The sequence below is a fragment of the Streptomyces sp. Root1310 genome, from assembly GCF_001426425.1.
GTDB lineage: Bacteria > Actinomycetota > Actinomycetes > Streptomycetales > Streptomycetaceae > Streptomyces.
In genome coordinates, this window is the sequence record NZ_LMEQ01000031.1 from 392,306 (window position 1) to 507,648 (window position 115,343).

At 73.5% G+C, this 115,343-nt stretch carries 83 protein-coding genes and 3 pseudogenes (1 of these 86 cut by a window edge); 48 read left to right on the plus strand and 38 right to left on the minus strand.

Annotated features, from left to right (window positions below; translation table 11 throughout):
* On the minus strand, positions 1-547 hold the 5' portion of the coding sequence (locus ASD48_RS32520; RefSeq protein WP_057605390.1) for a PaaX family transcriptional regulator C-terminal domain-containing protein. 206 nt of this gene lie to the left of the window's left edge; the window shows 547 of its 753 coding nt (coding positions 1-547); the start codon lies at positions 545-547; its stop codon lies off the left edge, out of view.
* A 73-nt stretch (positions 548-620) separates the two neighbouring features.
* Between ASD48_RS32520 and ASD48_RS32525 the strand changes: the two genes are divergently transcribed.
* Entirely contained in the window at positions 621-2,318 is a 1,698-nt protein-coding gene (locus ASD48_RS32525; RefSeq protein WP_057605391.1) for an acyl-CoA dehydrogenase family protein, read from the plus strand.
* Between the two features lie 117 nt (positions 2,319-2,435).
* Here the strand turns inward: ASD48_RS32525 and ASD48_RS32530 are convergent, their stop codons facing one another.
* On the minus strand, positions 2,436-3,017 hold the full coding sequence (locus ASD48_RS32530; protein WP_057605392.1) for a hypothetical protein: 582 nt from the start codon (positions 3,015-3,017) through the stop codon (positions 2,436-2,438).
* 280 nt (positions 3,018-3,297) lie between these two features.
* Here ASD48_RS32530 and ASD48_RS32535 point away from each other — a divergent pair, with 280 nt between their 5' ends.
* The 4 genes from ASD48_RS32535 to ASD48_RS32550 all read left to right on the plus strand — a co-directional run bounded on the left by ASD48_RS32535 (position 3,298) and on the right by ASD48_RS32550 (position 7,279).
* Positions 3,298-4,383: a sialidase family protein gene (locus tag ASD48_RS32535; RefSeq protein WP_057605393.1), complete on the plus strand. Its 1,086-nt coding sequence runs from the start codon at positions 3,298-3,300 to the stop codon at positions 4,381-4,383.
* Between the two features lie 81 nt (positions 4,384-4,464).
* Positions 4,465-5,142, plus strand: coding sequence for a uracil-DNA glycosylase (locus tag ASD48_RS32540; protein WP_057605394.1), 678 nt, complete (start codon positions 4,465-4,467; stop codon positions 5,140-5,142).
* Positions 5,139-6,167, plus strand: a complete 1,029-nt coding sequence (locus ASD48_RS32545; protein ID WP_079074119.1) for a BadF/BadG/BcrA/BcrD ATPase family protein — start codon at positions 5,139-5,141, stop codon at positions 6,165-6,167. Before ASD48_RS32540 ends, ASD48_RS32545 begins: the two co-directional genes overlap by 4 nt.
* Positions 6,168-6,355: 188 nt before the next feature.
* Positions 6,356-7,279: a hypothetical protein gene (locus ASD48_RS32550; RefSeq protein ID WP_079074120.1), complete on the plus strand. Its 924-nt coding sequence runs from the start codon at positions 6,356-6,358 to the stop codon at positions 7,277-7,279.
* 164 nt (positions 7,280-7,443) lie between these two features.
* Here ASD48_RS32550 and ASD48_RS32555 read toward each other — a convergent pair whose 3' ends face one another.
* Both ASD48_RS32555 and ASD48_RS32560 read right to left on the minus strand, forming a co-directional pair.
* On the minus strand, positions 7,444-8,484 hold the full coding sequence (locus tag ASD48_RS32555; protein ID WP_057605396.1) for a lactonase family protein: 1,041 nt from the start codon (positions 8,482-8,484) through the stop codon (positions 7,444-7,446).
* A gap of 595 nt (positions 8,485-9,079) precedes the next feature.
* The gene (locus ASD48_RS32560) at positions 9,080-10,594 is read right to left on the minus strand and encodes an FUSC family protein (RefSeq protein WP_057605397.1); all 1,515 of its coding nucleotides are present in this window, start codon (positions 10,592-10,594) and stop codon (positions 9,080-9,082) included.
* Positions 10,595-10,896: 302 nt separating this feature from the next.
* Between ASD48_RS32560 and ASD48_RS32565 the strand changes: the two genes are divergently transcribed.
* Positions 10,897-11,373 (plus strand): Lrp/AsnC family transcriptional regulator, encoded by a 477-nt coding sequence (locus ASD48_RS32565; protein ID WP_057605398.1) that lies wholly within the window; start codon positions 10,897-10,899, stop codon positions 11,371-11,373.
* 101 nt (positions 11,374-11,474) lie between these two features.
* Here ASD48_RS32565 and ASD48_RS32570 read toward each other — a convergent pair whose 3' ends face one another.
* Positions 11,475-12,284, minus strand: a complete 810-nt coding sequence (locus ASD48_RS32570) for a LysR family substrate-binding domain-containing protein (RefSeq protein WP_057605399.1) — start codon at positions 12,282-12,284, stop codon at positions 11,475-11,477.
* Positions 12,285-12,342: 58 nt separating this feature from the next.
* Here ASD48_RS32570 and ASD48_RS32575 point away from each other — a divergent pair, with 58 nt between their 5' ends.
* Positions 12,343-12,729 (plus strand): DUF5997 family protein, encoded by a 387-nt coding sequence (locus ASD48_RS32575; protein ID WP_057605580.1) that lies wholly within the window; start codon positions 12,343-12,345, stop codon positions 12,727-12,729.
* 6 nt (positions 12,730-12,735) lie between these two features.
* Here ASD48_RS32575 and ASD48_RS32580 read toward each other — a convergent pair whose 3' ends face one another.
* Positions 12,736-13,539 carry an EamA family transporter gene (locus ASD48_RS32580; protein ID WP_242432810.1) on the minus strand — a complete coding sequence of 268 codons (804 nt, stop codon included), beginning with the start codon at positions 13,537-13,539 and terminating at the stop codon, positions 12,736-12,738.
* 174 nt (positions 13,540-13,713) lie between these two features.
* On the opposite strand from ASD48_RS32580, the gene ASD48_RS32585 reads away from it, so the two are divergent.
* The 8 genes from ASD48_RS32585 to ASD48_RS32620 all read left to right on the plus strand — a co-directional run bounded on the left by ASD48_RS32585 (position 13,714) and on the right by ASD48_RS32620 (position 28,744).
* Positions 13,714-14,589, plus strand: coding sequence for a LysR family transcriptional regulator (locus ASD48_RS32585; protein ID WP_057605400.1), 876 nt, complete (start codon positions 13,714-13,716; stop codon positions 14,587-14,589).
* Positions 14,590-14,678: 89 nt separating this feature from the next.
* A complete protein-coding gene (locus ASD48_RS32590) occupies positions 14,679-15,068 on the plus strand; it encodes a cold shock domain-containing protein (protein ID WP_057605401.1) in 390 nt (129 codons plus the stop codon).
* Between the two features lie 180 nt (positions 15,069-15,248).
* Positions 15,249-16,103 (plus strand): DUF4132 domain-containing protein, encoded by an 855-nt coding sequence (locus tag ASD48_RS32595; protein ID WP_057605402.1) that lies wholly within the window; start codon positions 15,249-15,251, stop codon positions 16,101-16,103.
* Positions 16,100-21,100 (plus strand): hypothetical protein, encoded by a 5,001-nt coding sequence (locus tag ASD48_RS32600; RefSeq protein ID WP_057605403.1) that lies wholly within the window; start codon positions 16,100-16,102, stop codon positions 21,098-21,100. Before ASD48_RS32595 ends, ASD48_RS32600 begins: the two co-directional genes overlap by 4 nt.
* Positions 21,101-21,135: 35 nt before the next feature.
* Positions 21,136-22,338, plus strand: coding sequence for an AAA family ATPase (locus tag ASD48_RS32605; protein WP_057605404.1), 1,203 nt, complete (start codon positions 21,136-21,138; stop codon positions 22,336-22,338).
* 11 nt (positions 22,339-22,349) lie between these two features.
* Entirely contained in the window at positions 22,350-26,270 is a 3,921-nt protein-coding gene (locus ASD48_RS32610; protein WP_107104468.1) for a DUF5682 family protein, read from the plus strand.
* Positions 26,267-28,102 (plus strand): hypothetical protein, encoded by a 1,836-nt coding sequence (locus tag ASD48_RS32615; protein WP_057605406.1) that lies wholly within the window; start codon positions 26,267-26,269, stop codon positions 28,100-28,102. Before ASD48_RS32610 ends, ASD48_RS32615 begins: the two co-directional genes overlap by 4 nt.
* A gap of 87 nt (positions 28,103-28,189) precedes the next feature.
* Entirely contained in the window at positions 28,190-28,744 is a 555-nt protein-coding gene (locus ASD48_RS32620) for a DinB family protein (protein ID WP_057605407.1), read from the plus strand.
* A 44-nt stretch (positions 28,745-28,788) separates the two neighbouring features.
* Here the strand turns inward: ASD48_RS32620 and ASD48_RS32625 are convergent, their stop codons facing one another.
* On the minus strand, positions 28,789-30,237 hold the full coding sequence (locus ASD48_RS32625) for an alpha-amylase family glycosyl hydrolase (protein ID WP_057605408.1): 1,449 nt from the start codon (positions 30,235-30,237) through the stop codon (positions 28,789-28,791).
* Between the two features lie 370 nt (positions 30,238-30,607).
* Here ASD48_RS32625 and ASD48_RS32630 point away from each other — a divergent pair, with 370 nt between their 5' ends.
* Positions 30,608-33,076, plus strand: coding sequence for a CBM35 domain-containing protein (locus ASD48_RS32630; RefSeq protein ID WP_057605409.1), 2,469 nt, complete (start codon positions 30,608-30,610; stop codon positions 33,074-33,076).
* A 24-nt stretch (positions 33,077-33,100) separates the two neighbouring features.
* Here ASD48_RS32630 and ASD48_RS32635 read toward each other — a convergent pair whose 3' ends face one another.
* A complete protein-coding gene (locus tag ASD48_RS32635) occupies positions 33,101-34,501 on the minus strand; it encodes a cytochrome P450 (RefSeq protein WP_057605410.1) in 1,401 nt (466 codons plus the stop codon).
* 470 nt (positions 34,502-34,971) lie between these two features.
* On the opposite strand from ASD48_RS32635, the gene ASD48_RS32640 reads away from it, so the two are divergent.
* From ASD48_RS32640 to ASD48_RS32665, 6 genes are all read left to right on the plus strand, one after another.
* Positions 34,972-36,474: an acyl-CoA carboxylase subunit beta gene (locus ASD48_RS32640; RefSeq protein WP_057605584.1), complete on the plus strand. Its 1,503-nt coding sequence runs from the start codon at positions 34,972-34,974 to the stop codon at positions 36,472-36,474.
* A gap of 104 nt (positions 36,475-36,578) precedes the next feature.
* Positions 36,579-38,315: a fatty acyl-AMP ligase gene (locus tag ASD48_RS32645; RefSeq protein WP_057605411.1), complete on the plus strand. Its 1,737-nt coding sequence runs from the start codon at positions 36,579-36,581 to the stop codon at positions 38,313-38,315.
* Positions 38,312-42,355, plus strand: a complete 4,044-nt coding sequence (locus tag ASD48_RS32650) for a type I polyketide synthase (protein WP_057605412.1) — start codon at positions 38,312-38,314, stop codon at positions 42,353-42,355. Before ASD48_RS32645 ends, ASD48_RS32650 begins: the two co-directional genes overlap by 4 nt.
* 9 nt (positions 42,356-42,364) lie before the next feature.
* Positions 42,365-43,309, plus strand: a complete 945-nt coding sequence (locus ASD48_RS32655; protein WP_057605413.1) for an alpha/beta hydrolase family protein — start codon at positions 42,365-42,367, stop codon at positions 43,307-43,309.
* 122 nt (positions 43,310-43,431) lie between these two features.
* Positions 43,432-44,640, plus strand: a complete 1,209-nt coding sequence (locus tag ASD48_RS32660; protein WP_057605414.1) for a PucR family transcriptional regulator — start codon at positions 43,432-43,434, stop codon at positions 44,638-44,640.
* 164 nt (positions 44,641-44,804) lie between these two features.
* Entirely contained in the window at positions 44,805-45,446 is a 642-nt protein-coding gene (locus ASD48_RS32665) for a cutinase family protein (protein ID WP_057605415.1), read from the plus strand.
* Between the two features lie 74 nt (positions 45,447-45,520).
* Here ASD48_RS32665 and ASD48_RS32670 read toward each other — a convergent pair whose 3' ends face one another.
* The 5 genes from ASD48_RS32670 to ASD48_RS32690 all read right to left on the minus strand — a co-directional run bounded on the left by ASD48_RS32670 (position 45,521) and on the right by ASD48_RS32690 (position 53,065).
* A complete protein-coding gene (locus ASD48_RS32670; RefSeq protein ID WP_057605416.1) occupies positions 45,521-47,242 on the minus strand; it encodes a hypothetical protein in 1,722 nt (573 codons plus the stop codon).
* Between the two features lie 136 nt (positions 47,243-47,378).
* Positions 47,379-47,819 (minus strand): OsmC family protein, encoded by a 441-nt coding sequence (locus tag ASD48_RS32675; RefSeq protein ID WP_057605417.1) that lies wholly within the window; start codon positions 47,817-47,819, stop codon positions 47,379-47,381.
* A gap of 143 nt (positions 47,820-47,962) precedes the next feature.
* Positions 47,963-49,378: a DEAD/DEAH box helicase gene (locus tag ASD48_RS32680; RefSeq protein WP_057605418.1), complete on the minus strand. Its 1,416-nt coding sequence runs from the start codon at positions 49,376-49,378 to the stop codon at positions 47,963-47,965.
* A 191-nt stretch (positions 49,379-49,569) separates the two neighbouring features.
* Complete coding sequence (locus ASD48_RS32685; RefSeq protein WP_020125862.1) at positions 49,570-49,773, minus strand: cold-shock protein; 204 nt, start codon at positions 49,771-49,773, stop codon at positions 49,570-49,572.
* A gap of 271 nt (positions 49,774-50,044) precedes the next feature.
* Positions 50,045-53,065 (minus strand): LuxR family transcriptional regulator, encoded by a 3,021-nt coding sequence (locus ASD48_RS32690; protein WP_057605419.1) that lies wholly within the window; start codon positions 53,063-53,065, stop codon positions 50,045-50,047.
* Between the two features lie 228 nt (positions 53,066-53,293).
* Between ASD48_RS32690 and ASD48_RS32695 the strand changes: the two genes are divergently transcribed.
* A complete protein-coding gene (locus tag ASD48_RS32695; protein ID WP_057605420.1) occupies positions 53,294-56,251 on the plus strand; it encodes an AAA family ATPase in 2,958 nt (985 codons plus the stop codon).
* Positions 56,252-56,374: 123 nt separating this feature from the next.
* Here the strand turns inward: ASD48_RS32695 and ASD48_RS32700 are convergent, their stop codons facing one another.
* Complete coding sequence (locus ASD48_RS32700) at positions 56,375-57,331, minus strand: hypothetical protein (protein WP_057605421.1); 957 nt, start codon at positions 57,329-57,331, stop codon at positions 56,375-56,377.
* A 369-nt stretch (positions 57,332-57,700) separates the two neighbouring features.
* Between ASD48_RS32700 and ASD48_RS32705 the strand changes: the two genes are divergently transcribed.
* The 5 genes and pseudogenes from ASD48_RS32705 to ASD48_RS32725 all read left to right on the plus strand — a co-directional run bounded on the left by ASD48_RS32705 (position 57,701) and on the right by ASD48_RS32725 (position 61,725).
* The gene (locus ASD48_RS32705; protein ID WP_063887529.1) at positions 57,701-58,408 is read left to right on the plus strand and encodes a LuxR C-terminal-related transcriptional regulator; all 708 of its coding nucleotides are present in this window, start codon (positions 57,701-57,703) and stop codon (positions 58,406-58,408) included.
* Between the two features lie 61 nt (positions 58,409-58,469).
* On the plus strand, positions 58,470-59,210 hold the full coding sequence (locus tag ASD48_RS32710; RefSeq protein WP_057605422.1) for a class I SAM-dependent methyltransferase: 741 nt from the start codon (positions 58,470-58,472) through the stop codon (positions 59,208-59,210).
* A 192-nt stretch (positions 59,211-59,402) separates the two neighbouring features.
* Positions 59,403-59,618 (plus strand): DUF4177 domain-containing protein, encoded by a 216-nt coding sequence (locus ASD48_RS32715; RefSeq protein ID WP_054240582.1) that lies wholly within the window; start codon positions 59,403-59,405, stop codon positions 59,616-59,618.
* A gap of 188 nt (positions 59,619-59,806) precedes the next feature.
* Positions 59,807-61,307 (plus strand): annotated as a pseudogene (locus ASD48_RS32720) (APC family permease).
* A 1-nt stretch (position 61,308) separates the two neighbouring features.
* Positions 61,309-61,725 carry a universal stress protein gene (locus ASD48_RS32725; RefSeq protein ID WP_057605423.1) on the plus strand — a complete coding sequence of 139 codons (417 nt, stop codon included), beginning with the start codon at positions 61,309-61,311 and terminating at the stop codon, positions 61,723-61,725.
* Positions 61,726-61,773: 48 nt separating this feature from the next.
* Here ASD48_RS32725 and ASD48_RS32730 read toward each other — a convergent pair whose 3' ends face one another.
* From ASD48_RS32730 to ASD48_RS32755, 6 genes are all read right to left on the minus strand, one after another.
* On the minus strand, positions 61,774-62,937 hold the full coding sequence (locus ASD48_RS32730) for a substrate-binding domain-containing protein (RefSeq protein WP_057605424.1): 1,164 nt from the start codon (positions 62,935-62,937) through the stop codon (positions 61,774-61,776).
* A 73-nt stretch (positions 62,938-63,010) separates the two neighbouring features.
* Positions 63,011-64,120 carry an ABC transporter permease gene (locus ASD48_RS32735; RefSeq protein ID WP_057605425.1) on the minus strand — a complete coding sequence of 370 codons (1,110 nt, stop codon included), beginning with the start codon at positions 64,118-64,120 and terminating at the stop codon, positions 63,011-63,013.
* Positions 64,117-65,742 carry a sugar ABC transporter ATP-binding protein gene (locus ASD48_RS32740; protein ID WP_242432802.1) on the minus strand — a complete coding sequence of 542 codons (1,626 nt, stop codon included), beginning with the start codon at positions 65,740-65,742 and terminating at the stop codon, positions 64,117-64,119. The genes ASD48_RS32735 and ASD48_RS32740 overlap by 4 nt, the downstream gene beginning before the upstream one ends.
* A gap of 172 nt (positions 65,743-65,914) precedes the next feature.
* Positions 65,915-68,842: a SpoIIE family protein phosphatase gene (locus ASD48_RS32745; protein ID WP_057605426.1), complete on the minus strand. Its 2,928-nt coding sequence runs from the start codon at positions 68,840-68,842 to the stop codon at positions 65,915-65,917.
* Positions 68,843-69,088: 246 nt separating this feature from the next.
* Entirely contained in the window at positions 69,089-70,759 is a 1,671-nt protein-coding gene (locus ASD48_RS32750) for a serine/threonine-protein kinase (protein WP_242432803.1), read from the minus strand.
* A gap of 135 nt (positions 70,760-70,894) precedes the next feature.
* Complete coding sequence (locus ASD48_RS32755; RefSeq protein ID WP_057605428.1) at positions 70,895-71,317, minus strand: YjbQ family protein; 423 nt, start codon at positions 71,315-71,317, stop codon at positions 70,895-70,897.
* 89 nt (positions 71,318-71,406) lie between these two features.
* On the opposite strand from ASD48_RS32755, the gene ASD48_RS32760 reads away from it, so the two are divergent.
* Complete coding sequence (locus ASD48_RS32760; protein ID WP_057605429.1) at positions 71,407-72,483, plus strand: NAD(P)-binding domain-containing protein; 1,077 nt, start codon at positions 71,407-71,409, stop codon at positions 72,481-72,483.
* Positions 72,484-72,495: 12 nt separating this feature from the next.
* Here ASD48_RS32760 and mltG read toward each other — a convergent pair whose 3' ends face one another.
* Both mltG and ASD48_RS32770 read right to left on the minus strand, forming a co-directional pair.
* A complete protein-coding gene (gene mltG, locus ASD48_RS32765) occupies positions 72,496-73,380 on the minus strand; it encodes an endolytic transglycosylase MltG (RefSeq protein ID WP_057605430.1) in 885 nt (294 codons plus the stop codon).
* A 53-nt stretch (positions 73,381-73,433) separates the two neighbouring features.
* The gene (locus ASD48_RS32770; RefSeq protein ID WP_057605431.1) at positions 73,434-75,236 is read right to left on the minus strand and encodes an ABC transporter ATP-binding protein; all 1,803 of its coding nucleotides are present in this window, start codon (positions 75,234-75,236) and stop codon (positions 73,434-73,436) included.
* Between the two features lie 93 nt (positions 75,237-75,329).
* Between ASD48_RS32770 and ASD48_RS32775 the strand changes: the two are divergent.
* Positions 75,330-75,770 (plus strand): annotated as a pseudogene (locus tag ASD48_RS32775) (MarR family transcriptional regulator); the annotation flags it as partial.
* A 196-nt stretch (positions 75,771-75,966) separates the two neighbouring features.
* Here the strand turns inward: ASD48_RS32775 and ASD48_RS32780 are convergent.
* The 3 genes and pseudogenes from ASD48_RS32780 to ASD48_RS32790 form a co-directional block, all read right to left on the minus strand.
* Positions 75,967-77,493 carry a cation:dicarboxylase symporter family transporter gene (locus ASD48_RS32780; protein WP_057605433.1) on the minus strand — a complete coding sequence of 509 codons (1,527 nt, stop codon included), beginning with the start codon at positions 77,491-77,493 and terminating at the stop codon, positions 75,967-75,969.
* 177 nt (positions 77,494-77,670) lie between these two features.
* Positions 77,671-79,188: pseudogene (locus ASD48_RS32785) on the minus strand (peptide-N4-asparagine amidase); the annotation flags it as partial.
* Between the two features lie 306 nt (positions 79,189-79,494).
* Complete coding sequence (locus ASD48_RS32790) at positions 79,495-80,238, minus strand: L,D-transpeptidase family protein (protein ID WP_057605434.1); 744 nt, start codon at positions 80,236-80,238, stop codon at positions 79,495-79,497.
* A gap of 263 nt (positions 80,239-80,501) precedes the next feature.
* On the opposite strand from ASD48_RS32790, the gene ASD48_RS32795 reads away from it, so the two are divergent.
* The 4 genes from ASD48_RS32795 to ASD48_RS32810 all read left to right on the plus strand — a co-directional run bounded on the left by ASD48_RS32795 (position 80,502) and on the right by ASD48_RS32810 (position 85,624).
* Positions 80,502-82,352 (plus strand): ABC transporter ATP-binding protein, encoded by a 1,851-nt coding sequence (locus tag ASD48_RS32795; RefSeq protein WP_057605435.1) that lies wholly within the window; start codon positions 80,502-80,504, stop codon positions 82,350-82,352.
* Complete coding sequence (locus ASD48_RS32800) at positions 82,349-84,241, plus strand: ABC transporter ATP-binding protein (protein WP_057605436.1); 1,893 nt, start codon at positions 82,349-82,351, stop codon at positions 84,239-84,241. Before ASD48_RS32795 ends, ASD48_RS32800 begins: the two co-directional genes overlap by 4 nt.
* A 516-nt stretch (positions 84,242-84,757) precedes the next feature.
* Complete coding sequence (locus ASD48_RS32805) at positions 84,758-85,228, plus strand: DUF5709 domain-containing protein (RefSeq protein ID WP_057605437.1); 471 nt, start codon at positions 84,758-84,760, stop codon at positions 85,226-85,228.
* A gap of 138 nt (positions 85,229-85,366) precedes the next feature.
* Entirely contained in the window at positions 85,367-85,624 is a 258-nt protein-coding gene (locus ASD48_RS32810; RefSeq protein WP_057605438.1) for a type B 50S ribosomal protein L31, read from the plus strand.
* Between the two features lie 80 nt (positions 85,625-85,704).
* On the opposite strand, the gene ASD48_RS32815 is transcribed toward ASD48_RS32810, so the two are convergent.
* Positions 85,705-86,499 carry a metal-dependent hydrolase gene (locus tag ASD48_RS32815; RefSeq protein WP_057605439.1) on the minus strand — a complete coding sequence of 265 codons (795 nt, stop codon included), beginning with the start codon at positions 86,497-86,499 and terminating at the stop codon, positions 85,705-85,707.
* A 145-nt stretch (positions 86,500-86,644) separates the two neighbouring features.
* Between ASD48_RS32815 and ASD48_RS32820 the strand changes: the two genes are divergently transcribed.
* Both ASD48_RS32820 and ASD48_RS32825 read left to right on the plus strand, forming a co-directional pair.
* Positions 86,645-89,158, plus strand: a complete 2,514-nt coding sequence (locus ASD48_RS32820; RefSeq protein WP_057605440.1) for a DEAD/DEAH box helicase — start codon at positions 86,645-86,647, stop codon at positions 89,156-89,158.
* A gap of 31 nt (positions 89,159-89,189) precedes the next feature.
* Positions 89,190-90,056, plus strand: coding sequence for an acyl-CoA thioesterase II (locus tag ASD48_RS32825; protein ID WP_057605441.1), 867 nt, complete (start codon positions 89,190-89,192; stop codon positions 90,054-90,056).
* A gap of 10 nt (positions 90,057-90,066) precedes the next feature.
* On the opposite strand, the gene ASD48_RS32830 is transcribed toward ASD48_RS32825, so the two are convergent.
* Positions 90,067-90,963: a DUF6397 family protein gene (locus tag ASD48_RS32830; RefSeq protein WP_057605442.1), complete on the minus strand. Its 897-nt coding sequence runs from the start codon at positions 90,961-90,963 to the stop codon at positions 90,067-90,069.
* 138 nt (positions 90,964-91,101) lie between these two features.
* Entirely contained in the window at positions 91,102-91,515 is a 414-nt protein-coding gene (locus tag ASD48_RS32835) for a roadblock/LC7 domain-containing protein (protein WP_057605443.1), read from the minus strand.
* Positions 91,516-91,620: 105 nt separating this feature from the next.
* Between ASD48_RS32835 and ASD48_RS32840 the strand changes: the two genes are divergently transcribed.
* Positions 91,621-92,049, plus strand: coding sequence for a PPOX class F420-dependent oxidoreductase (locus tag ASD48_RS32840; protein ID WP_057605444.1), 429 nt, complete (start codon positions 91,621-91,623; stop codon positions 92,047-92,049).
* Positions 92,050-92,069: 20 nt separating this feature from the next.
* Here the strand turns inward: ASD48_RS32840 and ASD48_RS32845 are convergent, their stop codons facing one another.
* The 5 genes from ASD48_RS32845 to ASD48_RS32865 all read right to left on the minus strand — a co-directional run bounded on the left by ASD48_RS32845 (position 92,070) and on the right by ASD48_RS32865 (position 97,211).
* The gene (locus tag ASD48_RS32845; RefSeq protein WP_057605445.1) at positions 92,070-92,675 is read right to left on the minus strand and encodes an ATP/GTP-binding protein; all 606 of its coding nucleotides are present in this window, start codon (positions 92,673-92,675) and stop codon (positions 92,070-92,072) included.
* Positions 92,676-92,924: 249 nt separating this feature from the next.
* Entirely contained in the window at positions 92,925-93,335 is a 411-nt protein-coding gene (locus tag ASD48_RS32850; protein ID WP_057605446.1) for a DUF742 domain-containing protein, read from the minus strand.
* A 22-nt stretch (positions 93,336-93,357) separates the two neighbouring features.
* On the minus strand, positions 93,358-93,795 hold the full coding sequence (locus tag ASD48_RS32855; protein ID WP_057605447.1) for a roadblock/LC7 domain-containing protein: 438 nt from the start codon (positions 93,793-93,795) through the stop codon (positions 93,358-93,360).
* A complete protein-coding gene (locus ASD48_RS32860) occupies positions 93,792-96,374 on the minus strand; it encodes a nitrate- and nitrite sensing domain-containing protein (RefSeq protein WP_057605448.1) in 2,583 nt (860 codons plus the stop codon). Before ASD48_RS32860 ends, ASD48_RS32855 begins: the two co-directional genes overlap by 4 nt.
* Before the next feature lie 42 nt (positions 96,375-96,416).
* Entirely contained in the window at positions 96,417-97,211 is a 795-nt protein-coding gene (locus tag ASD48_RS32865; RefSeq protein ID WP_057605449.1) for an MHYT domain-containing protein, read from the minus strand.
* Positions 97,212-97,363: 152 nt separating this feature from the next.
* Between ASD48_RS32865 and ASD48_RS32870 the strand changes: the two genes are divergently transcribed.
* Positions 97,364-97,963, plus strand: coding sequence for a class I SAM-dependent methyltransferase (locus tag ASD48_RS32870; RefSeq protein WP_057605450.1), 600 nt, complete (start codon positions 97,364-97,366; stop codon positions 97,961-97,963).
* A gap of 4 nt (positions 97,964-97,967) precedes the next feature.
* Here the strand turns inward: ASD48_RS32870 and ASD48_RS32875 are convergent, their stop codons facing one another.
* Complete coding sequence (locus tag ASD48_RS32875; protein ID WP_057605451.1) at positions 97,968-98,726, minus strand: alpha/beta hydrolase; 759 nt, start codon at positions 98,724-98,726, stop codon at positions 97,968-97,970.
* Between the two features lie 156 nt (positions 98,727-98,882).
* Here ASD48_RS32875 and ASD48_RS32880 point away from each other — a divergent pair, with 156 nt between their 5' ends.
* A complete protein-coding gene (locus ASD48_RS32880) occupies positions 98,883-99,407 on the plus strand; it encodes a PadR family transcriptional regulator (protein ID WP_057605591.1) in 525 nt (174 codons plus the stop codon).
* Here ASD48_RS32880 and ASD48_RS32885 read toward each other — a convergent pair.
* Positions 99,393-100,289, minus strand: a complete 897-nt coding sequence (locus ASD48_RS32885; RefSeq protein ID WP_057605592.1) for an oxygenase MpaB family protein — start codon at positions 100,287-100,289, stop codon at positions 99,393-99,395. The two genes, ASD48_RS32880 and ASD48_RS32885, sit on opposite strands and share 15 nt — an antisense overlap.
* Positions 100,290-100,388: 99 nt before the next feature.
* Between ASD48_RS32885 and ASD48_RS32890 the strand changes: the two genes are divergently transcribed.
* Both ASD48_RS32890 and ASD48_RS32895 read left to right on the plus strand, forming a co-directional pair.
* Positions 100,389-100,718 (plus strand): hypothetical protein, encoded by a 330-nt coding sequence (locus ASD48_RS32890; RefSeq protein ID WP_057605452.1) that lies wholly within the window; start codon positions 100,389-100,391, stop codon positions 100,716-100,718.
* Between the two features lie 138 nt (positions 100,719-100,856).
* Positions 100,857-101,774 carry a hypothetical protein gene (locus ASD48_RS32895; protein ID WP_057605453.1) on the plus strand — a complete coding sequence of 306 codons (918 nt, stop codon included), beginning with the start codon at positions 100,857-100,859 and terminating at the stop codon, positions 101,772-101,774.
* 116 nt (positions 101,775-101,890) lie between these two features.
* Here ASD48_RS32895 and ASD48_RS32900 read toward each other — a convergent pair whose 3' ends face one another.
* Positions 101,891-102,073, minus strand: a complete 183-nt coding sequence (locus tag ASD48_RS32900; RefSeq protein WP_057605454.1) for a hypothetical protein — start codon at positions 102,071-102,073, stop codon at positions 101,891-101,893.
* Between the two features lie 240 nt (positions 102,074-102,313).
* Between ASD48_RS32900 and ASD48_RS32905 the strand changes: the two genes are divergently transcribed.
* The 3 genes from ASD48_RS32905 (at position 102,314) to ASD48_RS32915 (ending at position 107,970) form a co-directional block, all read left to right on the plus strand.
* A complete protein-coding gene (locus ASD48_RS32905; protein WP_057605455.1) occupies positions 102,314-105,181 on the plus strand; it encodes a DEAD/DEAH box helicase in 2,868 nt (955 codons plus the stop codon).
* Positions 105,178-106,479, plus strand: coding sequence for a hypothetical protein (locus ASD48_RS32910; protein ID WP_057605456.1), 1,302 nt, complete (start codon positions 105,178-105,180; stop codon positions 106,477-106,479). The genes ASD48_RS32905 and ASD48_RS32910 overlap by 4 nt, the downstream gene beginning before the upstream one ends.
* Positions 106,480-106,626: 147 nt before the next feature.
* Positions 106,627-107,970 (plus strand): esterase-like activity of phytase family protein, encoded by a 1,344-nt coding sequence (locus ASD48_RS32915; RefSeq protein ID WP_057605457.1) that lies wholly within the window; start codon positions 106,627-106,629, stop codon positions 107,968-107,970.
* A gap of 58 nt (positions 107,971-108,028) precedes the next feature.
* Here ASD48_RS32915 and ASD48_RS42760 read toward each other — a convergent pair whose 3' ends face one another.
* Both ASD48_RS42760 and xylA read right to left on the minus strand, forming a co-directional pair.
* Positions 108,029-108,487: a hypothetical protein gene (locus tag ASD48_RS42760; RefSeq protein WP_199876074.1), complete on the minus strand. Its 459-nt coding sequence runs from the start codon at positions 108,485-108,487 to the stop codon at positions 108,029-108,031.
* A 264-nt stretch (positions 108,488-108,751) separates the two neighbouring features.
* Positions 108,752-109,918, minus strand: a complete 1,167-nt coding sequence (gene xylA / locus ASD48_RS32925; protein WP_057605458.1) for a xylose isomerase — start codon at positions 109,916-109,918, stop codon at positions 108,752-108,754.
* Between the two features lie 140 nt (positions 109,919-110,058).
* On the opposite strand from xylA, the gene xylB reads away from it, so the two are divergent.
* The 4 genes from xylB to ASD48_RS32945 all read left to right on the plus strand — a co-directional run bounded on the left by xylB (position 110,059) and on the right by ASD48_RS32945 (position 115,197).
* On the plus strand, positions 110,059-111,504 hold the full coding sequence (xylB, locus tag ASD48_RS32930; RefSeq protein ID WP_057605459.1) for a xylulokinase: 1,446 nt from the start codon (positions 110,059-110,061) through the stop codon (positions 111,502-111,504).
* A 22-nt stretch (positions 111,505-111,526) separates the two neighbouring features.
* Positions 111,527-112,735, plus strand: a complete 1,209-nt coding sequence (locus ASD48_RS32935; protein ID WP_057605460.1) for an ROK family transcriptional regulator — start codon at positions 111,527-111,529, stop codon at positions 112,733-112,735.
* A 405-nt stretch (positions 112,736-113,140) separates the two neighbouring features.
* Positions 113,141-113,740, plus strand: coding sequence for an N-acetylmuramoyl-L-alanine amidase (locus tag ASD48_RS32940; RefSeq protein WP_057605461.1), 600 nt, complete (start codon positions 113,141-113,143; stop codon positions 113,738-113,740).
* Between the two features lie 188 nt (positions 113,741-113,928).
* The gene (locus ASD48_RS32945) at positions 113,929-115,197 is read left to right on the plus strand and encodes a helix-turn-helix domain-containing protein (RefSeq protein ID WP_057605462.1); all 1,269 of its coding nucleotides are present in this window, start codon (positions 113,929-113,931) and stop codon (positions 115,195-115,197) included.
* Positions 115,198-115,343: the final 146 nt, after the last annotated feature.

Here is a 115,343-nt window from a genome sequence, read left to right on the forward strand (position 1 = left end):
CCGTCCGCGCCCACGCGTCGAGCGGCCACAGCCCGGCGGCCAGGTCGGAGGCGGGCGGGCCGGGACGGGCGGTGAAGTGCTGGAGCACGTCCCCGAGATCCGCGGGCCAGGGCCGGCCCAGATTGGCGGGCCGCAGCCAGACCCCCTCGCGCAGTTCGGCGAGCCGCAGGGCGCTCAGCCGGCCGCGCAGTTCGGCGCGCTCGGCGGGGCCGCGGCCGGTCGCGGTGATGACGGCCATCTCCCACGTGCCGTCCCACGCGCGCATGTCCGGGTGCACGGCGTCGTCCTGGCGGCGCTGGCGCTCCAGCAGCCGGTCACTGAGCCGGTAGACGCCGTCCGTCCGCCGCAGGTCGCCCGCCGCCACCATCCGGCTGAGCGCCGCCCGCACCGTCGATCCGCCGACGCCGAACGGCTCCACCCCGCGCACCAGGTCCTTCGCCGCCATCTCGGGCGGATGCGTGCCCAGCAGCAGACTCAGGACCACCGACCGCGCGGACAGCGGGGGCAGGTCGACCTCGCCGGGCTGCGCCGTCACGTTCATCCGCATGAGGCCGTACTGTACGTGCGGTTCCGATGTTGCACTATTGCTACACCTGTAGGGAAAGTGCAACATGGGTCGCATGGCCCAGATACTCACCCAGCCGCAGCCGCAGGCACACCCGGCGCCGCCCGTCTCGTCGTACGCCACGCACGACGTCACCAACCAGCCTCCGCCGCTGGCCCCGTACGACGCCTCCGACGACGTGGCCCTGCTGGAGGGGCTGCGCCGGGAGGGCGCCGGATGGGCGGAGCCGGACGTCCGCCGGATCGGTCTGCTGGCCGGCGGCGTCGAGGCGCAGGAGTGGGGCGAGCTGGCCAACCGGCACGAACCCGTCCTGCGCACGCACGACCGCTACGGGCACCGCGTCGACGAGGTCGACTTCCACCCCGCCTGGCACGAGCTGATGCGGGTCGCGGTCGCGGAGGGACTGGCCGGCGCGCCCTGGGCGGACGACCGGCCTGGCGCCCATGTGGCGCGCACGGCGGGCGGTCTCGCCTGGGGGCACACGGACGCCGGGCACGGCTGCCCCACGTCGATGACCTATGCGGCCGTCCCGGCGCTGCGCCGCCAGCCGGAACTCGCCGCCGTCTACGAGCCGCTGCTGACCGGCCGGGTGTACGACCCGGGGCTGCGGGTGCCGACGCAGAAGCGCGGGCTGCTCGCGGGCATGGGGATGACCGAGAAGCAGGGCGGCTCCGACGTCCGGACGAACACGACGTCGGCCCGGCCCACGGCGGAGCCCGGGGTGTACACCCTGCGCGGGCACAAGTGGTTCACGTCGGCGCCCATGTGCGATCTCTTCCTGGTGCTGGCGCAGGCGCCGGACGGGCTCTCGTGCTTCCTGGTGCCGCGCGTGCTGCCCGACGGCACCCGCAACACGTTCCGCGTCCAGCGGCTGAAGGACAAGCTGGGCAACCGCTCCAACGCGTCCTCCGAGCCCGAGTTCGACGGGACCGTGGCCTGGCTGGTCGGGCCCGAGGGACAGGGCGTGAAGACCATCATCGAGATGGTCAACTGCACGCGCCTCGACTGCGTGATGATGTCCGCGACGCTGATGCGCAAGACGCTCGTGGAGGCGGGGCACCACGTGCGGCACCGCAGCGCGTTCGGGGCGCGGCTGCTGGACCAGCCGCTGATGCGCAATGTGCTGGCCGACCTGGCGCTGGAGTCGGAGGCCGCCACCACGCTCACCCTGCGGCTGGCCGGCGCGGCGGACCGGGCGGTGCGCGGGGACGACGGCCGGGATGCCGAGCGGGCCTTCCGGCGGATCGCCACCGCGGTCGGCAAGTACTGGGTGACCAAACGAGGTCCGGCCTTCACCGCGGAGGCCCTCGAGTGCCTCGGCGGCAACGGCTACGTGGAGGACTCGGGAATGCCCCGGCACTACCGCGAGGCGCCCCTGCTGTCCATCTGGGAGGGCTCGGGCAACGTCAACGCCCTCGACGTGCTGCGCGCGTTGACCCGCGAACCGGCGACGGCGGACGCCCTGTTCGGCGAACTCGCGCTGGCCCGGGGCGCGGACGCCCGCCTCGACGCCGCCGTCTCGCGGCTGCGTGACCGGCTGGGCGAGACGACACCGGCCGGCGCGCGCCGTCTGGTGGAGCAGATGGCCCTCACCCTCCAGGCCTCGCTCCTGGTCCGGCACGCCCCGCCCGCCGTCGCCGACGCGTTCTGCGCGACCCGGCTTGGCGGCGACTGGGGGTACGCCTTCGGCACGCTCCCGGACGGCGCCGACCTCGACGGGATCCTGGAGCGGAGCCTTCCCGGCACGAGCTGACGTCTTCGCGGGGGAGCCGTCGCCGGGCCCTCTCGGCTGCCCGTGCTCCCCGGCCCGGTCGTCGGGTCTCCGTCCGGGGCGAGCCGGGCTCGGCGGGCCGGGGCACGGGGCGCCGGGTCAGCCCGTCGGGCGGCCCCAGAGCGCGTCGAAGCGGGCCCAGTCGGTGTCCCACTGCTCGACGCGCCTGCGCTCCATGCGGCCCCGCAGGACACGGCCCCCCGCGAAGGGGAGGACGGCCGCGCCGACCCCCGCCAGACCGCCGACCAGGGAGGCGCGCAGTCTGGCCTGGGCGGCCGTGGCCGGTTTCGTCACCAGGCGCCCCTGCCGGTCCGTCCACACCGTGACGGGGGTGCCCACGGCACTGCCGGGACCCACCCGGACCTGGCCCTGGTGGGCCGAGCCGTCCGGTCCGGTCCAGCCGACCTTCGCCCACACCTGATCACCGGCGGAGGAGCCGTTCACGGCGGCCCTGCCCGGGGCCCGCTCGGTCAACCGCCCCAGGAGGGGCCGCCACTCGACGCGTTCCCGCGCCAGACCGTGTTCGACGGACCCCGCGGTCGCCCACCCCGCCAGCACCCCGGCGAGGACGGTCAGCGCCCACACGCCCAGCACGACCCAGGCCTCCACCGTGTCGGCGCGGCGCTTGAGCGGGTTGCGCCGCCAGCGCCACAGCCACACCTTCGGACCACGGAACGCCATCGAAGGCTTCCTCCTCATGAGCGCATGAACATCCCGGCCGCCCTCCCATACGGGGCGCACGCGCCTGATGCTCAGGGCGAATCCCCCGTCCCGACGGTGCCACGCGCCCGGCGCCCGCGCAGGCGTCCCGGCGAAAGTGGCCGATGTCTTGCGCTCCCGGCCCGCCGTATCCGCCGTGACCTGCGGCGACGGCGCTTCCGGAGGTGACTGTCAGTGGCGGGGTGCAGACTGGCCGATGTCTGGGACAAGGACGTCAAAGACACAGCGGAGGTGATCGGGCATGACCGAGACACTGCTTGCCGTGGGCACGCGCAAGGGCCTGTTCCTGGGGCGTCGGCGCGGTGGCGCATGGGAGTTCGACGAATCCCCCTACTTCAACGCACAGGCGATCTACTCGGTCGCCATCGACACCCGCGGCGACCGGCCGCGGCTGCTGGCCGGCGGCGACAGCGCGCACTGGGGTCCGTCGGTGTTCCACTCCGACGACCTCGGGCGGACATGGACCGAACCGGCCGCCCCCGCCGTCAGGTTCCCGCAGGACACGGATGCCTCGCTGGAGCGGGTGTGGCAACTGCACCCGGCCGCCGCCGAGCCGGACGTGGTGTACGCGGGCACGGAACCGGCCGCCCTGTACCGCTCGGAGGACCGCGGCGAGAGCTTCGAGCTGGTACGCCCCCTGTGGGAGCACCCCACGCGCTCGAAGTGGGTGCCGGGCGGCGGCGGGGAGGGCCTGCACACGGTTCTCACCGACACGCGCGACCCGCGGTCGGTGACCGTCGCGGTGTCCACCGCCGGGGTGTTCCGCACGAGCGACGGCGGCGCGAACTGGGCGCCCGCCAACTCCGGTGTCTCCGCGGTGTTCCTGCCGGATCCGAACCCGGAGTTCGGCCAGTGCGTGCACAAGGTCGCGAGGGACGCGGCGAATCCGGACCGTCTCTATCTCCAGAACCACTGGGGGGTCTACCGCAGCGACGACGCGGGCGGGCAGTGGACCGACATCGGCGCGGGCCTGCCCTCCACCTTCGGGTTCGCCGTCGCCGCGCACCCGACGCGCGGGGACACGGCGTATGTCTTCCCGATCAACGCCGACGCGGACCGGGTGCCCGCCGAGCACCGCTGCCGGGTCTTCCGCACCTCGGACGCGGGCGAGAGCTGGGAGCCGCTGACGGCGGGCCTGCCGCAGGAGGACCACTACGGCACGGTGCTGCGCGACGCGCTCTGCACGGACGACGGGGACCCGGCGGGCGTGTACTTCGGCAACCGCAACGGCGAGGTGTTCGCCTCGGCCGACGACGGCGACAGCTGGCGGCAGTTGGCCTCGCACCTGCCGGACGTCCTGTGCGTACGGGCCGCGGTGGTCGGATGAACCGACCCGCCCGCGGGGGCCGGACGGCCGGCCTCGGCCACTGGTTGATCAGCGGCCTGTGTACGGCAGTAGGGTGACGCCGTGGCACCACGACCCTTGCATGAAATCGTCGAACCGGGCTGGGCCGAGGCCCTTGCACCCGTCGCAGGGAAGATCGCCGAGATGGGCGACTTCCTGCGCGCGGAGATCGCCGCGGGACGCACCTACCTCCCTGCCGGACAGAACGTCCTGCGGGCCTTCCAGCAGCCCTTCGACGACGTCCGCGTCCTGATCGTCGGACAGGACCCGTATCCGACGCCCGGGCACGCGGTGGGCCTGTCGTTCTCGGTCGCTCCGGAGGTCCGCCCGCTGCCCGGCAGCCTGATCAACATATATCGGGAGCTGAACACCGACCTGGGCCTGCCCCAGCCGTCCAACGGCGACCTGACACCGTGGACGCGGCAGGGGGTGCTGCTGCTCAACAGGGCGCTCACCACGGCTCCGCGCAAGCCGGCGGCACATCGCGGGAAGGGCTGGGAGGAGGTCACCGAACAGGCGATCCGGGCGCTCGCGGCGCGCGGCAAGCCCCTGGTGTCCGTCCTGTGGGGCCGCGACGCCCGCAACCTGCGTCCGCTGCTCGGGGACCTGCCCTCGGTGGAGTCGGCGCACCCCTCCCCCATGTCGGCGGACCGTGGCTTCTTCGGCTCGCGGCCGTTCAGCAGGGCGAACGACCTGCTGGTCCGGCAGGGAGGTCAGCCGGTGGACTGGCGCCTGCCGTGACCGCCGGGGCCGGTCCGGGCGAAGGGGCCGGGACCGGCGACGCGGCCGTCTCCGGCGGCGGCTTCCTCGCCGTGGACTCGGGCGGTTCAGGTCTCCGGGTCGTCCTGGGGACCGCCGGGCGCGGTGCGCTCGGCCGGCGCTCGTCCCCGGTGCCCGTGCGCACCGGCCCGCGGGGCATCGACCCGGACCACCTGATGTCACAACTGACCCCACTGGTCAGGGCGTTGACGGCGGAGACCGGTGTCCCCGGGCCCGCCACGGCGGTCGTGGGCGCGGCGGGGCTCGGCACCCTGGGCGACGCGCTGCGCGCGGAGCTCCCGGGCGCCCTGGCGCGGGAGTTCGGCGTCCGGAGGACCGCGCTCGCCGCCGACGCCGTCACCGCCTACGTCGGCGCTCTCGGAACCCGGCCGGGCGCCGTGGTGGCCGCGGGGACGGGCCTGATCGCCATCGGTACGGACCTGACGGCATGGCAGCGGGCGGACGGCTGGGGCCATCTGCTGGGCGACTGCGGCGGCGGCGCGTGGATCGGGCGGGCCGGTCTGGAAGCCGCCCTGCGCGCCTACGACGGGCGGCCCGGCGGGTCGGTTGCGCTGCTGGCCCTGGCCGAGGAGCGGTTCGGGCCGATGACCGGGCTGCCCGGTCTGCTGTACCCGCGTCCGGACCGGCCGGCCGTCCTCGCCTCCTTCGCGCCGCAGGTGGCCGCCTGCGCCCAGGACGACCCGGTCGCCGCCGGCGTCCTGCGCACCGCGGCCCGGCACATGGCCGAGTCGGCCGCCGCGGTCTGCCCGGCCGGCGGAGAGCCCCGGATCGCTCTCACCGGCGGTCTGTTCAAGGTGGGCGACCCTCTTCTCGTCCCTCTGGAGGGGGAACTCGCGCGGCTGCTGCCGCACGCCCTGCGGGTGCCCGCCGAGGGCGATCCGCTGGACGGCGCCGTGCGCATCGCCACCGCACTGGCGACGGGCACGCTCACGCTGCCGCGCGAGGAGAGTCTGTTCTCGGTGGAGGGCCCCGTGAAACCCCTCTGATGCATCAGGCGTAGAGAAAGTACGTCACGCCCCAAAAGGGGGATTACCGCCTCCGAGGGCAAGTCGCCTGGAAAACACGCTGATCACTTCTGATCCGTACGTAACTCATCAGACAAAACCGGACGGATACCGCTCACGTGCACCCTCCCCGAACAGGGGAGCCCAGGAAGCCAGTAACATGCGTCGCCATGAGCTCCCCCACTGGGCCCGCGTCCGGCCTGCCAGTACGAATGCCGCGGCCCCGCCAGCCTGGGCGGCACCGCCGACCCGAGCCGGTGGCGGCTCCCGAGGGCGCGCCCGCGCTCGTCCTCGCGGTGCCTGGTCCGCCGAGTGCCGCCACGCGCGGCCTCGCCGAGGAGATCGTGAGCATCGCCCGCTCCGAGCTGCCCGGCCTCGACGCACGCATCGGCTACCTGGACGGGGACGACGACGGTTTCCCCACCCTCCAGTCCGTTCTCGCGCACGCCGCCGACGAGCGCACCGCCCGCTTCGAGCAGGCCCGTGCCGCCGGACTGGACGTCAAGGAGCCCGACGGCCCGGTGGGTGTCGTCGTGCCGCTGCTGGCCGGTCCCGACGGCGCGCTGCTGCGCCAGGTCCGCCAGGCCGTCATGGAGAGCCGGATCGCGGCCGAGCTGACCGATGTGCTCGGCCCGCACCCGCTGCTCGCCGAGGCCCTGCACGTGCGGCTGTCCGAGGCCGGTCTGGCCCGCGCCGACCGCGCCCGGCTGTTCACCGTCGCGACGGCCGCGGACGGCATCATCCTCGCCTCCGTGGGCGGCGAGGAGGCCGTGCAGGCCGCCGGGATCACCGGCATGCTGCTCGCCGCGCGACTCGCCGTGCCGGTGATGGCCGCGGCTCTCGACCAGGAGGGCTCGATCGCCTCCGTCGCCGAGCAGCTGCGCTCCTCCGGCTCCCAGCAGCTGGCGCTGGCGCCCTACCTGATCGGCCCGGAGATCGACGCCACGCTGATCGAGGAAGCGGCCAGGGAAGCCGGCTGTGCCGCCGCCGAGGCGCTCGGCCCGTACCCGGCCATCGGCAAGCTCGCGCTGGCCAAGTACACGACCGCCCTCGGTATCGCCCCGCCGCAGCCCCAGGGCGCGCCGGTCCGCTGAACCGAACGCACGGACGCCGTACGAACGAAGGGCCCGCTCCGGGTGTGGAGCGGGCCCTTCGCGTCGCCTCTCGTCGCCCCGCGTCACCCCCGGGTCGGCGCGAGGCCGGTCGGCGGCACGAAACGCCGAGCGGCGCGAATCGGCGGGCCGGTCGGCGGTGCGGGTCAGCCGATGACCACGCAGGCGGCGGCGGGGACGGCGATCGAGCCGGCGCGTCGGGGCAGGCCGGACGCCGGGTCCAGGGAGAACCAGGTGACGTCGCCCGAGCGTTCGTTCGCGACGTACAGGAAACCGCCGGACTCGGCGACGGCCCGCGGCCAGTGTCCGGCGCAGGGCACCGTCCCGACCAGTCGCAGCGTCTCCCCCGCGCCCTCCACTGCGAACACGGAGAGCACGTCCTCGCCGCGGGTGGCGGTCCAGACGAACCGGCCGTCGGGCGAGACGACGAGGCCCGAGGGGTAGGCGTCCCCGGCCGGGGCGCCGGGCAGGACCGCGGCCTCGGCCAGCGGCTTCAGCGAGCCGTCCGAGGCGTCCCAGCGGCAGACGGTGACGGTCGGGGTGAGCTCGTTGACCACGTAGGCGTACCCGCCCCCCGGGTGGAAGGCCAGGTGACGAGGCCCCGAGCCGGGGCGCAGCGCGTGCTCGCGGTGCAGGACGGGGTTGCCGTCGCGCAGGGCGCACACCCGTACCGAATCCGTTCCGAGGTCCACGCTGACCGCCCAGCGGCCGCTCGGGTCGGGCTGCACCTGGTGGGCGTGCGGACCCTGCTGGCGACGCGTGTGCGGGCCCGAGCCGGAGTGCCGGAGGACGCCGGAGGCGACGCGGGCGAGGGTGCCGTCGGCGCGGACCGGGACGGCGGTGACACTGCCGGAGCCGTAGTTGGCGGTGAGGACGTGTCCGTCGAACACGCTGAGGTGTGTGGGGCCGCTGCCGCCGACCGGCACCGGCGGCCCGGTCTGCTCCGGCGCGTCGCCCGTCACCCGGTACGCGGCCACCGCGCCGTCCGCCGTCTCACTGACCGCGTACAGCGTGTCCCCGGTGGCCGACAGGGCCAGATACGAGGGGTCGGGGACCCCGTTCACGCTGCCCAGGACGGTCAGAGCACCGCTGACCGGGTCCACGGCGGCGGCCACGATCCCGGGCCCTCCAGCCGCCGTGAACGAGCCGATGAACGCCCGCCGTCGCCTTCCGCCGAGGTCTGCCACCGCTGTCCCCTCCCGGGTCGCCGCTGCCGCTGCTGACGCTGCTGCTCGGGGTGACCGTAGCAGTCGATCACCAGCGGTCTAGACCAGGCGCGCTCGCTCGGCCCGGCAACGGCGCCCGGGCGGCGGACAGCCATACCCGGGAGCCGCTCGAGAACGGCCCGCTCCAGAACGCGGAGGTGGACCACCACCGGGCTCGGGCCCCCGGCCCGCCGAGCGGTAGGGCGACGGCTTCGGCGGCCGGCGGCCGCCCGACAGCCGGTGCGGCCGCGGGCTCGGACCCCGGCCCGAGCAGCGCGGCACGGTTGCGGCGGAATGCGGCGGCCCGACATCCGGTGCGGCCACGCGCGCGCCCGCTGCAGGGGCGGCCGGCCGAGAGAACCCAGAGGGCCGAGAGGGCCGAGAGGGCCGAGAGGGCCGACCCGCTCAGGCCCCGGACCGGACACGCGGAGGGGGCTGACACCGGCCCCTGCCCCTGCCCCTGCCCCTGCCCGCCGAGCGTTACGGCGACGACGTCGGCCGGATGCGGCCTGCCGTCGGCCGGTGCGGCCAGGAGCGCCCGGCAGGTGAGGCGGCGGGCCGAGAGGGCCGGACCCGCTCAGGTCCCGGACGGGACGCGGGACGCGCCGCGCAGAGGGACCGCGAGCTCGAGGAGGGCCCTCTCCAGGGCGTGCAGGTGGGCCAGCACCGGCTCCGGCCCGGGGCCGCCGAGCGGTACGGCGTCGGCCTCGGCGGGGTGCGGCCGTCCGTCGGCCGGCGCCGTGGTGAGCGCCTCGACCGCGGACTCCACGCGCCAGCAGGCGGCGACGAGGCGGGCGTCGTGCGAGGCCTCGGGGTCCGCGGCGACCGAGGCCAGCCCGCGCACCTCGCGGGCACAGTCGTCGAGCAGTTCCAGCACGTGCCGGGCCCGGCCCTTGCGCGCCCGCAGGGGGCTGAGCGGATGCACCAGCGGCGCCAGCGACAGCCGGACCCGGGCGAGGATCTGCTCCAGTTCGACCACCCGCCGGGCCGGGTCCGCCGTGTCGGAACCTGCGAGCCGCGCGGCGGCCTCGGCGGTGCACAGGTGCACACAGCGCAGCGCGCGCTCCACCCAGGCGTCGGTGACGGAGTGCGTGGTCACCGGTAGCACCAGCAGCACCGCCAGTACCGCCCCCAGCGCCCCTACGGCCGTCTCGGTCACCCGCAGGGCGAGCAGCGCCGGGTCGAGCAGGCCGAGCAGTCCGTACAGCGCGCTCGCCATGACGGTGACGGCGAGCATCATCCAGGTGTACGACACGGCGGCCGAGTAGAAGATCCCGAAGACGCCGACCGCGACGACCACGGCGGTCGCCACCGGATCGCCGTGCAGGGGCAGGGCCACGAGCAGGCCCAGCGCGATCCCGAGGACGGTCCCGAGGAACCGCCGGAACCCGCGTACGAGGGTCTCGCCGCGCGAGGTGGTGTTCACGAACACCCACCAGGTGGCGCCCACGGCCCAGTACCACCGCTGGTCCGACAGGGCCTGCCCGACGACGAGGGCGACGGCGGCGCCCACGGTCGCCTGCGTCGCCTGCCGCGTGGTGATCCGCGCCAGGCCGGTCCCGCCGGTCGGCGGGGCGACGGCCGCCGGCACCGGGAGCCGTCGTTCGTAGGGCCACACCCCGAACCGCACCGCGGACGACGCGGCGATCGACAGCAGGACGGCCGCGCACAGCTCGGGCAGCTGACCGGGGACGGTGTGCAGGAACTGGGCGGCGAAGAAGGTCATGAACGCGAACACCCCGAGCGCGTGCCCGCGCGGCCCCCAGCGCCGTGCGTACACCCCGGCGCCGACCACGGCGAGGAAGGCCGCGTCGCGGGCGACGGGCACCTCGTGCAGGACGGCCGCGAGCGCCAGCACCGGCAGCCCGACGACCGGGAGCAGGCCGGTGGTCACGGCCTGTCCGCGCACCGTCGGGTCCGTCACCGTGAACAGCGCGAGCAGCGCGGCCAGGCCACCGGTGATGGCCGCCACCAGCGAAAGCCCGGCCGGCCCGCACAGCGCGACGGCCAGCCCGATGCCGAGCACGGCCCGGGAGGCGAACCTGAGTCGCACCCGTCCGGGATCCGGTGCCACGAACGCCCTCTTCAGCAAGCTGCCCCGCCCTTTCCCCACCCTGATGTACCGCGACATGAGAAAGGCGCCGCGGGGATCCGCAGCGCCATCGACTCCCCCATTTGAGCATCCGGAGGGCTGGTGGTTCAACAGGGTCCGGCTCGACTGGGCCATTGGCTCATCGGGGGCAGGAACCCCCGGGCCATCAGCCTGCCAACGGCACACTTCCGCGGACGGCCTCGGCGGCGGCGCCCGCACGGCCGGTGGCCCGGACCCCGGCCGTATCGCCGGGCCATTGGTACAGTCGGCGCCGATCACGAACGTGCGAGGAGGCCCGCCGGATGGCCGTGGACGAACTGGACACCCGGATCCTGCGCCTGTTGCTCGAACAGCCGCGGACGAGCGTGCGGGAGTACGCCCGGCTCCTCGGCGTCGCGCGCGGGACCCTGCAGGCCCGCCTCGACCGGCTGGAGCGGGACGGCGTGATCACCGGCTCGGCGCCGTCACTGTCCCCCGCCGCGCTGGGCCACCCGGTGCTCGCGTTCGTGCACATCGAGGTGACCCAGGGGCACCTCGACGACGTGGGCGACGCGCTGGCCGCCGTACCGGAGATCGTCGAGGCGTTCTCCATCACCGGCGGCGGCGATCTCATCACCCGGGTCGTGGCGCGCGACAACGCGCACCTGGAGGACGTGATCCAGAAGCTGATCAGCCTGCCCGGCGTGGTCCGTACCCGCAGCGAGGTCGCGCTGCGCGAGCGTGTGCCGCACCGGCTGCTGCCGCTGGTGGAGTCGATCGGGCGCGCGGCCTCGAAGTAGCGTCCGCCCTCGCAATTTTCGGTCCCGTCAGGATCGTTGACGCTCCCCGTCACCCTCGGGCGTCAGGTCGACCGTCCGCACATCGTTCGCGATGAGGCCCGCTACGGCCGGCGGCGGGGCTTGCCGCCGCCGGTGGCGCGCCGACCGCCGCCGCCCTTCGCCGCACCGCCCTTGGCGCCACCGCCCTTGGCTCCACCGCTGCGGCCGCGGGCGGCTCCGGCGGCGCTCTTGCCCGCACCGCCGCCCGTCTGCGGCTTTCGACGCTCGCGCTCGCCCTTGCGCTCCGCCGGAGCCTGCGGGGCGCGGCCGCGCGTGCTGTTGACGGTGCGGCCGCGGACGATGCCGATGAAGTCCTCGACCAGCTCGGTGGTCGCGTCCTCGGGCCAGGCGAGGGCGATGTCCGACCGGGGGGCGTCGACGACCGTCCGGTAGGTGAGGTCCTTGCGGTGGTGCAGGCGGGCCAGCGACTGGGGCACGACCAGCACGCCGATGTTCGCCGCGACCAGCTCGATCGCGTCCTCGGTGGTCGCCGGACGCTCGTAGGCGGCCTCGCCGGGCAGCTGCTCCCAGCCGAGGACGTCGTCCAGCGGGTGGAGGACCACCTCGTCGGCGAGGTCGGCCACCGTGACCTCCTCGGCCGCGGTGATCACATGGTCCCGGGGCACCACGACGACGGTGGTCTCCGTGTACAGGGGAATCGCGCTGAACACCGTACGGTCGACCGGAAGCCGCACGAAGGCGGCGTCCGCGGCGCCCTCGCGCAAGACGTCGGAGGCCTCCGCGGGGGTCACCTGGAGGAGGCCGAGGGGGGTGTCGGGCAGGCGCTCCGCCCAGATCCGCACCCACTTGGCGGGCGTCACTCCGGGGACGTACGCGAGCCGGAACGAGGGGGAGTCCGCCGAGTCGGTCATCCCGCCAGGCTACCGGCTGTGGTCGGAGGCCTTCGCCGCGGCCGATACGCTGGACGGTATGAAGTCGCAGCAGAACACCCAGACGATGAAGCCCGCCACCGCGGCGAAGAAGCTGGGTGTGCACCTCCCCGCCACGCCCGTCGAGTTCCAGGAGGGCGTCGTCTCGCGCGCCGAGCTGAACGAACTCCAGGCGAACCCGCCCGAGTGGCTGCTCAAGCTGCGCGAGAACGGCCCGCACCCCCGTCCGGTGGTCGCGGCCAAGCTGGGCGTCTCCATCGCCGGACTGGCCCGCGCCGGGGTGACCGAGGCGCTCACCACCGAGCAGATCGAGGCCGTCAAGGACGCCGCACCGGAGTGGCTGGAGAAGGAGCGCGCCACGCAGGCCGAGGTCCGCAGGGAGACCGTCCGGATCAAGAAGCGCAACGCGGAGCGATCCGAGTCCTGACCCCGGTCAGCGGCGCGGCACGAGCATGCTGAGGGCGTTGGCACAGACGACGGCGGCGATCGCCGACCAGTCGACGAGGCCGAGGTCCTGCCCCAGCCCGAACCGGCCGACCAGCGCGGCGAGCACCGGGTTGACGCTCATGAACAGGCCGAACGCTGCGGCGGGCACGTGCCGCAGCGTGAACAGATCGGCGAGGTAGGGCACCGCGGAGGAGAGGACCCCGGCGGCCACGGCGAAGCCGACGGACTGCGCGGTCGGCGGATGGCGCAGGACCAGGACCACGCCGACCGGCAGGAACAGCACGGCGGAGACGGCCGCGGCGGCCGCCGCGCCCTGGGCGCCGGGGACCCGTCGTCCGACCGTGCCGTTGAGCAGGATGTACGACGCCCAGCAGGCGGCGGCCAGCAGTGCGAGCCCCATCCCCGGATAGTCCGTGGACGGCTGCGGCCGCATCAGGACGACCGCGCCCGCCGCCGCGATCACCGCACAGCAGGCGTCCACCCGGCGGCGTGCGGCGACCAGCGCGATGGTCAGCGGCCCGAGGAACTCCAGGGTCACCGCGAGACCGAGGCCGATGCGGTCGATGGCCGTGTAGAGCGACAGGTTCATCGTCCCGAACACCAGCGCCAGCGACAGGACCGGTCCCCACTGCCGCCGGGTGAAGGAGCGCAGCCGGGGGCGGCCCACGGCCAGCAGGACGAGCGCGGCCACGTACTGGCGCACCGCGACGACCCCCGTGGGACCGAGCACGGGAAACGCGAGGGAACCGATCGCGGCACCGGTCTGGTTGGACAGACCGCTGCCGACCATGGTGGCCAGCCCGGCGAGCCGCCGCCCGCCACGGGACGCGGGTGCGGAAACGGGAACCGCCGTGGGGACGGTCGACGGGGGCGCGGGCACGGACGCGGCGGGCATAACCCGGATGGTCCTCCCGGTCCGGCCTTGCGCAAAATGCATGACGCGAACCATCTATACGATGCGGTCATGGATATCAGCGGTCGAGGACCGGGCGTGGAGCTTCGGCAGCTGCGGTGCCTGGTGGCGATCATCGACGAGGGCGGCTTCACCGATGCCGCCGCCGTGCTCGGGGTTTCCCAGGCGGCGGTGTCCCGGACCCTGGCCTCGCTCGAACAGGCTCTGGGCGTAAGGCTGTTGAGGCGTACCTCCCGGGTGGTGACGCCGACCGCGACCGGGCTGCGGGTGGCGGCGCACGCGCGACGGGTGCTCGGCGAGGTGGACGCCCTGGTCCAGGACGCGGCCTCCGGACACACCCGGTTGCGCATCGGCTACGCCTGGTCGGCGCTCGGCCGCCACACCCTCGCGTTCCAGCGTCAGTGGACGGCGCAGCACCCCGGGACGGAGCTCCAGCTGGTGCGCGTCAACTCCGCGAGCGCCGGTCTGGCGGAAGGCGCCTGCGACATGGCGGTGGTGCGCCGGCCCCTGGAGGACAGTCGGTTCGACGCGGCGATCGTCGGCCTGGAACGGCGGCTGTGCGCGCTGGCCGCCGACGATCCGCTGGCCCGCCGCCGCTCGGTACGGCTGGCCGATCTCGGCGGCCGGACCCTCCTGGTCGACCGCCGCACCGGCACCACCACCCCCGAACTGTGGCCGCCCGACGCGCGCCCCGCCACGGAGGAGACCCACGACGTCGACGACTGGCTGACGGTGATCGCCACCGGCCGCAGCGTCGGGATGACCGCCGAGGCGACCGCCAACCAGTACCCGCGGCCCGGCGTCGTCTACCGGCCGGTGCGCGACGCCGAGCCCGTCGCCGTCCGGCTGGTGTGGTGGCGCGACGACCCGCACCCCGCGACGCAGGCCGTGATCGAGCTGCTCACCACGCTCTACCGCGCACAGTGAATCCCCGGAGTCGCCCGCGGCCCGTCGCCTTGACTACGATCTGGGCAGGTCCACCGACGTGGGTGTTTTCGAGGTTGCTGGGGGTTGGGATGGTTGCTGGTCGTGTGGTGCGCTTCGACAGTCAGCGGGGCTACGGCTTCATCGCGCCCGACGACGGCGGGGAGGATGTCTTCCTGCACGTCAACGACATGCTGATGCCCGAGTCCCAGGTGCGCCGGGGCATCGTGGTGGAGTTCGAGATCGAGGAGGGCGAACGCGGCCCGAAGGCGTCGGACGTACGGCTCGCGCGGGGTGCGGACGGCAAGCCCCTGGCCGCCGACGACGACGTCCTGTGCGATGTGCTGAGCACCGAGGAGTTCACCCGGGACGTCACCGAGGCGCTGCTGACGGCGGCGCCCTCGCTCACCGGTGAGCAGATCGTCCAGGTGCGGGCCGGCCTGGCGCAGTTCGCGAAGAACCACGGCTGGGTCGAGGGCTGACGCCTGCGTCCCGCCCAGGGCGCGCGATGTCCCGGGCGAGGCCCCGCACAATGCGCTGACCTGGGGTCTCGTCCTGCCGGACCCCGCCCTGACGCCTGCTCCTGCACCTTCCGAATCCCGTTGTCAGTGGCCTGTTCTACTCTTCCCGTCACTTGATCACTGCGGGTGCGGGAGGCACACATGGGGTGGGTGTCGGCCGGCGACTACGAAGTCGCCCTCGATGACGGCAAGGTGGTGTGCCGCAACGCGGCCGGGCGGCGGTTGAAGTCCGTGCCGCCCAAGATCGCCGACGAGCCGGCGGTGGTGGGCCTGCGTCAGCTCACCGAGTGGCTGGAACGGCACGAACGCCAGTGCCTGGCCGACGTGGAGCGATGGATGGTGCGCTCGCTGCCGGTGCCGTTCGCCGTCGTCGCCCGGGTGTGGCCCGATCCCGCCTGGCAGGCCGCCCTGCGCGACCTCGTCGTCACCGGGGCCGACGGCGAGGTGGCCGGGTTCCTGCGGGACGCCGACGCCGAGCGCGGACTCGGCCTGGTCGACCTCGACGGCGACACCGTCCGCATCACGCCCGAACTCGTCCACCTCCCGCACCCCGTGCTCCTCGACGACCTCGAGGAACTTCGGGAGTTCGCCGTCGAGCTCGGCGTCGAACAGCGCGCCCAGCAGTTGTTCCGCGAGGTGTGGCCGCGTCCCGCGACGCTCGACGCGGAGGGCACCGCGGTCGAGGAGTACGCGGGCGGCTCGTTCAAGGAACAGCGGTTCCTGCACGGCCGGGTCACCCAGCTCGGCTACCGGGTGCGCGGCGGCCACGCCGTCACCTCCGTCCTCGAGGCGAACCGCACCGTCGAGGCCCGGGTGTGGGTCGGCGACTACGAGGGCTACGAGGAGGCGGAGACCGGACCTCTGGTGTTCACCGACTCCGCCGGCCGGGTGCTGAAGCTCGGTCTGATCGGGCCGGTGGCCTGGTCCGAGGGCATGCGCATGGCGGCCGCGCTGTACGCCGGGCGGGACATCGAGGACGAGGAGCGGGCGGCATGACGACCTACGACGAGACCACCGCCGGCGCACTGCTCGACGCGGGCGCCGTGCTGCCCCCGCGGAGCACCGCCCGCGAGGACGCCGACACGCTCACCGTCCGCACGTACACCCACCCCGCGCTGGACGACCGGCAGATCGTGCGGCTCGTGCCGGGCACCCTGGGCGAGGCCGAGGACCTGGCGCTGGACTTCCTCGGGCTGGCCCGCGACCCGGAGACCCCCGAGGTCGGTCAGGTGCGCCGGGAGACCCTCGGCTTCCCCGCCTGGGCGCTGGTCAACGACCCGGCGAACGGCCACCACGCGCTGGCGCTGGTCAAGGACGTCGAGCGGCTCGCGCGGCAGGCCAAGTCCCGCCCCGGCAACGCCAAGGACGGCTTCGAGGCGCTCGGCACCCGGCTCGGCCGGGCGGTGCCGCACTTCCTGCCCACCTTCTACGAGCAGGCCGCCCGCGTCTTCCTCCAGCACGAGAACACGACGTACGCCTCCGCCTTCTTCGGCAAGGCCCGGGAAGCCGAGCGGGTGCACGCGCTGAAGGTGGACGAGGAGCGGCAGCGGGCCGTGTTCCTGGAGTTCGCGTTCGCCGGGGCGCTCACCGTCAAGGCGCTCAAGGAGCACGTCAAGGCTCTCGCGGCGCGGCTGCACGCGGCCGAGGCCTGGGCGCAGTTCCGGCAGTTGACCGTGGAGCGCTGCGCGGCGGGGATGCCGCCGTACGCGTCCCTGCCGCAGGACGCGCGCGGGCTGATCAAGGCCGCCGGTCTCGACCGGGTCACCGCGGAATGCGACCTGGTCGCCGACCTGCTCGCCTCCCCCGCCGCGGTGCGGGCTCCCGCCTCCTTCTGGAACGCCTACCGGGCGACGCTCGCCGTCCTCGCCGAGCGGCGACCGGAGGTGCGTGAGCGACTGCTGGAGATCATGCCGGCCGGCCTGGGCCGTTCCGTCGAGGACGACGAGTTCTGGCTGGCGCTGCTCACGGAGTGCGGGGCCGATCTGCTCCTCACCGGTGAGACGGCGTCCGACGTGGACCCGGCGGACTGGCTGGGCCGGTGGGCCCTGCACCGCAAGCACGGCGGCAATGTCAGCGGGCGTTCCCCGGCCACCCTCGCCCTGGTGGAGCGGATGGGGCCCCGGCTGCGTGAACTGGGCCGTCCGGTCGACCTGTGCTCGGGCCGCTGGCACGCCGGAGCCGATCTCGACCTGCTCGACCTGTGCGCGGCTCAGGGCGTGCCGCTGACGCTGCCGGGCTCGGACCAGGTCGTGTACCTCTCCGTCGACCGCTGGCTGCGCGAGTCGCTCCCCGGCCGGCGCGACCTCACCGCCACCGCGGCGGACCCCCGGCTGCGCCGCCTGCTGTACACCGACATCAGCACCCTCGGCGGCCTGCGCCCCGCGCCTACGGTGCTGGAGAAGCTGGCCGCCCACCCCGTGCTCTCCGAGGTGCTGCGCGAGTGGCTGGACGACGCGGCCGGGGAACTGGCCGCGGCGGTCGGCCTGCCCGCCGCCCGGGCGGCACTGGAACGGCTCCGCCCCTTCCGTACGGTGGCCGCCCGGGTCAGCCCCGCGGCCGTCGCCGTGGTGGCCGCGCACGCGGTCGCGCCGCTGCTCGGGCACACGCTGCGGGCCGGCCTGCTGGACGAGCTGGGCTGGCCCGCGCTCGACGAGGCGCTGCGCCGGCTCGACGCCGAGACCAGGCGCGACCGCGACGACACGCTCGGCGTCAGCGAGGCCTGGCCCGCGCTCATCCTGGCCCGCGCCCACAAGGTGATCGTCGTCGGCCCCGAGGAGATCCTGCTCGAGCACGACCTGCGGCTGCCCGTGAAGCTGGACCGCTGGCAGCGCCCGAGCTACCGCTACACGGACGGCGAACTGCTCGTCATGTGGCGGCAGGACGGCAAGCAGTTCGGCTACTGGTCGGCCCGCCCCGCCGACGTCTTCCCGCTCGGCGGTGAGCAGCTCCCGCACTGGTACGGCGGCAACGACGCGGGCGAACCGTCGATCCCGGTCCCCGGCGGCGGCCGCGCCACCGGCGGGCGCACCCTGCACGCCGGCGACACCGTCGTGCCGCCGAGCCGCCGCATCCTCGGCGACGGCACCTCGTACTGGCGTCAGGGCAGGCAGGGCCGGCAGCAGGTGTGGCTCGAGTACGACCCGGCCACCGGCACCCACGGGCGCGCCTCGCTGCCCGCGTTCCTGTCGTCCGGCATCCGGGAGGACGCGCCCCTGCTGCAGCACCACTGCGAGGTGCTGCCGCTCCAACCCGGCCTGGAGCGGAGCCCGTTCGGCACGGACGGCACCGTGCTCGGCCGCTGGGTGCGGACCGAGGGCGAGGGCACCGAGGCCCGCACCGTCGCCGGTACCCCGGACGGCCGCACCGTCGCCCTGCCGTGGACCGACGGGCGGGCGCCGGGCGTCCTGCTCGGCGCGCTACGGCTGCCGGGCGGGGCCGAGCCGGTGGCCGTGGCCCTGCACCGGCAGATCGCCCTCTACGCGGGCGACGACCCGTCCGCCGCCGGGGAACTGGGCCGGGTGACGCCGATGGAGCGCGGCGGCGAGTTCGCCGCCGGCACCCGGTTCGTTCCGCCGGTCGACTTCTGGCACGCCCTTCGCCCGCGCGACGAGCGCGCGTCGGCCGTGCTGCGTGCCCTCACCGACGAGCAGGCGGCCGAGCTGCTGCGGGCCGCGAAGGAGGCGCTGGCGCAGCGGCAGGCGAAACTGGCGGCGGCCAAGGTGATCGACGGGACGTCGGACAGCGCCGCCGTCGTGCCGCCCGCGGACGAGGTCGTCCAGGAGGTCGTGTCCCGCGCCCTGCCCTCGCTGGGCGGCGGAGGCCTCGTCACGGGTGTCGCCTCACTCGTGCGCGCCGTACTGCGGCTCGCCGAGTCGACCGCCGCGTTCGTGACGCCGCCGGTGGAGCGGCCGAAGGCGGAGCGCCGGCGGGTCGACGGGATGTTCGCCGACCTCAAGCCCGAGCACGGCGACGACGCGACACTGCGCGAGGCCACCACCGGGCTGACCGAGGTGCACGGGTGGTGGGGCAGCGAGGTCCGCTGGAGCACGCTGCGGCAGGTCCGCGCCGTGAACCACGTGCTGTCCGGGAAGCCCGCCGACGGCAGGCCCCTGGCCGAGGCCTCCCGGTCCACCGGAACCAACGACGGATGGCGCAGCGACGAGTTCACCCTGCCGGGCATCGGGCTGCAGTGGACACCGGTGCTCGACATGCTGCGTCCGCTCGCGTACCGCGCGGCCTCCGCCACGGTGACCGAGGCGCACCGCGAAGCGCTGCTGCTGCTGTTCGAGGCGATCACGGACGGTCCGCTGGCCGCTCCCGGGGCCGCCCTGCGCGAGGTCGTGCTGAGCGAGCCGCACGACAAGCAGGAGCGCGTCGGTCAGGTGCTGCGCCGGGACGGCCGTACCGTCGTCGTCCTCGGCTGCCAGAACCTGGACCGGCAGGCGGGGCGGGTGCACTGGCTCGCCCTGGACCACGATCCGGCCGGCTCGTTCGGCGCGATCGCCCACTTCACGCTGGAGCGGGAGACCGCGCACCCGGCGGTGTTCCCCGCGGACGCGCTGAGCGCCGTCACCGGGCTCGTCCGGGACAAGGGCCCGGCGCCCTGGCAGCCGGAGGCGCCCGCCGCTCTCGCCGCCGCGACCCGCGGCGGGCTGGGGGCCATGCAGGCGGCCCTGCTGCTGGCCGCCAAGCCGAAGCAGCTCACCGCCGAGGTGATCGCCGCGACCGGGCTGAAACCGCGGCAGAAGGAGCTGGCCGACGCCCTGCTGTCCTCGGTCGCGAGCGGTGACCGGGCGGCCCTCGTCGGTGCTCTGCTGCCCGCGAACCCCGGTGACCTGTGGACGGCGGGGCCGGACACGGAGGCGGCGGGGCGGGTGTGGGCCGAGCGGCTCGGCGAGGTCGTCCGGCTGCCCGAGGACCTCGCCGGGGAACTCTCCCTGGGCGGCCTGCCCACCGGCTCCGCGGAGGACGTCCTCAACCCGGGCCTGACCCCCTGGATCAGCCGCACCACCGTCCAACGGCCGGACAAGGACGGCAACCTGGTCGCCGAGGACCCGGGGGCGCTGCCCGGCCGGAACCACATCACGGGTGCCGTGACCGCCCTGGCCGGCCTCTCCTACTCCCTGCCGTACGGGCACCCGCTGCGGGCCGTCCTGCCGGAGAGCCTCGCCGCCCTGCGCCGCCGCTTCGCCGACCGGGGGCTGCTGCTCGACCTGGACGTCGCGTGGACGGAGAAGGGCTCCTCGTCCGCCGTCGAGCTGCGCAAGGCGTACGGGCTGCCCGCCACCGGGGGCGCCGACGCCCAGGGTCTGACACCCGTGGGCGAGGCGCTGGTGCTGCGCCCCTGGTACGGCGACCAGGAGACCGTCCTGGTCCGGCCGGGCGCACTCGGCGCTCCGGACGACCCCGTGTTCGGGCTCGTGGACGGGCTGGTCGGGCAGGGGCGGGGCGAGGGCCTGCGCGCCCTGCGGACCCTGCTCGGCGACGAGCTGGCCCGCGCGGTGGCGGCCGGCGTCGATCCCGGGGGCCCCTCCGGGCACCCCCAGGACCCGACCTTCAGCGTGCCCGGTCTGGTCGCCGAGGTCGCCGCCCGGCACGGTCTCGGCGAGGACGCGGCGGCGCTCTACCTCCAGCTGCTGGCGCTCCCGGACCCCACGGACCGCAACTGCGCCCGCTGGACCGGCTGGAAGCCCGCCCGGATGAAGAAGGCCCGCGCCGAACTCGCCGCGAGCGAGCTGGTCGTCGAGGCCAGGCGGGCGCGCGCCGGACGCACCCTGTTCCTGCCGTGCGGCTGGCTGGACCTGACGTCGCCCGCGCTGCCGGTGGAGATCTGGAAGGAGGGCCTCTATCCGGTCCGCGCCTACGGGCGCGTGCTGCCTCTGATGCCCGTGCCCGAACTGTTCACCCGCGCGTGGGAGCGCGTCCGCTCCGGCGACGCCCCGGCCTACGAGCAGCTCACCACCCGCGCCACCCGCAAGGGCCGCCGCCGATGACCACCCTCCCGCCCCCTCTGGAAGAACGCGCGCCGATGACCACCACCGCCTTGTCCCCCGCCTCCGATTCCGACGCCGTCGGCTCCCCCGGCCCGGTTCGCCAGATCGTCCCGCCCGAGGACCGGTACGCCGGCGAGCTGGCCTTCCTGGCCGCGTACGACGACGGGCCGCGCCCGCCCGCCTGGCGGCTCACCCCTCGTGCCGTCGTCACGTTCGTCATGGGCAGCGACGGCCGTGCCCTGAAGCTGCCCGAGGACGCCGAGGCGCCGGACGGGGTGCCGCGCCGCCTGGTGGTGGAGGGCAAGTTCGTCGGCGACCGCGCGCTGGTGGAGCGGTGCGTTGTCACCCTCGCCGGAGAGCGCGGGCTGCTGCTCGTCGGCGAGCCCGGTACCGCGAAGTCGATGCTGTCCGAGCTGCTGTCCACCGCCGTGTGCGGCACCAGCGGGCTGGTCGTCCAGGGCACCGCGGGCACGACGGAGGACCAGCTCAAGTACGGCTGGAACTACGCCCTGTTGCTGGCGCAGGGGCCGAGCCGGCAGGCACTGGTGCCCTCGCCGGTACTGACCGCCATGTCGCGGGGCGCCATCGCCCGGGTCGAGGAGGTCACACGCTGTCTGCCCGAGGTGCAGGACGCGCTGGTCTCGCTGCTGTCGGAGCGTCGCATCGCCGTGCCCGAACTCTCGGGCTCGGACGACGCGTTGGCGCATGCCGCGCCCGGCTTCAACCTCATCGCCACGGCCAACCTGCGGGACAAGGGCGTCTCGGAGATGTCCGCGGCGCTCAAGCGCCGCTTCAACTTCGAGACGGTGGGGCCGATTCCGGACCTCGACGCGGAGACCGCCCTGGTACGCAGCCAGGCACGGGCGTCCGTGGAGCGGGCCGGCGCGCCCTTCCAGGTGGACGACGCCGTGCTGGAGGCGCTGGTCACCGCCTTCCGCGATCTGCGTGAGGGCCGCTCGGCGGAGGGCTGGGAGGTGGAGCGGCCGTCCACGGTGATGAGCACGGCGGAGGCGGTGTCCGTCGCGGGTGCGCTGGCGCTCGCGGCGGCGTACTTCCCGGGCGACCGTGATGTGCTCGGACTGCTGCCGGGCCATCTGCTGGGCGTGGTCCGCAAGGACGACCCGGCCGACGCGGCCCGGCTGCGCGGCTACTGGGACGGACCCGTCCGCCGCCGTGCCGAACAGGGTTCCGCCACCTGGCGCACCCTGTGGGACCTGCGCACGGTCCTGGAGGGCTGACGGCCGTGTCCCTGCACCCCACCACCGCGCCGGACTCCCCGGATTCCCCGGACTCCCCGGACTCCCCGGACTCCCCGGACTCCCCGGACTCCCCGGAGGAGGCTCTCGCCGCCCTCACCGACCCGGGAGCGCCCTACCTCATCGGGGTACGGCACCACGCGCCCTCGCTGGCCGCCGCGATGCCCGCACTGCTGGACGAGGCGAAGCCCGACGTGCTGCTCGTCGAGCTGCCGGCCGAGATGCAGGAGTGGCTGCCCTGGCTCGGGCACGAGGAGACCAGGGCCCCGGTGGCGCTCGCCGCGGCGCCGGGTGACGGCGGGAGCGGCGGGGGCCCGGCGTTCTATCCGTTCGCCGACTTCTCGCCCGAGCTGGCCGCCGTGCGCTGGGCCGCCCGGCACGGCGTCCCGGTGGTCGCCTGCGACCTGCCCCTCGCGGACCGGGCGTGGGGCGAGGGGCGCGGCGGTACCTCGCAGGCCGAGGCGCCCGGCCTCGCCGGCGCGCTGCGGGCCCGGCTGACGGGCCGCCCCGGGGACGACCTGTGGGACCGGCTCGTCGAGGCCACCGCCCCGGGTTCGCCGCCCGAGGCGCTGCGCCGGGCGGCCCTGCTGACGGGGTGGGCGCTGCGCCGGGACGCGGTCGCCTCCGGCGGGGTGCCCGAGCTGGACCTGCGGCGTGAGCGGTGGATGCGGTCCCGGATCTCCGAGGCCACCGCGCGGGGCGAGCGGGCCGCCGTGCTCGTCGGCGCCTTCCACGCACCGGCGCTGACCGGGTCGGCCCTCGCCGGACGCGGCGACGGCGCCACCCCCACCGCCGTCGGCGACCGTGGCGGAAGCGCAGCCTCGGGCGCCGGCGACGGGGCCGGAGTCACGGCCCCGGCCGGCGGCCGACCGGGCGACAGCGCCGCCGCGGGAACCGGCGAACAAGCGGGAGCCGCCACCGTCCCGGCCACCGGCCGACCGGGCGACAGCGCCGTCCCGGCCACCGGCGAACAGGCCGGGGCCACCAGCCCGGCCACCGGCAAGCGCGGCGCACATGCCGTCCCGGGGGCAGGCGGGCCGAAGGAAGGGGACGCGGGCGGTCGGACCGGGTGGATCACCTCGTTGATTCCCTACGCCTACGCCCTGCTGGACGAGCGGTCCGGTTATCCGGCCGGTATCCGGGACCCGGAGTGGCAGGACATGGTGCTGCGGGCCGCGGGCGATCCGCAGGCGTTGGAGGAGGCGCTGACCGGCGCGGCCGTGCGGGTCTGTGCGGCCCTGCGGGACCTCGGGCATCCGTCCGGGCCCGCCGACGCGCGCGAGATCACCCGGCTGGCCTCGGATCTGGCCCGGCTGCGCGGGCTGCCCGCGGCGGGCCGGGGAGAGTTGGTCGAGGCCGTGCAGACGGTCCTCGCGCAGGGTGAGCCGTACGGGCGCGGGCGGGCCGTGGCGCGGGCGATGGAGCGGGTGCTGGTCGGCACCCGCACCGGCCGGCCCGCGCCGGACGCGCCGCGCAGCGGTCTCGTCCCGGCGGTCGAGGCCGAGGTGGCGGGGCTGGGCCTGCCCGGACCGGAGAACGCCTCCGGCCCGGCGCGGGATCTGCGGCTCGATCCGCTGCGGTCGGACCTCGACCGGCGCCGTGAACTGCTGCTCCGACGGCTGACGGTGTGCGGTGTGCCCTACGGCGAGGCGAGGGAGGTGGTCGGCGCGGGCGGCGCCGAAGCCCTCACCTCGCGCTGGGAGGTGCGCTGGACGCCGGCGACGGCGGCCATGCTGACCGCAGCCGGGGTGCGCGGGGTCACCGCGGCGCAGGCCGCCGAGGGGGTGCTGCGGGAGCGTCGCCGCGCGGAGCGGGACGCGGGCGGGTCGACGGCCGCGCAGGTGCTCCAGGGCCTCGCGGAAGCCGCGGAGTGCGGCCTGCCGACGCTGGCGGACGAGCGTCTCGACGATGTCGCCGAGGTGCTGCCCCTGGCCGGTACGCTGCCCGAACTCCTGGCCGGGCTCGCCCTGTCGGACCGGCTGCGGTCCGGGCATGTGCCGGGACTCGGCTCCGACGGTGAGCGTACGGCGCGGGCCGCCGCCGTGGCCGAGCAGCTCACCGCCGCGGCGGTACGGCAGGTGGACGGACTGACCGGTTCCGAGGACCCGGCCGACGCCCACGCCCTGGTCGAACTCGCCCACCGGGCCGATCTGTTGGGCGGCATCCGGCTCACCGACGCCCTGGCCCGGCTGGCCGCCGACAGTTCCCCGCTGATGCGCGGTGCCGCCGGAGCGGTCCGGGTGCTCCTCGGGCAGGAGAGCGCCCGGGCCTTCGGCGACCGGGTCGCGTCCTGGGTGGACGGCGCCGTCGACGCCGACTCACGGTCGGCGCTGACGGCCCGGCTCAGCGGGCTGCTGGCCGCGGCCGGCCCCTTGCTGGAAGCGGCGGCGCCCGCCCTGGAACCACTGCTGGGCCGGGTGTCGGAGTTGCCGGACCGGGACTTCCTCGACCGGCTGCCCGCGCTGCGGGGCGGCTTCGAAACCCTGAGCCCCGCGGCCCGCGACCGTCTCCTCGCCGCCGTCGAGGAACGCCTCGGCGCCGGGCGCGTCGCCGACACCGACGGGCTGGACCCGGCGGCGCTCGCCGTCTGGGCCGGGGCGGACCTCGCGGCCCGCGCCGCACTGCGGTCACTGGGGCTGCTGCCCGCCCCGGGCAGTGACGCACGGGTGCCCGCCGACGACACCGTGTCCGTTACGACCTTGACGACCTCGACCTCGATCACCACCCCGACCGCGGGCGCGGCCTCGGTCACGACCGGGCGCTCGGCCGACAAGGCCGGACCCACCGGGGAGGACGGTCTCGACCGTCGGCTCGCCCCGGCCGACCGGTGGCGGCTCCTCCTGGGCCGTTGCCGTGATCAACTCCCTTCGTCCGCCCGTGCGTTGGCGACGGCTCTGGACGAGCTGTACGGCAGCGGGCGCGGCGAGGGCAGCCGCGGGGACCTGACGGGCCCGGGGTCCGGCGGTGGCCGGGACGCGCCGTATCCCGGGGTGCGGGAGTGGTCGCAGGAGCTGGCCGCGCTGTTCGGGCCGGGCATCCGGGAGGAGGTGCTGGCGGCGGCCGCCGCGTCGGGCCGCAGGGACGTGCTCACGGAGCTGGACGCGGACAGCGTGCGCCCCTCCGTCGATCTGCTGCGCACCGTGCTGCGGCACGCGGGCGGGCTGCCCGAGGCCCGGCTGGCGGCGCTGCGTCCGCTGGTACGGCGGCTCGTCGAGGCGCTGACCCGGCAACTGGCCACCCGGCTGCGCCCCGCGCTGCACGGCACGGCGCTGCCGCGCCCCAGCCGGCGTCCGGGCGGCGGCCTCGACCTCCCGCGCACGCTGCGCGCCAACCTGGCGACCGCGCGGCGCGGCCCGGACGGCACGGTCCGGGTCGTCCCGGAGCATCCGGTGTTCCGTGCCCGGGCGCGGCGGGCCGCCGACTGGCGGCTGATCCTGGTCACCGACGTGTCGGGGTCCATGGAGGCGTCCACGGTGTGGGCGGCGCTGACGGCGTCGGTGCTCGCCGGGGTGCCGACGCTGTCCACGCACTTCCTGGCCTTCTCCACGGAGGTCATGGACCTCACCGGCCATGTCGAGGACCCGCTGTCGCTGTTGCTGGAGGTCAGCGTGGGCGGCGGCACCCACATCGCGGCGGGGCTGCGGCACGCCCGCGAGCTGGTCACCGTGCCGTCGCGGACGCTGGTCGTGGTCGTCAGCGACTTCGAGGAGGGCTATCCGCTCGGCGGGCTGCTCGCCGAGGTGCGTGCGCTGGTCGGTGCGGGCTGCCACGTGCTGGGCTGCGCGAGCCTCGACGACACGGGCCGACCGCGCTATTCCACGGGCGTCGCGGGGCAGCTCGTCGCCGCGGGCATGCCCGTCGCCGCTCTCAGTCCGCTCGAACTCGCCCGCTGGGTAGGGGAGAAGATCGCATGAGCCAGGACCTGCTGCCGCCGGTGGCGCCGTCCGTCACCGCCGACCTCGTCGAGGCGCTCTCGCCCCGGCTGCGCAAGCGGCTGGACGCGGGCATCGCCAAGCTGGCGGCGCGTCCGGTCGTCCGCGAGGGCGACACCGTGCGGATCGCCGTCGACGACGACACCGACCTCGAACTGCACGCGCCCGCGGGCACGGTGACCAGCGCGGACGCGATCCGCTGCGGCTGTCTGCTCGCCCCCGACTGTCTGCACCGGGCGGCGGCGGCCTCGGCCGCTCCGGTGGCCGAGGACACTCCCGACAGTGCGCCCGCACAGCCGACGACCGGCGAGGCATCGCCCGCGGCCGACGGAGCGCCGCCGTCGGGCGACGAGACCGTCGCCCCGGCCCAACTCGCCGCCGCGCGGGCCGTGTACGAGGCGGCGGCCGCCGTGCTGGAAGCCGGTGCGGACGGCTCCGGCGCCGTGCTCCAGGCCGAGCTGCTGCGTGCCGCGCACACCGCGCGGCTCGCGGGTCTCCCCCGGGTCGCCGCCGCCGCGGTCTCCGTGGTCAACGGGGTGCGCGCGGCCCGTTCCGCCGACCCCGCGTACCGACTGCCCGACCTCGCGGACGCGCTGCGCACCGTCCTCGGCATGGCGCACCGCCTGCCGTTCGCGACCGGCCGGGACCTGGCCGAACTGCGTGGCGGCGTACGTCAGCCGTACACCCCGGACGGCTCGCTGCGGCTGTACGGTCTCTTCTCGGAGCCCGTCCTGACCACGACCGGATACGCGGGCGCCGTGACCTGGACCGCCGACGCGGGGGGCCGCCTCTACACGGTCTCCGACGTGGCTCCCGGCGGGCCAGGCCGGGCGACCGGGGCGGCCGACCGTGCCGTCCGGATCGGCGACACCTCCCTGACCCACCGTGAACTGTCGCGCGCGGGCCTCGCGGTGTCCGGCGCGACCGTCTCCCCGACCGGCCGGCTCGGCGCCGGAGCCGGGGTGCGGGCGGTGCGCGCGTCGGGGGCCGCCTGGAGCGCCGAACCGCTCGACCGGCTGTGGACGGTGCCGGTCGCCGAGCAGGTCGCCCGCGCCCTGGGCGACGGCGGGCACGGCCTGCTCTTCCTCGACGTCACCCTGGTGGGCACGGTCCGGGAGGCGACGGGGGACCGTCTGCTGGCCGACTGCGAAGGCCGCACCGTCCGGCTCGCCGTCGCCCACGACGATCCCGCGCTCCCCTACCGCGACAACCTCCGCCTCCTGGCCGCAGCCCGGGGCAGTCGGCTGCGGGTCGTCGCGCGGCTCGCGCCGGGGCCGCTCCCGTGTGCCCTGCTGCTCGCCGCCGAGCACCCGGCGCGGGCCGACGAGCGGGTGGATCTCGGCCTGGACCGTCTCCAGCACGCGGACCTGCCCACGGCGACGGTACCGGCCGTGCCCGCCCCCGCTCCCCCGGTGGACGAGGCGCCGTTGCACCTCCTGCGCCGCCGGGTGCACCAGGCCGTGTCCGGGGGCCGCCGGGTGCTGGGCTTCCCGGACAGCGGGACGGGGGACGAGGGACGGCTGCGCCGCGTCGGTCTCGCCACCGCGGGCGAGCTGCTCGGCGAACTCCGGTCGGCCGCGGCGGACCGGTCCCGCGACGCCTTCGGCAGGCTGCTCCCGGCGGACCCGGGCCGTTTCGCCCGCGCCTGGCTGGCCGCGGCCGTCTACATCGGCGAGGTCGAGCGAGCGCTGTGCGCTGCGGCCTGGGGAGCGGATGCGGAGACGGGTGCGGAGACGGGTGCGGAGGCGGGTGCGGAGAGGGGTATGGGGAGGGGCACGGAGGCGGGTACGGAGGTCGTGGCGACATCGCGGTGAATCCGGCGCCATTAGGACAGGATCTGACCTCTATCGCTTCTAACGTGGTGCTCGCACACGGAAGAGGACTCACGGAAGAAGGCGCCCATGAACGAGCCCACCACCCTCGACGAGACCACCGCGGCACCCGCAGTCGGCGGCGAGCGCGCCGACCTGCTGGAGGCGCTCACCAAGCAGCGGCACTTCCTGCGCTTCACCACCCGTGACCTCACCGACGAGCAGGCCGGTCTGCGCACCACCGCCGGCGAGCTCTGTCTGGGCGGCCTGATCAAGCACGTCGCCTCGGTCGAACGGGGCTGGGCGGCCTTCATCCTCGAAGGTCCGTCGGCGATGCCCGACTTCACGAAGATGACCGAGGAGGACTTCGCCAGGCGGGCCGACGAGTTCCGGATGCTGCCCGGCGAGACTCTGGCCGGGGTGCTGAAGGAGTACGCCGAGGTGGCGCGGCGCACCGACGAACTGGTCGCGTCGCTGCCCGACCTGGGCGCCGACCACCCGCTGCCGGCGGCACCGTGGTTCGAGGGGAACGCGCGGTGGTCGGCCCGCCGCGTCCTGCTGCACATCATCGCGGAGACCGCCCAGCACGCCGGTCACGCGGACATCATCCGCGAGTCCCTGGACGGCGCGAAGAGCATGGGCTGAGGCACCTCACGGATCCCCTCACGGATGCCCCGCGCGGAGGGCCGTCAGCCGACCTCGAGGACATGCGTCTGCCAGGCCTCCAGGGCCACGAACAGGCCGGGGTCGGTCAGCTCGCCGCCGTCACGGTCGTACGTCCGTGCGGTCAGCAGGTCGGTCAGGCGGTGCTCACGCCCCGCCAGGTCGTCCCAGGGCAGGGGCAGCCGCGCCCGGGCCGGGCGGTCGGAGTGGTTGACGACGACCAGATGGCGCGCGTCCGCGTGCGTCCAGGTCCAGGCGAGCAGGCAGCGGTGGGTGCCGTCGTCCGGCAGTGCCGTCGGGGCGAGCGGCCGCCATGCGCCGCGGCGGACGGCGGCCGCGGCCGTCAGCAGCCGGTGGTGGAAGGCGCGCAGCGACTCGTCGACGGGCTCCCGCGGTCTGCGCGCGAGGAACACCGGCGGGCGGACCCGGCGCCCCTCGAACTGGCCCTCGTGCCACAGCGTCGCGCCGGGCAGGGTGGCGACGGCCACGGCTGCCGCCCGTCCCCGCGCGCCGGGCAGGGTGGCGGCGGCCCGTGGTTCGTCGTGGTTCTCGAGGAAGCGGACCAGGCCTCGCTGGTGGGTGAGGTCGGCCCCCAGACGGTCTCGGACGGAGTCGGCGTCCTCGTGCAGGAGACGGTCGTACAGCCGCTTGTCGTAGCAGTGGTCGAAACCCTGCTGCCGCAGGGCCCGTTCGAGGTCCCAGTAGGCCTCCGCGACGAAGAGGAGGTCCGGGTGGCGCTCGCGGACGCGCGGGAGGACGTACGGCCAGAAGTCCTCGGCGGGCACCGGTCCGGCCCGCTCCCCCCACGTCTTGGCGAAGACGTCGTTCATCAGCAGCATCGCCATGTCGCAGCGCACGCCGTCCGCCTGGTCGCCGATGGACACCAGCGTGTCCACGGTCGCCGCACGCAGGGCGGCACCGAAGGCGTTCAGCTGCACGACGTCGGGCCAGGGCGGGAAGAACGGGTCGCGCCCCCGGGCGACGATCCGGCCGTCCGACTCGATGAAGTCGCCCGGGGTGCGGGACAGGTCGTCCGCGGTGCCCAGGATCAGCCGGTCGGGGTGCCGGGTGACCCACGGGTGGTCGGGGGCGAGGTGGTTGGGGACGAAGTCGAGGATCAACCGCAGTCCGCGGGCGGCCAGTCGGGCCCGTGCCTCGGCCAGCCCTTCCGGTCCGCCGAAGGAGGCGTCGACGACGTAGTCCCGTACGCAGTAGGGGGATCCGGCGATGTCCGCCTCGGTGACGTCGGGCAGGGCGGCGCGGAACGAGGCCCGCAGGGCCTCGTCGCGCAGCGCGATCCGCAGTCCGGCCGGGCTGCGCTCCCAGACACCCATCAGCCAGACCGCGTCGACACCGGGTAGGGCGATCTCGTCCCAGGCCTCGCCGGGTACATCGCCCAGCGTGACCCGGCGCCCGTACCGTCCGCTCAACTCGCCCAGCCAGACAGCCGTGTTGATCTCGTAGAGCACCGTCATGACAGGGGCTCCCCGCGGTCGCCGTCACTCTTCGGCCGCGGCGCCGTCGCCCCGTCCGCCATCGCCCGTCCTCCTCGCCCCCGTCCGCCACCTGGCTCCACCCTCGGGGGTCCGGGTCCGGGCCGCAAGGACAGGGCGCGAGCGCGGTCACGACTTGGGCCGAACGATGACGAGCGGCGCGAGCCACCGAGGACCGTCCACCCCACGCGGCCCTCGGCCCCCTGCCCCACAGCCCAGCCGGCCCACCCTTCCCCCCACAGCCCACGCTTCCCGCTCCGCTCCGCTCCCACTCTCCACTCCCCGCTCCACGTTGCCCGCCCTCGTCGGGGCCCCTTGACCGCCTCCGTTGCGGCCGGTCACACTTCCCCCCATGGATGTGACCGGTCACACGCCACTCCCGCCAGAGGCCGCCCCGCAGCGCCTCACCGTCGACCTCGCCGTCTCCGAGGGCCCGGTGCTGCTCGGCGCCAACGGCGCGCTGTACGGGATCGGCGACGACGGGGTGCCCGGCGACGCCGTACTCGCTCCGCTGAAGATCACCAGCATCACGCAGAAGCCGGAGGGGGGCGCCCAGCACCCCAACGGGGACGCGCTGTCCGTCGCCGGGTCGTTCTTCCGCAACGGCGGCGGCGAGATCAACGTGATGATGCAGGACGTCTACGCCGAGTGGCCTTACGAGAACCCGGGCATCGACGACTACCTTCCCAAGGTCGACCGGATCGTCAAGGAGGTGGCGGCGCACCCGCACGGCGACCGCTTCGTGCACATCCCCTTCAACGAACCCGACTGCATCTGGTACGACCTCGGCGTCCCCGACCGGGCACGGTACGAGGCCAACCGCGACCGGTTCTTCCAGGACTGGAGAACGGTGTACCGGCGCATCCGCTCCCTCGCCCCCGACGCGAGGATCGCCGGGCCCAACGAGACCGGTTACCACACCCGCCTGATGAGCGACTTCCTCGCCTTCGCCCAGCGCGAGAACGTGTTGCCCCAAGTGGTGACGTGGCACGAGTTGGGCCCCAACTCGCTGCGTGACTTCCAGAGTCACCACGACGACTACCGCGCGATCGAGCGCCGGTTGGGCATCGCACCGCTGAGGATCAGCATCGACGAGTACGCCAACCGCCGTGACCTGTCCGTGCCGGGACAGCTCGTCCAGTGGGTGTCCATGTTCGAGCGGAACAAGGTGTACGCCAACCAGGCCTACTGGGACGCCGCCGGCAACCTGGACGGCAACGTGGTGCGCACGAACATCCCCAACGGCGGCTGGTGGTTCTTCCGCTGGTACGCCGGGCTGACCGGTGACACGGTGCGGGTCACGCCGCCGCGGCCGCACACCGTCGACACCCTCCAAGGCCTCGCCTCCCTCGACGCCTCGCGCCGTCAGGCCCAGGTGCTGCTCGGCGGCTCGGACGGCGACGTGGACGTCGTGGTGTGCGGCGTCCCCCGCGCGGTCTTCGGCCGCACGGTCGCCGCGACCGTCGCCGAGGCCGCCTGGTCGGGCTACGAGGGACAGCACGCCGCTCCGCGGGTCCTCGCCCGCGCCTTGCTCGAGGTGGCGGCCGACGCTTCGGTGACGGTGCCGCTGCGCGGCGGGCACAGGATGTCCGCGTACCGGATCGTCCTCACCCCGGGCGGCGAGGGCACCCCGTCCGCCCCGGCCGTGCCCTGGTCGGCGTCGTACAGTGCCGAGGACGCGGCGATCACCGGCGGCCGGGTCCCGGCCCGGGAAGCGGACGCCGGCCCGGGCGGCTACGCGACCTCCGGCACGAAGACCGCCGGCTCCCCCGGCACCGCCGCCGACCGGGTCGACTTCACGGTGACGGTCCCGGCGGACGGGAGGTACGACCTGGCGATCCTCTACGGCAACCGCTCCGGCGCCCCCGCCACGCAGAGGCTGCTCGTGGACGGCGCGGACCCGGTCACGGTGACGTACCCCTCCACACAGAACCTGGCCTACCGCGCCAAGCGGGACCTCGGTGTCGAACTGTCGGCCGGGGCCCATGTGCTGACCCTCGCCGAGGACGACGGCGAGGTCTCCCTCGACCGCCTCGACCTCACCGCGCGTACCGGCCCCCCGTCGGCGTCGTACGAGGCGACCCTCGCGGACATCGACGGCAGCCCGTCGTACGACTACTCCTCGTCGGCCGGAGTGGGCACGGGCGCCCTGGTGCTGCGGGACGGCGACCGGGCCGTCTTCGACGTCTACGCCCCTCGCGACGGCTACTGCACGGTCGTGCCGCGGGCCTCGGCGGCGGTGCGGCTCACGCTGCACGGCGAGCGGTTGACGGCGGCGCCGGACCGGCCCCTGCGGCTGTACCTGGTGGCGGGCAACAACCGCGTCGCGCTGACCGCGCGGCACGCGGCCGTCCGGTCCCTCGACGTCTCCGGGGCGGGCTCGACCGACGGCACCCTCTCCTACGCCGCCGCCTCCGCCACCCTCACCGGAGGCGCGAAACTCGTCGACTCCGCGCACGCCTTCGGCGGCTCCTGCGTCGACGACCTCGGCGACAGCCCCGCCAGCGCCGCCGAGTTCAGGGTGCACGCACCCGAAACCGGCCGTTACATGCTGGTCGTGCACTACGCGCACGACGACCGACGCGACAACGGCCACGCCTACAACACCGACATCCTGTCCCGTACGGCGGATGTCACCGTCGGCGCGGACGCGCCACGGAGGCTCACCTTCAAGAACACCTGGAGCCGGGAGGACTACTGGACCCTGGGTGTCCCCGTCGACCTGCGGAAGGGCACCTCGAGCGTGACCTTCCGCAACGCGACGGGCCGGGCCCCGCGCATCGGCGGCATCGAACTGGCCCGGGTGTTCCGCCCGTCGTAGCCGACGCGTGCCGCCGTACCGGGGTCAGCGGCCCACGCCTATCAGACCCGTCAGGTAGCGCCACAGCGACGAGCGCTGCCGGACCGCCGGATCGGGCAGTGCGATCCCGGCCGGTTCCTCGGCCGGGGCCCGCGAGGCGGGCGGCTCCGGCATCGTGGCCAGTTCGTACCGTACGGGCAGCGAGCGCAGGCCGCGCATGAAGGGCGAGGAACGCCAGGGGAGTTGATCGGCGGGGAGGGCGAGGTCCAGGTGGGTGAACCGCTCGAACAGCCGGCCCACGCCGACCGCCGCGACCGTCGACGCGAGCTCACGGGCCGGGCACTGGCGAGGGCCCGCTCCCCAGGCCAGATGCGCCCGGGTACTGACCGTGGTGCCCGACTCCACGTGGTCGGCGAAGAGCGGGTCGGCGTGCGCCGCCGCGGACGAGACCCAGACCGGGTCGCCGGCCCGGATCGTGTAGTTCCCGAGCCGGGTGTCCGCGGCCGCGAAGCGCGGCACGAAGTTCACCAGCGGCGGCTTGCGCATGACCACCCGGTTCATGCTCTCCCTGACCATCCCGGCGGACAGGCTGGCCCGCACGCCGCCCTCACCCGAGACGACCTCGACCACCGTGTTGGAGATGAGGATGCCGACGTGGTCGGAGACCATGCCCAGCAGCATGAACAACTCGCGGGCGAGCTGGTCGAGCGAGAGGTCGGGATGCGCGGCCAGCAGGTACGAGGGGAAGTCCTCCCCCGGCTTCTCCAGCTTCCCCGCCGCCAGTTCGGCCAGGGCGGCCAGCAGTCGTTCCAGGGCCGGTTCCGCGTCCGGACCGGCGTCCAGTACCCGCCACATGTCCATCAGCGCGTCATCGCCCTGCGAGCCGGGGAAGCCGAGCAGGTGGCTGGCCACCATCAGCGGCAGCGGCCGGGAGAACTGGGCGGACAGGTCCGCCCAGCCCGTGCCGCCGGCCTGCCCCACCAGGCTGATCAGTTCGTCGGCGTAGGCGCCGACGGCCGTCTTCAGCCGCTTGGCCTGCGGGTGGCGCGGGTCCTGGAACGGCTTGAGGGCCGCGTCCCACGCCGTGCGCAGCGGCCGGTAACCGGGGCCGCCCTGGATGAGCACGTGGTTGACCTCGAGGGACGGTCCGAGCGGCCAGTCGGCCGGCACCCTGCCCTCCGAGCGGGCCCGCCACTTCTCCAGCCCCTTGGGCCACCCGGCGTCGTCCTGGAGCACTTCGAGCGACTCGCGGTAGCCCAGGACCAGCCAGGCGGGCACTCCCAGCAGGTCGACCGGCGCGACCGGACCGTGCTGTTGTCTGAGCCGCTCGTACACGAGCGAGGGGCGCGTCTCGTAGTCCCGGGTCAGCAGCGGTTCCGGAGTCATGCTCTCCAGCCGCTCACCGTCCAGGTCCACGGATCCGCCGTCACCCACCTGCGATTCCATAGTTCCCCCGCCCTCCGACACTCCGTACCGGCGCGTCGTCATTCGGTGGCCGGAACCGGTCGGACCCTATCCCAGGACCCGCCCGTGGTGAACGAGGGGGGCACGGCGACGCGTGCGGTCCCGGGACCGCCGCCCCCGGGCGCGGCGCCCCCTCAACTCGGCCGATCCACTGCCTGATTGACCGCCGCCCCTGCCGCACCGCGCGAACGTCCGGCGACGGCGGCCTTGTCACGCCAGGACGAACCCGCCTCCCCGAGGACTCAACTCACGCAAACAGAACGGTGATCCCTCCGGTTCGCTCCCCATCGCTGCCATATTCGAGAACCACTTCGGAGGTGGCTGTGACGCGAGAGGCGACAACATCCCTGGCTACGGCGGCGACGGCAACGGCAACGGCAACGGCGGAGGACACAGCGACGACGACGGCGACGAGCGCGGCGGACCGTACCACCGACCGCACCGCGGACCGCATCGCCGACCTGGCACGCCGTCAGGCGCAGGCGGTGGCGCCGGGCACGCCCAGGAGAGCTGGTGCCCTCGGTGCGCGCGAGCGGATCGAACGCCTGCTGGACGAGGGCTCCTTCACGGAGACCGGCGGGTTCGTCCGGGCGCGGTCCACGGGAGACGGCGCGCGCCGGCCCTACGGGGACGGGGTCGTCACCGGGTACGGCACCGTCGACGGACGGCCGGTCTGTGTGTTCGCCCAGGACTCCACGGTCTTCGGCGGCAGCATGGGCGAGGCCTTCGGTGAGAAGACCGTGGCCCTCATGGACCTCGCGTTGAAGACCGGCTGTCCGGTCGTCGGGCTCAACGACTCCGGCGGCGCCCGGATCCAGGAGGGCGTCTCCTCGCTCGCCCTCTACGCCGAACTGGTGCGCCGCAACGTGCGGGCGTCCGGGGTCGTCCCGCAGATCTCGGTCGTCCTGGGTCCCTGCGCGGGCGGCGCCGCGTACTCGCCGGCCATCACCGACTTCACCGTGATGGTGGACGGCGTCTCGCACATGTTCGTCACCGGGCCCGACGTCATCGAGGCGGTCACCGGCGAGCGCACCACCGCCGAGGAACTGGGCGGCGCCCGCGCCAGCAACTCCGTCAACGGCAACGCCCACTTCCTGGCCGTCGACGAGGAGGACGCCCTCGACACCGTGCGCGACCTGCTGTCGTACCTGCCCGCCAACAACCTCGGGCGACCACCGGAGTACGCTCCCGCGCCCGCGGCCGACGGGGCCCGGCTCGACACGCTGGTCCCCGACCGGACCGGACAGGCCTACGACATGCGCGACCTCCTGCGCACGGTCGTGGACGACGGCGAACTGCTGCAGGTGCACGAGCTGTTCGCGCCGAACATCATCTGCGCCCTGGCCCGGGTGGAGGGCGCCACCGTCGGGGTCGTCGCCAACCAGCCGATGCACGCGGCCGGTGTCCTGGACATCGACGCCTCCGAGAAGGCCGCACGGTTCGTACGGTTCTGCGACGCGTTCAGCATCCCCCTGCTCACCTTCGCCGACGTCCCCGGCTACCTCTCCGGTGTCGGTCAGGAGCAGGCCGGCATCATCCGGCGCGGCGCCAAGCTGCTGTACGCCTACGCGGAGGCGACGGTCCCGAAGATCACGGTGGTGGTGCGCAAGGCGTACGGGGGCGGCTACGCGGTGATGGGCTCCAAACACCTGGGCGCCGACCTCAACCTCGCCTGGCCCACCGCCCGTATCGCGGTCATGGGCGCGGAGGGCGCCGTCGGCGTCCTGCACCGGCGTGAACTCGCCGCGGCCGACGACCCCGAGGCGCTGCGCGCCCGTCTCGTCGCCGCGTACGAGGCCACCCACGGGACGCCCTACCTGGCCGCCGAGCGCGGTTACGTCGACGCCGTCATCGCCCCGCGCGACACCCGCGCGCACCTGTGCCGTGCCCTGCGCGCGCTGCGCGGGAAGCGCGCCCCGATGCCGGAGCGTCGGCACGGCAACATCCCGCTCTGACCGTCCGATCCGCCACCGGTCCGCCACCGGTCCGTCAGCCCGATCCGCAGGCCCGACCCCCGGCCGGCCCCCAGCCGACCCCGCGCCGTGAGGAGCCCCGCCCGATGGACAGCCGCCCCCCGCTCGCGCCCGTGTACCGGACTCTGCCCGAGTACCTGCGGCACTGGGCCGAGACCGCCCCCGACCGCCGGGCGTTCACCTTCGTCGATCACCCCGCCCCGCGGTCGCGGGGAGTACACCGCACGCTGACCTGGCGAAGTCTGGACAGCCGCGTGCGGGCGCTCGCGGCCCGGCTCGCCGAGGAGGCCGAGCCCGGCGCGCGGGTGGCGCTGCTGTGCCCGCAGGGAACGGAGTACGTCACCGGCTTCCTGGCGGCGCTGACCGCCGGGCTGGTCGCCGTACCGCTGTATCCGCCCGGCCTGCCCGGACACGGGGACCGGCTCACCGGGGTACTGGCCGACGCGCGGCCCGCGGTCGTGGCGACCACGAGCGGGGCCGTGGCGGAGGTGGCGGACCTCTGCTCGGGTGCGCGGGTGCCGGTGGTCGCAGTGGACCGGATCCCCGGCATCGCCGCCCGGGACCGGCCGGTGGCCGCGCCGGACCCCGGGGCGACCGCCTATCTCCAGTACACCTCCGGATCCACCCGGGCTCCGGCGGGCGTGGAGATCACCCACGCCAACGTGGTGGCCAACGCCCGCCAGGCGCTGGCCGCCTACGGCGCCGACGCGGCCCCGGTGACCTGCGTGGGCTGGCTGCCGCTCTACCACGACATGGGGCTGGTGCTGAGCGTCGCCGCTCCGGTCGTCCAGGGGCGGCTGTCGGTGCTCATGGACCCGGCCGCGTTCCTGCACGAGCCGGCCCGCTGGCTGCGGCTCCTCGGCGCGCATCCGCGCGCGCTGAGCGCCGCGCCCAACTTCGCCTACGACTACTGCGTCTCCGCCGTCTCCGACGAGCAGAAGACCGAGCTGCGCCTCGACGGTGTCGCCGCGTTGATCAACGGCAGCGAACCGGTCCGGCCCGGCACCGCCGACCGCTTCCACGCGGCGTTCGCCGCCCAGGGGCTGGCCGCGGACGTCCACTGTCCGTCGTACGGGCTCGCCGAGGCCACCGTCTTCGTGAGCGCCGCCCGGCCCGGTGAGCCGCTGCGCCGGTTCGCCCTCGACCGGGACGCCCTCGCCGCCGGCAAGGCCCTGCCCGCGCGGCCCGACGACGCGGACGCCGTGCAGCTGGCGGGCTGCGGCACTCCGGCGGGCCAGCAGGTCCGCGTCGTCGATCCCGGCTCCGGCGACTCCCTCGCCGAGGGGGAGGTCGGCGAGATCTGGGTGCGGGGGCCCAACGTGGGGCGCGGTTACTGGGACAACGAGGCCCAGAGCCGACGGGTCTTCGGTGCCCGGCCGGCCGGCGCCCCGGGCGGCTGGCTGCGCACCGGCGACCTGGGGACGGTGCTGGACGGACAGCTGGTCGTCACCGGCCGGCTGAAGGACCTCATCGTCGTCGACGGCCGCAACCACTACCCGCAGGACGTGGAGGCCACCGTCCAGGACGCGCATCCGGCGGTGCGGCGCGACCGGCTCGCCGCCTTCGGCGTCCCCGGTGACGGGGGCGAACGGGTGGTCGTGGTGGCCGAGCACACGCGGGCCACCCGGCTGGACGGGATCGACCTACCGGCCCTGGGCCGGGCGGTGCGCGCGGCCGTCTCCACCCGGCACGGCCTGCGGCTCGCCGATGTCGTCCTCGTCGCTCCCGGCGCCGTACCCCGGACGTCCAGCGGCAAGGTCGCGCGGTCCCTGACCCGGGCCCGGTATCTGGCGGGCGCCTTCGGGGCGGGAACGATGCGATGAGCGCCGTCGACGAGGGCGCGCTGCGCCGCCTGATCGCGGAACAGGTCGCCACCTGGAACGGCACCGGCGACGCCCGCGTACCGATGGATCTGCCGATGGACCTGCCCCTGGCCGACCTCGGCATGTCCTCGCGGGACGCCGTCGGCCTGGCCGGGGAGCTGTCCCGGCTGACGGGCCGCGAGCTGCCGGCGACGCTGCTCTGGTCGGCGCCCACGCTGGAGGCGCTGATGGCGCAGTTGCGCGGCCCGGCCGTGCGGCACCTCCCCGCCGCGCCCGCGGTCACGCCCCCGACCGGGCTCGACGAGCCCGTCGCGGTGATCGGGGTCGGGTGCCGGCTGCCCGGTGGGGTGCGCGGCCCGGCCGACTACTGGCGGCTGCTGGGCGACGGGAGGGACGCGATCGGCCCGGTCCCCGCGGACCGGTGGCGGGACTTCACCGCCTTCCCGCCCGCCGACGCGCCCACGAGCGGCGGCTACCTCGACGACATCGCCGGGTTCGACGCCGACTTCTTCCGCATCACGCCGCGCGAGGCCACGGTGATGGACCCGCAGCAGCGGATGCTCCTGGAGGTCGTCCACGAGACGCTCGACCACGCCGCCGTCCCGGCCGCCGCCCTCGCCGGCACGGCCACCGGCGTCTTCGTCGGCGTCTGCGCCACGGAGTACGGCCAGCTCACCGGTGCCCGAGCGGCCGCCGTCGATCCGTGGGCCCCGGCGGGCGCGGCGCTCGGTGTGACCGCGGGCCGGCTGGCGTACGTCCTGGACACCCGCGGGCCGAGCATGGCCGTCGACACCGCCTGTTCGTCCTCGCTGGTGGCCGTGCACCACGCCTTCGTCAGTCTGCGCACCGGTGAGAGCGACCTGGCGATCGCCGCCGGGGTCAACCTGCTGCTGTCGCCCGTCGTCGGCGTCGCCTTCGCGCGGGCGGGCGCCCTCGCGCCGGACGGCCGCTGCAAGCCGTTCGCCACGGCGGCCGACGGGATCGGGCGCGGTGAGGGGTGCGCGGCCGTGCTGCTGAAACGGCTGTCCGACGCCGAGCGCGACGGTGACCGCGTCCTCGCGGTCGTCCGGGCCACCGCCGTGAACTCCGACGGCCGCTCGAACGGTCTCCTCGCCCCCAACCCGGCCGCCCAGCAGGCCCTGTTGGCCACCGCCTACGCGCGGGCCGGGCTGGCCCCCGCGCGGATCGACTACGTCGAGGCGCACGGCACCGGCACCCCGCTCGGCGACCCGATCGAGGCGGGCGCGCTCGGCACGGTCCTGGGACCGGGTCGCGACCCCGACCAGCCGCTGCTGCTCGGCTCCGTCAAGGGCAACCTCGGGCACCTGGAGTCCGCGGCGGGCGTCGCGGGCCTGGTGAAGACGGTCCTCGCACTGCACCACGACCGCATTCCGCCGTCGCTGCACTGCGCGCGCGGCAGCGCCCTGGACGACGGACGGCTGCGGGTGGTGACCGAGCCGGAGCCGTGGCCCCGCTACGGCGGCACGGCCACCGCCGGGGTCTCGGCCTTCGGGTTCGGCGGTACCAACGCCCATGCCGTACTGGAGGAATGGCGGCCCGACGCGTCGGCGCCGCCCCCGGCCGAGGAGCCTGCCGCCCGGCTGCACCTGCTGTCGGACGTCGACACCGAGCGGGTCCGGGACACCGCGGCCCGGCTCGCCGGGTGGCTCCGCACGCCCGCGGGACGCGCGGCCCGCCCGGCCGACGTGGCCCGTACGCTCGCCGGACGCACCGGGCGCGGGACGGTACGCGCGGCCGTCGTCGCCCACGACCGGGACGAACTGGCTGACGGGCTCGGCGCGTTGGGGCAGAGCCGGCCGCATACGCGGGTGCTGACCGGCGACCGCGACCGGGTCGGACGCGGCCCGGTGTGGGTGTTCTCCGGGTACGGCAGCCAGTGGCCCGGCATGGGGCGCCGGCTGCTGGCCGAGGAACCCGCCTTCGCCGCCGCCGTGGAGAAGCTCGACACGCGGCTCGCCGTCGCCTGGGGCTTCTCGCTCCACGAACGACTGGCCTCCGGGGCGGCGCTCGACCGCGTGGAGATCGCCCAACCCGTGCTGTTCGGAGTGCAGTTGGCGCTCGCCGAGTTGTGGCGCTCGTACGGCGTCGAACCGGCGGCCGTGATCGGGCACTCCCTGGGCGAGGTGGCCGCCGCCGTGTGCACGGGCGCCCTGGACGTCGCGGACGCGGCCCGGGTCGTGGCGGTGCGGGCCCGGCTGCTCAGCGGGCTGCACGGCGGCGCGATGGCCGTCGTCGACCTGGACGACGACGAACTGGCCGACCTGGAGCACGACTTCCCGGGCGTCCGGGTGGCCGTCCACTCCTCGCCCCGGCAGAAGGTCGTCACCGGGGACGAGGGCGCGGTCACCCGGCTCGTGCGCCGGCTCGGGGAGTCGGGCCGCGCCGCGCGCGCCATGCGGGTCGTCGGCGCCGGACACTCGCCGCAGGTGGACCCGCTGCTGCCGGAGCTGACCGACGCCCTCGCCGACGTCCGGGGCGGGCCCGCGCGCATCCCGGTCTACTCCACCGTCCTCGACGACCCACGCGGCGACTCCCGGTTCGACGCCGCCCACTGGGCCGCCAATCTGCGCCGTCCCGTGCGGCTGGACCGGGCCCTCGCGGCGGCGGCCGCCGACGGCCACACCGCCTTCGTCGAGATCTCGCCGCAGCCGGTCCTGGCCCGCCCGGTGACCGACACGGTGCCCGGCGCCCTCGCGGTGGGCACCCTGCGCCGCGACGCGGACGGCTGCGCCGGGTTCCTGTCGGAGCTCGGTGCCCTGTACGTGGCCGGGCTGCCCCTGCCGCGGGCGCCCGGGCGGGTCGTCGACGTTCCCGCACCGCGCTGGCGGCACACCCGGTACTGGTGGACGGACGGCCGGGCCCCCGCCGCGGCGGCTGCAGCGGCGGCGGGGAGATGGGCGGAGCCCGCCGCACCGGACGGGGAGGCCGACGGCCCGGTCTCCGCCCGCCTCCGCCACCACATCGCCGCCGTCACCGGCCATCCGACGGCCCGCGTCACGCCTGCCACCGCACTGTCCGACCTCGGCCTGGACTCGCTGATGGCGGTCCGCATCCGCACCGCGCTGGAGCGGGAGTTCGGGATCGACCTGCCGCTGCGCGACCTGCTGGGAGCCGCCACCGTCGACGAGGTGGCGGACCGCGTCCGGCGGGCCCTTCCGACACCGGAAGCGGCCGGGGCCGAGAAGGAGGGGCGCTCTGCGCTGCGCGCCCTGCGCAGCGCGGGCTCCCGGCCGCCGCTGTTCCTGTTCCACGCGGCCGGCGGCCGCGCCGACGTCTACCGCGCGCTCGCAGAACGGCTCGGGGACGAGCGCCCGGTGCACGGGCTGGAACGGCTGGAGGACGCCCGTACCGTGCCGGAGAAGGCACGCCGCTATGCCGAGGCGATCGCGGCGGCCCATCCCGACGGACCCCTGCTGCTGGGCGGTTGGTCCTTCGGCGGCTTCCTCGCCCAGGAGACCGCCCGGCGGCTCACCGCCGGCGGACGGGCCGTGCCGCTGGTCGTGCTCATCGACTCGGTGCGGCCCCTCCCGCCGTCCGACCGGACGCCGGCCGACCGGCTCCGCGCGCACTTCACGGGCTTCGCCCGGCACGTCGCCGACACCTACGGCGTATCGCTGCGGCTGCCGTACGACGAACTCGCGGCGATGGACGACGACCGCGAGCGCATCGACCTCGTGCTGCGGAACCTGCGCCGCGCCGTCGAGGTACCGGCCGCCGCGCTGGAGCACCAGCGTGCCTCCTACCTGGACCTGAGGGCCGGCGAGGCCCATCGTCCGGGCCGCCACGACGGCCGCGTGGTCCTGTACCGGGCCACCGAGCCCGCCCCACACACCGTGCGCGATCCGGCGTACGAACGGGACGACGAGACCCTCGGCTGGGACGAGGTGTGCCCGCGTCTGACGGTCGTACCGGTCCCGGGGCACCATCTCTCGCTGCTCGACCCTCCGCACGTCGACGAGATCGCCGCCCATCTGCGGCGGCTGCTCGCCACGCCGAGCGGACCCGCTGAACCGGACTGAGGAGCCGCCATGCCGCAGCACACCGCCCGACCGTCCCGCCGCGCCGTCACCAGGGCCGCGGCGGCCACCGGCCTGGCCGCCCTGTTCGGCGCCACCGCCGCCACGGGACGCGCCCGGGCCGCGACCCGGCCGGGACCGCGCACCTTCGACGTGTCCGTGGCCTCCCCCGCGCTGGGCCGCAGCGCGCCGGTCCGGCTGATCCTGCCGTCGGACTTCGACGCCCGGCCCACCCGTAGTTACCCCGTGCTGTATCTCCTGCACGGCGCCCACGACGACTACACGTCCTGGACCCGGGAGACGGACATCGAGGCCTTCACCGAGGGCCGCGACCTGATCGTGGTCATGCCGGACGCGGGCCCCACGGGCATCCCCACCGCCTGGCGCGGCGGCCCCGACTACGAGACCTTCCAGCTCCAGGAGGTGCCTGCGCTGCTGGCCCGCGACTACCGGGCGTCCGGCGTGCGGGCCGTCGCCGGTGTCTCCACGGGAGGCTACGGCGCGATGGCGCACGCGGCCCGCCACCCGGGCACGTTCACCGCCGCCGCCTCCTACAGCGGCATCCTCGACACCACCGCCCCCGGCGTGCCCGCCCTCCTGGACGCGATCGTGGCCCGCGAGAACCTGGCCCCGCACTCCCTCTGGGGCAGTCCGCTCCTCAACGCCCCGACCTGGCGCGACTTCAATCCGCGCGCCCGGGCCGCCGGACTGCGCGGCACTGCGCTGTACGTCTCGGGCGGCAGCGGGGTGGTCGGCGGCATCGGCGACTGGCTGCCCGAGGCACTGGAGAGCACCCTGTGGCCCTCCGCACACGCCTTCACCGGTTTCCTCGGGCTGCTCGGTATTCCCGCCACCACCCACTACTACGCGGGAGGAGGACACAGCTGGACGTACTGGAAGCGGGAGTTCACCGCCTCGTGGCCGATGCTCGCCGGTGCGCTGGGGGTGCCGGAGTGATGTCGGTGCAGCCGGGGCACGGAACGGAGCGCAGGGGGCGTCCGTCCAACACAGGACGTCCCCCTCGTCCCACGGGCAACGGTGCGTGGGCGAGCCGCCTCCGGGTGAAAGGAGTGTCCGTCGTGGCTGTCCCCACCCCGCGCGGCGTGCCCGCCGGCCCCGGCTCCGTTCCGGTTCCGCCCGACCTGGCCGAGTTGCTGCGCGCCCGGCTGGAGGGCGTCGCCGACGAGGTGGAGGAGGAGGTCCGCCGGCAGGTCCCCGAGTACGCGCGGCCCGCCGACGGGATCTACGGCCGCAACCTCCGGGCCGGAGTGGTGCAGGCGCTCACGTTGTTCGTCGACCACATCGCGGACCCGCGCGGCCAGGGAGCCGCCATCGCCGCGACGTACTACGAGCTCGGGCGGGGCGAGGCCCTCGAGGGCCGCAGTCTGGACGCGTTGCAGTCCGCGTTACGGGTGGGCGGGCTGCACGCGTGGCGGCTTATGGGCCGTACGGCGGAGGAGCTCGGGCTGGACTCCACGGTCGTGGCCACGCTCGGCGAACTGGCGTTCCGGACCGTGCACGAGGTCGCGGAGGCGGCCGCCGCGGGCTACGCCGAGGCACGGTCGCACAGCACGGACGAGCTGGAGCGGCGCCGCCGGCGGCTGCTCGATCTGCTGCTGGGCGACGGGCCGGTGTCCCCGGAGGCGGTACAGGCCCTGGCGCACGGCGCACGCTGGCGGGTGCCCTCGCAGGTCGCCGTCGTCACGCTGGCGGCCACCGCGGACCCGCACGCGGCGGACGGGCCACCGGCGATACCCGGAGCGCTGACGGACATGGGGTCGCGGCCGCCGCGCGTGCTGGTGCCGGACCCGGAGGGCTCCGGGCGGTTCGGCGGCCGGTCGTTCCTGCTGGGTATGCAGGGCCGTCCGGCGGCGATCGGTCCGACGGTCCCCGTCACGGAGGCCGCACAATCGCTGCGCTGGGCCACGCGGGCCCTGGGGCTGATGGGCCGCGGGATCCTCCCCCGGCAGGGCGTGGTGCGGTGCGCGGACCATCTGTCGACCCTGCTGCTGCACAGCGACGAGCCATTGCTCTCCCATCTGCGGACACGGGCCCTCGCGCCCCTCGACGCGGCTTCCGAGGGCCAGCGCGCCCGGCTGGCCGAGACACTGCTGGCCTGGCTGCTGAGCGGCAGCAACGTGCCCGATGTCGCCGCCCGCCTGCACATCCACCCGCAGACGGTCCGCTACCGCCTGCGCCAGCTCGAGAAGCTCTTCGGCGACGCCCTGCACGACCCCGGCGCCCGCCTGGATCTGATCCTCGCCCTGCGCTGCGCGAATGACTCCTGACGGACGACCGGCACCGCACCTGCCCGGCCGGCCCACTCACCACGGAACAAAAACAAGCGGAAATTCTGAATTCCCGTCCATAACACCCGGCAAGGAAACGCGAATACCTTCGGGATTGTCCTTTTCACCAGGCGCTGCACGCGCCCCACCCGCAAAGGATTCCCATGCGTATCCGCTTGTGCCTCGCCGCGCTCTCGCTCGTCGGCGGGGCTGGACTCGCCACTCTCCCGGCACCCACCGCATCGGCCGCCGCCTGCTCGGACATCGACGTCGTGGCCGCTCGCGGCACCTTCGAGCCGGGCACCCTCGGCCTGATCGTCGGCGATCCGGTGTTCTCCGCACTGCAGAGGAAACTGACGGGCAAAAGCCTGTCCAGCTATGCGGTGAACTATCCCGCGGACCTTTCCCTGACATCTGCCGCGCAGGGAAACGCGGATCTGGTGAACCACGTCAAGGCGCAGGCGACGGCCTGTCCGAATCAGCGCTATATTCTCGTCGGATATTCACAGGGCGCGAATGTGGTCGACAATTCCATCGGCATCAGCAGTGCGGGCGCGGTGGTCGGCAGCCCCATCGTCGCGACCCTCCCGGCGGCGGTCGAGCCGAAGGTCGCCGCGGTCCTGCTGTTCGGCAACCCGATCCGGGCCCTCGGCAAGAGCGTCACCGGCACCTACCGGAGCCGCACCATCGACTTCTGCGCCACCGGTGACCCCGTCTGCGAGAACGGCGGCGACGACGTACTGGCGCATCTCGGCTACACCGCCGACGCCGCCGAGGCGGCCACGTTCGCCGCGGGCAAGGTCTGACCGTACGCACACACCGGCCCACGACAGGGCCCGGGAGGAGATCCTCCCGGGCCCTGTCGCACGTGTCGCGACGGCTACCGGGGCGCGCGGGCGAACTCCGCGAGAGCCTCGGACACGGGTTCGGGCAGCCCGTTGTTCTGTACGGGCGCCGCGGTCAGCACGTCGAGGTGCTGGTAGCCGGGGGCGACGACCGGGTGCAGGTCGGCCGGGACGCGGCCGGCGAGCAGTCCGTCGCCCGCGAGCACCGTGAGCGTCGGACGGGCCGTCAGCCCGGTGGGATGCACGACGAGTTGCTTCACCTGTGGTGAGGTGGCCAGCTGGAGGTCGGTCACCAGTTTGGTCGGGAAGTACTGCTCGGTGAAGTCGAGCGGCTGCTCCGCCAGGCTGCGGGCCAGCTCCCGGAGGTCGGTGACCTCCTTGCCCGCGTCGGTGAACGGCGTACCGTCGGCCGACCGGTACACGGGGTCGTCGGCGTCACCGACCCGGTCGTAGGCGCGCCAGGTGTACAGCGGCCCGTGGGGCTGCGCGGGGATGGCCTTGTACCCGACGCCGAACAACTGCGTCGGCTGCGTGCCGCCGTTGGCCACGGGGAAGCTCTTGTCCGTGACCGGCCCGCCGTCGAAGAAGCCCACGCTGCTCTGGAGGAACGCCAGCGGTACGGAGTTGTCGTCCATCAGCGCGCCGAGCACCGTGGCGTTGGTGAGCCGGAAGTCCCTCACCCCGGGGGAGCCGGTGAGGAAGGCGGCGGCGTCCTTGGAGAACAGGAAGCGGTTGGTGGCCTCGATGTTGAGGCCGGAGGGCAGATAGGCCGGCAGGTCCGCCTCACCTTCCGGATCGGTCAGAGCGCCCAGGCCGGCGATGGAGAGCAGGGTCATGGTCTCCGGGTTGAGCAGCACCGGCGCGGACAGCGCGCGCGGCACCAGCCCGGTGTCGAGCCCCGCCTGCACGGCCGCGTAGCCGAGCCCGACGTCCGGCAGGTCGGTGTCGTCGGGCAGGCTGCCGCTCAGGTCGGCCAACGAGGTGGAGATCGTCGTGTCGAGCGCGAAGTAGCCCGCGCACTGGTTGAGTCCCGCGTCCGCCGGGGTGGTGGGGTCGCCGTCGAAGTCGGCCGCCGCGAAGTACCCGGTGACGACCCCGCCCAGCGAGTGTCCGCCGCACAGCACCTTGCTCCTGCGCACGCCCTGGTCGGGCAGTTCACGGACCAGCAGGTCGTATTCGTCCCGTACGGTCTGCTCGATGCCGAGCTTCGCCATCCAGCCGAGCCGGTCGTCGCCGACGAAGCCCCCGAAGACCCGGCCGTCGACCGGCTTGCCCCGGTAGTAGTAGTCGACGGCGGTGTGCTGGTCGCCGGAGGCGATGCCGGTGCGGTCCTCCAGGCAGTTGGAGCGCCGGTCCAGGGCCCAGAACTCGATGTGCCGCCCCTGCGCGGCGGCCTTCGCGACGGTGCCGCGGGCGACGCTGTCGAAGGCTCCGGCACCCTCCAGGATGCCCGGCTGGGCCACGAGGATCCGGTCGGCGTCGGCCGACGCCACCGGTCCTTCGGCGGAGCGGTAGCGCAGATACGACAGCTGGTCGCAGGCCGCCGGCCGGTACCCGAAGGATCTCGGCAACGGCACCCGCACCCGCACCACCGACTCGGTCACGCCGTCGGCCGGGTGCGTCGACGGCACGGGCGTCTCGGTCCGCGCGCCGGCTCCCCGGGCGTCCGGGGCGGCCGCGGTGAGCGCCCCCGTGGTCAGCAGCACCGCGAGCACCGCGCCGCGCCACGTCCTTCCTCTGCTACGACTCGTCTTCATAGCCGGACGGTAGGGCCGTGGAGCGCGGGTGCCCGGGGAGTGCTCACAAGAACGCAGCACGCGACGGCACGCTTGTCACCGGCCCGCAGAGAACGCGTCGGCGGTGTCGCGGCGCGGTCAGCCGTCCGTCACGTGGTCAGCCGTCCGTGACCGTCACGGTGACGGGAGTGCCGATCTCGACGGTGCGGCTGACGGTGCACTGCCGGTCGTGGGAGACCGCGACCGCCCGGGGCAGGATCGCGCGCGCCCGGTCGCCGGAGGCGCCCTCGGGGAAGCGGACGGAGAAGGTCACCGCGAGGTCGGTCATCCGGTTGCCGAACTCGTCGCCGACCTTTTCGCCGGTCACGGTGACGGTGAACTCGGCGGGCTCGACGTGCCGGCCGGTGGCCACGTCGACGTCGGCGGCGGTGCAGCCGCCGATGGCCGCGAGCAGGAGTTCGACCGGGGTGAAGTCGGTGCCGCCGTCGGAATCGGAGCCGGTACCGAAGCCGATCGTGCCACCGCGGACGTTCGTCGCGGTGAACCGGCCGGCGCCGGTCCGCTCGATGGTGACGAGGCGCTGGGAGTCTTCGCTCATGCCGACGACATTAGTGCCGTGCCACCGGCACGCCACGCCGGCAGCACAGGCGTCGGCGTCCCGGCCCGACATCGGCTAGTGCTGCGACCGGCAAGGCGCACCGGACGCCGCGAGCTTTCCGGTAAACCTTTCCGTCCACAGCCCTAGGCGCCCCGGCGCACCCGGGCGGCCGCACGGGCCTCGGCGGCCTTGCGGGCATCGGCCGCCTTGCGGGACTCGCCGGCGCGGCCGGGCCGCCCCGGGCGGGTGCCCATACCGCGGAAGGGAGCGCCGCCGCGCGTCGGACGCTCCGCGGCGGCCGGCCCGTTGCCGCCGATGGGGACGCCGGAGGGGGCCTGGGCACCGGTGATGCGGCTCAGTTCGGCCTCGCCGGAGCGGATCGGTGTGATCTGCGCCCGGATGCCCGCGTCGGACAGCAGACGGGCCATGTCCCGGCGCTGGCTGTGTGTGACCAGCGTGACGACGCTGCCGGACTCGCCGGCGCGTGCCGTACGGCCGCCGCGGTGCAGGTAGTCCTTGTGGTCGGCGGGCGGGTCGACGTTGACGACGAGGTCGAGGTTGTCGATGTGGATGCCGCGGGCCGCGACGTTGGTCGCCACCAGCACCGTGACCCGGCCGTCCTTGAACTGGGCCAGGGTGTGGTTGCGCTGGGGCTGCGACTTGCCGCCGTGCAGTGCGGCGGCGCGGACGCCACTGCCCAGCAGGTGCCGGGTGAACTGGTCCACGGCGTGCTTGGTGTCCAGGAACATGAGCACGCGCCCGTCGCGGGCGGCGATCTCGGTGGCGGTGGCGTACTTGTCGGCGCCGTGCACCTGAAGGACGTGGTGCTCCATCGTGGTGACCGCACCGGCCGACGGGTCGACCGAGTGGACCACCGGGTCATGGAGGTAGCGACGGACCAGGAGGTCGATGTTGCTGTCGAGCGTGGCCGAGAACAGCATGCGCTGGCCGTCGGGGCGTACCTGGTCGAGCAGCTCGGTGACCTGCGGCATGAAGCCCATGTCGGCCATCTGGTCGGCCTCGTCGAGGACGGTGATGTCCACCCGGTCCAGGCGGCAGTCCTTGCGCTCGACGAGATCCGTGAGGCGGCCGGGCGTCGCGACGACCACCTCGGCGCCGGTCCGCAGCGCGCCGGCCTGCCTGCCGATCGACATGCCGCCGACCACGGTGGTCAGCCGCAGCTTCAGCAGCCGGGCGTACGGGGTGAGCGCGTCGCTCACCTGCTGGGCCAGCTCGCGGGTGGGGACCAGGACCAGGGCCAGCGGCTTCCGGGGCTCGGCACGCCGGCCTGCCGTGCGCACCAGGAGCGCCAGACCGAAGGCGAGCGTCTTGCCCGAGCCGGTGCGGCCACGGCCCAGGACATCGCGGCCCGCGAGCGCGTTCGGCAGCGTGGCGGCCTGGATCGGGAACGGCTCGGTCAGGCCGTGCCCGGCGAGCAGCTCCAGCAACTCGGCGGGCATGTCCAGTTCGCCGAAGGTCGCGGCGGCCGGGAGTGCGGGGGTGACGGTGACCGGGAGCGCGAACTCGGAACGGTCATTGGTGCGAGCTGATCGGTTCAACGGAGAACCTTCCTCGAGGGGCACGCATCGAGGAATTCCCGGCGGGAGTGACAATGAGCCGGATGAATTGCAAGCACGAGCCGAAAATGAGACTGAAAGAATTCCATGAGAATCTTCGGAATCCCTGGAAAGCAGCAAGCTGGGGCCCGCACCACGTGGTGCGGGCCCCAGCTGCCTCATACGCTTTCGCGTCAGGCGGGCGTGATGTTCTCCGCCTGCGGGCCCTTCTGGCCCTGCGTGACGTCGAAGTTCACCTTCTGGCCTTCCTGAAGCTCACGGAAGCCCTGGGTGGCGATGTTCGAGTAGTGAGCGAAAACGTCGGGGCCGCCGCCGTCCTGCTCGATGAAACCGAATCCCTTTTCCGAGTTGAACCACTTGACGGTGCCAGTAGCCATGTCACATCTCCTTCGGGGCAGTGCCCAGAGGTCCACACCGTGTGAACCCCATGCGTTGCCACAATGAACCCCGTCCGGATAAGCACCGGAGATACAAAAATGCCCGGCGACAGACAGCCGCCGAGGCACTTGAAGTTTCGGGAACCACAACTGCAACTAGCTTGAAGCCTAGCACGGTACATACAACCGCACTACCTTTCGCCCACGCGGCACCGGATCGGGCGCGCAAGCCTGTACGAAGTCAAATACACGCGAAAGGTTAATTTTCAGATTACACAAGGTGCGCCGCAGACGAACTCGACCATGGCCCGAGCGCGAGCCGGCGGTCGGGCCGGCCGGTGAGCACGGCGGTGACCACCTCGGTGCGCGACCGCAGTCCGGTGCGTGCGAACAGCCGGGACAGGCGGTTGGCCACCGCGTCCTCGCTGAGCCGCAGCACCGTGGCGATCTGGCGGTTGGTGAGCCCTTCGGCGATCAGGGTCGCGAGCAGCCGCTCGTTCTCGGCGGTGGCCCGGGCGCGCCCCGGGACGGTGATTCCGGCCTCCCGCATGGCCGCCCTGGTGCGGAAGCGCGACAGCGCGGAGCCGGTCCCCCCGAACAGTTCGTACGCCTCGTGCAGCAGCGTGGGCGGCCCCGCGCCGGCCCCGGCCGCGGCGACGAGGGTGACGGCCGTCTCGTACGGCTGGCTGCGCGAGCGCGCCAGGTCCACCGCCTCCCGCAGGCCGTCCCGGGCGCTGCCGGGAGAGTCCTGCCGCAGCACGCGGGCCGACGCGAGCAGGAATCTCAGTCTCGTCCGTCCGCCGCCCGTCCGGTCGGAGATCCGCTCCAGGCGTTCCAGACACGTGACCGCCTCTGCGGTGTGTCCCGTATCCGCGTAGACCTCGGCGAGGGCGGCCCACAGCTCGTCGACGCCGGCGACGTGTCCGTGGGCGTCCGCCGCGTCCAGGCCGCGCCGCAGCGTCTTCTCGGCCCCGTCCGGATCGCCGAGGACCCGCTGCACCTGGGCCTCCACAGCGTCCAGTGAGTACTCCGGACGGCCCTCGCCCCGGTCGCGCACACTGTCGAGGAGGCGGCGGGCGCTGGTGGTGCGGCCCCGGGCCAGGAGAATCTCCGCGGTGCGGGCGGGAATCAGGCAGCCGTCCGCCGCGGGCGTGTGCATCCGGTTGTTCGCCAGCATCCAGCGGGCCGGCTCCAACGCCTCGTCCCAGCGGCCCCGAAGGTGGCGCCAGAGGAACACGCTGTGCGGGTACAGCCGTTCGGGGGTCAGGCCCTGGGCGGCCAGCAGGTCTTCCGCCGCGTGCAGGTCCCGGCCGCCGAGCAGTTCGTCGAACATCGTCGTGGCCAACGCGTACACGTGCTCGGCACCGAGGTTCGGGGCCTCGGAGAGGGCCAGCGCGCGTCTGAACCGCTCCGGCCGGCCCAGCACCATCTCCGCCACGGCCCGGAAGTACGCGGGCTTCACCCGTCCGCGGACGTCGGTGGCCCACACCCCTTCCGTCCGGTCCAGCAGGTCCAGCGCCTCCTGCCACCTCGCCAGCCCGCACAGGGCCAGCGCCCGGCCGGTCACCGAAACCAGGTCCGGCAGCCGCAGTTCGTCCCACCACCGCGCCGTGGCCAGCCGGGACAGCGCGCGCCAGTCCGAGTCGTTGGCGGTGGCCGCCGTGCAGAGGTTCGCGGTGTCCTGCAGCGCATGGATGTCCAGCACGTCCGCCCGGTCGCGCAGGATCGACTCGGCGATGGTCCGTGCGGTCCGGTAGTCCCCCGCCTGGTAGGCGGCCTTGGCGTACCGCTGCAGGGCCGGGACGCGGTCCTCGGGCCGCTCGACGAGATTGCCGGCCGCCCGGCACCACCGGAGCACTCCCCTGCCCTCGGAGTCGGGGTGCAGCCGCTGCGCGGCGGCCGTCAACTCCTGGACCGCACGGTCGCGGTCGACGAGGTGTCCGGCCTCCGCGACCCGGTCCGCCAGGTAGGCCACCGCGTCCGCCTCGTCGGACAGCGCCACCGCCGGTGGTACCTCCTCGCACGCGATGCCCGCCGCGTCCCGGTCCGCCCACACCGCCTCCACCGCCGTGGCGGACAGCCGACTGCGTTCCAGCGGCCCCAGCCGTTCGCGGACGGCGTGTGCCGTCAGCGCGACGGCGAACGTCCATCCGCCCGCCGCGGCACCGTCGACCCCGGGCCCGGCGTCGACGATCTCCGCGTCGATCAGTTCACGGACGGCGTCGGCGACCGTCTCGGCGGACAGTCCGGTCGCAGCGGCGATCAGCTCCGCGGCCCGCCCGCCGAGCGGCCACAGGATGCTCAGCGCCCCGGCCACCGCGCGGCCCGGCTCGCTCAGCGCGTCGAGCGCTCCGACGAACCGGTCGCCGTCCGGCAGCACCGGTGTCGGTGTCCGCACCCCGATGAAGGCGTGGCCGTCGGCGACCCGGATCGCCCCTTCCCGGGTCCACCCGGTGAGCAGGGCGTCGATCGCGCCGGGGACCCCGTACGTCAACTCCCGTACCCGCCGGGACAGGCCCCTGTCGGGTGTCGCCCGCAACCGCCCGGCCACCATCGCGGTCGTCTCGTCCGGCCCGAGACGGGGCAGCACGACCGTGTGCGCCCACGGGATGTCTCCCTGCCGTTCCAGGGCGCCGACGGCACCGTGGCGCGACGGTGTCCCGCCCTTGTCGTCGGCGCCGCCGCGGGCACCGGGTGCCGCCTCGTCCCCGAGCCGGCAGGAGGCGCTCCGCTGACCGCGTCCCACCGCGGAGGCCAGCAGCCGGACCGCGGACGGCACCCGCGCGAAGTCGGTCCAGCGGAGCACCGCCAGCGAGTCCGCGTCGGCGAGGTGAAGGTCGTCCAACTCCACGACCACGGGCGCGGACCGCGTCAGAGCGGCCCGCAGCAGTGCCGCCATCGCGGTCCCGTCGCGCCGCTCGGCCGCGTGCAGCGCCTCGGTGGACGGCTTCGCCGCGCGGTGGTGTGCCGCGCCGGCGAGATGCTCCTCCAGCGCCATGACCAGCCGCAGCGCGAGCAGCAGCGGCCGTGTGTCGTCGCCCGGGACGCAGTCCACCGCGAGCACGGGTGTCCCTTCGGCGCGCAGCCGTTCGCCGAGGGCGTGCAGGAACGCGCTGCGCCCGGCTCCTCGTTCGCCCCGGACGAGCACCGTGCGCGGTCCGGCCGGATCCCTGAGGCGGTCGTGGACCTCGTCCGACTCCCGTTCGCGCCCGACCGGGCAGCCGGCCGTGCGGTCGAGGCTCGCGGCCGTGCCCCCGTGGACGAGCCAGGGGCTCTCGGACGGAGCAGTCATGGTCCACCGCGTTCTCTTCGACGACATGGGCGAGGCGGGTGGCACCGGACCCGACCGCGTCGAGCGTCTCCGGCGGGCCCCGCGGCCGGGCCGTCAACGCTGCGCACCATTATGGCTATTTCCGTATGATCATGTCGTGTCGGGCAGCGGGCTCCGGAAGCACCGCGCCACGAACGTTCCTGCTCCGGTCGGCCGTTCACCGCAGTACCGGACCGGGAGGAGGGGGGCGTGCCGAAGCGCGGGCCTGTCGTCGGCAGGGACGGCGAGATCCGGGAAGTCGCCGACACCCTGCTGTCCACCGGCGCTTCGGCGCGCACCCTGCTGATCGCCGGCGGAGCCGGCAGCGGCAAGACGGCCGTGCTGGAACAGGCCCGCCGAACGGTGGTCGGGCAAGGCGCCAGGGTCCTGCGGCTGCGCTGTCACGACGGTGCGCACGCGCCCGGCGCGGCCGCCCTCGCCGAAGGCGTCCACCAAGTGCTGGCCCAGGCCCACGACCGCTGGAGCCCGGCCCGCACCGGAGCCGTCCGCAGGACCCGGCTGCGCAACAGCGGCCGTGGCGGCGAGTTGGCCCTGCTGTCCGTCCTCGGCGAGGTGATCGCGGACGCGGCCCGTCACCTCCCCTTCGCGCTGATGATCGACGACGTCGAGCGGATGCCGTCACCGACCGCGTCCGCTCTCGGCCTGCTGCTGCGCGTCTTCCGCCCGGCCGGAGTGCCGATGGTGCTGGCGGGCCGGCCCGCCCGCCCCGGAGACGAGGGTGTCCGCCAACTCACCGCGGCGGCCGACCGGCTGCTCGACCTGCCGCCGCTGCGCCCCGCCGACGTGCGGGCCCTCGTGGTGCGGCGCCTCGGCCGCCCGGTCGAACCGGCCCTGGTGACGGCGGTGGTGGGGGCGTTGGGTCCGATGGCGGGCACCCCCGAGGCCGTGCTGTCGGTGCTCGACTCGATGGCGGAGCGCGGCGACTTCCTGGAGCTCGACGGTCATCTGTGCCTGACCGAGCCGGAACACGCGCTGCGGCTCACCACGGATGTGGCGCGACTGGGCAGGCTCTGCTGGCCGGCCGGTCCCCCGGACGTCACGGCCCTGGACGCGGCGGCCGCGGTGGCCCGCAACCTCGAGCACGCCGAGATACGGCTCGACGATCTGCACCGCCTGAAGCCCGGCGGGCCACGCCGGGCGGGCCTCGTCGACCGCGCACTGACCCCGCTGGTCGCGGACGGGATCCTCACCGTGGACGAGGACCGCCGCATCGCGTTCGCCGTTCCGGCCCTCGCGGCGGCGCTGCGCGAGCTGCCCACGCGTCATTCCGTGGCGTCGCTGCACGCCCTGATCACCCGATCGCTGACCGATCGGCTGGGTGCGGAGACGGCGGGGGGCGGCTGCCCCCGGCTGGCCGATCACGTGGCCGCCGCCGGGGCCGAGCTGGACGACGCCCTCGCGGTGGACGTGCTGCTGGCGGCGGCCCGCACGGACGCCAGGTCCGACTGGTCACGATCGGTCCGCGCCTACTCCTCGGCGCTGCGCCGCCTTCCGCCGCACGACCGCAGAACCCCCGGCGTCCTGCGTGAGTCCGCCGAGCTGAGCCTGCGCCACGCCGATCACCCCGGCGCGCTGGCCCTGGGCGAACCCCTGTTCGCCTGCCTGGCCGCACCCTCCGCCGAACAGGACCGGGACGGGCTGGAGCACACCACCGGAGGACCCGACCGGGAACGGCTTGAGCACGCCACCGGAGCACCGGACCAGGAACGGCTGGACCACGTCGTCGGGGTGTGGGCGCTGGCGGCCCTGCACGAGCACCGGTGGCCGCTGTGCGAGCTCGACGGCGGTCCCCGAGGCCGTGCGGCGGTGGAGCACGCGTCCGCCCTGGCCGGCTTCGGGGCGCTCGTCGGTCCGTACGGGCTCGGCCCGGTGACGCCCGGTCCGGGTGCTCAGGCCCCTCGCGAGCCTGCCACGGCCGGACCCCGGCCGGGGTCCGGGCCACTGCCCTCCGCGGCGGAACTACGGCTGCTGGCCGGGGCCGCGGGCGGCCGTGCCGGGGTGTCGGACGTCCTGCCACCCGGTCCGGACGGCGTACGGACCCTGGACCGGCTCCGGAACGCGACCGCGCACGCGGACCTGGCCGGTGCCCTGGCCTCCGTGCTCGGGGACCGCTACCCGGGGGCGGGGAACAGCACCGCCGCGCTGTACCACGGCATGGTGCGCGTGTATCTGCAAGGGGACTGGGACCGCGCGCTGGTGTCCGCCCGCCGGATCGAGGCGCGCAGCCGGACCCGCGGCGTCGAGGCCGGCCCCGCGCAGCCCGCCCGGGCGCTCGCGGCCGACATCCACTGCGCGCGCGGGGAGTTGGGGCACGCACGGGCGTGGCTGGAGCTGGTCCCCGGCACCGTGACCCACCCGCTCGTCGTCTGGGCGAGGCTGGGCGTGCGGTACTGGTCGGGCCAGGGGGAGGAGGCGATGGAGGGGGCGCTCGACGAGGTGCGGCGGGCTCGGCCGAGCGGCCTGCGCTCGGGCGTCGAGAAGGTGCTGGTGCGGTATCTGTCGTTCGCTCTGCTGGAGGCCTTGCCGCGGGCGATGGAGCGGGCGCTGGACGAACTGGAGGCGCTGGACGAGGAGGTGGGCTCCCCCATGACGCGCGAGGCGGTGCTCCTCGGCCGGGGCGTGGTGCGCCGCGACGTGGACAGCGCGCTGGCCGCTCTCCGGGCGGTGCGCCGACGGGGCGACGCATACCTGGAACTGCTCTGCCATCTGGGCCTGGCGGAGATCGGGGACAACTCCGCACGATGGCTGGCCGAGGCCACGCGCGGCGCGCAGGCACTGGGCATCGGGCGCGCCACCCGTACGTCGCTCGGCCATATGACACGGCGCCGGACCCTCGTCCTGCCGCGGGTGCGCCCGGCCAGGGACGAGTGGAGCGAGGCGGACATCGAGCTGACCACGCTGGTCAGCCGTGGGGCGACCAACCGGCAGATCGCGGCACGGCTCGTGTGGAGCGAGAAGACGGTGGAGCGGCGGCTGACGCGGCTGTTCCAGCGCACCGGCTGCCGCTCCCGGGTGGAGCTGGCGGCGGCCTGGCTGGACGGCAGCCTCATCCGCCGCGACCTGGCGCCGGACGGCGCGCGCGGCGCGGCCGACGGTTCGCTCCCCGCTCCCGTCCCCGGCCCCGCGACACCGTCGAGCCGACACTGACGCGCGGTACGCCGACCGACCGCGGCAGACCGGCCGGGTATCGCCCGGCCGGGTGTCTGCGGCCGGGTGCCTGATGGCGCGGGGACGCCGCGCGCCGGAGACGCCCGCTCTCGGGTCCGCGGGTCAGACGAGGCGGGCGGCGTGGGTGTCGATGGGCAGGCCGAGACGGCCGGTGTCCATCGAGCCGTCGGCGTTCACCTGGAAGTTCCAGTCGGCGTCGCCGATGTAGCCGAGCACCAGGAGCGCGTCGGTGCCGCTCAGCGCGGCGTCCCGCCAGTTCTCGTCGCGGAACTGGGCGGCGGTCACCACGAAGAGGCGGCGGGCGTGTGTCCAGGCGGCCACCCGGGCGACGCTGTCCGGCTGCGAGGTCTGCGGGGCCGGCGATCGCCGGTCGGAACCCGTCGGCAGGCTCTCCCGGCAGGCCAGGGCCTCGTCCCGGGTGGCCGCGGCGCGCAGCCGGGCCGACCTCGCGCCCAGTCCGTCGGTGACCGAAGGAGTGGCCGCCGAGCCCACCAGGACGACCGTGGCGAGCGACCCGACCGGTCCCGCGATCAGTTCGGTGACGAGGGCCTGCGCCAGGGACCGGACATCGTTGTCCTCACCCGTCAGGGCTATCGCCCCCGACAGCAGCGAGAGGTCGACGAGCACCCGGTCGCCCCGATGGCGGCCGAGGGTGACGGCCAGGGAGTAGGGATGCGCCGTCTCGGCGCCCCCGTTTCCCGGACTCGTCTTTCCCGGACTCGTCAGGTCCTTCGGTTCCACCCACCACTCCTTGCCCGAGATGTCCGCGGTCCATGGCGCGGGCGCGGGGGTGTCGGCGCCGGCGAGCAGCAACGTCAGCCGCTGACCCGAGTGGATGACCGCATGCACCTCGGGCAGCGGGCGTGCGCTGTGCGCCCGCCCCTCGGCCACGGCCCGCAGGCCCAGGGCGACCGTCTCGAGTTCCTTGCGGTGGGCGCTCGGTCTCGCGGTACGGACCTGTCCGGTCAAGGAGTCGCGTCTGCGTCTGCGCAGCATCCATGCGGCGGCCCCGAGCACCACCAGGAGGAGCACCACGGACGGGACAATGGACGCGATCATGCGGCCACCTTTGTCACTAGAAGTTGCCAGAACTGGTCACCGGCTCTGCGGCGACGCCGCCCGCGGTGCTCCGTGGGCGCATCGCCAGGGGCCCGGTGGTACCCGGGGGAAATGCCGCCGCCGATCGACCGGCAGCCGTGGGAGGCGTCGAAACGCGTCTCCCACGCCATCGTGGTGCTTTCTCCCCTTCCGGTGGAAGGCGCGGCCGCGAACCTTGCCGGTCCGTACAGGGACGACGGGCGGCCGCTCGCGCCAGGTTTCCCTCGGTCGGCGGGCGTAGGGCTCCTGGCGCGGAGCTCCGGCCCTCCCGGGTGGCAGCATCGCCCTTCCGGACTCGTGGAAAACCTGTGTGATGTGGGGAGGGCGCGCATGCCTCGGCACGTACGCGACGAGACCGTGCGCGTGGCGATCCACGCGCCCGCCCCCTTGGTCCGTGCCGGACTGGCCGGCTTCGTCGCGCTGGACCCGCGTCTGCACGAACTGCCGCGGGACAGGATCGGGGAGGCCGACGCCATCGTGGTCGCCGTGGACGTGGCGGACGCCTCCGCCCTGGACCTGCTGCGCCGTCTGTGCGACAAGCCGGGCGCACGCTTCCTCGTGGTGGTGGGCAAGAAGTGGCGGGCCGACCTGGCGGCTGCGCAGAAGCGTGGCGTCCGCGCCGTGGTGTGGTGGGACTTCTGCAGCCCGGACGTCTTCGCCCGGTCGGTGCGCGCGGTGGCCGGCAGTGCGGAGAGCCCGCTCCCTTCCCCGCTCCCTTCATCGCTCCCTTCATCGCTTTCCCCCCGGCTCTCTTCCCCGCTCGCTCCGGCGTGTCCGGCAAGCAGCCCCGAGCGGGCGGAACACCGTGCGGAACACCACGTCGTCGCCGCCCGGGGCCGGGCCGAGCCGCGGCTGAACGCCCGCGAGGTGGACGTGCTGCGCCTCATCGCCGAGGGAAAGCAGTGCGACGAGATCGCGATCGAACTCTCCTATTCCGAACGCACGGTGCGCTACATCCTCTACGGCGCGATGAAGCGGCTGCGGACGCGCAACCGCGCCCACGCCGTCTCGCACGCCATCAGGGCCGGGCTGATCTGAGCTGCCGGCGGCGGGAAATCCCGTCGACAGCGCGCCGCCGCGCCCGGCACAGTGGCCGCTTGTGACGAGCAGCGAACTGTGGACCCGCGCGACCGCCGACCGCTACGACGCCGAGGAGGGCGAGATGTCCTCGGCCGCCGTCCTCGGACCGACTCTCGACTTCCTCGCCGAACTCGCCGGTGACGGCAGGGCGCTGGAATTCGCCATCGGAACCGGACGCGTGGGTGTCCCGCTCCGGGAACGCGGCGTGCCCGTGGTGGGCGTCGAACTGTCCGAGCACATGACGGCGGTCCTGCGGCGCAAGATCGACGAGGACACCCTCCCGGTCACCGTCGGGGACATGGCCACGACCGTCGTGCCCGGCGAGTTCGCCCTGGTGTATCTCGTCTACAACACCATCACGAACCTGCTCACGCAGGACGAGCAGGTCGAGTGCTTCCGCAACGCCGCGCGGCACCTGGCGCCCGGCGGCCGCTTCGTCATCGAGCTGGGGGTGCCGCCGCTGCGGTTCCTGCCGCCCGGGCAGGTCGCGGTGCCGTTCGACGTCTCGGAGCGCCATCTCGGCTTCGACACCTTCGACCTGGTCGAACAGATCCTGGTCTCGCACCACTTCACCCGCGACGCCGACGACGGCGGCTACCGCCGTGGAAACTCCCGGCACCGGTACGCATGGCCCGCGGAGCTCGACCTGATGGCACGGATCGCGGGACTCGGACTGGAACGGCGCGTCGCGGACTGGGACGGCGCACCGTTCACCCAGGACTCCACGAAGCACATCTCCGTGTGGCGCAAGCCGGCCTGACACCGCGTATCTCCGTGTGGCGCGTGACGGCCTGACACCGCACATCCCCGTGTGGGGCGTGACGCGCCCCTCGCCGGAGCCGACCGGACACGCCGCCCTCCCTGCCGAACTCGCCCCGACGCGTGCGGCGAGGTGGATCGGTGATTGGCTGTCCCCGTTTCCGGCAGCCAGTCCACCCAGGAGGACCCCGTCATGAGCAGTTCCTACGCACTGGAGTACAAGGTCGTCACCTTCCGCGAGTCACTGATCGGCGACGCGCTGGACAGCGACAAGCTGGAGAAGGTCCTCAACAAGCACGCCGAGGACGGCTGGGCCCTGAAGGCGATCACGTCCGCCGACGTCAAGGGCCGGATCGGGCCCGGTGCGGTCGAAGGCCTGCTCCTCACGCTGGAGCGTCCGCGCCGCTGACCCCCTCGGTCCTGCCTACGGGTGCCGCTCCGCGGAAGGTCGCGGAGCGGCACCGGCCCGGCCTCCGGACGCCTCGGTGTCCCGTCGGTGACACCTGTGCCCCATAAGCCCTCAATGACACTGAAAGTCGTAAAGCTCCCTGTTGTATGGCTGCTGTAGGGCGTCACGCACAACCGGAGCGAGGGAACATGGCCAACGACACCACCGACGCACGTCCGCCCGACGGGTTGAAGGCCAATGCGATCGGGTTCGTCGACGCGCTCGTCATCGGGCTCAACGCCACCTCACCGGCGTATTCACTGGCGGCGGTGATCGGTCCGATCGTGGCGCTCGTGGGCATCTACGCCCCCGGTGTGCTGGTCGCCTCGTTCGTGCCGATGCTCCTGATCGCATCGGCGTTCTACTACCTCAACAAGGTCGACCAGGACTGCGGCACCACCTTCTCGTGGGTCACCCGGGCCATGGGTCCCTGGGCGGGCTGGCTGGGCGGATGGGCCATCACCATGACCGGGGTGCTCGTCGTCGGGTCGCTGGCGGACGTCGCCGTGAGCTTCGCGCTGCTCGCCTTCGGCCTCGACAGCTGGGTCGACAACGACTTCGTACGCCAGCTGCTCGCCGTGTTGCTGATCCTCGTGATGACCGCCGTGTGCGTCATCGGCACCGAGGTGTCCGCCAAGGTGCAGAACGCGCTCATCCTCGCCCAGGTCGTCTGTCTGCTCGCCTTCGTCGTCGTAGCGCTCTACCGCGTCTACGCGGGCACCAGCACCTTCGATTCCGTCGAACCGTCGATCGGATGGCTCAACCCCTTCGGCGCCGGCGGCGCGACCCTGACCGGAGCCCTGCTGCTGGGCGTGTTCATCTACTGGGGCTGGGAGTCCGCGGTCAATCTCACCGAGGAGGTCGAGGACTCCGCCACCGCGCCCGGCAAGGCGGGCGTCTGGTCGACGGTCATCCTGCTGGTGACCTACGTGTCGGTCGGATTCGCCGTCGTGGCCTACGCCGGAACGACCTTCCTGGCGGAGAACGCCGACGAGGAGGAGTTCATCTTCGCCCTGCTCGCCGGCAAGGTGATGGACGGCTGGGACTGGGTCGTGCTGCTGGCGGTCTCCACCTCCGCGCTGGCGTCGACGCAGACGACGATCATCCCGGCGTCCCGTACGGCGCTGTCCATGGCACGCCGTCAGGCGCTGCCCGCGCACTTCGCCCACATCCACCCGCGGTTCCGCACCCCCGACGTGAGCACCTGGTGGGTCGCCGGCATCGCCATCGCCTGGTACCTCGCCCTCAACCAGATCAGCACCAACGCGCTCTTCGACTCGCTCACCGCGCTGTCGTTGCTGATCGCGTTCTACTACGCCCTCACCGGTGTGGCCTGCGCCGTCTACTACCGCCGCCATCTGACGGAGAGCGTCCGCCACTTCATGCTCATCGGCCTCGGCCCGCTCGTCGGCGCCGGGCTGCTGGCGTGGCTCCTCGTGGAATCGGTCTCCGACATGTCCGACCCCGCGAACTCCTACACCGGCGCCTCGTGGCTCGGGGTCGGTCATCGGCGTCGGCATCGCCGTCACGGGTGTGGTGCTCATGGTGCTGTGGCGGCTGCGGTCGCCCGCCTTCTGGTCGGAACGCGCGGGCGTGGCCGACCCCGATCTCGTCCACGGGGTCCACGGTGTCCCCGGCAAGGAGTCCTGAGATGGCGATCGTCCTCGGATACGACGACTCTCCCGGCGCGGTACGCGCCCTGCGCATCGCGATCCAGACGGCGGCCGCGTTCGGGGAGCGCCTCGTGCTGGTCTACGGCGCCGCGGCCCCGGGGGCGCGGGGCGAGGAGTACCGGGCCCACCACGAAGCCGTCCGCGAGACCGGACGCGTCGCCCTGGAGCACGCCGTCGCGCAGGCCGAGGCGGCGGGCGTGCCCACGACCGTCGAGATCATCGACCAGAAACCGGCGCAGGCGCTGATCGACGCCGCGTCACGCCACGGCGCGAGGTTCATCGTGGTGGGCAGCTGGGGCGAGAGCCCGATGCGCGGCGCGCTGTTGGGCTCGACCCCCCACAAGCTCCTGCACCTGTCGGACATCCCGGTGCTCTGCGTCCCGACCGAGCGATAGGCCGCCGCACCCACCGTCCGCCCCGGCCGGCGGATCCCTGCGCCGGTGTCATCTGCCCCAGATCCTCCGGTACGCCTCCCGGTACCCCGACGGATCCCAGGTCGTGGCAGCGGCGCTGTTGTCGGCCGTGGCGATGTGGACGGGGGCCGCATACCCGCTGGCGGGACGGCCGGAGAAGGCGCGGTTGAACTCGTCGGCGATCTGCCAGCCCTGCAGGGACAGCGGCTCGGGCACGGTGGCGGCCTGGTACTGCCCGCTGTTGATGCGCTGGAAGGCGGAGGGGTCGCCGTCGCCGGCGCCGATGTTGTAGGGCGGGCCGGAGCCTTTCTCCCCGGCCGCCCGGAAAGCGGGGGCGGCGTCGGCGAAGTACAGGTCGTTGATGGCGACGGAGTGGGTCCACCTGTTCCGGAACCGGGAGAGCAGGGAGGCGATCTCGCGCGGGGTGCGGCTGCTCGCGTCCGGGATCGGGATGTTCTCGTACGCGAGCAGCCGCACGCCCGGGCAGGTGGCGAGCTCCTTCCTGATCAGGTCGGACTTGTTCTTGGCGAAGGGAATCGAGGCGTCGGTGATGAGCACGACGCCCGCGCGGCCGTTGGAGGTCGCGATGATCCACCGCGCGCTGATCGCCGCCACGGCCCGGACGTCGGTGGTGACGTTGGTGAAGAGCGCGGGCCGCCGGCTGGGGCCGGGGGCGGCGACCGCGTGCCAGCCGACGAGCGGGATGCCCGCCGCGTCGGCCCGCGCGAGCTGTCGCGACGTCGCGTCGGGATCGAATCCGCCGATGACGATGCCCGAGGGCTTGAGGGCCACGGCCTCGCTCATGGCCGCCTGGATACCGTTGGGGGTGCCTCCGCCGTCGATCACCCGGACGTCCCAGCCGATGACCCGCGCGGCTTGCCGCAGCCCGTTCGCGGCTCCGGCGACTCCGGGATTGGTCATCGTCTGGGCGACGTAGACGATGGTCTTGCCGGTCACCGCCGCAGGGCCGCTGGTCGGTCCGTTCCAGGGGATGTCGCTCTCCTCCGCCCGTGCGACGGCTGCCCGGGCCCTGGCCTGGACGGCGGGGCAGCCGCTCGGGCCGTCGGTGGATTCCTGCGGGCCGCCCGACGAGCCGCGTTCGCAGCCGGCCAGCAGGGTCGCCGTGGCCAGCAGGGCGCAGGCGGCGAGCCGAGCCTCGAAGGCGCCTGGGGTCGCTCTGCGGCTGCCGTACACGGGAGCTCCTCACGGGGGGACGAGCGGGAGGATGCGGCGGGGGCGGGGCACGGGGGTGGTGCCCGCGGCACGGTCAGGGAGCGGTGCCCGCCGTGCCGTCGTCGGGCGTCGAGGCCGGCGGCGGCCGGGGCGGCTGGTCGGGCGCGTCGCGGCCCGCGAAGGCGCCGGTGCGCACGCGGCGGCGGGCCGCGTAACCGGCCAGGCCGACGGCGAGGAGCAGGGTGCCGCCGTAGAACAGCGGGACCGTCCAGAAGTCGGCGCCCAGCTGGCCGATGCCGGTGAGGCCGACGGCGAGGACGGCGACGGCGACCACGGTGCCGACGGCGTTGGGGCGGCCCGGTGTGATCGCCGTGGAGCCGAGGAGGGCGCCGACGAAGGCGGGCAGCAGGTAGTCGAGGCCGACGCTCGGATTGCCGATCTGCTGCTGGGCCGCGAGCAGCACACCGGCGAAGCCGACGATCAGCCCCGACGCGGTGAACGCGTAGACGGTGTACCTGCGGGTGGGGATGCCGACGAGGTCGGCCGCGCGCGGGTTCGAGCCGACGACGTACAGGTACCGGCCGAGCGGCAGCCGCTCCAGCACCGTCCACAGGACGACCGTGAGGGCGAGTACGTAGAAGGCGGGGACGGGGAGGCCGAGGAACGTGGAGTCGTAGAGGTCCGTGAAGGCGGCCGGGAGGCCTTGGGGGCCGGGGACGATCCGGCCGCCGTCGGTGATCCAGCCGGTCACGGCGTACATCATGCTGCCGGTCCCGAGGGTGGCGATGAAGGAGTCGATCCGGCCGAACACGACGATGACACCGTTGAGGACGCCCACGACCGCCCCACCGACGATCACCGCGACGCAGGCGAGCGGCCAGGGCCACCGCTCGTGGACGACGAGTTGCAGCACCGTGACGTGTGCCAGGCCGAGGCCGTAGCCGAGGGAGAGGTCGAACGCTCCGGTCACGATGGGGACCATGGCCGCGAGCGCGAGGACGGCCGGGATCGACTGGTTGGACAGGATCGAGTCGACCGTGTCCGTCGTGGGAAAGGTGCTCGGCAGGGCGAGGGAGAAGATCAGGACGAGCAGGGCGGTGAGGGCCGGCAGGCCGTAGGCGCCGATGAGGTGCCCGGGGCCGTGTTGTCGCCCCGGCCGGCGCGTTCGTGGCCGGGGCGAGGAGGCGGAGGGCGGGGCGCTCACGGCTTCGTCCCGGCCCCTGGGGAGGGCACGGCCGAAGCCGCCCGGGTGAGCCCGGCGACCGTGAGGGCCGCACCGCTCAGCTCTGCCGTCACGGACCCGCGGACGAAGACCAGGGTGCGCCGGCACACGCCCGCCACCTCCTCGAAGTCGGTGGAGATGAGCAGGACCGCGAGGCCGTCGGCCAGCGCTTCGTCGAGCAGGCGGTGGAGCGCGGCCTTGGCGCCGATGTCCACGCTCGCGGTCGGCTCCTCGAGGATGAGCAGGCGCAGGCCCACCCGGAGCCACCGGCCGATCATGACTTTCTGCTGGTTTCCGCCGGACAGGGTGGCGAGGGGGGCCTCGCTGTCACGGGGGTGTACCGAGAACCGTTCGATCAGGGTGACGGCCTCGGCGCGTTCACGCCGGGGGTTGATCCAGCGCAGCGCCGACCGGCCTCCCGCGCGGGGATTGGCCAGGAGGTTCTCCCGTACCGTCAGCTCGGGGAGGCAGCTCTCCCGCAGTCTGTCGCCGGGCACGAAGCCGACGCCTTCTCCGACGGCGTCGGCCACCGTGCGGGGTCGGTACGGCCGACCGTCGAGAAGGGCCCGCCCGCCGAGCAGGGGCCGGGAGCCGGCGAGGGCCCGGCCCAGGTCCATGTGACCGGCGCCCGAGAGGCCGACCAGGCCCAGGGCTTCCCCGGCCCTCAGTTCCAGGCTGACCGGTCCGGTGCCGGCCGTCCGCACGCCGTCGAGGGCCAGGACGGCAGGCCCGAGGGGCGGAGCCTTGGAGGCGTGGTGGTCGGTCCGTTCCTCGCCCGGTCGCTCGCCCGGTCGCTCGTCCGGTCGCTCGTCCGGTCGCTCGTCCGGTCGCTCGTCCGGTCGCTCGCCGACGATGTCGTGCACCAGACTGGCGGGGCTGTGGCCCGCGAGCGAGCCGTGGCTGACGAGGCGGCCGTCACGCAGTACGGCGAAGGTGTCGGCGACTTCGTACACCTCGTCCAGGCGATGGCTGACGTAGAGGATGGCGTGCCCCCGGTCGCGCAGGGTGTGCAGGACGCGGAACAGCCGGGCACAGTCCGCGGCAGGAAGGCGGGCGGTCGGCTCGTCGAGGACGATGAGCCTCGCGCGGGCCGCCAGGGCCCTGGCGATCGCGACCAGCGACCGCTCGGCCGGGGAGAGTCGGGCGGCGGGTGCGTCGGGGTCGAGGTGTCCGGCGACGAGACGCAGGGCGTCCACGCAGCGCTCACGGGTGCGCCGCCAGGAGATCAGTCCGGCACGGCGCGGATATCCGGTGCTCAGGGCGATGTTCTCGGCGACCGTCATCCACTCCACGAGACCCAGGTCCTGGTGGATGAAGGACATGCCGCGGGAGGCCACCCGGCTCCCGAGCGGGTGGCCGTCCACCGTGATCCGCCCCGCGTCGGCATGGTGGACGCCGGCCAGCACCTTGATGAGCGTGGACTTTCCGGCGCCGTTGGGCCCGAGGAGGGCGAGGACGCTGCCGGCGTGGACGTCGAGGTCGACCCCGGCCAGCGCGAGGGTCCCGCCGAACCGCTTGCCGAGCCCGCGGATCCGGACCACGGGTTCCGCGTCGAAGGGCGCAGCCGCTTCGGCGGCCGTGTCGGGAGCGTCGTGCACGGACATCTCCGGGGGGGGTCGGCCTGGCGATTTCTTCCCGACGTTCACGGGGATACTATCCGAGGAAATCGCATCATTTCAGACAATTCGGCCCGCCGTGACTCCAACGGGCCGGCGCGCCGCTCCCGCGGGCCCGGGTTTTCTTGCTCACGCCACGTCGAACCCGCATTCGGACCGATCACGCCACGTCGAGCCCGCATTCGGCCCAGATGACCTTGCCCTCCGGCAGGTAGCGCGTACCCCAGGCCTGTGACAGCTGTGCGACGAGGAACAGGCCACGCCCGCCCTCGTCGGTACTGGCCGCCCGGCGCAGGTGCGGGGCGGTGTTGCTGGTGTCGGAGACCTCGCAGATCAGGGTGCGGTCGTGCAGCAGCCGCACCGTGATGGGCCCGGCACCGTGCCGGATGGCGTTGGTGACCAGCTCGCTCAGTATCAGTTCCGCGGCGAACGCGGCCTCGTCGAGCCCCCAGTCGGCCAGTCGCCGGAGGGCGGAGGCACGCACCTCACCGACGAAGGCCGGGTCGGCGGGCAGCTCCCAGGTGGCGATCCGACCCGGGTCCAGGGCGTGGGTGCGGGCGACCAGCAGGGCGATGTCGTCGCAGGGGTGAGCGGGCGCCACGGTGTCCAGGATCGCCCGGCAGGTCTCCTCGGGGGTGCGCTCCGCGCGCGCGAGGGTCCCGCGCAGCTCGTCGAGGACGACGTCGACGTCGCGGTGGCGGTCCTCGATGAGCCCGTCGGTGTAGAGGACCAGCTGGCTGCCCTCGGGAAGGTCGATCTCGACCGCGTCGAAGGGCAGCCCCCCGAGGCCGAGCGGGGGCCCGGCCGGCAGGTCGGGGTAGGACACCTCGCCGTCGGGGCGGACCAGCGCGGGCGGCGGGTGGCCGGCCCGGGCCAGCAGGCACCGCTGCGAGGTCGGGTCGTAGATGGCGTACAGGCAGGTCGCGCCGATGATGCCGACCCCCTCGCCGTCGGGGTCCTCCCGGTCCAGGCGCCCCACGAGGTTGTCGAGGTGGGTGAGGACCTCGTCCGGGGGGAGGTCGAGTTCGGCGAAGCTGCGTGCGGCGGTGCGCAGCCGGCCCATCGTGGCGGCGGACAGCATGCCGTGGCCGACGACGTCGCCGACGATGAGGCCGACGCGGGCGCCCGAGAGGGGGATGACGTCGTACCAGTCCCCGCTCACGTCGGATTCGGCGGGCAGGTAGCGATGGGCGACCTCGACGGCGTCCTGGTCGGGCAGCCCGTGCGGGAGCAGCCTGCGCTGCAGGGCCAGGACCATGGTGCGCTCGTGTGTGTAGCGCCGGGCGTTGTCGACGGACAGGGCCGCGCGGGTGGCGAGCTCCTGGGCCAGCGAGCGGTCGTCGTCGCCGTAGGGGGCGGGATCCCGGGCGCGGTAGAAGCCGGCGATGCCCAGGACGACACCGCGGGCGACGAGAGGCACGACGATGAGGGAGTGCGCGTCGGCCGGCAGCCGTTCGGCGCGCTCGGGACCCTGGGCGAGCCGGCCCCCGGCGGCCTTCAGATCCGGCTCCAGCACCGCCTGTCCCCCGGCCAGGCACCGCAGCTGGGACGTGGTCGGGCCGAACTCCGTCCGCTTGCCGACCGGGGTGAAGGGAAGATCGTCGCGGATGCCGTGGACCACGGTACGTCGCAGGTCGTCGAGGGGGTCGGCGGCCTCCTCGCCCCGCAGTACGGCCTCGGACAGGTCGACGGTGACGAAGTCGGCCAGCCCCGGGACCGCCGTCTCGGCGAGCTCCTCGGCGGTACGGCGCACGTCCAGGGTGGCACCTATGCGGCCGCTGGCCTCGGAGAGCAGCTCCAGACGGCGGCGCGCGGCAAGGGCGTACGCCCCCACGAGCGGCTCCCCCACCAGCACGAGCCGCCTGGCCGAGGACGACGGTCCGAGGCGATCACCCGTTGCCCCGTCGACCCCGTCGGCCCCATCGGCCCCTGCTGCTCCACCGGCCGTGGCCCCCTTGGCGCCCGTGGCTCCCGTAGCTACCGTGCCGAGCCGACCGGGCGTCGCGTCGGGGAGGTGTCGGCGTCCGGACGGCGGGGTGGCGGAGAGGCTCGCGGCCGGTGGACCGGCGGAGACGACGGCGAGCTCGGCGGGGAGACCCGGCACCTCGTCCATCTGGCGGGGGATGACCAGGGACTCCTCCGCGGTGGAGTACGGAAGGACGGCCTCGACCGCGATGCCCTCCACCCCGGAGGCGCTCGTCATGGGCCGGCTCACCAGCGTGATCCGCCGGCCGTCGGGCAGAGGCACGTCGACGGCAGCCCGCTGCGCGCGGGAGATCAGCTCGGCGGCCTTCTCCATGAGGGCTGCCCGGTCACGGGAACTCAGCTCGGCGGCCAGTTCGTCCATCGCGATACCGCGGTGGAGGCCGACGGGGGCTCCGGATCCGCCTGCGGATCCGGCTCCCCTGGTCAGGTACGCCCGCAGCAGAGCGCGCTCACGCCCCGAACTCTGCTCCAGCAGCCGCCGTTCCATGGCCCGCGCCGCTTTGCGAATCACCGCGCGCAGCACCGGATTCTCTGCGCCGCGCGGATAGCCGAAGCACAGAACCCCCTCGATGCGCCCGCTGAGCGGGTCGCGGACGGGAAGCGCGACGCAGGCGCTCGCCTGGGAGCGCTCCGCGAAGTGCTCGGCCCCGTAGACCCGGATGAACCGCCGCTCGGCCAGGGCGAGACCGATGCCGTTGGTGCCGGCGACCCGCTCGGCGAACACGAAGCCCGGAACCCTCTGGATCGCCGGGAGTTTCCTGGCCAGCGACGCCTCGCCGAAACGGCGCAGGAGGACGGTCCCCTGCGCGTCGGCGACGGAGATGTTGATCTCGCTGCCGGAGAACCTGGCCTGCAGCCGGTCGAGCACCGGCACGGCCGCGCGGACGATCCGGCCGTCCGGGTCGAAATCATCCCGGAAGGGAAGGTCGGACTGCTCCAGTGAGAGACCCAGGGTCCGGCAGCGCTGCCACGAGTCCAGAATCGGCGTGCGCACGCCCTGCTCCACCGGCTCACCCTGCAGAAACCGCTCACGAGAGCGGACGGGCCCCGTGCCGTCTGCGGCACGTCCCGCCGACCTCGGTTCCCCGCCGGACCGAACCACGCTTCGCCTCACCTGAGCCCGATTAGTCTCATTTCAACAAAACAATCCGATATCGGCGAGGATACGGGCATCCGGGGCACTAGTCACGGCGCACGAGGTCCCGCACGGGTGCGGTGACCCGGCAGGCACGCGGCCCGCCACACGTGACGTGCGGGTCACGCCGGTCACGCGGGTCACGCGGACTCCGGACGACCGCGGCCTGGCTCGGCCCGGCCCGGCGAGCCGCGCGCATCCGCCGGCCCGCGTTCACCCCCGCACGGCGAACTGGCTCCCGGTCTTCTCCCCGTCCTGCGTGACCGCGGCGGCCACGCACCGGAAGACGCGCACCCCCTTGTCCCACTCCGCGGCTGTCGGCGGGAGGATGTCCACGTTCCACTCGTCCGCGACCTCACGGCCACCACGGACCATGGACGCGGCCATCACCTGCTGCGAACACAACGCCTTCACGTCGGGATGCCTGACCAGATCCCGCGCGTTGTTCGTCATGCCGTCCTCGGGCAGCGGGGCGATGGCGAAGGTCTCCCACACGTGCCGGGTCCGGCAGTCCGCGCGACTGACGGTGACGATCCCCGAGATGTCCGTGATACCGCTCCAGCACTCGGGGCTCGCGACACATCGGCCGCCCACGCCGTCGACGCCCGTCGCGGGGCAGTTCGCCGTCGTGGTCGCCACCCCTGCGAAGCCGGACGCGCCCTTGCCCCCGGTCGGGGCAGCGGAGGAGGAGGCTGTCGGGGGAGACGCCTCGCCTCCGCCGTCCTGTCGGCCGTTCTGATACGTCACGACGGTGACCGACACACTCACCGAGACGGCCACCGCGGCCAGTACGGCGATCGACCGGGGACGCCGCGACCTCTTCCGCCCACCGTCGCCGCCACCGTCGCCGCCACCGTCGCCGTCGCCGTCCGGCCCGGCGGCCGCGGTCGTCCGGCCCGCGGCACGGACGGACGGCGGCAGGGGGGCGCCCCCGTGCGAAGGAGCCGCGTCCCGCGGCCGGGTGGACGACGAGGGCGACGCATCCCGGTACGACGGAGCGGTGGTGGTGCCGAGTGCCGTTCCGAAGCCGTCGGCACCGCCCGCGTCGACGGTGTCCGGATCGTCGAGATCGACGGCGGCGAGAGCGTCCCGGAACGCGCCCGCGTCGGACAGTCGCCGGGCCGGGTCCGAGGCCATGGCGTGCCGGAGAACCGAGTTGAGTGCCGCCGGCACTCCGGGCAGGGCGGGGTACGGCCAGGTGTGCCGCACGATCAGTTCGGCGAGGCTGAGCTGCGTCCCGTCGTCCGGGTGGTGCGGCGGACAGCCCCGCAGCAGGGCGTAGACGGTGGCGGCAAGTGAGTACACGTCACCGGCCGGGGTGGGTTCCGCCAGGTGGAAGGCCTCGGGCGGCGCGTAAGCCGGGGTCAGGGCCTCCCGCGTCACGGACAGTTCCCGCCCCGGCCGGGGCATGGCGGCCAGCCCGAAGTCCGTGAGCGCCACACCGCCGTACCGGTCGACCATGACGTTGCCGGGCTTGATGTCGCGGTGCAGCACCCCGGCCGCGTGCGCGGCCGCCACCGCGTCCGCGAGGCCCACGCCGATCTCGCGCGCCTCCTTGAGCGGCAGGGGTCCCTGCCGGTGCAGCCGGTCGCCGAGCGAGCCGCCGGGGCACAACTCCAGGACCATGTAGGGGCGGTTGTCGGCCAGCACCCCGGCGTCGTACACCGGCACCACGTGCGGGTGCCCGGACAGCTGCCCGGCCGCGGTCACCTCACGCAGGAAACGCCGGCGGTCGCGCGGTGCGGACAGCGTCCTGCTGTCCACCTTCAGCGCGACCTCCCGGCCCACGGCCACCTGCCTGGCCCGGTACACCGTGGCGAACCCGCCCCGACCCAGGACCTCCTGGATCTCGTACCCGGGCAGTTCCATTCGTCCGACCCCCACGTGCCGTACCCCCAGCGCACAGTCCCGGACAGCACATCCGACCGAGGATGAGCCGAGACTCTAGCCCAGCGCGGGCCACCGCCCTCGGTGCCGGGTGCGCATAGGACGACTCCCCCGGAGCCGGTGGAAGTCCACTCACCCCAGGAAGCTCAGCCGCACCTGGCGGTCGGGGTTGTCCTTGTTGGTGTCCACCAGGCACACGGACTGCCAGGTGCCCAGCTCCAGGCGTCCGTCCACGACCGGCAGCGTCGCGTGGGGCGGGACGAAGGCCGGGAGGACGTGGTCGCGGCCGTGGCCGGGGCTGCCGTGCCGGTGCTGCCAGCGGTCGTCGGCGGGGAGGAGGGTGTGCAGCGCGGCCAGGAGGTCGTCGTCGCTTCCGGCCCCCGTCTCGATGATCGCGATCCCGGCCGTGGCGTGCGGGACGAAGATGTTCAGGAGGCCGCCGCGTCCGGCGGCCACTTCACGCAGGAACGCCTCGCAGTCCCCGGTCAGGTCGACGACCCTCTCCCGGGAGCCTGAGGTGACGTGCAGAACTCGGGTGGTGAACGCATCTGACATGCCACCATCCTGACCCATGCACCGGGTACCGCGTCCGATCTCACAGCGGAACCGGGAAGATCCACGCCGGCCCTTCTGTTGGTCGAGGCGTGAACAGCTTGCGTGAGGTCGAGGTGGTCGTCATAGGCGCCGGCCAAGCGGGTCTGGCCGCCGCCTACCACCTGCGGCGCACCGGTTTCGAGCCGGAGCGCGACTTCGTGGTGCTCGACCACGCCCCCGCCGCCGGCGGTGCCTGGCAGTTCAGATGGCCCTCGCTGACGTACGGCAAGGTGCACGGGATGCACGCGCTGCCCGGCATGGAGCTGACCGGCGCGGATCCCGCCCGACCGTCGTCCGAGGTCGTCGGCGAGTACTTCGACGCCTACGAGCGCGCCTTCGACCTGCGCGTACGGCGTCCGGTCGATGTACGGGCGGTGCGTGAGGGCAGCGGTGGGCGGCTGGTGGTGGAGACCTCGGACGGTACGTGGTCCACGCGGGCCCTGATCAACGCCACCGGCACCTGGGACCGGCCGTTCTGGCCGCGCTACCCCGGCCAGGAGACCTTCCGCGGCCGGCAGCTGCACACCGCGCGGTATCCGGGCCCCGAGGCGTTCGCCGGGCTGCGGGTGGTCGTGGTGGGCGGTGGCGCCTCCGGCACCCAGCACCTGCTGGAGATCGCGCCGTACGCGGCGCGGACCACGTGGGTGACGCGGCGGCCCCCTGTATTCCGCGAGGGGCCCTTCGACGAGGGCGCGGGCCGCGCCGCCGTAGCGCTCGTGGAGGAGCGGGTGCGGCAGGGGCTGCCGCCGAAGAGCGTGGTGTCCGTGACGGGGCTGCCGCTCAACGACGCGATCCGGCAGGGGCTCGCCGACGGGGTGTTGGACCGGCTGCCCATGTTCGACCGGATCACTGCGGACGGCGTGGAGTGGGACGACGGGCGGCGGGTCGCCGCCGATGTCATCCTGTGGGCGACCGGTTTCCGGGCCGCCATCGACCATCTCGCGCCGCTGCGACTGCGTGAGCCGGGCGGCGGGATCCGGGTCGAGGGCACGCGTGCCCTGGCCGATCCCCGGGTCCACCTCGTCGGCTACGGGCCGTCGGCCAGCACCATCGGCGCCAACCGGGCCGGCCGCGCGGCCGTGCGGGACATCCGGCGGCTCCTCGCGGAGGCCCCGGTCGCCGCCTGATGCCCCGCGGGGTCACCCGGCCGCGGCCGACTGGCTCTTCGGGCTCTGCCCTCGCGACGACGGGCTCACCGGGCTCTGCTGGTTCCGGTTGAACTCGGCGACGTTGCGCTGGTGTTCCGCGTAGCTCGCCGTGAAGCGCGTGTCGCCCGGCTTGACGGTGACGAAGTACAGCCAGTCGCCCGGGGTGGGACTGGCGGCCGCGCGCATCGCCTCCTCACCGGGGTTGTCGATCGGCGTCGGCGGCAGGCCCATGCGCTGGTAGGAGTTGTAGGGGCTCTCGACACGGGTGTCGGTCTCCGTCGTCCTCAGCGTGAAGCGGTTCAGCGCGTAGTTGATGGTGGAGTCCATCTGCAGCGGCATCCCGCGCTCCAGGCGGTTGAACACGACCCGGGCCACCTTGCCCATGTCCGCCTTGGTGGCGGCCTCGGCCTGCACGAGGCTGGCGATGGTGACCGCCTGATAGACGTTCATGGCGTTGCGCTGGGCGCCGGCCGCCGTCGGCCCCGCGTTGAACTTCTTGTTGGCGGTGTCGACCATGTAGGAGAGCAGCGTCTGCGGCGTCGCCTTCTTGTCCAGCGGATACGTCGCCGGGAAGAGGTAGCCCTCAGGGTTGCCCTCGGCCTCGTTCGGCAGCTTCAGCCCGGCCTTCGGCAACGCCTTCCTGGTGGTGCCGGCCGGCAGGGCGAGCGCCTTGTCGACGGCCTCGTAGACCTGGCTCGCGCGCCAGCCCTCCGGGATGACCAGGGTCGCCGGCTTCGGCTTCTCCTTCGGACTCTCCAGGCTCAGCAGCGGCACCGCCACGGCGGTGCCGGCCACGACGGCTCCGGTCGCGATGAGGACGAGACGGCCCCGGCGCGTCAGTCGAATCGTGCTCCGTGGCGGAGTGTTCATCTGCATGCGGGCACGGTAACCCTCATATCGTCACAAACCCGGCACAACTTGCCATACTTTCATCTTGTCGGCTCCAGACGGGCGTCCCGTCGCACCAGGGCCGCGTACCGCCCGTTCCGCTCCAACAGCTCCTCGTGCGTGCCCCGTTCGGCCACCTGGCCGGAGTCGAGCACGACGATCTGGTCGGCACCCCGAATGGTGGACAGCCGATGGGCGATGGTGAGCGTGGTGCGGTTGGCCGAGAGCGCGTCGATGGCGTCCTGGACGGCCTGCTCCGTGCGGGTGTCGAGGGCGCTGGTCGCCTCGTCGAGGATCAGCACCGGCGGGTCGCGCAGGATGGTGCGGGCGATGGCCAGCCGCTGCTTCTCACCACCGGAGAACCGGTGGCCGCGCTCACCGACGACCGTGTCGTAGCCGTCGGGCAGGCCCGCGATGTGGTCGTGGATCTGCGCCGCCCGGGCGGCGGCGTGCAGTTCCTCGTCGGTCGCGTCCGGCTTGGCGAAGCGCAGGTTGTCGGCGACCGTGGCGTGGAAGAGGTACGTCTCCTGCGAGACGACGCCGACCGCGCGCGCGAGGGTGTCGAAGTCGAGGTCACGGACGTCGACGCCGTCGAGGGTGACCCGGCCGCCCGTCACGTCGTACAGGCGCGGCACGAGGTAGCCCAGCGTGGACTTGCCGGCGCCGGTCGGGCCGACCACCGCGAGGCTGCCGCCGGCGGGGACGTCGATGTCGACGCCGTCGAGAACGGGCCCGCCCTTGTCGTCGTACCGGAAGGAGACGTCCTCGAAGCGGACCTCGCCCTTGATCTGGTCGAGACGGACCGGGTTCTCGCGCTCGGTGATGTCGATGGGCAGGTCGAGGTACTCGAAGATGCGCTGGAAGAGGGCGAGGGAGGTCTGGATCTGCACGCCGGTCGACAGGAGGCTGACGGCCGGGCGGAACAGGCCCTGCTGGAGCGAGACGAAGGCGACGATCGTGCCGAGGGAGACGTCGGAGCCACCGAACTGGAGGGCCAGGCCGGCGGTCCAGTAGATGAACGCCGGCATGGCGGACATGACGATCCCGATCACGGCCATGCGCCAGCGCCCGGCCATGTTCGACCGCACCTCGAGGTCGACCAGCTGCTCGGACTCGTCGGCGAAGGACCGCGTGAGGGAGTCGGAACGGCCCATGGTGCGGCCGAGCAGGATGCCGCTGACCGACAGCGACTCGGTGACCGTGGCGGCCATCGCGGCCATCTGCTTCTGCCGCTGGGTGGTGATCTTCTTGCGTTCGTTGCCGACGCGACGGCTGATCCACACGAACACCGGCAGCAGGAGCAGCGAGACGACGGTCAGCCGCCAGTCGAGGGCGACCATCGCGATGACGGTGGCGACCACGCTGGTGAAGTTGGAGACCAGGGAGGTGGCGGTGGAGGTGACCGTGGCCTGCATGCCGCCGATGTCGTTGGCGATGCGGGACTGGACCTCGCCGGTACGCGTGCGCGTGAAGAAGGCGAGGGACATCCGCTGGAGGCGGTCGTAGACGGCCGTCCGCAGGTCGTGCATGACGCGCTGGCCGACGGTCGTGGAGATCAGGGTCTGCAGGACGCCGAAGACACCGCTCAGAACGGCGCTGAGGATCATGCCGAGGGCGAGGAGCGTCAGCAGGCCGGTGCGCCCCTCGGGAATGGCGACGTCCAGCGTCTCCTTCAGCAGGAACGGGGTGGCGACGGCGACCAACGAGGCGGCGGCGACCAGCAGGCCGACGACCGCGAGGCGGGCACGGTAGGGCTTGAAGAGCGTGAGGATGCGGCGCACCTGCCGGGGCTGTTCGGTCGAGGTGCCGGGCGAGGGGGTCCAGTCGATGTGGTCGCGGGGCATGGCTCCTACGGAGGGTGAGACGATGAGGACTGACGGAGCATAGCTCATTGTTACCTATACTCACAATGAACGGCGTCCTGATATTGTTCCCGTATGACCACCCCCGATTCCGACAGTCTGCTCGCCGAGCAGCTGCTGCGGCTCACGCGCCGGGTGCACCGCATCCAGAAGCACCATCTGGAGCGGAGCGGGCTCGGTGTCACCCCGGCCCAGGCCCGGTTGTTGCGCACGCTGGCGCACTGCGACTCGCCGCCGCGCATGGCCGACCTCGCCGAGCGGCTCGAGGTGGTGCCCCGGGCCATCACGACCCTGGTCGACGGGCTGGAGGGGAGCGGCAAGGTGCGGCGGGTGCCGGACCCCACCAACCGGCGGGTGATCCGGATCGAGCTCACGGAGGACGGCCGCAAGGCACTGCGGCAGCTGCGGGGAGCACGTGTGTCCGCCGCGGAGGAGATCCTCGATCCGCTGACGGACCTCGAACGCCAGGTGCTGAGCGGGTTGCTGGACGCACTGGTGGACGGGCCCCCGGAACGGGGAGCGAAGCATGAACACGGTCCCGGCCAGGGACATGACCAGGGGCAGATGCATGGCCACGGGCAGGGGCACGGGCCCGAGCACGGGCACGGACGAGGGCAGGAACGCGACTGCTGAACCCGCGAGAACGGGCCGTGGCCGCCGCTCCGTTGCCGGAGGGGCGACCACGGCCCGGTGACGCGTCCGCGCAATCCGGTCAACCGGTCTCGGCGGCGGTCTCCTCCGCCGGTCCGGACCCGAGCCCGGCCCCGGACCCGGCGGAGACGACCACCGGAACCCCGGCCGCCGCTTCCGAACCCGCCGGACCCGCCGGACTCGCTGCACTCGCTGCACTCGCTGCACTCGCCGGACCCTCCGACCGCTCGGAGCCTTCCGGTCGCTCGGAGCCTTCCGACTTCGCGGGACCGTCCCACTCCTCGCCCGCCATGGCGACGGTCTCGCCGTCCAGGACCTTCCTGGCCCGCTCCAGGTCCAGCGCGCCCTCCCAACGGGAGACGGCGAAGACCGCCACGCAGTTGCCGAGGAGGTTGGTGACGACGCGCATCGAGTCCATGATGCGGTCCACGCCCAGCAGCAGGGCGACGGCTCCGGCGGGGATGGCCCCCAGCGAGGAGGCGGTCGCGGACAGGGCGAGGAAGGCCGAGCCGGGGATGCCGGCCATGCCCTTGCTGGTGAGCATGAGCACCAGGACCACGGTGATCTGCTGGCCCAGAGTGAGGTCCACGCCCACCGCCTGGGCGATGAACAGGGTGCCGATGGACAGGTAGAGCGAGGCACCGTCGAGGTTGAAGGAGTAGCCGGTGGGCAGCACCAGGCCCACGGCGTCGTCGCGTGCGCCGGCCCTGCGCAGCTTCTGCATCACGCGCGGCATGACGGACTCGGTGGAGGCGGTGCCGAGCGCGAGGAGCATCTCCTCACGGATGTAGCGCAGGAACTTCCACAGGCTCAGGCCGGTGACCAGCCGGAGGGCGACGGCGAGCAGCGTGACGAACAGGGCGGCGGCCACGTAGCACAGGGCGATCAGCTTGCCGTAGGTCTCGATGACGCCCAGGCCGTAGTTGCCGATCAGGACGGCCATCGCGCCGAACACGGCGATCGGCGCCAGCCGCATGACGAAGCCGACGATCGCGAAGATGATCTCCTGAGCCTGCTCGACGGCCGGCAGGACCTTCGGCACCTTGGTGTGGCCGAGGTGCAGCAGCGCGGCGCCCACCAGACAGGCCAGGATGAGCACCTGGAGCAGGGAGTTCTCCGCGAAGGCGCCGACGAAACTGGTGGGCAGCGCGTTCACGACGAACTCGGTCGTCGAGGGCAGTGAACCGCCGCCCGTCTTCGCGTCGACCGCCGAGGTGTCCAGCGTGGAGGGGTCGACGTTCATCCCCGAGCCGGGCTGGACGATGTTGGCGGCGAGCAGCCCGATGACCAGCGCGAGCGTGCTCGCGACCTCGAACCAGATCAGGGCCTTGAGCCCGATCCGGCCGAAGGCCGTGAGGTCACCGGCCCTGGCGATGCCGACGACGACCACACAGAAGACCAGGGGCGAGATGATCGTCTTGATGAGCCGGGTGAAACCGTCGCCGAGCGGTTGGAGGTCCGTGGCCACGTCGGGCCACAGCTTTCCGACGACGATTCCGAGGACGAGCGCGCAGGCGACCTGCGCGAAGAGTGAGGTACGCAGTATGCGTGCGACGCGTCGCGGCAGGGACGGGACGGACGGCGGCACGGGCACTCCTTGGGGGATGTCGGCACACGGAAGCCCTGACGGGGACGGACAGGACTTCTGCGATGCGGAAAGCGGCTTCCGTTGCGATCACTGTGGAGGTGCCGTTGATCGCGCACGAGACCTGCGCGTTTCCGCCGTGTAAATCCCGCCCCGGGTGACGCGTCGCACGCGTTCGCCTCAGCAGCCTCCGTGATCCTCGGTCAGCACCCCCTGCACCGTGGTCAGTCGCCGGTCGTGGCAGCCCGCCGAGCCGTACAGCCGGTAGCGCTCGCTCGTCGTGCCGACGGCATGGCGCTGGTCCCGGGGCACGTTGACGGTGAAGGTGGCATCACCCGTGTAGGTGTCGTCGAGCCGTGCCCACGACGTGCGGCGGCCGTTCCGGACCGTCAGGGAGCCGGCCCGGTCGCCGAGGGTCAGCACGGTGCGGAGCCGGTCGTCCGCGCCGAGGGTGGTGGTGCCGTTCATCGTGTAGGTCCGGTGGGTGCGCGTCGTCCGGGACGACCCGCGGCCGTCGACGGTGACCGATTCCTCGTCCGTCCAGGTGGCGTCGAGGCCGTCCACGGACTCACCGTCGGTCCAGCGGTGCGCGGAGGTGTTCGCGAGGGCGCGGGTGACGGTGGTGCGCACGCGTCCGTGCGAGGTGTCGAGGTACCCGGCGACGGTCAGACGGTGCCCGCCCTCGGTGTCGACGCGGTGCTCCGTGCCGGGCGTATAGGTGGCGGAGTCGGTGAGCGCACCAGCTTCGTGCGTCAGGAGCCCGCCGCCGACGACGGACTTCCCCGGGTCCTGCCAGACAAGCACGTTGACGGGTGTGCTCCAGCCGCTCTGCCCCTCGGACACCCCGACGACGGACACCTCCACGCGGTGCGGACGGCCGTCGTCGAGGATCCCGGCGAAGGGGGTCAGGTCGTACTCGATCGGCTTGATGTCGAAGGCACGGGGACCCGGAACCACGTACCAGAGAAAGGGGTTGGACCAACCGCCGGTCCAGACGGTCGGGAAGGGGGCGGCGATTCCCGCCAGTTGCCCGTCGACCTCGACCTGCACCTCCCGATAGGGCCCGTCGTCCGACCGGCAGGAGTACGGCGCGGTCGCGGGCACCGTCAGATACCAGTACTCCTCGCACCCGCCGCCGGAGCCGGTGGCGTAGACCTCGGCGACGACGCGCTCACTGTTGCGGGGCGTGGTGAGGGTCGTGCCGCCCGGGCCGTCGGCCGGGGTGAGGACCCGATCGGGAACGGCGGCGGGCGGTTTTCCCTGGTAGAAGGTGAGCGTCACCTTGACGTCGATCACGCCCGTGTAGGTGTCGTCGACGACGTTGCCGATGAGCATCTCCACGTCCCGGGCGGAGCGGAACGTGTCGGCGTAGCGGGTGACGTCCTTCTCGACGGACCACTCGATCCCGTCGGGCGACGGCTCGGGCGTCGAGGTACGGAAGATCTCCACGCCTCCGAGGTGCAGATAGCCGAGCCGGTCGAACTGCCGCCCCTTGACCTTGCCGTCGAGGCGCAGCACCACCTTGCTCCAGCGGTCGCCACAGCCGTCCGGCGGGGTGTACGAGCCCCGGTACGGCGTGAAGTCGCGGAACTGCGCCTCGGCGACGGTGACCTGGCAGCTCTTGGCATGGGGCCGGGTCACGGGCGGGGCGGCGGTGAGGGGGTCGTGCCAGTCGGAGCCGAACTCGGCGGGGACCTCGACCGAAGCGGACGCGGACGCCGACACGGTCCCGGACGCAGGCTCAGACACTGCTCCGGACGCCGACACGGTCCCGGACGCGGACCCGAACTCGGACACAGACGCAGACGCAGACGCAGACGCAGACGCAGACGGTGGATACGGCGAGGACGCGGCGGCGTCCGCACGCGCCGTGCCGCTGTCCCCCAGGACGGTGCTCGCCAGGAGGATCGCTCCGGAGAGCATGGACATGATGATCCGGCTTCTCATGGCCGGTGTTCTACGGGGAGTCGACCGTTCCCCGCAATGACGCCTCCCTCGCGAAAGCTAGGCCTTCAGCGCGTCCCTGTCCCCCATGACCACCACGGGATGCCGATCCGGGTCGAGCGTGCGCAGCAGGTGTTCCATCGCCGCCCGGGACAGGCTGACGCAGGCCGACGTACCGCTGCCGTGGTCCATGTGCAGCCAGATCCCCCCGCCCTTCCGCTCACCCTCGGGCCGTGTCGGATCGTCGGGCGGGGCACCCTTGACCCGGTTGTAGTCGATGGCGATGACGTAGTCGAAGTCGTGCCAGTGCGATCTCGCCCACCAGCGCGGCGCCGCGAAGGATGCCGAGCGCGTGTACGGCAGCCTGGTACCGGGATCGGCCAGGACACCGCCCGCGTCGGTGAGCGTGAACACGCCGACCGGACTGCGGTTGTCGCCTGCGCGGTGCTCGGTGGTCCAGCCCTTCTTGCCGTTGTGCCCCTGCCAGCTCCGGACGCGCTCCCAGGCCGGTCCCCTTCTGACGTAGAGCACGACGGTGGCGTCCGCGGAGTCCTTCCCGTCGCCGTACACCGCCACAACCTGGCGGGAAACAGCGGGGATCCGCCGTTGCAGCCGGTCACCGACCCCGGGGACCCCGGCCGTCGGGGCGGCGCTCGGTGAGGGCCCGCCTCTCCTGCCGGCCGCTCCCGACGTACCGTCACTCCCGTGTTGCGCGGCGGCCCCACCGCACGCGGACAGGGCCGCGAGCAGCAGGCCGCAGATCACCGGCGCGGTCCCCGCGCGCCGCACACAGCCATGTCCCATCGGCCCATGCTCGCACCACTTTCCGGGCGTCAGCGGCAGGTTCCGGACATCCGGGCCGTGTCGGACAGCTGCCGGATCCGGCCGCCGCCAAGGAAAACCGGTTGATTTTGACCACGCCGCGACGCGAACCTTGCACGGTTTGTTGCCGCTCCCCGCGGACCTTCCCGCTCGTCCGTCCGCACCTCCCCCGCTCTGTCTCCCCCTCTCCTTCCCCCCTCCCCCCGCCCTCTCCCCCCTCCCCTGACTCGAGCCACTGGGACGTCATGCAGATCCAAGACCTTCCGTACCCCGACCCGGGTGTGCCGGACGCACGCTCGGGACCCCGCTTCCTGTGGTGGCTCGGCCGCAATCAGCTGGGCGGCCAGCTCAAGTCCCTGGCCTGGGGGCTGCTGCACTTCGTCGCCGTCTCGGCGCAGCCGTTCTGCGTCGGGTTCGCCATCGAGGCCGTCGTGGACCGTTCCGGTACCCGGCTCGCCCTCACCGGGTGCGTGATGGCCCTGTGCGGTGCCGCCACCGCGATCGGGGACACCTTCCTGCACCGCGCCGCCGTCACCAACTGGATCACCGCCGCCGCCCGGGTGCAGCAACTGCTCGCCCGCAAGGCCTCGCAGCTCGGCTCCGCGCTGACCCGCCGGGTCGCGGCCGGTGAGGTCGTGGCCGTCTCCACGGGCGACGTCGAGAAGATCGGCTGGCTGGTGGAGGCCGTGTCCCGCTTCACCGCCGCGGCTCTCACTGTCCTGCTGGTCTGCGTCGGCCTGGTCGTCTACCAGCCGGCGCTCGGCCTGGTGGTCGCCGTGGGTCTGCCCGTTCTCGCGCTCGCGGTACTGCCCCTGCTGCCCCCGGCGACCCGACGGGCCGACGTACAGCGCGAGAAGGCCGGACGCGCCACCGAACTCGCCTCCGACACGGTCGCCGGCCTGCGGGTGCTGCGCGGGATCGGCGGCGAGGAACTGTTCCTCGACCGGTACCGCAGCGCCTCGCAGGAGGTCCGGCACGCGGCCGTGCGCAGCGCCCGCATGTGGTCGTTGATCAGCGCCATCCAGGTGCTGCTGCCCGGCCTGCTGCTGATCACGGTCGTCTGCTACGGCGTCCACCTGGCCCGCGAGGGCCGCATCACCGTCGGCGAACTGGTCACGGTCTACAGCTCCGTCATGGTTCTCGCCTATCCCCTCAGGCACTTCGAGGAGATCGCGATGGCCTACTCCTTCTCGCGCCCGTCGGCCAAACGCGCCGCCCGGGTGCTGTCCCTGGAACGGGTCACCGACATCGGCGGCTCGCGCGCGGCCCACGCTCCCTCGGGCGACCTGTACGACCCCGCCACCGGGCTGCTCGCCCCGACCGACCGGCTCACCGCGGTGGTGTGCGGCGACCCGGACGCGGCCGGACGGCTGGCGGAGCGGCTGGGCGGGCATCCCCCGGAGGACAGCCCTTCCGTGCTGCTCGGCGGGGTCCCGCTGAACGAGCTGCCGCTGGACTCCGCGCGCACCTCGGTCCTCGTCCAGGACAAGGACCCGGTGCTGCTGTCCGGTTCCCTGCGCGACCTGCTCGACGTGCCCGCCTCGGGTGCGGTCGACGCGGGTGCGGCGCTGGCCGCCGCCCAGTGCGGGGACGTCCTCGACGCACTGGTGCAGGGTTCGCTGGACGCCGACGACCCGATGGACGCCCGTATCACCGAGCGCGGCCGGTCCCTCTCCGGCGGCCAGCGGCAACGGCTCGCGCTGGCCCGCTCCCTGTACACGGACCCCGAGGTCCTCGTCCTGGACGAACCCACCTCCGCGGTCGACTCGCACACCGAGGCACGGATCGCCGAGGGGCTGCGCGAACTGCGGTCGGGGCGCACGACGGTGGTGTTCACCTCGTCCCCCCTGCTGCTGGACCGCGCCGACCGGGTCGTGCTGGTGCACGAGGGCGAGGCCGTCGCGGTCGGCGTGCACCGCGAACTGCTCCGCTCCGAGCCCCGGTACCGGGCCGTCGTGACCAGGGAGACCGAGGAGGAAGCCGCGCTGGGCGGGGTCCTGAAGGACGAAAAGCCCTCCCTGAGCGGGGTGTTGAAGGACCTGGAAGACAAGCGACTCGAAGAGATCGAACGCGAAGAGATCGAGGAGACCGCATGATCGGCGTGGCGCCGCCCGCGTACGACCCGGCGGCACCGACGACGGCGAACACGCTGCCCGTCGGCGCCCCCGCGACCGTCCGCGCCTACGTGGCCGAACTCCTGCGCCGGCACCGCCGCGCCTTTCTTCTCCTCCTGCTCGTGAACACGGTCGCCACGGTCGCCTCGATGGTGGGTCCCTGGCTGCTCGGTGACCTGGTGGAGCGGCTGTCGGACGGCGCCCGCGAACTTCACCTGGGGCTCGTCGCCACCCTGTTCGTACTCGCCTTGGTCGTCCAGGCCGCCTTCGTACGGCAGGTGCGGCTGCGCGGCGCGATGCTCGGCGAGCGGATGCTGGCCGACCTGCGCGAGGACTTCCTCGTACGTTCGGTGCGGCTGCCGCCGGGTGTGCTGGAGCGAGCCGGGACCGGCGACCTGTTGTCCCGCATCACCACGGACATCGACCGGCTGGCCAACGCCATGCGCGAGGCCGTGCCCCAGCTGACGATCGGCGTGATGTGGGCGCTGCTGCTGCTCGGCGGGCTCGTCGTCACCGCGCCGCCGCTGGCGCCGGCCGTCCTGGTCGCGGTGCCGCTGCTGGTGGCCGGGTGCCGCTGGTACTTCAAGCGGGCGCCCGCCGGCTACCGCTCGGAGGCCGCCGGCTACGCGTCCGTGGCCGCCGCCCTCGCCGAGACCGTGGACGCCGGCCGCACCGTGGAGGCCCACCGGCTGGGCGACCGCCGCATCGCGCTCTCGGAGCAGCGCATCCGGCAGTGGACCGCCTGGGAGCGGTACACGCTGTGGCTGCGGTCCGTGCTCTTCCCGGTCATCAACATGGTGCACGTCACCGTGCTCGGCTCGGTCCTCATGCTCGGCGGGGCGTTCGTGCTGCAGGGCTGGATCGGGGTGGGCCAGCTGACGACGGGCGCGCTGCTGGCGCAGATGCTGGTCGACCCGGTGAACCTCATCCTGCGCTGGTACGACGAGCTCCAGGTGGCGCAGGTGTCGCTCGCCCGCCTCGTCGGAGTGCGTGACATCGAGCCGGACGGCGGGGACTCCGGGCTCGTGCCGGACGGGCGCGACGTGCACGCCGACCAGGTCCATTTCGGCTACCGGGAGGGCGTCGACGTGCTGCGCAAGGTGACCCTGGAGGTCTCCCCCGGCACCCGGCTGGCCCTGGTCGGACCCTCGGGGGCGGGCAAGTCCACCCTGGGACGGCTGCTCGCGGGGATCTACGCGCCGCGCGACGGCCGGATCACTCTCGGCGGCGCCGAGCTGTCCCGGATGACCGCGGAACGGGTCCGCTCCCATGTGGCGCTCGTGAACCAGGAGCACCATGTCTTCGTGGGCTCGCTGCGCGACAACCTGCGGCTCGCCCTTCCTCACGCGCGACTCCACCCGAGCGAGGAAGCCGCCACGGCCGGCGGGGAAGCCGCCACGGCTTCGACGACCGCGGAAGGCGCTGAGAACACGACAAGCGCCAAGAGCGCCGAGAGTGCCGAGGAGGCCGAGCTGTGGGCGGCCCTGGGCGCGGTCGACGCGGACGGCTGGGCCCGGGCCCTGGACGACGGCCTCGACACCGAGGTCGGCTCCGGCGGTGTCGCGCTCACCCCCGCGCAGGCCCAGCAGATCGCCCTGGCCCGGCTGGTCCTGGCCGACCCCCACACGCTGGTCCTGGACGAGGCGACCTCGCTGCTCGACCCGCGTGCCGCCCGCCACCTGGAACGGTCCCTGGCCCGCGTCCTGGACGGGCGCACCGTCGTCGCCATCGCCCACCGTCTGCACACCGCCCACGACGCCGACGTCATCGCCGTCGTCGAGAACGGCCGTATCAGCGAGCTGGGCAGCCACACCGAGCTGGTCGCGGCGGACGGCGCGTACGCGGCCCTCTGGCGCTCGTGGCACGACTGAGGAGGAGCGAGACGGCGAGGACGGCCGGCAGACCCGCGCACGAGGCGCGAGACCACCGGCGTCCGCGCCGTTGTTCCGGCGGGCGCGGCTGACTGATCCGGTGCGTGCGCCGACGCCGATGCACAGCTTGGTGCGGGGGCCTGGGCCGACGCCGGTGTCCGGCCCGGTGCCAGAGCCCGTGCCGCCGCCCGTGGCAGCGTCCCGGGCGATGCCTGGACCGGTGCCGCCGCCGGTGCCCTCGGCTGCCCTCTCGCCGGGGGTGCGAGCCGCGTGCCCGGGGGCGGGGGCGGACTCGGGTCGCGGCCCTCGCGACCGGGTGGAAGCGGCCCTGCCCGGCCTTCGTACGCCCTCTGGCGTTGCGCGGTCCCGAAGCGGAGTGGAACGCTGGAAAGCGGCACCCGCGCGGAAGGCAGTCGGGATCCCTCCGGAACACACCGCGCTCGACCGGTGCCCCGTGCGGCGGCACCCCGCCGCCGACCGCGATGAGTACGGGGCCGTCACCCCCTGGAGGTACCCGTGAACAGTGCCGACGGATGGGGGGACGACGTCTACCAACCCGACGCGTCCGACATCCAGGAAGACTCGGGACTGCTCGATGCCGAGGACACGCTGGAGAACGACGGCGTCCAGGACCCCCTCGACCGCGGGTGGTCCCCGCCGGACCGCCCCTGGGCGGTGGAACACGACGGTGTGACCGCCGCGGAGCGCCGGCAGGGCGAGAGCCTCGACCGGCGGCTCGCGGAGGAGGTCCCGGAGACGGACGCGCCGGACGGTGACGGTCTCGGCGATTGCGACGGCACCGACGGGGAACTCCTCGACAACGAGGTCGGCTCCGCTCGCTCCGGAAGGCTCGTGGCGCCGGACGAGGGAGCCCACGAGGACGAGGAGAGCGCACTGATCGCCACGGACGTGGGCATCGACGGCGCGGCGGCCTCCGCGGAGGAGGCCGCGATGCACATCGTCGACGAGGACGCCGTCTCCGGCTGACCCCGCCGACGAGGCTGACCCGGCTGACCCGCGCACGGCGGCCTCGGCCGTTTCCGACCCGTCGCCGTCGCCATCGCCGCAGTCTCCGTCTCCGTCGGCAGCGCCATCGCCGCCGTCGCCATCGCACAAGGAGCCCTCATGCAGCAGGACAAGCAGCCCGACTACCACGCGGTCGTGTTCCGCGACCGGACCGCCGGTTACGCCTTCCTGACCCGGTCCACGGCCGGCAGCGATCAGACCATCGAGTGGGACGACGGGGAGACGTACCCGGTCGTGGACGTGGAGATCTCCTCCGAGAGCCACCCCTTCTACACCGGCAAGGCCCGCACCGTGGACGCGGAGGGCCGGGTCGCCCGCTTCGAGCGGCGCTACGGCGACGGCGGGGCGATGACCTGAACCGGTGCGATGACCTGAACCGGTGCGATGACCTGAGCCGGTGCCGTCGCCACCGACGACGGCTGCCGCCGGATCACTCGTCAGATGTAGTTGAGAGCGGCCGCGCCGCCCACTCCCCCGAGCAGCATGAACACCGGCATCAGCACCTTCAGCTCGACCCAGCTGCCGGCCCGGAACCGCATCACCTTGGGCGGACCGATCGGGTACCAGCGCTTGCGCCCGATCGGGATGGGCCACAGGACCGGGCAACCCGAGACGGTCAGGGCGTCGCCGATGTCGTGCACCAGGGCGCCCAGAACGATCGGCAGTCCCAGCCACAGGTACTGCTGGCCGGGGTCCGTGAACAGCCAGTCCGAGCCGTTGCCGGGCTTGTCCAGGACACCGGCGAGGATCCAGGCGCTGGTGGCGGCCAGCAGCCACACCAGCACATCGCTGCTGGATCCCCGGGCCGCCCGCCACAGCAGCCCCTCGATCGCCAGCACCATGTGTACGAAGAGGAGCGCCAGGACCGCCCAGCGGCCACCGGTGATCGCCAGCGCCGAGGCGCCTCCGCCGATCATGACGGCCCAGAGCCAGGTGTGCGTCAGGGTCCGGTGACCTCCGGAGCGGCGCGGGTCGCCCTGCTTCCTGGTCCCCTTGTAGACGGCGTAGGAGAGCTTGTCGACGATCTCGCACAGCCAGCGCGAGACGGGTCCGAAGGCCCGCGAGATGGTGGCCGCCTTGTGGTCGAGGTCCGGGGCGAGCGCGGCTCCGGCGCAGATCAGCGCACCCGCGAGCAGGACCGGCCAGGGCATCGTGTGCCCGGCCGCGGCGGCGGCCGCACCGACGCCGAGCCAGGCGGCCGCGCCCGACAGTGAGTGTGCTGGTCCCATCATGGCCGGTGCCCGCCCTATTCCTCGAATGCCGCTGTCCAGTTGACCGGGTGCGTTGACGCTCCGTCGGCGACACAGCGTAGCGGTCGTGATCTTCGGGCAGGCATCCGATTCCCCCATCAGGGACGAGGACAGGCAAGATGGGGGCGTGACCCTCATCGATCAGTTGCCTCCGACCGCAGATCCCGACGCCCTGTACGAAGCCTTCGAGTCCTGGGCGCAGGAGCGTGGTCTGACGCTCTACCCCCACCAGGAGGAGGCGCTGATCGAGGTGGTCTCCGGGGCGAACGTGATCGTGTCGACGCCCACCGGCTCCGGCAAGAGCATGATCGCGGCGGCTGCTCACTTCGCGGCTCTCGCCCGTGACGAGGTCACCTTCTACACGGCTCCGATCAAGGCGCTGGTGTCGGAGAAGTTCTTCGAGCTGTGCAAGATCTTCGGCACGGAGAACGTCGGCATGCTGACCGGCGACGCGTCGGTGAACTCCGACGCCCCGGTCATCTGCTGCACCGCCGAGGTGCTCGCCTCGATCGCGTTGCGCGACGGCAAGAACGCCGATGTCGGTCAGGTCGTCATGGACGAGTTCCACTTCTACGCGGAGGGCGACCGCGGCTGGGCGTGGCAGATTCCCATCCTGGAGCTGCCCCAGGCGCAGTTCGTGCTGATGTCGGCCACGCTCGGCGACGTCTCGTTCTTCGAGCAGGACCTCGCCCGGCGCACCGGCCGCCCCACGTCGGTGGTCCGCTCGGCGACGCGGCCGGTGCCGTTGTCCTACGAGTACCGGTACACCCCGATGACGGAGACGCTCAGCGACCTGCTGGTCACGAAGCAGGCGCCCGTCTACATCGTGCACTTCACGCAGGCGCAGGCGGTGGAGCGGGCGCAGGCGCTGATGAGCATCAACATGTGCTCGCGCGAGGAGAAGGAACGGATCGCCGGTCTGATCGGCAACTTCCGCTTCACCACGAAGTTCGGCCAGAACCTCTCGCGCTACGTGCGGCACGGCATCGGCGTCCACCACGCCGGCATGTTGCCCAAGTACCGGCGCCTGGTGGAGAAGCTCGCCCAGGCCGGCCTGCTGAAGGTGATCTGCGGTACCGACACCCTCGGGGTGGGCGTCAACGTGCCCATCCGGACCGTGCTGTTCACGGCGCTCACCAAGTACGACGGCAACCGGGTGCGTACCCTGCGGGCCCGTGAGTTCCACCAGATCGCGGGCCGGGCCGGCCGGGCCGGCTTCGACACGGCGGGTCTGGTGGTGGCGCAGGCCCCCGAGCACGTCATCGAGAACGAGAAGGCCCTCAACAAGGCCGGTGACGACCCGAAGAAGCGTCGCAAGGTGGTGCGCAAGAAGGCGCCCGAAGGATTCGTGGGCTGGGCGGAGAACACCTTCGACAAGCTCATCGAGTCCGAGCCGGAGCCGCTGACGTCCCGCTTCCGGGTCACGCACACGATGCTCCTGTCGGTGATCGCCCGGCCCGGCAACGCCTTCGAGGCCATGCGGCATCTGCTGGAGGACAACCACGAGCCGCGCAAGCAGCAGCTTCGGCACATCCGGCGCGCGATCGCGATCTACCGCTCGCTGCTGGACGGCGGGGTCGTCGAGAAGCTCGACGAACCGGACGCCTCCGGCCGGATCGTCCGCCTCACCGTGGACCTCCAGCAGGACTTCGCGCTGAACCAGCCGCTGTCCACCTTCGCGCTGGCCGCGTTCGAACTCCTCGACCCGGAGTCGCCCTCCTACGCCCTCGACATGGTCTCCGTCGTGGAGTCCACGTTGGACGACCCGCGTCAGATCCTGGCCGCTCAGCAGAACAAGGCGCGCGGTGAGGCGGTGGCCTTGATGAAGGCGGACGGCGTCGAGTACGAGGAGCGGATGGAGCGCCTCCAGGACATCACGTACCCGAAGCCCCTGGAGGAGCTGCTCTTCCACGCGTACGACACCTACCGCAAGAGCCACCCGTGGGTCGGCGACCATCCGTTGTCGCCGAAGTCCGTCATCCGTGACATGTACGAGCGGGCGATGTCGTTCACCGAGGTGGTGTCCCACTACGAGCTGGCCCGCACCGAGGGCATCGTGCTGCGTTACCTGGCCGGCGCCTACAAGGCCCTCGACCACACCGTCCCGGACGACCTCAAGTCGGAGGATCTCCAGGATCTGGTGGAGTGGCTGGGCGAGATGGTGCGCCAGGTGGACTCGAGCCTGCTGGACGAGTGGGAGCAGCTCGCCAACCCGGCGGAGATGACCGCCGAGGAGGCCCAGGAGAAGGCCGACGAGGTCAAGCCGGTCACGGCCAACGCGCGTGCCTTCCGGGTCCTGGTCCGCAACGCGATGTTCCGCCGTGTCGAGCTCGCCGCTCTCGACCACGTCGCCGAACTCGGTGAGCTGGACGGCGAGTCCGGTTGGGACGCCGACGCCTGGGGCGAGGCGATGGACAAGTACTGGGACGAGTACGACGACCTCAGCACCGGCCCGGACGCGCGGGGCCCCAAACTGCTCGTCATCCAGGAGGAGCCGCAGAACGCCCTGTGGCGGGTCCGCCAGATCTTCGACGACCCGAACGACGACCACGACTGGGGCATCAGCGCGGAGGTCGACCTCACGGCCTCCGACGCCGAGGGCCGCGCGGTCGTCCGGGTCACCGCCGTCGGCCAGTTGTGAGTACCGAAGAGGGCACAGGAGAAGCACACCGATGACGAATCCGGCCGAGAGGCTCGTGGATCTGCTCGACCTCGAGCAGATCGAGGTCAACATCTTCCGCGGCCGCAGCCCGCAGGAGTCCCTGCAACGGGTCTTCGGTGGCCAGGTGGCGGGCCAGGCGCTGGTCGCGGCCGGCCGGACCACCGAGGGAGACCGGCCCGTGCACTCGCTGCACGCGTACTTCCTGCGTCCGGGCAGGCCGGGTGTGCCGATCGTGTACCAGGTCGAACGGGTGCGGGACGGGCGGTCCTTCACGACCCGCCGGGTCACCGCCGTGCAGCAGGGGCGCACGATCTTCAATCTCACCGCCTCCTTTCACAAGCCTGAGGAAGGTCCTTTCGAGCACCAGCTGCCGCCGGCCCGCGAGGTCCCGGACCCGGAGTCCCTGCCGACGGTCGTCGAGGAGATCCGGAAGCATCTGGGCGAGCTGCCCGAGCAGCTGGAGCGGATGGCGCGCCGTCAGCCCTTCGACATCCGGTACGCGGACCGGTTGCGCTGGAGCGTCGACGACGTCAAGGAGGCGGAGCCGCGCAGCGCGGTGTGGATGCGCGCCGTCGGGCCGCTGGGCGACGATCCGCTGGTCCACACCTGCGCGCTCACCTACGCCAGTGACATGACTCTCCTGGACGCCGTCCGTCTCCCCGTCGAGCCCTTGTGGGGTCCGCGGAACTTCGACATGGCGTCGCTGGACCACGCGATGTGGTTCCACCGGCCGTTCCGCGCGGACGAGTGGTTCCTGTACGACCAGGAGTCGCCGATCGCGACCGGCGGGCGCGGGCTGGCCCGCGGGCGGATCTACGACCTGGAGGGGCGCCTGCTGGTGTCCGTCGTCCAGGAGGGGTTGTTCAGGGCGCTGTAGGTCCGGCGCGTCACCCGCTTCGGCGGCGTAGCCAGGTCAGCAGTCCGCGGGTCGACCGGTCGCTCCCGTCGGGCCGGTCGGGCCGGTCCGGCGGCCCGACCGGGGGCGTCGGGGCCGGTTTCCACGCGGGCCGTGGCGCGGGCTGCTCGGCCCGTGCCTCGTCCAGGGTCCGTTCCAGGTCGTACCTCAGCCAGTCGATCTCGTCGGGGTCGTCGGCTGTCATGATCTTCTCCACGCGGTGCGCGGCCGGCGTGCCGGGGGTGCCCTGGGCGGGCGGCCGGGGCCGGAACCTGTTCAGGTGGGAGCGTTCGTAGGGGTCCTCGACGACCGCCGCGACCTGGAGGGGGTCGAGGAATCCGGCCAGGACTCCGGCGCGTTGCCAGGGGCCGTCGGCCTGTCGGTGCAAGAAGCCCAGGTGGCGTCCCCGCCAGTTCCGGGGCCGCAGGTCGACACCCGCGTCCAGTTGGCTTCGCAGCACATCGGGGGTGCGACCGGTCAGCAGGAAGGCGTTGGTCCCGTCGGCGGCGAACTGCTTGATCTCGTCGGCGAGATAGAGCCAGACGACGACCCGATAGCGGTTGAGGTAGAAGCGGACGGGTACCACGAGCCCCAGCCTCGCGAGGCGGGTGAACCGGGCCGGGGCAACGCCCATGAGGGCGGCGGCTTCGCCGGTGCCCACGGCCAGCACGCTCGCGCGCAGTGCCTCGGGGAACCCAGGGTCCGAGCGCAGACGTTCGATCTCCGTCCAGGGCACCCGGCGGCCTCCGCCGCCTTCGTCGGGCATGGTCCTGATGCGCCCGAGGTGCACGCCGAGGTCGAACTCGCTCCGCTTCAGACCCAGTTCCCGCGCTGCCCGGCTCGGCGTGCAGGAAGCGGAATGCGGTCGCGTGACGGTGTTGCCGGACATGGTCGTCTCCCCCGTGGAGTGAAGTGGAGTGCAGCAGGCCCGCACGGTCGGCGGTGGCCTCGGAAAAAACCGTAGCCGGGATCGCCGACATCGGGGCGAGCCTGTGGACAACTCCGCGGAGGAAGGTGAAAACGCAGGTCAGAGGTCTTCGAGTGGTGCACGGTCGGGCTGCCGGGCGTCCACGGTGAGGTGCTCTCCGACCCGGTTGACGAGCAGGGTCATCTCGTAGGCGATCTGGCCCATGTCGGCTTCCGCCCCGCTGAGCACGCACAGACAACTGCCGGTGCCCGCGGCGGTGACGAACAGCACGGCGTCGTCGAACTCGATCATCGTCTGACGGACTTTGCCCGCGCTGAAGTGACGCCCCGATCCCTTCGCCAGGCTGTGCAGTCCCGACGAGACGGCGGCGAGGTGCTCCGCGTCCTCCCGGAGCAGTCCCGCGCTCGCGCCCGCCACCAGCCCGTCGTTGGACAGAACGAGTGCGTGGCGTACGTGGTCGACGCGCTCCGTCAGGTCGTCCAACAGCCAGCCCAGCCCCTGGTTCTGCGCCATGTCCCACTCCCCGTGTGACGTTCCCCGTGTGACCCTCCGCCTCGCCGGAGAATCTGCCCGCCAGCCTTCCCCAGGAGCGGCCGCGGGAGCAAGGAGGATGGCGGCATGGCACAGAAGATGACCGATGAGGAATGGCGGGCCTTCGTCACGCACGGGACCCGCACCGCGAAGCTGTCCACCGTGCGCGCCGACGGAAGTCCGCATGTGGCGCCGGTCTGGTTCCTGCTCGACGGGGACGAGGTGGTGTTCAACACCGGTAAGGAAACGGTGAAGGGGCGCAATCTGGCGCGGGACGGCCGGGTCGCCCTGTGCATGGACGACGACCGGCCGCCTTTCGACTACGTGGTGCTGAGGGGACGGGCCCGCATCTCGGAGGACCTCGACGAGGTCCGGCACTGGGCGACGCGTATCGCCGCGCGGTACATGGGCGAGGAGCGCGCCGAGGAGTTCGGTGCCCGAAACGGGGTTCCGGGCGAACTGCTCGTCCGTGTCGCCATCGACAAGGTTCTGGCGCAGAGGGACATCGCGGACTGACGGGGCCGACGTGGGCCGGGTCAGCCCACGGAGTCGAGCAGCCGGGCGGTGTGCATCCGCCCGGCGTACTCGACCAGCCGGATCAGCACCTCCTTCCCCGAGTCGCGGTCCCGGGCGTCGCACAGGACTACGGGGGTGCCGCTGTCGAGGTCGAGGGCGCGCGAGACGTCCTGGGCGCCGTATGTCCGCGTGCCCACGAAGCAGTTGACGGCCACCACGAACGGGATGTGCCGGTGCTCGAAGTAGTCGACCGCGGGGAAGCAGTCCTCCAGACGCCGGGTGTCGGCGAGGACCACCGCGCCCAGGGCTCCCTGCGACAACTCGTCCCACAGGAACCAGAAGCGGTCCTGGCCGGGGGTGCCGAACAGATAGAGGGAGAGGCCGGAACGGATGGTGATCCGGCCGAAGTCCATGGCGACGGTCGTCGTGACCTTCTGGTCCACGCCGTCGGTGTCGTCCACCGACTGTCCGGCCGCGCTGAGCAGTTCCTCGGTGCGCAGCGGCTTGATCTCGCTGACCGCGCCCACCATGGTGGTCTTGCCGACGCCGAATCCGCCGGCGACCAGTATCTTCAACGCCAGGGGAGCCGTGTCGCCGCCCGTGGTGTCGGAGTGTTCGGAGACCATGGATCACTTCTCTCGGGAGTGTCGGCAACGGTCGAGGTCGGTACGGGGGCGCCGCGGCCCGCCGCGGCGGTCGCGGGGGGCTTCGGCGCCGGAGTGCGAAGTCAGCATCATGACAACCGCGGCCCCTTTGCGAGGGCTTCGACCGCTATCTGCCCGATGTGACCGCCTCTTGTGTGTTCGGTGTCCGAAGACGCGCACGAGTCGGTGTGCGGTGGGTCCGTACGCGTCCGGGTCCGTCCGGAGGTTCGTCTACAGCGCTCGCAACCCCTCGATCACCTCGCGCAGAATCCGTTCGTCGGGCAGTTGCGCGGGCGGGACCGGGCGGCTGACGGTGACGCAGCCGAGTTCCAGCAGGTCTCCGAGGAGCACCCGCACCACGCCCACGGGAAGGTCCGCGCCCGCCGAGAGTTCGGCGACGGACTGGGTCTCCGTGCGGCAGAGACCCAGGAGGGCGCGGTGTTCCGGTCCGAGCGCCATGCCGTCCGTGCTCGGCGCACCCGGATCCAGGGTGACCAGGGCGATCAGGTCGAAGCGCACTCCGGTGGGTCCCGGCTTGGTGCGCCCGCCGGTCATGGCGTACGGGCGGACGAGCGGTCCGGCCTCGTTGTCGTACCACTGGCTGCCCAGCTCGCGCGGGGTGGCGGTCGTGTCCTCGGTCATCTGCGTGGGTCGCTCTCTGGCCTCATCCGGCGGCGGGCGGGCGCCCGGCGAGCCGAGGTGCCGTGTAGAGGTGCTCGCCGACCCGCTTGACCAGGCGCGCCATCTCGTACGCGACGAGGCCGATGTCGGCGGTCACGGCGGTGAGGACGGCCAGGCAGGAGCCGTCGCCCGCGGCGGCCACGAACAGGAAGCCGTCGTCCATCTCCACCATGGTCTGGCGCACTCCGCCGGCGCCGAAGTGGCGGCCCGCGCCCTTGGCGAGGCTGTGGAAGCCTGAGGCGACGGCGGCGAGGTGTTCGGCGTCCTCCCTCCTGAGGTCGGTCGAGGCACCGACGGCGAGTCCGTCGTTGGACAGCACCACGGCGTGCCTCACCTCGCTCACGCGCATCACCAAGTCGTCCAGCAGCCAGTCGAGTTCGCCGGACCGCTGGGCCGGCCTCGTGCTCGGGTCCTGGATCATCTGGGGTCTCCTTCGCTGCTGTCGCCGCCCGGTTCGGGTTCGGGAGCGGCTCCGTGGCCGGGCTGTCTGCCGCCGCCGCGTGCCCAGCCCTCCCGGTACGCGGACATCCGGTCCCGTACGAGCTCGGGGGTGCGCCCTTCGTCGCCGCGCGGGCCGGGCGGCCGAACCGGCTCCTCGGCGGGTGTCCTGCGCAGTTGAGGGGCGAGGTTGGCCTGCCGCACCCGGCGCGGGAGGTCGTCCGACCCTTCGGCGTCGTCCGGGGGACGGTGCAGGCGCAAGGCGGTGACTCCGGGAGGCTGGGGGTCGGCGGCGGCCGGTTCGGCGGCCTCCGGTTCGGCGGCGGCGCGTACGGAGGCGGCTCGTACGGAAGCGGGCCGTACCGGGGCCACCAGCGCGGGGCGGTCGGCGGAGGCGGGGACGGCTTCCTGACGCGGGTCGGCGGTGTGCCGGTCCGCGGCGGACACGCGCGCGTACACGCGTTCCGGGGGCCGCTGCCCGGTCTCCGTGACCTCGCCGGCGGAACGTTCCGGCTTGCCGCTGTGCAGCAGGGCCGTCGGCAGCAGGACCACCGCGGTGGTGCCGCCGTAGGGCGAGGTCCGCAGATGGACCTTGATGCCGTGACGGGCGGCCAGCCTGCTGACCACGAACAGGCCGAGCTGGTCGCTGTCGAACAGGTCGAGCGCCTCCGACTGCGCGATGCGCCGGTTGGCCTCGGTGAAGGTCTCCTTGCCCATGCCCAGGCCGCGGTCCTCGACCTCGACGGCGTAGCCGTTGCCGACGGGTTCGCCGGTGACCCGCACCCGTGTGTGCGGGGGTGAGAACTGGGCGGCGTTCTCGACGAGTTCGGCGAGCAGGTGGGTGAGGTCGGCGACGGCGGTGCCGATGACGGCTGCCTCCGGGAGCTGCCGTACCTCCACGCGCGCGTAGTCCTCGACCTCGGAGACGGCGGCGCGGACCACGTTGGTGAGGGACACCGGCATGCGCCAGGCCCGGCCGGGCGCCGCACCGGAGAGGATGATCAGGCTCTCCGCGTGGCGCCGCATACGGGTGGTGAGATGGTCGAGCCGGAAGAGGTCGCTCAGCTCGTTCGGATCGTCGGAACGGCGCTCCATGCTGTCCAGAAGGCTCAGCTGACGATGGACGAGGACCTGGCTGCGGCGGGCGAGGTTGACGAACACCCCGGAGATGCCGCTGGCGAGTTCGGCGCGTTCCACGGCGGCCCGCAGTGCCGCGCGGTGCACGGTGCCCAGGGCCTGGGCGACCTGACCGGTCTCGTCCTCGGCGGGAGGCCCCGGCGGCGCTTCGGCGCGGACGTCGATCTCCTCTCCGGCGCGCAGCTTCCGCATGGCTTCCGGGAGTTTGCGCCGGGCGATCTCCAGGGCGCTGTTGCGCAGGCTGACCAGCTCGACGACGAGTCCCCGGCCGATGCGCACGGAGATGACGAGCGAGGCGACGACGGCGGCGAGGCCGAGCAGGACGGCTGCGCCGGCCGACGTGAGCAGACCGCGGGTGAACGGGTCGGCGCGTTCGGCGACACCGCGTCCCGCGTCCGCCTCGATCGTGCGCATCCCGGTCTGCACGCGCGCGTGAGCCCTGTCCCAGATGCTCGCGGGGGCGGCGGCGAGCGCCTTCGCGCCGGGCCGGTCGGCGAGGGCCTTGTCCTCGGCGGCGTACAGGGCCGCGTAGGTGTTGCCGGCGGCGAGCCGCTGCCAGGCGGTGCGTTCGGGGCCGCGCAGGTCCGCGGCGGCCGATTCCGTCAGGGTACGGCGGGTGTCGACGGCGCCGGTGAAGAGCCGCAGGCGCTCCCCGTCGAGGCGTCCGGCGAGGCGCGCGCCGGCGAGCACGGCGCCCTCCTGGGCCAGTGCCTCCCCCGCGCGGGAGAACTCGAGCAGCACGCGCGCGTCCGAGCCGAGTTCGGCGTCCTGGACGCCGGAGAGGGCACCGCCGACCGAGAAGGCCGCCGAGATCGTGCTCGTGTACCGGCCGTACGTCTCCTCCCAGTCGGCGCGGCCGTCCAGGACCGCGGTCCGCAGCGAAGGGAGGCCCTCGGCCCCGGAGACGAACGTCTCGAGCCTCTGGGCGACTCCCTCCGGCAGGTCCTGGCCGTCGGCGACCGTGCTGTCGTCGCCGAGCCGCAGCCGTCCCACCGCGCGGTCCGTGCGTTCCGCGAGTGCCTTCAGGTCGCCGACCTGCCCGGGGGCGGGCTCCGTGGCGTAGCGCACGGCGGCCGCGCGCTCGGTCTGGAGGGCGGCCACCGCGGCTGCCACGGGGGCGCGGACCTGGGAGTCCACGCGCTGCAACTGGCGCAGCCCGGACACGTCCTGGGCGGTGCTGACGGTGGCGTACGCCCACAGGGCGAGCAGGGAGACGACCGGCACCATCAACAGGCAGACGATCTTCGCGCGTACGGTGCGCGGCTTGACGCGCCAGCGCTCCGCGCGCAGGGGTATCGCATCCGCGGGCGTGTCGGTCCGCTCGTCCGCGCCCTCGTCGGCGGGGGGCCCGGCGTGGGCGCGGCGGCCGCGTGTGGGGGGCGGCGCGTCGGCGCCTGCCGTGGGGGTCCTACGGGGTGTACGCATGGCCTCCTCGCTCGGAAGGGGTTCAGGGACGGGCGGGCCGGGTCAGACGGGCCGGGCCTGCTGTCGGACGGTGAGGCTGTCCACGGGCTGCTGGGCCGAGGCGGACGCCTCGCGCTCTCCCGTGGTGGGCGACAGCGCGACGAAGGCCGAGGTCAGGAAGAGATAGGAGCCGAGGCCGACGGCGAGGGGGAAGATGAACTGCATCGCCGAGGCCCCCGGCAGCGGCTCGCCGGAGGGCGTGACACGGACGCTCACCGCGAACATCGCGGTGTAGTGCATGCTGCTCACGGCCGCGCCCATGACGAGGGAGGCGAGGGTGACCGCGATCGGCGAACTGATGTTGAGCGCCGCCCAGAGGGCCGCGGTCGCCGCGACGACGGCGATCAGGACGGACAGTGCGACGCGTACGGGGTCGTAGGTCACGTCGGCGTGCAGCCGGACGGCGGCCATGCCCAGGTAGTGCATGCTGGCCACGCCCAGGCCGGTGGTGAGGCCGCCGATCAGCAACGCGCGCGTGCGGTCGCGGCTGTGGCCGACGGCGAAGACGCCGGCGCAGACGACGACCATGGCGACGAGAAGGCTGAGCACGGTCAGCGGAACGTCGTAGCGGATGTCGGTGCCGCTGACGGCGAAGCCGAGCATGGCCACGAAGTGCATGGTCCAGATGCCGGTGCCGATCGCCGAGGCGGCGGTGATCAGCCAGTTGCGGCGCGAGCGTCCGGTGGCGCCGAGTGCCCGCACGGTGCAGCGCAGCCCGAGGGCGGCGCCCAGGCAGGCCATGACGTACGACAGCACGGGGGTCAGCCAGCCGAAGGCGGCGTGGTCCAGGTGTCCCATGGCCACGGGACGCTAGTGGGGGCACAGGAGCACAAAGGGGGCGCATTTCGAAAGGTGTTGCAATGTGGCGCAGTAGTGCACCGGAACGATCGGGTCACGGTCGAACGTGTGCACCGAGGTGTCGTCCGTGTCGGTGAGGGATCATGCGGTGCATGAGCGACGACCACACACACGTTCAGGAGTTCTTCGGCGCCCGGGCCGCGGACTGGGACAGCCGCTTCCCTGACGACGGCCCCGCCTACGCCGCCGCGGTCGGCCGGCTCGGTCTGCGCGCGGGAGACCGTGTGCTGGACGCGGGCTGCGGCACCGGGAGGGCCCTGACGCCGCTGCGTGCGGCCGTGGGACCGTCCGGAGTGGTCGTCGGGGCGGATCTGACGCCGGCCATGCTGGCGGCCGCCGTACGGGCCGGACGCGACCGCGCCGGGCGGCTGATGCTCGCCGACGTGACCGCGCTCCCCTTTCGCTCCGCGTCGCTGGACGCCGTGTTCGCGGCCGGCCTGATCGCCCACCTGCCCCGGCCGGAGGAGAACCTGCGGGAGCTGGCCCGGGTGGTGCGCCCCGGCGGCACGCTGGCCCTGTTCCACCCGATCGGCAGGGCGGCGCTCGCGGCCCGTCAGGGACGGCAGCTCACACCGGAGGACCTGCGCGCGGAACCCAACCTCCGCCCGATGCTGGCCGGTTCGGGCTGGCGCCTGACGTCGTACGCCGACGAGGACACCCGCTTCCTGGCCCTGGCCGTCCGCGAGGCGTGAGGGCTCAGGCCTCCCCGGCGACCGCCCGCACGAAGGCGTCGGGGTTGTCGAACATGACGTTGTGACCGGCGCCCGGGACCGTCACCACGCGCACACCCGCCGCCTCCAGGGCGTCCGCTCCGTCGAGTTCACCGGTCAGACCGCCCTGGAGGTAGACGCGCTCCACCGCGTCGAGGCCGACCAGGATCTCGCGCATGACCGGGTCGGACCCGCGCCGGAGTCCGACGGCGGTGCGGTGCAGAGCCCGCGGGTCGGCCAGCCGCATGGTCGCGGCCCACAGCGGCCCTACCTTGCGCAGCACGCGCGCGTACCCGCTCTCGACGAACTCCTCCTCCGTGTACGAGGCGATTCCGCTGCTCCCCGCGGAGGGCGGGGGAAAGGGGTCCAGATTGGCCTCCGTGAGCACGAGCCGTGCGACGAGGTCGGGCCGCCGGTGGGCGAGGACGACGGCCACGGAGCCGCCCATGCTGTGGGCGACCAGTTCGGCGCCGGTCACCCCCGCCGCGTCCAGCGCGGCCGCCAGGGCGTCGGCGTGCCCGTCGAGCGTGTAGCCGAAGTCCGCGGGGCGGTCGCTGATGCCGTGCCCGGGCAGGTCGACGAAGAGGCTGCGCCGACCGGCGAGTTCGGGACGGGCGGCCACATGCGCGTGGTAGACGGCCGAGGCCGCGCCCAGTCCGTGCACGTACACCCGTGCTGGCCCCGCACCCGGTGACTCGGTCCAGCGGACCTGGCTGCCCGCACCGTCGAACTCCGCCTGCTGCATCGTCTCCCCCTCGGCTCGTCACCGCCGTCGATTCCGGCGACGGCCAACTTACCTCGTATCGGAGGTATAACGTCAACGATGTATCACGGTGATGATGTACTCAGTGATCGAGATAGCCCGTGTCGATGTACTTCTGGCATGCGGCACAATGCGGGCATGCTGGAGCTCGCCATCCTCGGTTTTCTTTACGACGCCCCGCTGCACGGCTACGAGCTGCGCAAACGCATCACGGCCCTGACGGGACACGTCCGTCCGGTGGCCGAGAGCACCCTCTATCCGACGATCAAGCGGCTGGAGAAGTCGGGTTTCCTGGTGCGCACCACCGAGCCGGGCGCCGTCGCCGCCCCGCGCCATGTCCTCAGCCTCACCGACGAGGGCGGGCGCGCACTGCGCCGGCGGCTCGCCGAACCCGCCCAGCGCGACATCACCGACGAGAACCGCTGGTTCACGGTGCTCGCCTTCCTCCGGCACCTGGACGACGCCGCCGCCCAGGCGGCCGTGCTGCGCCGCCGGCTGGCCTTCCTGGAGGAGCCCGCGAGCTTCTTCTACGAAGGCGACCGGCCGCTGCGGGCCGAAGAGGTGGAGGACCCGTTCCGGCGCGGTGTGCTGACCATCGCGCGGGCCACCTCGCGGGCCGAGCTCACCTGGCTGCGCGAGACCCTCGCCTCACTGGGCGGATGACCCGCCCGGGTGCCGGACCGGGCAGCCCCGGACGCCGGGCACCGGGCGGGTGCCCAGGTCGCCCAGCCGGAAGCCGTTCGGGTACCCCTTGATCTCGCGGTTCTGTCGCGCGTGGTGGGGTGCGCGGCGCGGCGGCAGCAGCCGCACCAGGCGTCCACGCGCGCGTACCGCAGCCCGCACCAGCGCGCGGGTCACGGGGCTGGGCGGCGCGTAGCGAAACGCGGCCAGCAGGTGTTCGTCGAGCAGGGCGAGTGTGGCGTTGCGCAGGACGGGTGCCAGCGGCCTCGGATACCAGGAGGCCATCAGGGCGAGCGTGGCGTCCGAGACCCGCCGCGCACCCTCGTCCCAGCCGAAGTGAGCCTCTTCGTAGGCGTCGAGACAGGCCTCGAACTCCTCGTACGTCTCGGGGATGTCCTTGATGCCGAGGCGCTGTCCCAGGGTGCGGTAATGCACGGTGCAGGCGACGATCTCGTGGCGCGACAGCCTGCGCCATCCGTAGGCGTCGATCCATCGCTTCGGCATCACGACGAAGGTGCAGAGCACGTACCGCATGTCGTCGTTGCCGATGTCGTAAGAGCGGTGCATCTGGTTGATGCGCCGGACGGCCGTCCGGCCCTGCTCGCTGTCGAAGCCGTGCTCGACGACGGCGTCGAGCAGGAGCGAGGTGTCGTCGTAGCGCTTCTGTGCGCGGTCCGTGAGTTCCGCCGTCTCGGCGAGCAGGCGCCCGATGCGCGGCACCGCGTAGGTGCGGTACAGGGCCAGCTCCAAAGCACGGGTGACGTCCCAGGGGAACTCGTACGCCGCGGTGAGTCGGTAGATCTCGAACGCGTCCTCGTACGGGTCCATCCGCCGGATCCGCCTGAGCCTTTCGAAGCGCTTCACCGCACCGTCCCCCTTCTGCCGCCGGAACTCCAACTCTAGGTTGAACAGCAGGAGATGAACGATCAGTCAGGGCAACCACGCAGGGGGAAGGCGGTCGGCATGTTCGACAGGGTCCGCAAGGCCTACGCAAGATTCCGCGACGCGAAGCGCGCGCGGTCGCGTCCGGACGGGGAGGGGGGTCCCGGGAAGGCGTCGCGCGGAGGCGGGAGACGCACCCACAATCTGTTCGAGGCGGCCGCCGCGTACGTCTCGGCGTGCGCCGAGGACGATCAGGACAGGATCGACGAGGCGGCGGGCTGGGTGTCGCCGGAGGCGCTGTCCTTCGGCGTCAACGAACTGGCCTGCCGCGCGGTCATCGCGCTCGCCCGGGAGCGCGACGAGTCGCCCCGGACCGTGGCTCGTGAGCTCCTGGGACTGCCTTCGGCGTGACGGACGCAACGGCCGGGGGTGGTCGATTCGCCCCGTCCGACCGAAAAGCCGCAGCTCGGGTGTGCCGGGGAGTCGTGACAAGCGCCTTCCCACCGCACTAGGGTGCGCGCCGTTGGACAAACCTATGGGGAGGCTGGGATGGCTGGGACGGACGAGGACGCCGTCGCCGCCGCGGACGATGCGCTCTATGTGCTCACGGCGGTGTTGCTGACGCCGGCGAAGTTCCCGAGCGCGCTGGGCGACGACTACCCGGAGGCCTGTGCGGCGCTCGGCCTCCCGCCGCTCGCCGACGGGTACGGATTGGTGCTGGGCCAGGACGGCGAGGGCGCGCGGTGGACGGTCGTCATCGACGACGTGTCGCTGGTGGCCGTCGCCATCGCGTCGTGGGACTGCGGCATGGAGTACGACCTGTCACCCGACGAGCGGACGGTCGTCGCCGCCCTGCCCGGCTGGCCGCTGGCGGTCGCCGTCGCGGCTCCCGGCGTGCCCGCGCCGCACGATCCGGCCGCCGAGGTCGCGGAGGGCCCCGCGCTGTCGCCTCCGGACACGACCACCTGGGGCCCGGCCCAGCGACGCCTGGGGGCCGACGAGATCGCACTCCAGTGGGCCCTGTGGCGCGAGCAGATCGACGACGCGGACTTCGCCCGCCCCCAGGAGGGCGCCACCGCCGACACCGGCGCCGACGCCGGCCAGGGGGCCCGGGACGACGCGACGGGCGGGCCCGAGGCTGCCGACGGGGTGACCGGGGGCGACGGGGTCAACGGTGCCGGGAAGGGCACGGCGAAGGGCCACGGCGGCATCCGACGCGTCCTCGCCGAGGTACGCGCCTACGTGGACGCCCCGCCTCCGCTCGGGCGCGTCCGGTCGTCGTTCGCTCCCGGTGACGCGCGTACGCTGCGCGCCGACGGACCCGGCTGGTCGCTGGTCGCCCGGACCGACGACATCGCGTTCGTCCTGCTCGACGAAGAGCCCGGCGAGGTGCTGCCGGTCGGCCGCGGACCCGAACTGCCCGGGCTCCTCGAAGCGCTCGACAAGATGGCCGTACGGCCGCTCTGAGGTCGCCGCGGCCCCTCCGCGCATCCAGGCCGTCGGCGCCCGGTCTCCGGGCGCCGACGGCCTGGATGCGCGGAGGGACGGGGACCGCGACACGGTCCCCGTCCTTCAGCGGTCGGTCAGCGGCCGATCTCCTTGCGCGTGGCACGGCGCAGCCTGCGCCGCTGAGAGGGATCCAGGGTGAGGTAGGCCGCCGCCGGAACCCCCAGCACGATCAGCAGGGCAGCCCACCAGGGCAGCCAGATCAACAACAGCAGCCCGACCGCCACACCCCCTGCGGCGATCTTCGCGTTCTTCGACATGTGCGTCGCCTCCTTCGCGGCCACTGCCGCTCTCTGCCATGAAAACGGCTCCACGCGGTCCGCGGTTCCGGACTCGACCCTGAGACGTCCCTGAGGTACGGCCCCGAGACGCCCCTGAGGGTTCCCGTCCCAGCATGGCGGACCGGACCGGATCAGGACATGGTGCGCGTTCACCGCCGCAGTGCTGTACCCTCGGCGACCCCGCCCTGGTAGTCAAGTTTGAGGAGTAGTTTCATCGCCGTGCAGAGGGTTCCCGTGGAGACACCGTTCGAGATCTCCGAACTGGCACGTTGCTCCGCCGTGTTCATACCCGGCACCCAGGCCCGAACCGGCGGCGTCGCCTTCTGGCGACCCGACGACACCGCCCCTCCCGCCGCAGCCGGCCGACAGGTGGAGGATCTGTCCGTCGTCCGGCCCTCCGGCTCCGGGGTGGCACTCGCGCGCGTGCCCGCCCTCCACCTGCCGCTGGAAGAGGCCCTGCCTCTCCTCACGCGTACGCGCGGCGTGCCGGGCGGACACCGGGCCACCGCCTTCTGGGGTGCGGCCGCTCTGCTGGCCCTGCGGTGCGTGGCACGCGGTCTCCTGCTGCCCGGTCTGTCACCGGAGGACCACGACGCCTGGCGGATCGGCCCGCTGGCTCCGCAGGACATCGACCAGGTACGACGACTGGCCGCCTCGATGCCGCCCGAGGCACACGCCGTGCCCTTGGACGAGACCCCGCCTCTGCGCCTTCCCGACCCCGAGCGACTGCTGCGCGCCTTCCTGGACGCCGCAGCGGACGCGCTCCCCCGCACTCCCGCCGCGCCGCTCCTGACGGGAGGTCCGGCCTACGCGGCCCCGCGGCCACGACACCTGCCGGAACTGCGCGCGTGGGCGGCCGACGTCGCCGCGGGCCACGACGCCGGCGTACGGATCTCGCTCCGGATCGAGGTCTCCGGGCTGGACACGCCCGGGACCGACGCGCCCGGCTTCCGGGTCGTGCCGCAGGTGCACAGCGTGAGCGATCCCGCGCTCGTCGCGGACGCCACCGAGGTCTGGGCGGACTCCGGCGCCACCCGTGGGGCGTTCGGCCCCCGCGCGCGGATGGACGCCCTGCTCGCCCTGCGCCGTGCCGCCCGTGCCTGGCCCGCGCTGACACCCCTGCTGTCGGCCACCGTGCCGGACGCCGTCGAGCTCCTCGACGAAGAGGTGTCCGAGCTGCTGGGCGAGGGCTCCCGGGCACTGGCGGGCGCGGGGATCGACGTGCACTGGCCGAGGGAGCTGGCGCGCACCCTGACCGCCCGCGCCGTCGTGGGACCGCCCGAGCAGGAAGGAGGCGGCGATCGGCTGGGCGCGGACACACCGTCCTTCCTCTCGGCGGACTCGCTCCTGACGTTCACCTGGTGGTTCGGGCTGGGTGACCGGCAGCTGACCCGCGAGGAGCTGGACCGGCTGGCCGAGGCCAATCGGCCTCTGGTGCGGCTGCGCGACCAGTGGGTGCTGATCGACCCACGGGAACTGCGCCGGGCCCAAGCCCAACAGGACCGCAAGATGACGCCCGTGGACGCGCTGGGCGCGGCTCTGACGGGCTCGACGGAGGTGGACGGCCGACGGATCGACGTGCGGCCCACCGGGTGGCTGGCGGCCCTGCGAGAGCGGCTGACGCAGCCCGGGGCGCAGGAGCCCGTGGCGCAGCCCGCGGCCCTCGACGCCACGCTGCGCGACTACCAGCGCCGCGGCCTCGACTGGCTGGCCCGGACCACGGCGCTGGGACTGGGGTGCTGTCTGGCCGACGACATGGGGCTCGGCAAGACGGTCACACTGATCGCCCTGCACCTGCACCGCCAGACCGACGCCTCGGCGGCAGGTCCCACCCTCGTGGTCTGTCCGACGTCCCTGATGGGCAACTGGCAGCGGGAGATCGAGAAGTTCGCGCCGGGCACACCGGTGCGTCGCTTCCACGGTCCGCACCGTGATCTGGCGTCCCCGGCCGACGGGGAGTTCGTCCTCACCACCTACGGGACACTGCGCCTGGACGCGGGACGGCTCGGCGAGGTGCCGTGGGGCCTGGTCGTGGCGGACGAGGCCCAGCACGTGAAGAACCCGTACTCGGCGACCGCGCGGGCGCTGCGCACCATCGGCGCACGCGCACGCGTGGCGCTCACCGGCACGCCGGTGGAGAACAACCTGTCGGAGCTGTGGGCCATCCTGGACTGGACGACACCCGGTCTGCTGGGCCGGCTCGGCGCCTTCCGCACGCGGTACGCGCGAGCCGTCGAGAGCGGCGGGGACCCGGCCGCGGCGGAGCGGCTCGGCCGGCTCGTGGGACCGTTCCTGCTGCGCCGCCGCAAGTCGGACCCGGGGATCGCCCCCGAGCTGCCGCCCAAGACCGAGACCGATCGGCCGGTCGCCCTCACGAGGGAGCAGACCGGGCTGTACGAGGCCGTGGTGCGCGAGACGCTCGCCGCGATCGCCGCAGCGGACGACATGGCGCGCCGGGGACTGATCGTGAAGCTCCTGACCGGTCTCAAACAGATCTGCAACCACCCGGCGCAGTACCTCAAGGAGGAGCGGCCGAGGACAGCCGGACGCTCCGGGAAACTCGAGCTCCTGGACGAACTGCTCGACACCCTTCTCGCCGAGGGGGCGAGCGTGCTGGTCTTCACGCAGTACGTGCGTCTGGCGCGGCTCCTCGAACAGCACCTGGCGGCACGGGGCGTACCCACGCAGTTCCTGCACGGCGGCACTCCCGTCGCCGAGCGGGAGAACATGGTCCGGCGGTTCCAGGACGGTGAGGTCCCGGTGTTCCTGCTGTCGCTCAGGGCCGCGGGCACGGGCCTCAACCTCACGCGCGCGGAGCACGTCGTGCACTACGACCGCTGGTGGAACCCGGCCGTCGAGGCGCAGGCCACGGACCGGGCGTACCGCATCGGCCAGACCCGGCCCGTCCAGGTGCACCGGCTGATCGCCGAGGGCACGATCGAGGACCGCATCGCCGCCATGCTGCGCCGCAAGCAGGATCTCGCGGACGCCGTTCTCGGGGCCGGCGAGACGGCCCTGACGGAACTGACGGAACTGACGGACGCCGAGCTGGCGGAACTGGTGGAGCTGCGAGGGGATGCGCGATGAACCGGCACGACAGCGTCGGGGAACGGACCTTCGCCGCGTTGCCTCCCGCGCACGGCAGGGGGTTCGCCCGGACGTGGTGGGGACGGGCGTGGCTGGCCGCGCTCGAGGACGGCGCTCTGGACGGGGAGCAGGTGAAGACGGGTCGTCGGCTCGCGCGCGGGGGCGCCGTGGGCGCGGTGTCGGTGCGACCGGGGCGGATCACGGCCGTCGTCCAGGACCGCGATCACACACGGCACCGGGCCGACGTGCTGCTCGACCGGCTCTCGGACGACCAGTGGGACCGTCTTGTGGACCTCGCGGTGGAGCGCGCGGGGCACGTCGCGGCGCTGCTCGACCGGGAGATGCCGCCCGATCTGGTCGAGGACGCAGAGTCGGCCGGCATCGACCTGCTTCCGGGGCTGGGCGACCTGGAGGCACAGTGCGACTGCGGCGCCTGGGACCACTGCGGTCACACGGCGGCGGTCTGCTACCAGGTGGCGAGGCTGCTGGACCAGGATCCCTTCGTCCTCCTGCTGCTTCGGGGACGCGCGGAACAGAGACTGCTGGACGACCTGCAGGCGCGTGGCTCCGCCGCTCGGCCCGACGCGGAGGCACCGCGGACCGAAGGCGTGGACGCGGCGGAGGCGTACGCGGCCGGGAACATCCTGCCCCCGCTGCCCCCCGTGCCCGTACTCCCGCCGGAACCGGGTGTGCCGCCCTCCTGGGACACGGATGCCCCGCCCCCGGCCGGGGTCGACCCTGCGGCGCTGGAGATCCTGGCCGCCCGGACGGCCGCCGCGGCACATTTGCTGCTCGCGGAGGCACTTCGCGAAGGAGCGGAACGGCGTGCGCCGACGGCCCGGTCGACCGTGGGCCGGGATGCCGTACGGCTGGCGGAGGGCGTCCTCGACTCGGCCGGGTCGGTCAATCGACCCGGCGAGGCCGTGCTGGACCGGCTCGCCGCCGGGTCGGGGCGCGACCGGGGGGAGCTGGCCACTGCCGTCCGGGCCTGGCGACACGGCGGGGCAGCCGCGCTGTCCGTGCTCGAGGAGGAGTGGGTCGTGGAGGGCGAGGCGTCCGCACGCGCGCGTGCCGCGCTGGACTCGGCGTGGGAGGAGGACGAGCGGCCCGTACTGCGGGCCCGGGCGAACCGGTGGACGGTCGTCGGGACGGCCTGCCAACTGCGGCTGGGGCGGGACGGCAGATGGTGGCCGTACCGCGAGGAGGACGGCCGCTGGACGCCGGCCGGGGATGCGGCCCACGACCCGGCGACGGCTCTGGCCGTCGCCCGTCCCGGCGGCGAGGAAGCGCTTTCCTAGGCCGGGCTCCCTCCGACGGCGCTCGGGGCGTCGGCCCGACGGTCGGCCGACGCCCGCTGTTCATCCGGAGGTTGTACGGCGTTCGGCGCGTGCCCCAACCCTGGCCGCTGTCAGCGAACTTGTCGCATCTTCTCCTCAGGAGGCCTGATGTCCCCGCATGCCGCCGGTCGGCGCCGCGTCCATCGTTCCGTGGCGGCGGGCGTACCGCTCGCCGTGCTGGCCGCGCTCGCCACCGCCGAACCGGCCGCCGCGGGCACTCCGGCCCCGCAGGCGCACGTCACACGGACCGCGACGCTCGGCGACATCCCGCTCGGGACGTTCAGTGACGCGCTGCTGCCCGGCACGGTGGCCGACGACCGGGGCGTGGACCTCGGCGGCATCGGCAGCGACATCTATCCGGCGGGCCGCAAGGGCGAGTTCTGGACGGTCACCGACCGCGGTCCCAACGGACAGATCAAGGTGGGCGGCGCCAAGCGCCGTACGTTCCCCGTGCCCGGGTTCGACCCGGCGATCGTGCGGATCCGGGTCGCCGGGGACACGGTGAAGGTGCTCCAGGCGATCCCGGTCACCACGAGCTCGGGGAAGCCCGTGACGGGCCTGTCGAACCAGGCGGGGCGCGACGAGGCCCCCTACTCCTACGACGCGCAGACGCCGCTGGCGTACAACCCGGACGGGCTGGACACCGAGGGCATCGTGCGGGCGGCGGACGGGAGTTTCTGGCTCGTCGACGAGTACGGGCCCTCGCTGGCGCACGTCTCCGCGCGCGGGAGGGTGCTGACGCGTTACGTGCCGCGGGGGCTCAGGCTCACGGGCACGGACTACCCCGTGGTGGAGGCGCTGCCCGCCGTCCTGCTGCACCGCAAGATCAACCGCGGTTTCGAGGGGTTGGCCCAACTCCCCGGCGGTGACCTCGTCCTGGCGGTGCAGAGCCCGCTGTCGCTTCCGGACACGGACGCGGGAGAGGGCTCGCGGACCACGCGTCTGCTGCGCTTCTCACCGAAGAAGAAGGCCGTCACCGCCGAGTACGCGTACCGCTTCGACCCGGTCGACGTGGTCGACCCGAGCGAGGACGACACCTCCGAGCTCAAGATCTCCTCGCTGGTCGCCGTGGGTGGCGACCGGCTGCTCGTGGAGGAGCGCACCGACAAGGCCGCGCGGCTGCACCTGGTACGGCTGAGCCGGGCGGCGAACATCCTCGGCGGCCGCTGGGACGACGACACGACGTCCCCGTCGCTGGAGCAGCTGGACGAACCCACGGCCTCGGGAGTCCCGGTGCTGGCGAAGCGACTGGCCGTCGATCTCGGCACGGTCGCCGGGGTACCGGGGAAGATCGAGGGCGTCGCCCTCGTGGACCACGACACGCTGGCCCTCGTCAACGACAACGACTTCGGGATGACGGACGGCACCGGAGCGTTCGACGCGCAGGGCCGGCTCGTCGACAGCGGCATCGAGACGACGGTCACCTACGTGCGGCTGCCGCGCGGCGTGTGAGCGACGGCCCCTCGGCACGCGCGCGTGGCGGTGTGCGGCGGCCACGCGCGCGTGACCACTAGGGCAGCAGCTCCTCCAGGGACGGCAACAACGACTCGAGATCGCTCGGCAGGTCGCTGGGCAACGCGGTCGGCAGTCGGCTCGGCAGTCGGGTGGGAAGCCGCGACGGCAGTTCGGTCGGCAGGCCGCTGGGCAGCTCGACCGGAAGACTGAAGGACGGCGCGGGAGTGGCACCGGTGCTGTTGCCGACGTCCGGCTCGTCGGCCGGCGAATCGTCGCCTCTCATCAGCACGACGGCGACCACGGCTCCGGCGGTGACGAGCAGCGCGAGGACGACGAAGAGGGGATTCCGCCGCCTTCCGGACCCGCCCGGCGGACCCGACGGTGGCGGCGACCAGCCGCCCCCGCCCGTCCCGTCATCGGGTCCGTAGCCGGAACGCGGCGGTCCGAAGCCGCCCGGAGGCGGCATGTCGCCCGGCGGTCCGGGCGGTTGGGGCGGTACGGGCGGCATGGCCATACCGTCCAGCGTCGCGGTGAACCGCTCGCGGCGCGAGCCCCGCAGGGAAGTTGATACCGACTCATGCCATGGACCGCATGATTCCGGCGTATTCCGCGCGGAGACAGCTCGAAGCCGGGCGAGCAACGCGCGGAGGCCCGCACGACGACCGAGCGACGACCGCACGACGACCGAACGGAGACCGAGCGGAGACCGAGCGGAACCGGGCGTTCGACGGCACGCGCGTGTGCACGCTCACCAGTGCACACACGCGTGCGTGCCGGTTCAGCCCCGGGCGCCCAGGAGGTGGTCCATGGCGAGCTGGTCGAGGTGCTCGAACGCCATGCCACGGGCGGCGGCCGTCTCGGCGTCGAAGTCCTCGAAGGCGGTGCGGTCGGCGAGCAGGCTGTCCAGGCCGTCGGGCGCGGTGGCCTGGGCGAGCTCGTCCAGGCGCGAGGCGCGCAGGGCCTCCTGGACCTCCGGGTCGCCGCGGAAGGCGAGCGCGCGCTCCTTCAGGATCAGGTAGTTGCGCATGCAGCCGGCGGCCGAGGCCCACACACCGTCGAGGTCCTCGGTGCGCGGCGGCTTGAAGTCGAAGTGCTTCGGGCCCGCGTACCCGGCGCTCTCCAGCAGGTCGACCAGCCAGAACGCGGAGCGCAGATCGCCGGCGCCGAAGCGCAGGTCCTGGTCGTACTTGATGCCGGACTGGCCGTTGAGGTCGATGTGGAAGAGCTTGTCCGCCCACAGCGCCTGGGCGATGCCGTGCGGGAAGTTCAGCCCGGCCATCTGCTCGTGGCCGACCTCCGGGTTCACGCCGTACAGCTCCGGGCGCTCCAGGCGCTCGATGAAGGCCAGGGCGTGGCCGACGGTGGGGAGCAGGATGTCGCCGCGCGGCTCGTTCGGCTTGGGCTCGATGGCGAACTTCAGGTCGTAGCCCTGGGAGGTCACGTACTCGCCGAGGAGGTCGAAGGCCTCCTTCATGCGGTCGAGGGCCACCCGTACGTCCTTGGCGGCACCGGACTCCGCGCCCTCACGTCCGCCCCAGGCGACGTAGATCTTCGCGCCGAGCTCGACGGCCAGATCGATGTTGCGGATCGTCTTGCGCAGGGCGTAGCGACGCACGTCACGGTCGTTCGCCGTGAACGCGCCGTCCTTGAAGACGGGGTGCGTGAAGAGGTTGGTGGTGGCCATGGGCACGGTCATGCCGGTGGTGTCCAGGGCCTGGCGGAAGCGCTTGATGTGCTCCTCGCGCTCGCTCTCGGAGGACCCGAAGGGGATCAGGTCGTCGTCGTGGAAGGTCACACCGTAGGCACCCAGCTCGGCCAGGCGCTGCACCGACTCGACCGGGTCCAGGGCACGCCGCGTGGCGTCGCCGAACGGGTCCCGTCCCTGCCAGCCGACGGTCCAGAGGCCGAAGGTGAACCTGTCGTCGGGGGTGGGCTGGTAGCTCATACCGCGGCTCCTTGCTTGAAGACTGTGTCGCTGACTGTGTCGCGAGCTATTTCGTCATGGCAGTTTACAAATTAGTATGCGAACGCATCTCTGGGAAGACAGATCCCGCAGAGCCGCGGAAAAACTTGAGGGAGAACCCGATGTCAGCAGCCGAGGGTCCGCTCGTCGTCGGCGTGGACACGTCCACCCAGTCCACCAAGGCGCTGGTCGTCGACGCGGCCACCGGCCAGGTCGTCGCGAGCGGCCAGGCACCGCACACGGTGACCTCGGGCGCCGGCCGCGAGAGCGACCCCCGCCAGTGGTGGGACGCCCTGCGCGAGGCCCTGCACCAGTGCGGTGACGCGGCCCGCGAGGCCGCCGCGGTCTCGGTCGGCGGGCAGCAGCACGGGCTCGTCACACTGGACGAGCGCGGCGAGCCGGTGCGTCCGGCGCTGCTGTGGAACGACGTGCGCTCGGCCCCGCAGGCACGTCGGCTGACCGAGGAACTGGGCGGAGCGAAGTTCTGGGCGGAACGCACCGGGTCCGTGCCGGCCGCGTCCTTCACGGTCACGAAGTGGGCCTGGCTGGCCGAGCACGAGCCGGAGGCCCTGCGCGCCACGAAGGCCGTACGCCTCCCCCACGACTACCTCACCGAGCGCCTCACGGGTGAGGGCACCACCGACCGCGGTGACGCCTCCGGCACCGGCTGGTGGGCCTCCGCGACCGAGTCGTACGACGCGGAGATCCTCGCCCACGTGGGACTCGACCCGGCGCTGCTGCCCCGCGTGGTGCGGCGCGGAGAAGTGGCGGGCACCGTACGCGACAGTCACGACCTGCCCTTCGCCAAGGGCACCCTGGTCGCCCCGGGCACCGGGGACAACGCGGCGGCGGCCCTGGGCCTCGGGCTGCTCCCCGGCACGCCCGTGCTGAGCCTCGGCACCTCGGGCACGGTGTACGCGGTCGCCAAGCGCCGCCCCACCGACCCCACCGGCACCGTGGCCGGGTTCGCCGACGCGCACGGCGACTGGCTGCCCCTGGCCTGCACCCTGAACTGCACGCTCGCCGTCGACCGCGTCGCCGCCCTGCTGGGCCTGGACCGCGAGGCCGTGGAACCCGCCGCGGACCTCACGCTGCTGCCCTACCTGGACGGCGAACGCACCCCCAACCTGCCCAACGCCTCGGGCCTCCTGCACGGTCTGCGCCACGACACGACCGCGGGCCAGCTGCTCCAGGCCGCCTACGACGGCGCCGTGCACTCCCTGCTCGGCGCGCTCGACCTGGTCCTCGACGAGGACGCGGACCGCTCGGCGCCCCTGCTGCTGATCGGCGGCGGCGCCCGGGGCAGGGCCTGGCAGGAGACCGTGCGCCGGCTGTCCGGGCGGCCGGTCCAGGTGCCCGAGGCCAGGGAACTCGTCGCGCTGGGGGCCGCGGCCCAGGCGGCGGGCCTGCTGACCGGCGAGGACCCGGCGGCCGTCGCCCGCCGCTGGAACACCACCCGGGGTCCGGTGCTCGACGCGGTCGAGCGGGACGAGGCGACGCTCGCGAGGATCGCCGGGGTACTCTCCGACGCGGCCCCGCTGCTGGACCGGAGCACGGGCGCCCACTGAGCATCGACGAATCGACGGAGGCATGACCGCACCGCTGCACGAGGCCCGGCCGACCGGCCCGGGGCGCGCACTGCCCGACACCCAGCAGGGCATGCGCCGCCGCAACCTGGCCCGGGTGATGCACGCCGTCAGGGCCGAGGGACCCCTCTCGCGCGCTGCGGTGGCCTCACGCATCGGCCTGACCCGGGCCGCGGTCTCGACCCTCGTCGACGAACTCATACGCACCGGACTGATCGAGGAGCTGGGCCCCGAGCGGCCGGGCCGGGTGGGCCGCCCCGGCTCGGCACTGGCGGTCAGCGGGCACGGTCCGGCGGGCATAGGTGCCGAGATCGGCGTCGACCACCTGGTGGCCTGCGCCGTCGACCTGCGCGGGGAGGTGCGGGCACGCGCCGTACGGCACGGCACGAACCGGGGCCGCTCCCCCGAGCCGGTGGTCGAGGAACTGACCGGCCTCGTGCGCCAGGTGGTCGCCGAGGCCGAACGCGAGGGGCTGTGGCCGGCCGGACTCGCCGTGGCCGTCCCCGGCCTGGTCGCCCGCGACGCCCGTACCGTCGTCCGCGCGCCCAACCTCGACTGGCAGGACGTCGACCTCGGCGCGCTGCTGCCCGGGCAGTTCCCGCTGACCGTGGACAACGAGGCCAACTTCGGCGGGCTGGCCGAACTCTGGCTCGGCGCGGACACTCCGGAGAACTTCCTGCACGTGTCGGCGGAGATCGGCATCGGTGCCGCGCTGGTCGTGGACGGCAGCCTGCTGCGCGGCACCCGCGGCTTCGCCGGTGAGCTGGGCCATGTGCCGGTGCACCCCGACGGACCGGAGTGCGGGTGCGGAGGGCGCGGATGTCTGGAGCAGTACGCCGGCGAGGAGGCGGTGCTGCGGGCGGCCGGGCTGGAACCGGGCGAGGACCGCGTCGGACTCCTCGCGGGACGCGCAGCGGACGGCGACCCGGACGTACGGCGGGCGCTGCGCGAGGCGGGAACGGCCCTCGGTATCGCGCTCACGGGGGCGCTCAATCTCCTGGACCCGGAGGGCGTCGTGCTCGGTGGCGCCCTGGCCGGGCTCGCGCCGTGGCTGCTGCCGTCGCTCGAGGCCGAGCTCTCCCGGCGTACGGCGGGCCCCGCCCGTGCGGTGTCCGTCTCCCGGCTGGGCCCCGAGGGCCCGTTGCTGGGGGCCGCGCACTCGGTGGTGCGGGCCGTGCTGGACGATCCCGCGGCAGTGGCGGAGCGGGCCTGAGCCGACGGGCCGTGGGCCGGACCGCCGGTCCGGGACCGGGAGGCGTGAGCCTCGCAGGCGTCGGATCCGGCGCCTCCGCCGGGCTCACCGGTCGCGTCACAGGCCGGCATCCGCGCTCACCTCGGCCGGGGTGCCGATGTGACGGGGGCCGGAACTCCCCGTTCGGGTGAGCGAGTTGTCCACAATCGCGCACTCGTCCACCGAAGCCCGGCGTGTCCTCCTGACCGACCGGTCGGCGCCGTAGCGTAATGCCTCCGGGACACGGCCGCCGTGCGGTGACGGCAGTGCCCGGCCGGTACGGGATCACGGGTTCGGCGAGTCGGACGCGTACCGGATCGACCGCCGCCCCGTACGCGCTCCGGTGCCGCCCGCCGGACGTCCGAGACCCCGAAAGGCGACACCTCTGTGGAACGAGCGAAATCCCTCCCCGGACGACGACGGATCCTGAAGGGCGCCGCCCTGGCCGCCGTTCCCTACGTGCTGCTGCCCGACGCACCGGCGGGCGCCCGGACCCGGAGCGTCGACTACCCGCGCGCCGAGTGGCAGCCCGCGGCCGCCGCCAACCGCACGGCCGCGAACCGCCCTCTCGGCCATCCCGTCGACCGCGTCGTCATCCATGTCACGCAGACCCTCTACGCCAAAGCCCTGACCGTCTTTCAGAACCCGCGCAAGAGGGTGTCCGCCCACTACGTCGTGCGCTCCGTGGACGGTCATGTGGCGCAGTGCGTGCGCGAGTCGGACATCGCCTGGCACTCGGGGAACTGGGGTTACAACACCCGCAGCATCGGTATCGAGCACGAGGGCTGGGTCGACAGACCCGTCTGGTTCACCGACGCCCTCTACGAAGGGTCCGCCCGGCTGACGGCATCGGTCTGCGACCGGTACGGCATCCCGAAGGACCGCGCGCACATCATCGGCCACTACGAGGTGCCGGGCACCGATCACACCGATCCCGGTCCGAACTGGGACTGGAGCCGCTACCTGAGACTCGTCTCCCGCGCCTGAACCGAACCGGACCGCGGACCGGACCGCCCTCCGGACCGCCCTCCGGAACTCCATCCGGACCGCCGTCCGGACCGCCGTCCGGACCGCAAGCGGATCGTCGCGTTCGGAGTGACGTCGTCCAAACGGTTGTCGGTCCGCGTACCCGGCGTGACGATGTCCCCAGCCGTATCCCCTTCCGGGAGGACGAGTTGACCGATCCCTGGGTGGCCCTCGAACCGGGCGCCGACCCCGCCGAGCGCGTGCGGGTGCTGCGCCGGGCGCATGAGACGTTCGCCGAGGCGGGCACCGTGCCGCGGCCGGTGCGCTCCGTCGTGGCCGACTCCTGGCGGCGTTCCGCCCGGGCCGGCGTCGGTCCCGACGGCGCGGCGAGCGTCGAGCTGACCGACGGCGATCTCGGCTCCTACCGGTCCGAGCATCCGCTGGCGCGGGTGATGCCGTTGTTCCGTGAACTGATGGGCACGTTCGCGGCCGACGGTGAGCATCTGCTGGCGGTGTGCGACGCGCACGGCAGGCTGTTGTGGGTCGAGGGGCACGCGGCGACCCGGCGCCAGGCGGGGCGGATGAACTTCGTACCGGGTGCGCGATGGGCGGAGAGCGCGGTAGGGACGAACGCGCCCGGCACCGCGGTCGCCCTGGACCGGCCGGTGCAGGTGTTCGCGGCCGAGCACTTCATCCGGCGGGTGCAGCCGTGGACGTGCGCCGCCGCCCCGGTGCACGATCCGCGGACCGGGCGGGTGCTGGGTGCCGTGGACATCACGGGCGGGGACGGCCTGGCCCATCCGCACAGCCTGGCCTTCGTCCAGGCGGTCGCGCGGGCCGCGGAGGCCCACCTGGCGCTGCTCGCCCCGGAGCGGCCCGCCGTCGACGCACCGCGGCTGACCGTGCTGGGCCGGGACGAGGCGCGTCTGGTCACCGGCGGACGTGACCTCAGACTGAGCCGTCGGCACAGCGAGATCCTGGTGCTGCTGGCCCGCCGCCCCGAAGGCCTGACGGGCGACGAGCTGCTGTGCGCGCTGTACGAGGACGAGTCGGTCCCACCGGTGACACTGCGGGCCGAACTCGCCCGGCTGCGCGGGGTGCTCGGCCCCGGGCTGCTGGCCTCGCGCCCCTACCGGCTCACCGTCGCCTGCGAGTCGGACGTCGCCGTCGTCGAACGAAGGCTGGCGGCAGGCGCGGTCACGGCCGCCGCGACGGCGTACACCGGGCCGCCGCTGCCGTCGTCGCAGGCACCGGCGGTGGCACGGCTCAGAAGCCGTCTCGCCGAGGGTCTGCGCGCCGCGCTGATCGCGCGCGGCGATCCCGATCTGCTGGCGGACTGGGCGCACGCCCCGTGGGGCGAGGACGACCTCGACGTGTGGCGGGCGCTCGCGGCGGCCCGCCCGACGGCCGCGATACGGGCTCGCCTCGCGTCCCTCGAGTCGGAGCTGACGGCGCCGACCGGATGGCCGCACCCGTAGGCCGGGCGAGGCGACCTCAGCCGAGGCGTCGGCCCGCAGGACGTGCCGGCCGTGACGTCGGCAGGCAGGACGTGGCGCAGCCGAGGCGTCGGCAAGCAGGACATGGCGCAGCCGAGGCGTCGGCAGGCAGAGCGTCGGTGGACACG

What these genes read in the sequence shown, in the direction of transcription:
- ASD48_RS32525 (WP_057605391.1), top strand. Translation starts at nt 621, where the DNA reads ATGGCCCAGATACTCACCCAGCCGCAGCCGCAGGCACACCCGGCGCCG.
- ASD48_RS32530 (WP_057605392.1), bottom strand. Translation starts at nt 3,017, where the DNA reads ATGGCGTTCCGTGGTCCGAAGGTGTGGCTGTGGCGCTGGCGGCGCAAC.
- ASD48_RS32535 (WP_057605393.1), top strand. Translation starts at nt 3,298, where the DNA reads ATGACCGAGACACTGCTTGCCGTGGGCACGCGCAAGGGCCTGTTCCTG.
- ASD48_RS32550 (WP_079074120.1), top strand. Translation starts at nt 6,356, where the DNA reads ATGAGCTCCCCCACTGGGCCCGCGTCCGGCCTGCCAGTACGAATGCCG.
- ASD48_RS32565 (WP_057605398.1), top strand. Translation starts at nt 10,897, where the DNA reads ATGGCCGTGGACGAACTGGACACCCGGATCCTGCGCCTGTTGCTCGAA.
- ASD48_RS32570 (WP_057605399.1), bottom strand. Translation starts at nt 12,284, where the DNA reads ATGACCGACTCGGCGGACTCCCCCTCGTTCCGGCTCGCGTACGTCCCC.
- ASD48_RS32575 (WP_057605580.1), top strand. Translation starts at nt 12,343, where the DNA reads ATGAAGTCGCAGCAGAACACCCAGACGATGAAGCCCGCCACCGCGGCG.
- ASD48_RS32580 (WP_242432810.1), bottom strand. Translation starts at nt 13,539, where the DNA reads ATGGTCGGCAGCGGTCTGTCCAACCAGACCGGTGCCGCGATCGGTTCC.
- ASD48_RS32585 (WP_057605400.1), top strand. Translation starts at nt 13,714, where the DNA reads ATGGATATCAGCGGTCGAGGACCGGGCGTGGAGCTTCGGCAGCTGCGG.
- ASD48_RS32590 (WP_057605401.1), top strand. Translation starts at nt 14,679, where the DNA reads ATGGTTGCTGGTCGTGTGGTGCGCTTCGACAGTCAGCGGGGCTACGGC.
- ASD48_RS32595 (WP_057605402.1), top strand. Translation starts at nt 15,249, where the DNA reads ATGGGGTGGGTGTCGGCCGGCGACTACGAAGTCGCCCTCGATGACGGC.
- ASD48_RS32600 (WP_057605403.1), top strand. Translation starts at nt 16,100, where the DNA reads ATGACGACCTACGACGAGACCACCGCCGGCGCACTGCTCGACGCGGGC.
- ASD48_RS32605 (WP_057605404.1), top strand. Translation starts at nt 21,136, where the DNA reads ATGACCACCACCGCCTTGTCCCCCGCCTCCGATTCCGACGCCGTCGGC.
- ASD48_RS32615 (WP_057605406.1), top strand. Translation starts at nt 26,267, where the DNA reads ATGAGCCAGGACCTGCTGCCGCCGGTGGCGCCGTCCGTCACCGCCGAC.
- ASD48_RS32620 (WP_057605407.1), top strand. Translation starts at nt 28,190, where the DNA reads ATGAACGAGCCCACCACCCTCGACGAGACCACCGCGGCACCCGCAGTC.
- ASD48_RS32625 (WP_057605408.1), bottom strand. Translation starts at nt 30,237, where the DNA reads ATGACGGTGCTCTACGAGATCAACACGGCTGTCTGGCTGGGCGAGTTG.
- ASD48_RS32630 (WP_057605409.1), top strand. Translation starts at nt 30,608, where the DNA reads ATGGATGTGACCGGTCACACGCCACTCCCGCCAGAGGCCGCCCCGCAG.
- ASD48_RS32635 (WP_057605410.1), bottom strand. Translation starts at nt 34,501, where the DNA reads ATGGAATCGCAGGTGGGTGACGGCGGATCCGTGGACCTGGACGGTGAG.
- ASD48_RS32645 (WP_057605411.1), top strand. Translation starts at nt 36,579, where the DNA reads ATGGACAGCCGCCCCCCGCTCGCGCCCGTGTACCGGACTCTGCCCGAG.
- ASD48_RS32650 (WP_057605412.1), top strand. Translation starts at nt 38,312, where the DNA reads ATGAGCGCCGTCGACGAGGGCGCGCTGCGCCGCCTGATCGCGGAACAG.
- ASD48_RS32655 (WP_057605413.1), top strand. Translation starts at nt 42,365, where the DNA reads ATGCCGCAGCACACCGCCCGACCGTCCCGCCGCGCCGTCACCAGGGCC.
- ASD48_RS32665 (WP_057605415.1), top strand. Translation starts at nt 44,805, where the DNA reads ATGCGTATCCGCTTGTGCCTCGCCGCGCTCTCGCTCGTCGGCGGGGCT.
- ASD48_RS32670 (WP_057605416.1), bottom strand. Translation starts at nt 47,242, where the DNA reads ATGAAGACGAGTCGTAGCAGAGGAAGGACGTGGCGCGGCGCGGTGCTC.
- ASD48_RS32675 (WP_057605417.1), bottom strand. Translation starts at nt 47,819, where the DNA reads ATGAGCGAAGACTCCCAGCGCCTCGTCACCATCGAGCGGACCGGCGCC.
- ASD48_RS32685 (WP_020125862.1), bottom strand. Translation starts at nt 49,773, where the DNA reads ATGGCTACTGGCACCGTCAAGTGGTTCAACTCGGAAAAGGGATTCGGT.
- ASD48_RS32690 (WP_057605419.1), bottom strand. Translation starts at nt 53,065, where the DNA reads ATGACTGCTCCGTCCGAGAGCCCCTGGCTCGTCCACGGGGGCACGGCC.
- ASD48_RS32700 (WP_057605421.1), bottom strand. Translation starts at nt 57,331, where the DNA reads ATGATCGCGTCCATTGTCCCGTCCGTGGTGCTCCTCCTGGTGGTGCTC.
- ASD48_RS32705 (WP_063887529.1), top strand. Translation starts at nt 57,701, where the DNA reads ATGCCTCGGCACGTACGCGACGAGACCGTGCGCGTGGCGATCCACGCG.
- ASD48_RS32715 (WP_054240582.1), top strand. Translation starts at nt 59,403, where the DNA reads ATGAGCAGTTCCTACGCACTGGAGTACAAGGTCGTCACCTTCCGCGAG.
- ASD48_RS32725 (WP_057605423.1), top strand. Translation starts at nt 61,309, where the DNA reads ATGGCGATCGTCCTCGGATACGACGACTCTCCCGGCGCGGTACGCGCC.
- ASD48_RS32740 (WP_242432802.1), bottom strand. Translation starts at nt 65,742, where the DNA reads ATGTCCGTGCACGACGCTCCCGACACGGCCGCCGAAGCGGCTGCGCCC.
- ASD48_RS32755 (WP_057605428.1), bottom strand. Translation starts at nt 71,317, where the DNA reads ATGTCAGATGCGTTCACCACCCGAGTTCTGCACGTCACCTCAGGCTCC.
- mltG (WP_057605430.1), bottom strand. Translation starts at nt 73,380, where the DNA reads ATGCAGATGAACACTCCGCCACGGAGCACGATTCGACTGACGCGCCGG.
- ASD48_RS32770 (WP_057605431.1), bottom strand. Translation starts at nt 75,236, where the DNA reads ATGCCCCGCGACCACATCGACTGGACCCCCTCGCCCGGCACCTCGACC.
- ASD48_RS32790 (WP_057605434.1), bottom strand. Translation starts at nt 80,238, where the DNA reads ATGGGACATGGCTGTGTGCGGCGCGCGGGGACCGCGCCGGTGATCTGC.
- ASD48_RS32795 (WP_057605435.1), top strand. Translation starts at nt 80,502, where the DNA reads ATGCAGATCCAAGACCTTCCGTACCCCGACCCGGGTGTGCCGGACGCA.
- ASD48_RS32800 (WP_057605436.1), top strand. Translation starts at nt 82,349, where the DNA reads ATGATCGGCGTGGCGCCGCCCGCGTACGACCCGGCGGCACCGACGACG.
- ASD48_RS32810 (WP_057605438.1), top strand. Translation starts at nt 85,367, where the DNA reads ATGCAGCAGGACAAGCAGCCCGACTACCACGCGGTCGTGTTCCGCGAC.
- ASD48_RS32815 (WP_057605439.1), bottom strand. Translation starts at nt 86,499, where the DNA reads ATGATGGGACCAGCACACTCACTGTCGGGCGCGGCCGCCTGGCTCGGC.
- ASD48_RS32825 (WP_057605441.1), top strand. Translation starts at nt 89,190, where the DNA reads ATGACGAATCCGGCCGAGAGGCTCGTGGATCTGCTCGACCTCGAGCAG.
- ASD48_RS32830 (WP_057605442.1), bottom strand. Translation starts at nt 90,963, where the DNA reads ATGTCCGGCAACACCGTCACGCGACCGCATTCCGCTTCCTGCACGCCG.
- ASD48_RS32835 (WP_057605443.1), bottom strand. Translation starts at nt 91,515, where the DNA reads ATGGCGCAGAACCAGGGGCTGGGCTGGCTGTTGGACGACCTGACGGAG.
- ASD48_RS32840 (WP_057605444.1), top strand. Translation starts at nt 91,621, where the DNA reads ATGGCACAGAAGATGACCGATGAGGAATGGCGGGCCTTCGTCACGCAC.
- ASD48_RS32845 (WP_057605445.1), bottom strand. Translation starts at nt 92,675, where the DNA reads ATGGTCTCCGAACACTCCGACACCACGGGCGGCGACACGGCTCCCCTG.
- ASD48_RS32850 (WP_057605446.1), bottom strand. Translation starts at nt 93,335, where the DNA reads ATGACCGAGGACACGACCGCCACCCCGCGCGAGCTGGGCAGCCAGTGG.
- ASD48_RS32855 (WP_057605447.1), bottom strand. Translation starts at nt 93,795, where the DNA reads ATGATCCAGGACCCGAGCACGAGGCCGGCCCAGCGGTCCGGCGAACTC.
- ASD48_RS32860 (WP_057605448.1), bottom strand. Translation starts at nt 96,374, where the DNA reads ATGCGTACACCCCGTAGGACCCCCACGGCAGGCGCCGACGCGCCGCCC.
- ASD48_RS32865 (WP_057605449.1), bottom strand. Translation starts at nt 97,211, where the DNA reads ATGGGACACCTGGACCACGCCGCCTTCGGCTGGCTGACCCCCGTGCTG.
- ASD48_RS32870 (WP_057605450.1), top strand. Translation starts at nt 97,364, where the DNA reads ATGAGCGACGACCACACACACGTTCAGGAGTTCTTCGGCGCCCGGGCC.
- ASD48_RS32875 (WP_057605451.1), bottom strand. Translation starts at nt 98,726, where the DNA reads ATGCAGCAGGCGGAGTTCGACGGTGCGGGCAGCCAGGTCCGCTGGACC.
- ASD48_RS32880 (WP_057605591.1), top strand. Translation starts at nt 98,883, where the DNA reads ATGCTGGAGCTCGCCATCCTCGGTTTTCTTTACGACGCCCCGCTGCAC.
- ASD48_RS32890 (WP_057605452.1), top strand. Translation starts at nt 100,389, where the DNA reads ATGTTCGACAGGGTCCGCAAGGCCTACGCAAGATTCCGCGACGCGAAG.
- ASD48_RS32895 (WP_057605453.1), top strand. Translation starts at nt 100,857, where the DNA reads ATGGCTGGGACGGACGAGGACGCCGTCGCCGCCGCGGACGATGCGCTC.
- ASD48_RS32900 (WP_057605454.1), bottom strand. Translation starts at nt 102,073, where the DNA reads ATGTCGAAGAACGCGAAGATCGCCGCAGGGGGTGTGGCGGTCGGGCTG.
- ASD48_RS32910 (WP_057605456.1), top strand. Translation starts at nt 105,178, where the DNA reads ATGAACCGGCACGACAGCGTCGGGGAACGGACCTTCGCCGCGTTGCCT.
- ASD48_RS32915 (WP_057605457.1), top strand. Translation starts at nt 106,627, where the DNA reads ATGTCCCCGCATGCCGCCGGTCGGCGCCGCGTCCATCGTTCCGTGGCG.
- ASD48_RS42760 (WP_199876074.1), bottom strand. Translation starts at nt 108,487, where the DNA reads ATGGCCATGCCGCCCGTACCGCCCCAACCGCCCGGACCGCCGGGCGAC.
- xylA (WP_057605458.1), bottom strand. Translation starts at nt 109,918, where the DNA reads ATGAGCTACCAGCCCACCCCCGACGACAGGTTCACCTTCGGCCTCTGG.
- xylB (WP_057605459.1), top strand. Translation starts at nt 110,059, where the DNA reads ATGTCAGCAGCCGAGGGTCCGCTCGTCGTCGGCGTGGACACGTCCACC.
- ASD48_RS32935 (WP_057605460.1), top strand. Translation starts at nt 111,527, where the DNA reads ATGACCGCACCGCTGCACGAGGCCCGGCCGACCGGCCCGGGGCGCGCA.